This is a genomic window from Rossellomorea sp. NPDC071047, from assembly GCF_050270195.1.
Lineage (GTDB): Bacteria > Bacillota > Bacilli > Bacillales > Bacillaceae_B > Rossellomorea.
The window spans coordinates 1,013,657-1,128,999 of sequence record NZ_JBNNJT010000001.1 but is presented as its reverse complement, the minus strand read 5'-3'; the positions used below and the strand labels follow the sequence as shown (position 1 = coordinate 1,128,999).

The following is a 115,343-nucleotide window of genomic DNA, read 5'->3' as shown; positions in this document are numbered from 1 at the left end:
CTTCAACCAGCCCGGATGACAGCAACAGGAAAGGAATAAATCAGCGTGATCAACAAGACAAGTAAACTCATTTTCGTTTCTTTAATCCTATTATTGACAGGATGTACCGGTTCAAAAAACATTCAGGATCTAACGTATATTGTATCGATCGGATTGGATTACAATGAAGAAAATCAGGAATACACAGCATATCTTCAAGGTTTGAATTTTGCCAATGTAGCAAAACAGGAGGGGAGTAAGCCTGCAGAACCTGTTCCGACATTTGTAGGTACTGCTTCAGGTAAAACACTGAATTTGGCTGTAAGACACCTATATAAAGCTACTAGGCCATCCTTATTTTTTGGACATACAAAAACTCTCGTCCTTTCAAAAAATGTGTTGAAGTACAAATTTAAAGAGGTCCTGGAGGATGTGGGAAGAAATCGTTCATTAAGGCCCAATCTGCAGATATTTACAACTGATGAAAGCATTGAAGAAATCTTTAAAGTGAACGGCTTATTTCATTATCCTCCCGTTTATACGGTTTTGCTGACGGAAGAAACGATAGAGTCTTTACAAGATGATATCGGGGCCACAAGTTTAATGCATTTCTTAAGGGAATACTATGAACCGATGGGCACGGCGTTCATTCCAAATATCAGTATTGATACAAAATCCTGGAAGGCGGATCAACCTTACCCTGTACTTTACTTGAACGGTTATAGTCTGTTTCAACAATCACAATTCAAAGGAGACCTTCCTACTAAACCCTCTATCATCGTAGATTGGTTACTTACAAAAAAAAATCAAATGGATTATCCTTTGTATCGTGATGATGAATTAATATCCACATTTAAACTAATGACGAAGGAGCCTAAAATAAAATATAAGAAAAAAGAAGATGGCTTTCCCTCCTTTTCACTTGAAGTCAGCGTGAAAGCAGAATTAATTGAAAAAATACAGGATGCCCCATATAAAGAAGTGAAAAGGGCACTTGAAAAGTCTTTGGAAAAAGAAATTGAAAAAGTGTATAACATTGGACTGGACAGACAAGTAGATTTATTGAATGTAGGCGAAAAATGGTATAGATACCATCCACTAAAGTTTAGCAAGCTAGAAGAGCAGCCTTCATTTTATTTAACAGACAATTCATTAGACGAAGTGAAAGTTAAGGTGGATATCACTCATTTCAACGCCTATCGTTACGATCACAAAAGCTTGGAATAGGTATAAGGCGGAAAAACACCAAAATAAATTGGTGTTTTTCCCATTTTCTCTTTCATTTTCCAGATTAATTGAATACCATGTAAATAGTATGAATTTGAATGGAGGCATCATTGATGAAAATAAGTATTTACATATTATTATTGTTAGTTTCAGCCGTCGTTGCAATTGGATGGAGCTGGAAGAGACTGTTGGATTTCAATACCTATAAAAAACCATTCTTGGAGGGAGTCGCTCTTCAATTTCTCTTTCTTCTTTTTGCATCTGTATGGTGGCTCATTACAGAAGATACTTCAGATGGGGTCATAGGAGTTTTCTATTATTTTCTTGCTTTCCTTACTATAATGGTCGTTCATGGCTTTACCCTTCACTATTTATTTTCTAAGAAAAAAATGCAGGAACGGGAAGAATGAGTGTGATCGGGGTAGATGCTGGAGGAACGTTAACCAAGGTCGTGTATGAGGAAAATGGGAGGCTGCATTATAAAACATTTACCAGTGAGCAGCAAGGGAGTGTGCTGCAGTGGCTTACAATCCCGGCACAAAATCATAAGCTTTATATAACTGGAGGGAAAGCAGAGAAGTGGGCAGAAGCTTTCCCTCAAGTACGTATTGTTGGAGAATTCAAAGCGGTATGCAGGGGAGCTAAACTTCTCCTTAAAGAGGAAAAAAATGACCTGAATCAGTTCATCCTCATAAATATAGGTACTGGGACGTCAATTTTTAAGGTTGATGAGAACGGATGTGAAAGGTTGCTTGGTAGTGGGTTAGGGGGCGGAACCTTAATGGGATTGGGAGGTTTACTGACTGGAGAATCTGACTATTACGAGTTGGTAAGGTTATCAAAGGAAGGCAAACGAGAACTAGTTGATTTATCAGTGGGAGACGTTTATGAGACAATGAATTCTCCGGTTCCTCAACATCTGACAGCTGCTAATTTTGCTAAAGGAGATTCATCTTCTAAGAAAGAAGACAAACTGCGGGCTCTGACTAATTTGATAGCCGAAACCATTATTCTGCTTGCATCTCAAGCGTCTCAAGCCCATAATATAGAGCATTTCGTATTTATTGGGAGTACGTTGAAATCAAATCCTGCATTAAAAGAGGACCTTATCCAATTTCAAGATATGTTATCCTACACCCCTCTTTTTCCTGAGAAAGGTGCATATGCTGGAAGTCTTGGAGCGTTTGATATTGGAAGGGAAGAAGAGCTTTCACAAAATAGACAATGAATATTTCCCCTGCTGATTGTTTTTTTATCCCCTTTTTACTAACATAGAATGGTAGAGAAAGAAAAAGTCGGAGGAGATAAAGATGTCAAAAACAAAACCATTCATTGTGGTGTTGACCATCATCGGTATTCTCCTTGCAGGTTGCAGTAATAGTAACTTTCAAGCAGAAACAGATTATGAGGTAAAAGAATTTTCTTATACGAATCAAAATAATCAAGAAGTCGGTTTGAATGATTTGAAAGGACAAGTCTGGATCGCAGACTTCATATTCACTAATTGTGAAACCGTTTGTCCACCCATGACATTTAATTTATCGAAGCTTCAAGAAAAGCTGAAAGATGAAGGGGTAGAGGATTACAAAATCGTTTCCTTCAGCGTAGATCCTGAAAATGATACACCGGACGCATTAAAAGAGTATATTTCAAACTTTGAAGCAGACACGAGTAAATGGGAACTGCTTACAGGCTATGAATTTGACGAGGTAAAGGACCTTGCGGAACATTCCTTCCGCTCGATTGTAGCCGATGATCCTAATTCCGATCAGATGATTCACGGTACCAGCTTCTACCTGGTGAATCAAAAAGGTACAGTCGTAAAAACGTATAGTGGCAATAGTGATGTACCATACGATGAAATTGTCGGAGATATGAAAACATTGATTGAAGAGGGATCTGAATAGACTTTATAAGAGGGAGAATCACAGAATTTCCGGTGATTCTCCTTTTTTATTATTGAAAGCAATTCCAAAATCAGGTTTTTAAGGATTATAATGATAAAAAGGGGAGCCGCTAAGTTAGGAATATATTACGGAAGGTTTATACCTGCTGGAACGGTGAAGCAGGATTATGATAAAGTGAAAGAAGCGCAATTAATATTAACGGGTAGCAGGTGAATAAACATTCGAAACTCAAAAGGTATGATGATACTTGATATAACCATAACCTTATTTATTTTGATATGGGTATTGAAATCTTTTTCAGATGGAGATGTATGGAAGGGAATCTTATTCGCCATTTGTTTTGCCTTAATGTCCGGCGTCCTATTTTTCCGGTTCAAAAAGAAAAGATAATGAGAGGGTGAGCGGATGGGGAAACAATATTATACGATTGGAATGGCCGGACATATTGATCATGGAAAAACCACTCTCACAAAGGCCCTTACTTCTGTCGATACTGATCGATTAAAAGAGGAGAGGGAGCGCAGCATCTCGATTGAGCCCGGGTTTGCCCGATTATTTCAAGATGAAGATATGGAGATTTCTGTAGTGGATGTTCCTGGTCATGAGCGGTTTATTCGCCAGATGATTGCGGGTGTGGCAGGGATCGATCTCGTTGTGTTAGTAGTAGCGGCAGACGAAGGGGTGATGCCGCAAACGAAGGAGCATCTTGATATACTGGCTCTACTAGGAATCACTCAAGGTATTGTCGTACTGACTAAAATTTCGAAAGTTGAAAAAGAACTAAGGGATTTGGCTCTCGAAGAAGTGATAGATGAGTTGCAGGGAACAGTGTTTGAAGGTGCTCATATCTTGAAGGCAGATAGTCTATCAGGAGAGGGTGTTGAAGAGTTAAAACAAATAGTCATTACTACACTAAAGGGAATGGCTTCGAAAAGTGTCGGAGGCGATTTTCGTTTGCCGATTGATCAAGTTTTTACTGTAAAGGGTCAGGGAACAGTCGTAAGAGGGACTGTATTTGAAGGGACCTTGGACACTGGAGATGAAATAATTATATTACCTCAAGGAATACATACGAAAGCGAAACAAATTCAAGCCCATCATAGGAAAGAGAGTAGTGCTTTTGCCGGTCAGCGTGCAGCGATAAACCTTTCTGGAGTGGATTACAAAGAATTGAAAAGAGGAAACGTGCTCGTTAAATCCACACATTTTACCGTGACCAATACGATTGATGTGTGCCTTAAAGTATTACATGAAGTAAACCATCCTATAAAACAAAGAATGCCAGTTGTGCTTCATGTAGGAACTTCTGAAGTGACGGGGAAGCTTGTATTTTTTGATCGAAATAAAGTCGATTCGGAAACCGAAGATATTCTATGTCAAATCCGACTTAATGAATCGATTGTAGCCAAAAGAGGTGATCGTTTTATATTAAGAAGACCCACTCCAATTGAGACTATCGGGGGAGGATGGATTATTCAGCCGAATGGTGGAAAATACAAATTCGGAGAGGAAACGTTGGCCCTTCTTCAATCTGAACGGCACGGTTCACCTGAGGAAAGAGTTCTAAGGCTGGTTGAACAATACAAATGTGTGGATGAAGGTTTCATAGTTAGAGAAGCATCAATGACTCATAAAGACTTGCGTGATATGCTGCAGGGTGATGATCAGTGGATTGTAATTTCTCAATCCAAGGTCACGCATAAGAAAATAGTGGATGAATGCGTGAATTCGATCGAACAGATTCTTCGAGGTTTCCATAAGGAGTTTCCTTTATTACAAGGGATTAATATTGGTGAGTTGAAGCAATCCTTAAAAAGGTACTCAGGAGCTTTAATGGACTTTGCGATAGAGCAGAGGCGTTGGAAAAAAAATAATGGATTTCTTTGTTTAGAGGAATTCATTCCTCATTTACCTCCTGAATGGGAGCAACGATGCAATCAGCTAATCACCTTACTAGAGGCCGATGGTACGCAAGTAAAAGACAAGGAAGAGTACTTTCATCAAGTTGGTATACCTGAAAAATGGCATTATGATTTTTATCATTTTTTTATCCAGGCAAAGAAAATCGTTCCATTGGATGATAAAAAGTCCTTTTCCTATCAAGTTTTTATGAAAACTGTTGAAGAATTAAAAGAAAAAACCGGCGAAACATTCGATATAGCAGATGCCAAAGCTGCTCTAGGATTATCCAGAAAATACTTGATCCCCTTTTTAGAAAAGCTGGATAAGGATGGTCTGACTTTAAGGACCCAAGGAATTCGTAAATGGATTAGAACTGGTATAAAGGGATGAGGTATGAATGAGGTTAGAAACTGTGATGTATACTTTAGTAATGATAAAGCGTGGGGATAAAGTGTTGTTATTAAATAGGCCGGAGAAGAAAGACTATCCTGGTTACATTGCACCGGGAGGTAAAATTGACTTCCCTGAAAGTCCTGCAGCAGGTGCAATCCGAGAAGTACGAGAAGAGACAGGTTTACAGGTAGAAAAATTAAGGTATAAAGGGTTAGATGAATACGTTGTACCAGAAAAGGGCTTTCGGTATATCGTGTATAATTACCTTGCCTATGAAACCAAAGGTGAGCTCCTGGAACACCCTCCTGAAGGTGAACTGGTTTGGGTCTCAAAGTCAGAAGCCTTAGATTTACCGATGCAGCATTTTTTCAAACGAAAATTCCCTTTGTTTTTCGAGGAAGGAACTTTTGAAATCCACACTTCCTGGAATGGAATGGATAAGGAGACTGCTGAGGTGACGATTCGCAACTTGTCATAATGCTTCTCTTTCAAACATATATCATCGTACATGAACAACTAAATCATCGTAGTAGCTTAGAGGAAAGTAGGAAAAGGAATCATGAAAGAATTATGGAGCGCATTTGGTTGGGTTCTTCCAATTATTGTGGTTGTGACGATTACCCTTATCTTTGCGGTCTCCTTTTGGAAGAAAAGAAAGGGTAAGGGCAGATGGATGAATTTACTGCCTGTTTTGTTTACGTGTATAACGATCGGAGCGATTTGTTTAATCACAATGACCCCATTGACGGGTGGAAATGTTTCAGAGGGATCTGTGAATTTTGATCCATTTTCTAATTTGAAGTTGAATTTAATTTACCGGAATCATTTAGATGTGCCCATTCGAAACTTGATGGCAAATATATTATTGTTTATTCCATTAACTTTTTTTATTGCTTGGTGGATGAGGCAGTCGAAACAGATTATTCTGATGGTGACATTTATCGGAGCACTTTTCTCCTTTGGAATTGAGTTTGCTCAATACTATCTTCCATTAGGAAGAGCAACCGATATTGATGATTGGATAATGAATACATTAGGTTCATTTATTGGTGGACTTCTTTTTGTGGTCGCACGCTTTATTTATAATCTATTGAGAATCAACAAGAAGATAAACTGAGGGTATTAACGTTATGTTAATGCTCTTTTTTATATATTTTGTATGGAAATGTATAGTCCTTCTCCTTATACAAAAGCTAACACTACATAAAAAGGAGGTGAGTTCTCTTGCTTAAAAAGGGACTTAAAGCAATTCTGATCACGTCTGCTTGCATTGGGATTTTGTTCCTCATTATGCACTGGGATGTGAAACAAGGTGTGAAAAACTATGCGAGAACTCACCCCATTACGGAAACCCTTTCTCATAAAGCTTCAATCGACGTCTACAATACCGGGAAGGACTTATATGAAAAGTTGTTTGCGGATATTAAAATAGCCGATGAGCTAGTTTGGATTCATTTTTTCATTATCAGGGACGACCAGATTTCCAACGAGTTTTTTGACTTGCTGATTGAAAAGGCTAAACAGGGGGTAGATGTTCGTTTGTCTGTAGACTTCCTTGGTTCAGATATTAAGAAGGAAAGTATAAGCAGGTTGGAAGAAGGAGGAGTGAAGGTTGTTAAAAGCAGGCCTTTATCCGTGAAGAATATTTTCTATTCCCTTCATCATCGGAATCATCGCAGGCTCGTTTCCATTGATCAAAGAATTGCCTATATTGGAGGCTTTAATATGGGTGATGAATATTTAGGGAAAGACCCGAAGCTTGGGTATTGGAGGGACTATCATATACGGTTGGAGGGTGAGGCAGGGGTTGAGGTGGCTCAGCAGTTTAAAAGGGACTGGATCGAGGATGGGGCAGAAAGTATGGAGAGCATACACACTACTCGTACATCAAATGAAAATGAGGGAAGCAGCGTTCAGTTCTTGTTCTCAACAGGAGACAGTATTGTTGATAAGACAGTAAACTGGATTAACAGTTCGAAAGAGAGTGTCACAATTACAACGCCATATTTTTTACCAAATGAGGACCTTATATCAGCTTTAAAGAAAGCAGTGAAGCGTGGGGTGAAAGTGAAGATCCTCATTCCGGACGATACAGATGCATGGTTCACGAAGCCTCCAAGTTACAGAATAGAGAAAACTTTGTTAGAGAGCGGAGTGGATTTTTATTTATATGAAAAAGGATTTTTCCACGGTAAAGTACTGGTCATTGATCATCAATGGGCTGATATAGGTACAGCCAATTGGGATCCAAGGAGCTTCTACTTAAATGATGAAAGCAACTGCATCATTCGCGACGCAAAAGTTGCAGCCGAGCTAGAATCACTCATCCATAAAGATATTAATGATAGTAAAAAATTGAACATGAAGGCTTTTAATGAACTCCCTGCCTGGGAAAAAGCGCTCCGTAAAACTCCTGATTGGGTATATTATTATTTCTAGGAATAAAAATTTTTATTGATTAAGAAAATATGGTAAAGTGATTTCATATCTTATAAAGAATACACCTTACTGAAGAAAGGGATTGTCCATGAGCGAGCTCTTGTTTATATCTTTGTTTATTCTTTCGTTATTGGCTTTTAAGTTTTTTAACGTGTTAAAGAAGAAACATATTTCAAAGTCTCACAAGTCTGTAGCAGTTAGTATCGTGATCTTTTCTGTTATCGGCATGATGTTGACGGTCCTCTTTTATCTTCCCAATGCATCTTAAAGAAAGCAACGTCTATACACTGTTTTAAGATATAAGGATTAAACACACGGGAGAAGCGTTCTTGTGTGTTTTTTTGTTAATAAAGATTGGTGGTCACTAATGGACAGCTATACATAGTAAGAAATTGTTCATCTAAACTTAGCTGCTTTCTTTCGGCAGTGAATTTGGTATGATAAGAGAAGGTTTATTTGATGTAAGCAACATTGTGACTTAAGCATAAATTGTCGAACATATAAATGTACGAAGGGAAATAAAGGAGAATATAGATGAAAGCTGCAATGATTTTTGACATGGATGGAACGTTATTTCAAACGATCAGTATTCTTGAAGCATCACTTCATGATACGTTTCAACGACTTAGAGATGAAGGAATGTGGAGAGGGGATACACCTCTTGAAATATACAGAGAAATTATGGGTGTCCCTCTTTCTGTTGTGTGGAAAACACTTTTACCTCGTCATCCCTTACATATACATGGGAAAGTGAATGATATATTTCATGAAAAACTGATTGATAATATACAGAAAGGAAATGGTGCTCTCTACCCACATACGGAGGAAATATTAGCTTATTTATCAGGGAGGGGCTTTCCGATTTTTGTGGCAAGCAACGGATATCCTCATTATTTAAAGGCGATCATCGAGTCCTTTCATCTGGATCAATGGATTTTGGACTGCTACAGCATTCAGGAAATACATTCAGATGACAAAGGGGAGTTGATTCGAAAAATCAAAGAGGATCATAATCTGACACATGGGGTTGTGATTGGAGATAGATTGTCTGATTTTAAAGGAGCAGAGGCAAATCACTTTCTTTCGATAGGTTGTGCGTTTGATTTTTCTCAGGAAAAGGAATTAAGTGAAGCGGATATTGTGATTGGAGATCTATTGGAGGTTAAAGAGTATTTAGAGGTAATGAAATAAAGGAGGGATCGGGATGGAGGATGAAAAACTAGCAGTCTTCGATGAATATGGTAACAGACTTGGAGTAGCCAGTCGTTCCGAGGTACATAAAAAGGGATATTGGCATGAAACCTTTCATTGCTGGCTTGCGCATTTTGATGAATGTAGTGGAGAGACCAATATTTATTTCCAGCTGAGAAGTGATAAGAAAAAGGATTTCCCCCGCTTGCTTGATATTACGGCCGCTGGACATATCTTGTCACAGGAGAAGATTGAAGACGGTGTGAGAGAAGTTCATGAAGAGCTTGGACTTCATCTTACGATAGATGAACTTCAATCATTAGGAATCGTAAAAGGGGAGTTAATTCAACGGGATATGATTGATCGGGAACTAACTCACGTATTCCTGTATTCCAAGCCGGTTGCATATGACGAATTTCAACTTCAGTCAGAAGAAGTGTCCGGTATTTTCCGTTCGACTCTTCAAGACTTTAAAGCGCTCGTTCAACAAACGAAAGAGGAAATCGCCGTAGAAGGATTTCTTACTAATGAAACAGGGGAAAAGGACTTCATTAAGCAGAGGGTGAGTTACCATCACTTTGTTCCACATAAAAGATCCTACCTTCTTGAAATTATTGAGCGCATATCGGCTCATCTTTAGAAATTAATTCGTACTTCCCATGGTCAATATGGATAATTAAGGCTATTATAGTAATCTAGTACATACATAATGTGATAAGAGAGTAGGAGGACACACTTGAACGGCACAGCACATATGGCAATTGGAGCAGCAACAGGATTTATTGTGGCCAACTCATTTGGATCTGGTCCTGACATAACGGCCGCACTTGTGGCAATAGGCGGGGTATCCGGACTCATGCCTGATATGGATATTGACGGACAGCTTAGTAACAAGGTTACTTTTTCACCAAAAATGATCAGAGCAGTGGCACAAATCATTGGTTTTTTAATGATGGTATACAGCTATCTTGAAGGAATTGGGAAAGAACGATGGCTTGGTATAGGATATGGTGCTGGAATGATGATTCTCTCAAGTTTCATTACCCAGAGAAGAATGCTGATGATTACAGGCATCGGTGTGACAGCATGCGGTTGGCAGTTTAATGAAACATGGTTATGGTTGTTAGGTATCTATATTTTCATAGCCTCATTCGTTTCACATCGAAGTTATACTCATTCTGTACTTGGAATCGTATATTATGGCATGATTGCTCATTATTTAGAGTCATCTTTAATGATAGATGGGGTATTTGAAGCATGTGTAATCGGATATGCCAGTCATCTGATCGCGGATATGAAATTTCTTCCTTTCAATAAGAGAGGGATAAAGCTTTTCCTTCCCCTTTCTACCAAAGAACTCTAAAATGTGTTTACGCCCTCTTGACCATTATTTCCCGATACATTAAAATAATGGAAACACTTTAAATAGTTAAATGCGATGAGGAAGAAGAGTAGACGAACGAAACATTTCAGAGAGCTGATGGCTGGTGAGAATCAGTATGGTGAAATCGTTGAATGGGCTTTTGAGCATCCAGGCTGAAATTAAGTAGGTAATGGCGGAAGGTCTCACCGATAAAAGAGACGATGTATCGAAGGCGACTTCTGTACAGATGAGTGCGTTTACTGAAGTGTAAGCGAATGAAGGTGGCACCACGGGTTTCCCGTCCTTTTTTAGAGGACGAGAAGCCCTTTTTGTGTTGATTTTTATTATTTTAAGCGGGGGGAATTTTTATGGAAAAACAAATTCTGACGGGGATTAAACCAACTGGCTATATTCATTTGGGGAATTATATTGGTGCAATCAAACCGGCATTAAAATTGGCAGAGAACAAATCCTACAACGCAGCATATTTTGTGGCGGATTATCATGGTTTAACGAAGATACATGATAAGCATGAAATGAAAGAACTATCTTATGGAGTGGCAGCAGCTTGGTTAGCATTAGGTTTGAATCCTGATCGAGCGATCTTTTATCGTCAATCCGATGTACCTGAAATCTTTGAATTGAGTTGGATCCTGTCTTGTTTTGCACCGAAAGGATTAATGAACCGCGCTCACGCATATAAATCATTGGTCGAAGAAAATACAGAAACCGGCAAAGATGTTGATGCTGGAGTCAACATGGGATTATTCACTTATCCAATACTAATGGCAGCTGATATCCTCCTTTTTCAAACCGAGGTGGTCCCTGTTGGTAAAGATCAGATACAGCATGTTGAAATTGCACGAGACATAGCTGAAAGCTTTAACAAACAATATGGAGAAATATTTGTCATCCCTGAATATGTCATCCAAGAAGAATCGGCAGTTCTCCCGGGACTGGACGGACGTAAAATGAGTAAAAGTTATAACAACACCATTCCATTATTTGAAGAACCAAAAAAGCTTCAAAAATTAATCAATAAAATCAAAACAGATTCTTCACCCCCTGAAGAGCCCAAGGATCCTGACAGCTCCGTCATTTTTGCATTATATAAAGAATTTGCAACCTCCGATCAAGTTAAAGAAATGAGAGGGAGATTTCAAGAAGGAATAGGCTGGGGAGATGCGAAAAAAGAGCTATTCCAAGTAATGAATTCTTTTATCGAAGAACCAAGGTCGAAATATGAAGAACTGATGGCGAGTCCCCATATGCTGGATGGGATCTTACAAAATGGAGCAAAAAAAGCACGGGAAAAAACAATCCCATTCATGAAAGAGATTAAAAGGAAAATAGGTATTTATCATTGAAATAGAACAGGGTGGTGAAGGGCAAAGATCATTTTGTTTTTCAGATAATTCATAATTCTCATTGACATTTTTTCTTCTTTGTTATAAGTTATGGGAAAGTTATTTTTCACAAAATCATATAGTTTCTTATCAAGAGAGGTAGAGGGACTGGCCCGAAGACACCTCAGCAACCAGCCGCGAGTTTTGGTATGGTGCTAATTCCAGCAAGTTGATGTCAACTTGGACGATAAGAGGGAGAACGAACGCACAAAACCTTCTTATTTTCATTAAGAAGGTTTTTTTGTTTTTTCCCTTTTCGTAATCAGGATAGAAAAGGAGAGAAGAATGTTGAAAAAACACATTGACACAATACTTGTCCAGGCAGGAAATCGGAAAGATCCTGCAACGGGTGCCGTAAGCCTGCCCATTCATTTATCGACTGCCTATGAACATAAAGGGATTGGGCAATCGACAGGCTATGATTACACAAGAACAGGAAATCCAACCCGTGCCACCCTAGAAGATACCCTCACTCAATTGGAGGAAGGACACAGAGGGTTTGCCTTCAGCTCGGGGATGGCAGCGATTCAGGCAATCCTTAGCTTATTTTCAAGCGGGGATGAATTGATTGTTTCGAAAGACTTATACGGAGGGAGCTACCGTTTATTCGCGCAGTATGAAGCACAATATAGTATCAAATTTCATTTCGTCGATACAAGTGATACCGGCTCCATAGAAGAACAAATTTCTAAAAGAACAAAGGCAATCTTCGTTGAAACGCCAACCAATCCATTAATGAATGAAGCAAGTATTTCAGAGGTTGCTGGACTCGCTAAGCATAACGGATTGCTTCTAATTGTCGATAATACCTTCTACACACCTATTCTGCAGAAGCCACTTACTGAAGGAGCGGACATTGTTATTCATAGCGCCACGAAATACTTAGGGGGACATAATGACGTGCTGGCAGGTGTTGTGATTGTAAACACAGAGGAGTTGGGGGAAAGAATATTCACCATTCAAAATTCAATCGGCGCGGTTCTCGCCCCTTTTGATTGTTGGCTCTTATTAAGAGGAATGAAAACCCTTAGTCTCAGAATGGCTCAGCACGAAAAAAACGCAAGAAAATTAGCGGAGTATCTTGATTCGCATGACTGTGTAACAGACGTTTTATATCCGGGAAAAGGCGGCATGCTTTCCTTTCGTATCGCAAGGGAAGAATGGGTTGCTCCCTTTCTCCAACACTTAAAAATTATTACGTTTGCTGAAAGTTTAGGAGGGGTCGAAAGCTTTATCACCTATCCGGCTACTCAAACACATGCAGACATTCCAGAAGAAGAACGAAATAGGTTGGGTATCTGCAACAGACTCCTGCGGTTCTCTGTAGGCATTGAATTTATTGCTGACCTTATTGAAGACCTGGAGAATGTTTTTCAACAATTGGAGAAAGAGGTGCTTACGTATGAGTAAAAAACCGTTTTCACTTCAGACGTCACTCATTCATTCTCATGGATTTGATAAAGAAACAGGAGCGGTCTCTACACCGCTTCATCATGCTACAACCTTTCATCAACAGGATTTTGATCAATATGGAACGTATGACTACAGCCGTTCAGGAAATCCGACAAGAGAAACCGTTGAAGAAACGATCGCGGAATTGGAAGGAGGAGTAAGAGGTTTTGCCTTTTCATCTGGAATGGCGGCAATCTCAACAAGCTTCTTATTATTGTCGAGTGGAGATCATGTTCTCGTATCAGAAGAAGTGTACGGTGGGACATACAGAATGATTACAGAGGTCCTCACTAAGTTTGGAATTGAATATTCATTTGTGAACATGAAGGATCTACATGAAGTAGCTTGTTCAATCAAGCACAATACGAAAGTGATTTATATGGAGACACCATCCAATCCGCTTCTGAATATCACCGATATTGAAGGAGTCGTTAAGCTTGCCAAGGCGAATGGATGTTTAACGTTTCTTGATAATACATTCATGACTCCCTTGCTGCAAAGACCGATCAGTCTAGGAGTGGATGTTGTTCTACACAGTGCCACGAAGTTTCTTGCCGGACATAGCGATGTATTGGCAGGGCTTGCGGTAACGGGAAATGAAGAGATTGCCGGGAAACTTGCTTTCTTGCAGAATTCGTTCGGAGCTGTACTCGGTGTTCAGGATTGCTGGCTGCTCTTAAGAGGACTGAAAACACTGCATGTACGTTTGAAGGAATCATCAGAATCGGCATATAAGATTGCGGCATTCTTAGAACATAGAAAGGAAGTAGAAGAAGTGTATTACCCGGGATTAAGCTATCATCCCGGTCGTGAAATTCAAGTTCGACAAGCAGAGGGTCCTGGAGCGGTTCTTTCCTTCCGGTTAAAAGGGGCAGAGGAAGTAAAGCAACTCATTCAAAATGTAAACATTCCTGTATTTGCCGTAAGTTTAGGAGCTGTTGAATCAATTCTATCCTATCCTTCAAGGATGTCACATGCTTCCATGCCAAAAGCTGAACGGGAAAGAAGGGGTATTACAGATGGTTTATTACGATTATCAGTAGGACTTGAAAACGTGGATGAATTAATTATCGATCTTCAAAAAGGTTTAGATAGTATACAAAAGATCAATCGAAACAACGTGATAAATTTATAAAAAAGGAGGGAATGTCATGAAGCCGTTGCTGGAAGCTCTGAAAGAGAGAATTTTAATTGCAGATGGAGCCATCGGAACGTTGCTGTATTCATATGGAGTCGACAGATGCTTTGAAGAACTGAATCTTTCTCACCCAAATGAAGTGTTGAAAGTCCATAAAGAGTATATTGATGCAGGAGCAGACATCATTCAGACCAATACGTATGGAGCTAATTATCAAAAGCTTTCCAGATACGGATTGGAGGATTCGGTTAAGGAAATAAATACAGCTGCAGTGCGACTGGCAAGAAAAGCAGCAGGTGTCGACACTTATATCCTTGGCACCATCGGGGGAATCAGGGGCATTAAACAAAATGTATCGTTGGAAGAAATCAAAAGAAGCTTTCGGGAACAGCTATACTGTTTATTGTTAGAAGGGGTGGATGGCATTCTGCTAGAAACCTATTATGATTTCGAAGAATTGACCACTGTATTAAACATTAGTAAACGTGAAGCAGACATTCCTGTCATTGCTCAAGTTTCACTCCATGAAACAGGAGTTCTTCAAAATGGAATGGAGATAAAAGACGCTCTTCAACAATTAGAATTATTGGGGGCGGATGTTGTGGGCATCAATTGCCGCATGGGGCCATTTCATATGGTGAATTCATTAGAGGAAGTTCCATTACCTAAAAGGGCATTTCTTTCCGTCTATCCCAATGCCAGTCTGCCGAATTATGAAGAAGGTAGATTCTATTACTCTGCTGAGCCTGATTACTTTGGAGATATAAGTAACGAATTGCGACTGCAAGGTGCAAGAATCATAGGGGGATGCTGTGGGACCACACCTGATCACATCCGTTCTGTAGCAAGCAGGTTAAAAAGCCGCAAGCCTGTGAATGAAAAAGTGGTGAAAGCAAAAAAAGTTGTTCAGTTATCGTCTCCTTCAATCAGGGGAAGCTTGCTGCATGAGCAAGTGAGGGAAAAGAAAACGATCATTGTTGAACTTGATCCACCTAAGCATCTTGACACGAAGCTGTTCTTCCAAGGGGCTGAGGCATTAAAGGAAGCTGGAATTGACGCACTCACGCTTGCAGACAATCCGTTAGCATCACCTCGTATCAGTAATGACGCCATTGGCAGCCTGGTAAGGTCCAAATTTGATCTTACGCCTTTAGTTCACATTACTTGCCGGGATCGAAACCTGATTGGACTTCAATCCCATTTAATGGGGTTACACACGTTAGGAATACACAATATATTAGCCATTACGGGGGATCCGGCCAAGATTGGAGATTTTCCTGGGGCAGCATCCGTTTATGATTTATCTTCTCTTGAACTCATTGAATTGATTAAACAGAACAACGAGGGGATATCCTTCTCGGGTAAATCACTACGGGAGCGCACTCAATTTTCAGTAGGTGCAGCTTTTAATCCGAATTTCCGTCATTTAGACGCTTCTGTAAAAAGACTTGAAAAGAAAAAGAATGCCGGAGCTGACTATTTCATTTCCCAACCGATTTTTGGGAAAGAACAGCTGATTCAAATACATGAAGCTACGCAGCATTTAGATGTACCGATCTTTATCGGAATCATGCCATTAATCAGCTCGAGAAATGCTGAGTTTCTCCATCATGAAGTACCGGGGATTAATGTTCCGGAAGAAACAAGACAAAGAATGAGGGAAGCGGGAAGTGATCCCGTAGTTGCAAGAGCAGTTGGAATGGAGATAGCAAAAGACTTACTTGATACAGCAATAGATCTTTTTAATGGGATTTATCTTATCACGCCTTTTGTCAGGTATGATATGAGTATTGAATTGATTCATCATATACAGGAGAAAACCAACCCAGAAAGAGAGGTTCCCTATGGCCATCACTTTGTTTGAAGAACAGCTTAGGAAAAAAATACTCGTACTCGATGGAGCAATGGGAACGATGCTTCAACAAGCGAATTTATCCCCTGAGGATTTCGGTGGAGAAGAGCTTGATGGATGTAATGAAAATCTGGTTCTGACAGCACCGGAGGTAATCTATCAAATCCACCTGGAATATTTGAAAGCCGGAGCTGATGTGATTGAAACTAATACCTTTGGTGCAACCCCCATCGTACTGGACGAATATGATTTAGGCTATAAAGCATACGAAATCAATAAAGTAGCGGCTGAAATCGCCACAAGAGCAGTAAAAGATGTGTCAACATCAGAGTGGCCGAGGTTTGTTGCGGGATCTCTAGGTCCCACTACCAAAACCTTATCTGTTACAGGAGGGATAAGCTTTGATGCGTTAGTAGACAACTATCGTGTTCAAGCAGAAGGTCTTCTTGATGGAGGAGTTGATGTACTGCTGCTTGAAACGAGTCAGGATGCGTTAAATGTAAAAGCAGCAAACCTCGGAATTCGAGCTGCCTTTGAATCCAGAGGGAAAGAGATCCCCATTTTGTTATCCGGAACTATTGAGCCAATGGGTACTACACTTGCCGGGCAAACAATCGAAGCATTTTATTTATCCCTTGAACATTTAAACCCTTTGGTAGTTGGTCTAAACTGCGCAACCGGACCTGAATTTATGCGCGATCATATTCGTTCCTTATCAAGTCTCGCCACTACCTATGTCAGCTGTTATCCGAATGCGGGACTTCCTGATGAAGAGGGAAATTACAATGAGACCGCTGATTCACTCAGTGCAAAGATGAAAGGTTTTGCTGAGAAAGGCTGGCTGAATCTTGTAGGAGGGTGTTGTGGAACCACACCGGAGCATATTCGTGCCCTTTCAAGAGTGGTGAAGGGATTACCTCCTCGTAAACCCAATGAGTCTCACCCTCATGCAGTGTCAGGAATTGAAGCGTTCGTCTATGAGGATGCAGACAGAAGACCGATCCTGGTCGGAGAACGGACGAATGTCATCGGTTCACGTAAATTTAAACGATTGATTGCAGAGAATAAGATAGAAGAAGCGTCAGAGATTGCGAGAGCACAAGTGAAGAATGGAGCTCAGGTGATCGATATCTGCCTTGCGGATCCCGATCGTGAAGAAGTAGAAGATATGAATGTATTTATCCAAGAAGTGGTGAAAAAAGTTAAAGTTCCACTTGTCATTGATTCAACGGATGAGAAAGTGCTTGAAACCGCCTTGAAATATTCTCAAGGGAAAGTAATCATAAACTCGATTAATCTCGAAGACGGAGAAGAGCGGTTTGAGAAGATAACAAAGCTGATGAAGGAATACGGAGCAGCGGTTGTAGTAGGAACCATTGATGAAAAAGGAATGGGAGTGTCTGTAGAGCGTAAGGTAGACGTTGCCCTCCGCTCTCATAAACTGTTAACAGAGAAATATGGGATAGCTTCAGAAGACATCATCTTTGACCCTCTCGTTTTCCCTGTGGGGACAGGGGATCAGCAATATATTGGATCAGCCAATGCCACCGTTGAAGGGATAAGACAGATTAAGGAAGCCCTACCGGAATGCCCCCATATATTAGGGGTTAGTAACGTTTCTTTTGGACTGCCTCCTGTCGGAAGAGAAGTCTTAAATGCGGTATATCTTTACCACTGTACCAAAGCGGGGCTGGATTATGCCATAGTCAATACGGAAAAATTAGAGCGTTTTGCCTCAATTCCTGAAGAAGAAGTTCGAATGGCAGAGAAACTCTTATTTGAGACGACTGATGAAACACTGGCTGAATTTACAGTATTTTATAGGGGGAAAAAGAAAGAAGTAAAGGTACCCGTCAATACTATGACTCTAGAAGAGAGGCTGGCTCATTATGTGGTGGAAGGAACGAAGGAAGGACTGATTGCCGATTTAAATATCGCCCTGGGAATATATGATGCTCCCCTTGAGATCATCAATGGTCCCCTTATGGCCGGAATGAGTGAAGTCGGTAGGTTATTTAATGATAACCAGCTGATTGTAGCGGAAGTATTACAGAGTGCCGAAGTCATGAAAGCATCCGTTTCTCATTTGGAACCGCATATGGAACAAACGGAAAATTCATCTTCCAAAGGCAAAGTGATCTTAGCTACGGTTAAGGGGGATGTTCATGATATCGGTAAAAATCTCGTAGATATTATCCTCAGTAATAACGGATATAAAGTGATTGATTTAGGCATTAAAGTAACGCCTCAGGAACTGATCGAAGTCATACGGCAAGAGAAGCCCGATATCGTAGGTTTGTCCGGACTTCTTGTGAAGTCTGCCCAACAAATGGTCATTACTGCTCAAGATTTAAAACAGTCTGAAATATCAGTTCCTCTTGTAGTAGGAGGTGCGGCCCTCACCCGAAAATTCACTACAAACAAAATTGGCCGGGAATACGATGGGCTCGTTCTTTATGCGAAGGATGCAATGGATGGGCTTGGCATCATGAATGGGATTCAACATGAAGAAACGAGGCTGCAGCTGGAAAAAGAGAGTCGCGAAAAGTTAAGGAAGGTGGTTTCGACTGAAGGTTCACCGAAACCCAATACATCTTCTGTTGCGGTAAAAGTACGTTCTACAGTTGCAAAAGATGTAAAAGTCCATGTTCCTTCTGACTTAATTCCGCACACCATTAAAGAATTTTCACTTGATCAAATTCATCCCTACATTAATCAGCAAATGCTGCTTGGACATCATTTGGGGATTAAAGGGAAAATTTCTAGATTACTGGAAGAAGAGGACGAAAGGACGGTCGGCCTTAAAGCAGTGACTGATGAATTGTTCCAAAGAGCAAAAAGGGAAGGGATGATTCAGGCATCTGCACGATATCAATTTTTTCCTGCACAATCAGATGGAGACGATGTTGTTATTTATCATCCGGAGGATTTTTCCATAGAAATAGAACGATTTCACTTTCCAAGACAAGGAGGAAATCAGCATTTATGTTTAGCAGATTACTTGCGTTCTGTAAAAAGCGGAGAAATGGATTATGTCGGTTTCTTTGCCGTAACGGCAGGTGTGAAAATCAGACAGTGGGCAAGAGAGATGAAGGAAGAAGGCAGATTCCTTGAAAGTCACGCCCTGCAGGCTATTGCCTTAGAAACAGCTGAAGGACTGGCTGAAAGAGTGCATGAAATGATGAGAAGCAGGTGGGGGTTCCCAGATCCCGTTGATTTTACGATGCAGGACCGGTTCCGGACTCATTATCAAGGACAACGTTTTTCATTTGGGTATCCCGCCTGTCCCGAACTTGAAGATCAGAAGAAACTGTTTAAGCTTATTCAACCTGACAGAATTGGAATCCAATTAACAGACGGATGTATGATGGAACCGGAAGCATCAGTAACAGCGATGGTCTTCGCTCATCCGGAAGCAAGATATTTTAATGTATTATAAATTACCATACTAAAAAGGCAACTTCCCAAAGTGGAGTTGCCTTTTTGCTTTGAGGCGAAAAGTTTAGCAGTCTTTTCTTATTAATCTCTTGGCAAGACCAACAGAGGTCCACTAATTCAAAATAAAAATGGAAATTTAGAAAATGAAAGAATTTAATGATTAGGGGATGAAGGATAATCGGCTTGTAGAGTAATAAAGGGGAACACAGAGTCAAAAAGAGTGATCTTCTGTTTTAACACTTTGATTACTAAACTTGGTTTCGAGTATTTCCAGTATTCTTTCTTCTGAGAATCCTGTGACCATTGATAGATTGAGTAAACTGGGCTTGATTCCTATAGACACGCAGAAATGATAGGCACTTTGTATAGCAAGTGATTCAATACACCTTCTTGTCAGATTATTTTTCATTCTCTCATCAGCTCCCAACTATTTTGACAAATGACTAAGTAGTAGGATTACGACATCATATTAAGATTTGCGGTTGGATTCTAGTAGGAGATTCATATCCATCAAAATAGTATATCGAGACATACCTGCTGTCTGTTTCTCAGTTAATACCCTCATTATACACTTTATATTGTGAATTGTAGAGTTGTTTTACAAAAAAATGTAATGTTTTTAGAATATACTAATAATTGTACCGGATTTATATATATAATCTAAAGAGTGTAGTAGATGATATTACTTAGGGGGAACGTGATGAAATTTTTAATTTTGAGCTTGATGTTGATTTTGTTTCTTTCTGCGTGTACTGGAGTAGATAAAAATCTACCATATCAAGAACAGGATTTGAGGGAAACTTCTAAAGCACTTCAGGAATCTATTTCAGATTATGGAAATGGAATTTTTCTATACGAAGATGAAGACGGAAGTTCTCTTGTTGTGATAAATGGAAGTGTAGTAGATCAATCGGCTAAAATGGCTCCCTATTATGAGAACATTGTTTTTGAAGTAAGAGAAGACACCTTATGGATTTCATTTACTGAACACTTTGAAAAAAACTATTTGCATAAAGAGCTGACTAATCAATTAATATATCGCATTAACCGAAATGAATTCAAAGAGAGCTATGATACGATTAAAGTGTTGAAAAATGATAAGGAAATTCCCATTACCGGTGTAATTATCGGAGAATTTTAGTTATAAGTGTAGATATAGTTACTATACCAAAGCAGGTGCAAGTGTGTCTGAATGGAAATGTTGTATGAATGTGATATATAATGGAGAATGGCATAGGAAAAAGTCGAAAGCGGATTGATCGACTCAACTTTAAACTAGAATCAATAATAAAGAAGAACTAGAGAAAAGGGTATGATCTCCCAACTACTCATTTCATCAGACAGGGAAGAAGAAATTGATATAAATTTGTTGGATATCATAGGAGGAATCATACATGCATAGAAATCAGGAACTACATACATTTTTATTAAGTAAGGCACGTCAATTAACGGAAGATTGGTATAACTCCCTGGATAAAAACACAACAAATGGTGTTTATTCTTCCTCAGATCCCGAGGTGATAGAAACTTTAAAAAATCAAAACTTTGAGTTTCACGGTATTCTTTGTAATGTGTTTGCTGAGGAGAAAGAAACGTTTAATCAGAAGATCGATGAATGGGTCTTGACCATTGCAGAGGATAAGGAACATTTAGAAACCCCAAATCACTATATTCTTAGAGAATTCATGAGGGTTAGACATCAGTACCTGGCATTTTTGAAAGACTTTGCCGAAACTCATATGGAAGAAAACATCTTCGAACAATTCAGCCTTTGGAATCAAGTCATCATTGAAGCGTTTGACCGGGTTATGTTGCGTTTTGTTGAGTTGCAAACGGAAGTAGTGGAGCAGCAGATCCATTCCCAGCAGGAAGTGATCAATGAATTAAGTTCACCTGTCATATCCTTGAATGGGCATACAGCACTTTTACCCCTTGTAGGTAATATCGATCCTACCCGTGCGGAATTAATATTAGAGAATGCGTTGGAACAATGTGTTAATAAGGAAGTTTCTCAATTGTTCATCGACTTATCAGGTGTTGTATTAATAGATACGATGGTAGCTCATCAAATCTTTCAGCTAATTGATGCTCTTCAATTGATCGGTGTAAAGCCGATTCTATCTGGGCTACGCCCTGAAATCGCACAAACAGCTGTTCAACTGGGATTGAATTTTGATAACCTGACGATTACTTCTACCTTGTCACAAGCACTGACTATTAAGAATAATGAAGTTGAATAATCAATTATTTTAAAACATTCGTACATGGTTGTACGGATGTTTTTTTTTGGTGGGGGTATTGGGGAGTATAGATAAGTGAAAAACATTTCGAAATAAAATATCTTGAATTAAAGATAATTTTCATGTATGATGAAGATAGAAAGTAAGCAAGAATAATACCAAGGAGTGAATCAATTATGAACTTAAAACCACTTAAAGGGCAGCATCACGTTTCTGCCATTACTGCAAATGCAAAGAAGAATTATGAATTCTACACAAAAACTTTGGGACTTCGTCTCGTGAAAAAGTCCATCAACCAGGATGATACATCTGTTTATCATCTTTTCTATGCAGACGAAAGAGGAAATCCAGGGACGGACCTCACATTCTTCGAAATTCCACATGCGGGGAATACGTACAAAGGGACGAATAGTATTTCATTAACTGCACTGCGGGTGAATACGGATGAGGCGTTAGCTTATTGGAAAAATCGCTTTGAAGAGATGAGTGTCGAGCATGACGAAATTTCTCACCATAGTGGGCGGGCAACACTAAGCTTCCGTGATTTTGAAGGACAGCGACTCATGCTTGTGTCAGATGAAAAGAACGAAGGAGTTCCTGGAGGGAAGCCTTGGGACAAGAGTCCTGTACCCGTCCAGCATGGGATAGTTGGCCTCGGTCCGATTACGCTGACGGTTGCCCGTGGGGAAAACACGGCAATGGTACTGAAAGACGTATTAGGTTTTAGAGAAACAAGGACTTTTCCTTCAGATGTAGATGGACAACCGGATATCCGTGTGTTCGAAACGGGGGAAGGCGGTACTGGTGGAGAGGTATATCTTGAAGAAAGAAATGATCTTCCACAAGAAAGACCGGGAAGAGGAAGTGTTCATCATGTAGCCTTCCGTGTGGAAGATGAAGATGAATTACGTAAATGGGTAGATTGGGTCACCCAAAACCGCTTGCCGAATTCAGGTTTTGTTGAAAGATACTATTTCCGTTCCCTCTACTTTCGTGAACCAAATGGCATTCTTTTCGAACTGGCTACAGATGGACCGGGATTTGAGACCGATGAAGATTTTGATAATTTAGGTGAAAATTTATCACTTCCACCATATTTTGAAGCGCAAAGAGATTCCATAGAAGCGAAATTAAAACCATTAGATACAAAAGAATAAAGGAGGAAGTCAGCTTGAAGCATATATTTAAACAAGGAAATAAAGACTTACCCACACTTCTGCTCCTTCATGGAACTGGTGGAGATGAGCGTGACCTATTACCGCTGGCTGATATTATTGAGCCAGATGCTTCTGTATTAAGTGTAAAAGGGAATGTGGATGAAAATGGAATGGCCCGTTTTTTTGCACGGTTACGGGAAGGTGTCTTTGATGAAGAGGATTTAGTATTCCGAACGAAGGAATTAAATGAGTTCATTGATAAGAGTGCTAATGACTACGGTTTTGATCGTCAAAATATTGTTGCGTTAGGATACTCCAATGGAGCGAATATCGCGGCTAGTTTAATGTATCATTACAAGGATGCATTAAAAGGTGGAATCCTGTTCCATCCTATGGTTCCTAGACGAAATGTCAAGCTTCCAGACTTAAGTGACGCATTTGTATTCATTGGTGCAGGAAAGCGAGATCCACTCATCCCCATGCAAGAAACAATGGAACTCGTTAAAAATCTTCAAGACGCCCGAACCCAGGTAACAGAGTTCTGGACAGAAGGTGGGCATGAGCTTCGTCGTGAGGAAGTAGATGAAGCAAAAAGATGGTTTAAAGCAAATTTTAAATAATTTTTAGAATCCGGAAGTGAAGTCTTCCGGATTCTTTATTATTTAATTTTCTACTATCTGATAGGACTCTAAAATCCGTAGCTTTCCAAGAGTCAAAATCCCTCTCCATTCCTTTTCAGCAATTGGCCAGGTCTCGTCATATTGACCGAACCAGGACCAATTCGGCTGCCAAAAACCTTCCTGGTGTTGAGTTTCAATCTCGACATTCAATTGCATATGTACCTCCTCTTTTAAGGCTTCATAAAACGGGGAAGCAGGATGACTGGCTACCTGCAATGGTTTTGCTACATATTCATTCCAGCGTGCTGGATCGGTACAAACAGTTTTTCGTAGGGAAGAAGAAAGAATTCTATAAAGAGTGGATTTCGTTTCCCCTTTCACCTCAGAAAGGAGTCGATCATAACAGAGAAAATCATGCATCTCTATTGGGTGTGAAAGATTTTTTAACTCTGTGACCGCTTTCTCAGTCCATTCTTTTAACCGAGGGTGTTCCGGACAAAATAAATGAAAATAACCTACTATTTCAGCGTTAGGGTTAGCCCAAGTTGTTTGAACGCCGCTTTGTCCCTTTTCAGAATCAAAATGCCACCATGGTGCATGGGGAACCAAATTAACCTCTTCAGACACAGCATGCCAGCCGTTGATTTTCTCATCGTATGTGTTTTGCAGGTAGCTCATCGCCCTTTGTACGATGGGGTGTTCGGCTGAAAGCTTTAAGTCCTTTGCCTGCTGTAATCCAACGGTTGTTGCCATTGGAGATGAACTGTCCAGGCGAAAATCTGGCTCTAAAGAGCGGCCGAATCCTCCGTCACGATTTTGGAAACGAGATAATTCTTTGATTGCTTCTTCTTTACTTCCTTTTTCAAAAAAATAACTGAATAGCTTTTGTTCAATTGGTCTTGCATGGGTTTGGATATAGGTGGCTGCTGTATTCCATTGTTGTTTTGTCAGTTTCATAATTGATGCTCCTTTATCTTAGTTTAGATTGAATGATAATTATTCGCTACTTTATTACATTAACTATTGGGTAAGAGAATACCTGCTTGTTAAGATAATTAGTTTGAATACAGAGGTCCGTCCCTCAGTATGCTTAGAATTATCATGAAAAGGGGGGAAGAGTAGAAACTTAATAATTTTAATAAAAATCGATGCCTGATTTTCGGCGGCACCGTTGTTTTGTTGGGGTTATAATAAAGGAAGAATGAAATAATGGAGGTATGAGGATGATTTCAGTCGAACTACAAAGGGAGTATTATCAAGCGTTAGTGGAAAAAAGATCGGAATACGAAGGGGTATTTTATGTGGGGGTTAAAACGACTGGTGTGTTTTGTCGCCCGACTTGTCCGGCCAGAAAACCTAAATTTGAGAACTGTGAATTCTTTGAAACAGCTCAACAAGCTCTTCTGGCGTCGTTTCGACCTTGCAAAAGATGTAAGCCCTTATCGCACCCCAATAGTATCTCAGATGTTGTAAAGATGCTGGTAGAGGCAGTGGAAGAAAATCCTGAAAAACGTTGGAAGGATAAGGATTTTCAGGAGCTATCGATAGATGCATCTACTGCACGGCGTCAATTTAAGAAGCGGTTCGGTATGACCTTTGTAGAATATGCCAGAGCCCGCAGGATGGGAATTGCCATGAAGTACATCAGATCAGGGTCGATGGTGATGGATGCTCAACTTTCAACGGGATATGAATCAAGCAGCGGTTTCAGAGATGCTTTTTCGAGAATTATGGGAACGACGCCTGCTTTGTCTCATCAACAGTACATACTAAAAGCAGCTTGGATTGATACGAAACTTGGCCCGATGATTGGAATTTCAGACGAAGAGGCTTTATACCTGCTGGAATTTGTTGACCGACGCGGTCTGGAGAAAGAAGTAGAGAGAATGAGGAAAAAAATAAAGGCGGCAATCGTTCCTGGTTCTACCAAGCCACTTCTCACCATTGAAAAAGAATTGAACTCCTATTTTGAAGGTACTTTATCCGCCTTCCAAACCAAGGTGAAGATCAACGGCACACCTTTTCAAAAAAACGTTTGGAGCGAATTGCAAAGAATACCTTTTGGACAAACAAGATCCTACACTGAGATCGCTCAAAATATTTCCAGTCCAGCAGCTGTTCGAGCAGTCGCAAGGGCCAACGGGTGTAATCAGCTTGCCATCATCATTCCTTGTCATAGAGTGATAAGAGCGAATGGAGACCTTGCCGGCTATGCAGGTGGTCTTAACAGGAAGAAATGGTTGATTGAACATGAAAGCAAGATGAATGAAGGAATGAATGGATCATTCACGAACAAACTCTATAGAGATACAAATGAACAAATATGATGAAAAGGTGGTAAAACATGAAATATGATGAAGTAATGTCAGCACTTGAAGAGATGGGAAACGAACAGACCAAGAATACATATTTACGTCACGGCGCACATGAACCATTATTCGGAGTGAAGATCGGGGATATGAAAAAACTGGTGAAACATGTAAAAAAAGATCAAGGTCTTGCACTAAGTCTGTACGAATCGGGGAATTTCGATGCCATGTACCTGGCTGGATTATCTGTAAACCCTAAAAAAATGAATAAAGGAATTTTACAGGATTGGGTCACTAAAGCAGATTGGTACATGCTTGCTGAATACACTGTTGCTAACATAACCGCTGAGAGCGACTACGCTATTGAATTAGCGAATGAGTGGATCAAATCGAAAAATGAAATGACGGCAACAGCTGGCTGGAGTGCCTATGCAGGGTATATTAGTATAACCCCAGACCAAGAAATCAATATAGACGAAATCAAACAGTATCTGATACAAATTGAAAAAACGATACATGAAGAGAGAAATAGAGTACGTTACGTAATGAATGGATTTGTCATTTCTGTAGGAGCACATGTAGCTCCATTGTTAGATGAGGCTAAACAAGTGGCGAATAAAATTGGGAAAGTACATGTCGATGTTGGAAATACAGCATGTAAAGTACCGGTAGCCACAACCTATATAAAGAAGATAGAGGATAAAGACAGAGTCGGTGTGAAAAGAAAGACATGCATTTGTTAAATAGTAAAGTGAGATTGGAAAAGAGCTCATATTGAAATTATTTGGCCGGGTTGAAGGGACTATAACCATAATTTCAATGAATTAATGCTATTAATGATTGAAAAGTTTCAATTAGTCCATAACCAGATATCTTCATTTCTTTGTTGCAGAAGAAGCGTATTGCTACTAGACTATGAAATAGAGTCCTATACAGAATCAGGAGCAATGTACAGATGAATGTAGTGAGAAAGGGTACTATTTTAGGTATAGCAGCAAGCATACAAGGATTGGCCATGGCTATCTTTTTGTTTCCCCATTTTATCCCTTCAGGTGGCGCTGCAAGTGTGAGTGTGCTATTAAACTATTTGTTGCATGTCCCATTTGCCATAACATTATGGGCGTTAAATGCTTCTCTTTTATTAGCTGCGGTTAAATGGTTAGGGAAAGAGAATGCACTTTGGACCATGTATTGTGTGACAGTAACGTCGTTTGTAGTTAATTTTTTGAATTCTCATTTAATCGGAACTGTTTCTTTTATTTTAGTCGATCTATTGATCGGCAGCATCCTTTTCGGAATCGGAATAGGCATCCTTTTCAGAATGGGAGCATCCTCTGGAGGGATGGACATTTTAGCACTTATTATTTCAAAGCTCAAAGGGTACACCCCAGGGAAGACTTTATTCTTCATTAATGGCAGTGTGTTACTACTAACAGGAATCGTAGTAGATTTAAAAATCATTCTTTTTGCCTTAGCGTGCCAATTCATAGGAACAAGAATCCTTGATATCATTTGTCAGGTGGAATTCAAACGAAGCCTCAACAGCCTTGAAAATCAGTAAACAGAAGGTCCGTCCCTAAATAGGGACGGACCTTCTGTTTACGATATTTCTTTGATGATGGATTTGACTGTGTGTTCTGGTGAGTTTTCGAAAAGTGAAATATATTGAAAAAGTTTATTTTTGGGAAGCAGGTGTTTTCTAATTTCTTTAGCCGTTTTTCCCTCCTGGTGTGCTTTCATAACGGCTTCTTGAAGGTTCTGAAGATATGCTAGTTTCTTCTCTAACAGCTTTCTTCCTTGCTTCAAGTATCCCTGATGTGAACAATACACTTCTTGAAAGGAATACTGGAGGGTCCTGTCAATTGATCGAATGAGCTCAGGTACAGATTCAAATGAAAAATTAGAAGTAGGAGAATGAAATAAGTATAAATCTCCTGAAAAGCAAATGCCCTTTTCTTCATCTATGAGAACGATATGATCATCAGCGTGTCCCGGTGTATGAACAATTTGAAACGAATGCCCGGCCGTTTTAAATACGTCTTCTTTAAGGGGCAACGGGTGAAATGCCTGGCGGTTATGCCAGAACATAGCTCTGTAAAAAGGCAGTTTAGTGCTGTGAGCGCACTCTTGTACCCCTAACGGATGAATCCATTGTGGGATCGAGTAATACCTTTCGATCCATGAACTGTTACCCGTGTGATCCTCATGATGATGAGTATGAATCACCCGTTGGATAGGAAGCTCTCTTACAATTTTCCGCACTTCGTTTTTCATACTATAAGGTCCTGTATCAATAAGGACATCGTCGACTCGAAAAATGTAAACTGGCATTTTCTGACCCATTGTTTGAACGTTTAATTTAAATGATTGTATCAATTTAGTTACCCCTTATGATTTAGTGTTATAGTACATAGTTCGAATGAAAGTTGAAAACTCCTGCATGAATTCATTTTTTTGAGGGGAATATCCTTAACCAAGGTAACTATTTGGTTGAACATGGTATAATTTACTATAATTGGTTTATCAAACGTTTTTAAAGGGGTTTTTAATGTATGAAAGGGAAACGGAAGTCTTTGCTCTTAATCCTAACCATCATGATGGTGATCACCATCATACTGCTGGATAAAATGGGTTTAAAACAAGCAATTGAGTCTTATGAAAACCATGGCAGTGTAGCAGAAGTGGAAGAAGGAATCTTGTCATGGAATGTATCGTGTGAGGAAAAGTAATAGCGATAGTGGTTTGCGTTTGCAGACACTGCAATGAATACGAGGGACGGACCTCATTAATATCTACTATTGACAGACTTATAATGATAAACTAGAGAAAAGAGTAGATGATTTAAATAGGGGGAAGTGCTTTGCAGAAGTGTAATGTATGTAAGAATCAGTTTCAATGGAAAGAGTTATTATTCTCCATTTGGAGGTCTTATAAACCTATTGAATGCAGTCAATGTGGTAAAAAACATACGATTAATTTCACCTCGAAATTTATTGTTTCTTTTCTCATTATTGTCCCAGCGGTTGTATTCGGATTATTGATTGCACCAGATCAGGGGTTATCAAAGCCGCTCACGTTCGGTTTAATCGTTTTATTGGCCATTATTATTTCACTATTTCTTCCGTTATTTGTGAAATATGAATATAAGAACAGTTAAAAAAAGAGCTGCCGTTCACTGGCAGCTCTTTTTCTTTACCATAAATTATCCAGAATAATTTACAAGATTAGGAAAACACTATGAGAAAAAGAAAAGGAGTCGAAAGATGGAGGACAAAGACATAAGACTGACTACCGCAGAAATCTCTGCTTTGTGGACGACATATATTAAGTGCTCAGCATTAAATTGCTTTTACACACATTTCCTTACATACCTTAAAGACCAAGGAATCAAATTAATCATCGAAGAAAGTCTACAGACAAACGTAGAAATAATGAGTAAGATTAAGTCTCTTTTTATGTCCGAAGGATTTCCTGTACCAATGGGCTTTACTGATAGGGACATAGATACAACCGCACCACCCTTGTATACTGATTTGTTTGCTCTTAGTTTTGTTTACCGCGGAGGTCAGGTCACGAGCGGTCATTACACTACTATAGTGGGGGCCGTTGCCCGTAATGATGTATATGATCTTTTTGAAGAAGCGCTGACGAAATCATTATCACTATATAAGCAATCATTGCAATTAATGTTGGAAAAAGGGATCTATGATCGTCCACCTAAAATGAATTATCCTCATTCCATAGAATACATTTCAGAGCAGCCATCATTATTGGAGAGCTGGTTGGGAGAAACAAGGCCGCTTAATGCATTGGAATTGAGCGAATTATTCTTTGTAATTGAGAGGAATTGCATCGGAATCATTCTATTGAAAGGATTTATACAAGTATCAAAAGATATCGAAGTGAAGAACTATCTCAAAAAAGGAAGAAAATTAAGTGAAAAGCAGATTACCACTTTTAATAATGTCCTGGTAAAAGATGATTCATTTCCCACTTATCCAGTATCCATGGAGGTAACAGATTCAAATGTGGCACCATTTTCAGAAAAATTAATGCTTTTTTTTATCTCTTCTTCAAACTCGGTTGGGCTGTCAACACTTTGTCACGCTATTACGATGTCTACAAGGAAGGACTTAGCCGTTCATTATACACTATTTGTGACAGAAGTCATGAAGTATGGTGCCGATGGTCTTAAACTTTTAGTTGAACGTGGATGGATGGAGCAACCACCGCAGCAGAAAAGTCGTGGGGATTTATGCGAATGATATCGATATGATTGGAGGTATATAGAAATGGTTTCGAAGATTCTTATTATTTTTCTAATTGGAATGATTATGCTGATGAAAGTTGATATAGTAAAAAATCGGGTTAAGAATGCATTGAGGTATAAGTTCTCTAGTGTTGTATCTGCATTTTATATAGTTCGGTAGTAAGAAATATGAAAGATAATGTATCCAAATCTTATTTTTAGGTTTGGATCTTTTATTTTCTTGTGGGTGAATTTGTTCATAAGTTACACTGTTAATAAGGAAAGCGTGTGCAAAGTAAAATCCAACTGGAAAGCGGGAGATAAAATGTCTATTACATACAGAAATTTTCAAGGGGAATACGATTTAGCTCTTCAATATGATTTCTGGAGAAAAATAACCTCCACACTTCCCTATGCCTGGAAACCGACAATGTCTCCAATATTATTTAAAGAACAAAAGGAATTTGACCCGAGATCACGGTGCTTTGCCTATGAAGGTGATGATCTTATTGGATACATGAGCTTTACGGGGAGAGGCGATTTTGTTTCTCTTGGTTACCCTTGGGTCTTACCAGGATATGAAGGGATTCAGGATGAATTGTTTGAGCGTGTATATGGTTTTGCTGTAAGCGATGAGTACGGAGGGAAGATTTTGGCTCAACGTTTTCGTGAACAGTGGGAGAATCAAATACTTTATTTTGAAGCAAAGGGATTTGAAATCACCAATGAATCCAAATTAATTGGCAGATATCTTTTGAATGTAGAAACCACAGATGATATTGAGTTTTCATGGAAGGTCTCCAATGAGTTTAGATTTGAAGATTGGCGTTCCATCATGGAGGAAAATGATGAAGGGAATGAAGCCCAAATCAAAATGATGAAAGAATACTATTCATCCGTTGACTTTGACTTTTCCATTGCTTTTTTTATTGAGGAACAGATGATTGGCGTCATGGGCATAACATTACGTGAAGATACAAAGTATAGTGAAGCATTGTCATTTGGGGTTTTACAAGAATTCAAGATTCATAAGGGTAAAATGATTTCTGTATTGATGAATGAGGCATGGTCAAGGGGGGCCGAAACGATTACATTTCATGCTTCAGATATCCCTGAAGAGGACATCCAAAAGGAATTGGGTTTAAGTGAGCTTACGAAAGATGTCATGTTGGTGAAGGAAGTATAGGCTTCTTGATATCGAACTGAAAAATATGATATTAACCGGGCTATTAATGTAAAAGATTTCTAAATTTGGCAGATAATTTCACGTCCATCACAAAATGTTCGGAATTTATTCAGCAATTTTATGACAAAGCAACTTCAGATAGTATAGAATAATAGATAATTAAGGTAAGGCTTCAAGAGCATAGAGTGACTCATGCAATTGTTTTGAAAATCGGTTTTCACATTAATGAGAGTTTATAGAAGTAAAACGGTTTTCGAATAATTGGCCAGATTCATTTCATTCTTTTGGTAGGTTGTGCTGTTTTAAGGAGAGAATTGATGCTAGAATACAACGTTCATCAAGGAGTCGGCAATGAGTATGTGGTGTTTCTCCATGGAATTGGGGGAAACTCAAGAATTTTCGGCAAGCAGCTCGATATATTCAAGAAATCCTATAATGTAATAACGATTCATTTGCCCGGGCATGGGGAGTCCCCAAGTGTAGAATCATATAATGAAAAATTCACAATTGATTTAAATGTGCGCGAAGTTCTTAAGGTGCTTGATCATCTGAAAGTGGAAAGGGCTCATTTTATCGGCATTTCCCTTGGCTCGGTTCTAATACACGCATTGCTTCAAACTGCTCCAAATCGCGTGAAAAGTGCCGTTTTAGGAGGGGGGATAACAAGGTTTAATTTACTATCCAACACACTTCTTAAAATTGGTGATGCAGTAAAAAATATGATTCCATTTATGTGGTTATATAAAATTTTCGCCTATATTATGATGCCTAAAAGCAATCACAAAGTTTCACGAAAATTATTCATCCGCGAAGCAAAGAAAATGAACCGGAATGATTTTCTCGGGTGGTATCGTCTTACCCCTTATGTAAAATCAACATATGCTTCTGTACAAGAAAGGGCTTCTCATATTCCCAAGCTTTATATATCAGGGAAAGAAGATCACCTATTTGTACAATCTCTTGATCAGGATACAAAAGGAGATCCATCTGCCACGAAAGTGTTCATTGAAGATTGTGGACATGTTTGTAATGTAGAGAAGCCAAGTGAATTTAATCGACTGGCTCTTGATTTCATTTATAAGAACCAGGGTGTACCATTACGCAAGGTTCAATAAAAACGGAAGTTTCCCATTTCTTTATCGAGATGGGAGTTTTTTTTTGTGAATGCCTGTATTCTCATGGAATGAAAATTAGAGAGTAGAATCTCTGTTAAGTAATCTGATGGTTTTAGTATTGGTATTTATGTCTACGGTTAAGGATTTAGTGGAAGGGAATAGGAGGAATGGAGGACGATGATTGGGTGATATTCTTTTGGAGGTCCGTCCCTTAAAGGAATTGAAGAAGCGTTAAGAGAATATAGTACCTATGGGTGTGGTAAAGGCGGGTGAGGGTTTGTTGAAAGAGATGATGAATTTTAGGTATGATGAGTATCCTTTTGAGTTGTTTTCGGTTTCCCATTTGGCAGCGATGATTGTCTCGTTTGGATGTATGATCGGTTTGTATGTCCTTAGAAATCGACTAAGCGGCAGAGGTAAGGCTGTGATTAAATGGCTTCTCGTGGTGCTGCTGGTTTTGAGTGAAGCATTATTTCAAATTTGGTACATTATCAATGATCAATGGGATATAGCCATTAATTTGCCATTTCAATTATGTTCCATCTCATTATATCTGTGCACAATCATGCTAATTACGAAAAACTATAGAATCTTTGAAATCAGTTTTTTTGCGAGTATGACAGGTGCTTTTATTGCTATCATGACACCTGAGTTGTTTTTTGGTTATCCCCACTTTCGTTATTTTCAATTTTTCTTAGCACATTTGGCGATTGTATTATCCTGTTTGTACATGGTATGGGTCGAAGGCTTAACATTGATGTTCCGGTCTATGGTGAGGGCATTCATCGCTTTAAATCTGATTGCTGTCATCGTGTTCATAGTGAACAGATTGGTAGGGGCAAACTATATGTTTCTTTCTCATAAGCCGTATAATTCAAGTCCCATAGACTATTTAGGCGAGTATCCCTACTATCTCCTGGCTCTTGAAGGTGTCGCGCTAATATTATTCAGCCTTCTTTATTTACCGTTTTATCTCTTAGAAAATAGGAAAAGTAGAGGAAATGTAAATACATGAAACTTTCCTGGGTTTCAATTCGTCTATTAACATATAAGAAAAGTCAGGTGTAGGGATGATGAGTAATAGTATAATGATAAGTATTATCATTTTGGTTTCTTACAGTCTAGGAAGTATAACAGGTGCTTATTATATAGTGAAAATGTTTACCGGAGAAGATATCCGTAAACTGGGGAGCGGAAATGTCGGCGCGACGAATGCAGGTCGGGCTATAGGAAACAAAGGCTTTCTTCTGACGCTGCTGATAGATGCCGGGAAAGTGATTCTTGCATTAATGATCACGGCACAATTGGCAGAAGGTGAGAGTTTCTTTGTTCTCAGTTCTATATTTGTTATGATCGGTCATCTGTTTCCAATACAGCTTGGACTTCACGGTGGAAAGGGAGTAGTTGCTTACTTAGCAACTGCATTATTTCTTAACCCCCTTACCATTGGGATTTTCGCCATCACTATGGGAATCTCATATATGATATTAAGAAAATACACCATCGCAGGTTTTCTTTCGATGGCAACCATTCCGATTACGGCATATGTGATTGAGGGTTCATTCACCATTTTTATCGGATTATTGTCACTTTTTTTGACAGTTCTGTTGGTCCATAAACGATAACTGAAGTAAACTGCGGATACATAGGAGGTACGAGAATGGAAAACCTTTCTCTTCAGTATAAAATTGCAAGTGAATCAAATGAGTTTCAACAAATCTATGCATTAAATTATCAGACCTTTGTAGAAGAAATACCTCAACACGAAGGAAATCCAGAACGCAAACTGATTGATAAGTTTCATGATGAAAATACATATGTTATTGCTAAAGATGAAGGTGAAGTGGTGGGCATGATCGCGGTTCGTGCCAAGCGTCCCTTCTCTTTGGATTTAAAACTGAAAAATCTAAATGAATATTTGCCGGCTGATGCCGTTCCATGTGAAATTCGATTATTATCCGTAAAAGATGCATATAGAAGTACGAGGGTCTTTTATCAATTATGTGAGCGTTTAGTATCCTTTTGTTTGGAAAAAGGTTATACGATGGCTCTCATTTCAGGAACGGTTCGTCAGCTAAAGTTGTATAAACGAATCGGTTTTCAGCCTTTTGCCGATCTAGTGGGGGAGGAGGGTGCGAAATTTCAGCCAATGTATTTAACCCGTCATAGCTTCGAAAATTCGACGAAAGCATTTCAGCGATTAATGATTCGCAAAACAGAAAGTTCAGTTCCGCTTTCTTTCCTTCCTGGACCGGTTCCCCGTCATGAAAAGGTAGAAGAAGCGTTCAAAGGGGAAGCCACTTCTCATAGAAGCAACGCGTTTATTAATGAAATGGATGAAGTAAGAAGATCATTATGCAAAATAACAAACGCAAACTATGCAGAAGTTGCAGTGGGAACGGGCACCCTATCTAATGATATGGTTGCAGCTCAGCTGAAATGTCTGCCAGGCAGCGGCTTAATACTTGCAAACGGAGAATTTGGATACAGGTTGATTGATCATGCAAACAGATTTGATTTACATTTTCATACGTTCGAAAAGGACTGGAATGAAGCAATTTCATTAGGCGAAGTAGAAAGCTTACTCCAGGAAAATCAAAATATTAATTGGCTTTGGACGGTTCATTGTGAAACGTCGACAGGCTACTTGTATGACCTGAAAGGGTTACTTTCTCTGTGCAAAAGGTATGGAGTGGAGCTATGCGTCGATGCCTGCAGTTCGGTTGGGACCATTCCAGTGGACTTTAAGGAAGTGTACTTCGCCACAACGGTAAGTGGGAAGGGCTTAGGCTCTTATCCCGGCCTCGCCATTGTATTTCATCGAGATGGAATACAGCCCAGCCCCACAATTCCAAGGTACCTAGATATGGGAGTGTATGAGGTGAATGGAAGTATCCCATATACCCACTCATCTAATCTAGTAAGGGCGCTAAGTGAGGCACTGCATTTTATGGAGTATGAGTTTCATAAATATTTAGCTCTGAGAGTAAGGTGTGTGTTAACTCAAGGAGGATTTCATATACTAGGGGATGAAAACTATTCTCCAGGTGTGATTACAATTGCACTGGAGAGGGAACAGTGTAGTAGACAGTTTGGTGATGTATGTAAAGCTAGAGGCATTTTATTAAGTTATGAAAGTGACTATTTAGTAAAGCGAAATTGGGTGCAGGTAGCACTTATGGGAAGACAAAACGAAAGAAAGGTTTTGGAAGCAATGAAAATACTCAACAAAGAATATCAAAGCAATGTCGATTCAAGGGTTGTGAAATGAGTAGATTATCCCGTTTTATAACTCGATTTAAGACATACAAATTAATTGGGTTTGCACTCGTAACCTTATGGTTAAAAACCGTATTAGTTTCTTTTATTGGGTTTAATTTACATATCGAATCCTTCTTGGACTTATTACTCATCATATTTAATCCTCTCGGTTCATTAATGCTATTAATCGGTTTCAGTTTTTACTTCTCAAAGAGAATAAAACCCGCTGTTGTCATCCTTGCTATGGGGATTGCAACCGGGCTTTTATACGGTGATCTATTATATTATCGATTTTATTCAGATTTCGTTACCGTTCCGATTTTATTTCAGTTTAAAAATGTGGGGGGGATCGGACCAAGTACCTTTGAACTGATGAGTCCCTGGGACCTCCTCTTAATTGTAGATTTTCTTCTTGTAGGGTGGTTATTAAAGGAAAAGTGGACGTCTACCTCTTCCATAAAGGTCTCAAGAAGGTGGAAGCTTTCATACATCGGGCTGAGTCTAGTGTTACTACTTGTAACAGTAGGATTAGGGCTGATGAAATCCCCATATTTATTTGCTGAATCATATGACAGAGAGCAATTGGTCAAATCAGTGGGACCATACAATTATCACTTATATGATATCGGTGTTGAAGCTACGGTACCTTTCACCAAGATGCTTGCCAGTAAATCAGATACAGAAGCGTCCATTAAATATACACAATCCAAGAAACATAACAACTCAGATTTGTTCGGTGTTGCCGACGGAAAAAATGTTGTATTGATCAGTATGGAATCTACCCAAAATTTTGTCATCAACCAAAAAGTCAACGGAGAAGAAATCACACCGTTTTTAAATTCTTTAATCAAGGATAGCTTTTATTTCAATCAAATTTATGATCAGACAGCTCAAGGGAAAACGTCAGATTCTGAATTCATGATCGATACGGGGTTATACCCATTAGCAAGCGGTTCAGCATTTGTTCGCAAACCGGATAATCGTTATAAAAGCATGCCTCACATCCTGGAAAAGAAAGAGGATTATTATGCGGCAGTTTTCCATGGGAATGATCGTACTTTTTGGAATCGTGAAAAGATGTACGAATCGTTAGGCTACAACCGCTATTTTTCAAAAAGGGATTTCACGGTAACGGAAGAAAACTCTGTTAACTACGGTTTAAAGGATATCCCGTTCTTTGAGCAATCCATTTCGTATCTTGAGAAATTACCTCAACCGTTTTACACCCGTTTCATTACACTGACCAATCACTTTCCTTTTTTATTAGAAGAAGAGGATAAACTTATTCCAGAGGCTTCAACAAATGAGGATGTTGTGAACCGTTACGTAACAACCGTACGTTATGAGGATGAAGCGATTAAATCATTGTTTAACAGGCTCAAGAAAAATGGAATGTATGAAAACACAATTTTTGTACTATATGGAGACCATTATGGCATCTCCGAAAAATATGAAAATGGAGTGTTCGAGCTATTAGGGCAGGAAGACACTCCGGTAAATCATGTGAAACTTCAACAAGTTCCACTCATTATCCATGTGCCTGGTGAAAAGGGTAAAACGATCGAGACGATAGGGGGAGAAATCGATATTCGTCCAACCATTCTCCATTTATTAGGGATTAAAACGAAGGATAATCTTTCATTTGGACATAATCTCTTCACTCGGAAAGAAGATCATCCTGTTATTTTCAGGGATGGTGACTTTGTAACTGAAAAGTATGTCTTTAAAGACAATGTTTGCTATGATACAACTGAAGCATCGACTTCTGAATCAGTATGTGAGCCGTTTAAAGAAATCGTAAGAAAAGAGTTAGGCATGTCTGATGATATTATTTACGGAGATTTGTTGAGGTTCTTAGATTAGATGAAGAAAACCCGGCTCTACTAAAGAGTCGGGTTTAGTCATTCGTATATAATCATCGATAATATTATTATGTAAACTTAAGTCATTCTAATTCATTCTCGATTTCCTGTAAGATCTATTTCAGAATTCATTTCATAGAATCTTCCATTAAAGCCGATCACTTCTAAACTTAATAGGCGTTTCGGGTCATTTAGGCTCATGTAGTGTCTGTTTATACGTAATGTAAATAGTCCAGGAGAATAGGCTCCGTTTCCATCTGCAAGCTTAATCCTCTCTGTAATGTTCCCATTCCCACTTTCCAATTCAATGATAGAGCAGTCTTTATTGCAATCAATATTGTATTCTTCTTGCAGCCATAGGGTAAAATCTTTTTCTGTCGGCTTATTGAGAATGGTTATAATGCAAAGTGTTACGATTAGACCTATTAGAAATAGGAATGTCCCTCTTTTGCTCATTGTATTTAGCCTCCCATCAGGTTGTAGAGCCCTGGAAAATCTTGATAAATCAAGTGTATCATAGATTAAGGGAGATGAGGTTATTCCAATAAAAAAGCTCAGGATACAATACCCTAAGCTTTTGGTGACGATGATTGTTTGGTTGTAAGGGGTAGACGAATTTTCACGACGGTACCCTTATTCAACTCACTTTCGTACTCAATCATTCCACCCATTTCACGGATAATCTTATTCGTCACCATGCTTCCAAGCCCGGTGCCCTTTGTTTTCGTGGTGTAAAAAGGTAAACCGATCTTTTTCAACTCATCCCCGTTCATTCCTTTTCCCGTGTCTGAAATATTGATTACCACATTGTCCCTGGAAGAGTCTTCTTTTAATAAAATGGTGATTTCCCCATGTTCCTCAATGGATTCAATTCCGTTTTTTATGACGTTCATAATCGCTTGCTTCATATGATGCTCATCACCCTTAATATAATGGGTGTCATTTTGGTTGAATAGTATCGATGTATTCGAATAGGAGGCAAATGGTCTTAGTAAGTCGACACAGTCCTGTAGCACTCTTTCCAGGTTGAGTGTAGACAGCTGAAATTCACTTGGTCTTGCTACGCTAAGGTAGTCTGTGATGATTTTATTCGTACGATCTAATTCATTCAGTATAAGAGGGGAATACCTTTTAAACTGTTCATCCTCAGTGTCCTCGCTTAGATGCTGTATGAATCCTCTTACGGTTGCAAGGGGATTGCGAATCTCATGGGCAATAGAAGCCGCCATCTGTCCCACCATATTCAATTTGTCGAGATACATCATTTCTTCGATTTGTCTGTTCGTGTGAATCAAATGTTCAATAATGAACACCAAAGCCACAAAAGTAAAATAGAAAACAGTGAAATAAATGAAATAAAACTGCAAATGAAGAATAGGGATAAAGCTATTGATAATCGTGATGTAAAACAATGAATGAAACAGGAAGATGATCGTACTCCCCAGTAATTTATATTGTGTCTTTAATAACATCTTACGAAAGAGAATACCTATTACAAACGCAAGGACCGAGACTGCTATTCCAACCATGACATAAGGACCGCCTATCAAATAGCGGAAAATGATCACACAACCTAAAACGATCGATCCTGATAATAATCCGGCGTAGATCGTTGCTATTAAAATGGCGATCATTCGTAAGTCAAAATGAGTTTTTCCAAGGGTTTCAATAGGATAAAGCATACACAATAAAGCCCCAAAGGATGCAATCAGACCATATGTGATTTTATGTTTAAAATGTGGAACTTGTTTTTCTTTAAATGGAAATAATACGTTAGCATTATATGTAAATGACAACAAGATTGTAATATTGACCAACAAAGTTTTGATTAATGTAATCAAAGAAAAGCCTCCAAAACCTAATTTACCTGGAAACAGAAATCAGTTCCAGCCTATCCAAAATATGAATATACAAGTATTAAAAATACTTTATTTTACCCTTTGAGTCAAATTTAATTATCTGAGGGACGGACCTGGAATTTATTAATGTTAAAATGGTTAGATAACTTGATTATCATGATTAAAACAAGGTATTCGTTATATCAAAGAAAGGTGGAAGGTGCTCATTTAGAGGTCCGTCCCTCACTATAAGCAGGTATTTTGAAGGTGATGATAGAATATATAAGTTATACAAGCCGGTTTTTATGGGCCTTGATGGATTGGTTTTGTGTATGTTACATAGATCATTTTGATTCCAGTGAGATGAGTTCAGTAGTTGTCGCGGGATGTTTATCTTTGGAGGAGGAATGAAGATGATTGATGGACAGGTAATAAATCAATTGCAGCAAGTTAAAATAAAGCATAAGAAGATTCCCCTTAAAGAGGTAGTGAAAAGAGCTGTTCTCATCACCATCGGGGCGATGATCATGGCGGTTGGACTTGAAATATTTCTAGTTCCGAACCAGGTGATTGATGGAGGAATCGTTGGTGTCTCGATTATGCTCTCCCATATTACAGGCGTTAAGCTTGGTCTTTTCATCTTTATCCTTAACATCCCCTTTTTCTTCATCGGATATAAACAAATCGGTAAAACCTTCGCATTCTCTACTCTATACGGAATTATCATACTATCGATTTCAACTACTTTTCTTCACCCCGTAGCTGCCTTCACCCAAGACATTCTGCTGGCTTCTTTATTCGGCGGGATCGTTCTAGGAATAGGGGTGGGTATGGTCATTCGTTACGGTGGATCTCTTGATGGCACGGAAATCCTTGCTATTTTATCAAGTAAAAAGCTGCCATTCTCTGTCGGTGAAATCATCATGTTCGTCAATCTGTTCATTTTGGCTTCTGCCGGATTTGTATTTAGCTGGGATAGAGCCATGTATTCACTTCTTGCCTATTACGTAGCTTTTAAAATGATAGATATTACCATTAAAGGTCTGGATGAATCCAAATCGGTTTGGATCATAAGTGAAAATTACAAGGAAATCGGTGATGCCCTCTTACACCGTCTGGGGAGAGGAGTGACCTATTTGAAGGGAGAGGGGGCTTTTTCAGGAGATGATAAGAAAGTGATATTCTGTGTCATCACTCGTCTGGAGGAAGCGAAACTGAAAGACATCGTTGCAGAACATGATCCGTCCGCCTTTCTAGCCATTGCGGATATAGCAGAGGTAAGAGGTGGAAGATTTAAGAAGAAAGATATTCATTAGACGTAAGAGGAAAGCGCGGTAGAGGGAAGCCCTTTACTGTGCTTTTTATTGATTTGTATCTGAAAATCAATAAATTTGGCTATTATCGTGAAAATTCAGGCTGATGATTCATTGGAATTGACTGTTCAGTAGCTTACAATTCCTTATTGTCGTCCCCTGTCGGTTATAGTATGATTAGCTAGATTATCACGAGAGGGGGGAAGAAGAGTGAAGGAAATCATGTTGCTTGTGCTATTTTGCTCTTTTGGATTTTTCCAGCAGATAAACGATGTTCAGGCTCACTGGGAAGATGAAGTCATTCAGGATCAAGCTCATATGGCTGAACTTGACGATGATTCTTTCTCATTAACTTCTTCTATAATAAAGAAGAAAATAGAAGATAAAAGCAGAGCTCCTTTTAAAAGAGTTCTGCCTCTAATTCCTCCCACACTTTTCGATGACGGACTAAATTCCCAATATCGTGGGGATTCAACCGGGTTTGGGGTCATCGTGAAATATCACTCCAACTATCTTTCATGACTGTCATATACACAGTATGATCAAACGATAAGAGGAGAAATGTAAATGGAAGTCATCATGTTAATAAAAGCATTCATATTGGGAATGGTTGAAGGGTTAACGGAGTTTGCTCCTGTATCTTCCACCGGCCATATGATTGTAGTAGACGATTTATGGATCCAATCGAAAGAAGTATTGGGTAAATATCCGGCAAATACGTTCAAAGTTGTGATCCAACTAGGCTCAATTTTAGCAGTTGTCATTGTATTTAGAGAGAGATTTAAAGATTTACTCGGATTTAATCAACGTAACGCAAGTAAATCGTCCAATTTAAAAATAACCCACATACTGGCTGGATTAATTCCTGCAGTGATTCTAGGCTTGTTATTTGAGGATTATATCGACGAGCATCTTTTTTCGCTTAATACAGTTCTCGCTGGTTTAACGATCGGTGCTTTCCTCATGATTGCAGCCGATTTGTTTCGTCCCAAAAGCGTTACAGTGGAAAACGTCGATCAGATGACGCATAAAAAAGCGCTGGTGATCGGGCTTATTCAGTGCCTATCATTATGGCCGGGTTTTTCGCGGTCAGGATCCACCATTTCGGGGGGGGTTTTACTTGGATTAAGCTACCGGGCAGCATCGGATTTCACCTTCATAATGGCGGTTCCGATAATGCTGGGTGCAAGTTCGCTTTCTCTTATGAAGAACTGGATGTATTTCACCCCTGAGTTTTTACCATTTTTATCGGTGGGATTCTTAAGTGCATTTGTATTTGCTTATTTGTCGATACATTTTTTTCTGAAGATAATTAATAAAATCAAGCTAATTCCTTTTGCGATCTACCGACTTATTCTAGTCGCGATTATTTTTCTTGTTTTTATTTAATCACTCTTGACAGTTAGAAAATACTACCATATAATTTCAATAACAAATTTCTTTTAAGTTGAATATACTATACGAAAGCAAAGAAGAGGACATGATTCATTCCTTTTTATCTTGATCAGAGAACAGGGTCGCAGGCTGAGAGCCCTGAAGAGAAAAGAATGATTTACCACCTCGGAGCTATTATGGTGAAATTTGAGTATCCATAATCGGGAAAACCGTTATCTTACTTAAGCGAAGAGTAATATTTTACACTTCTGAATTAGGGTGGAACCACGACCGCACTCGTCCCTTGGTTAGGGATGGGTGCGGTCTTTTATTAATTGAATAAAAAAGTGATGAAGAGGACACGAATCATTTGCTATTTTCTAACCAGAGAACAGGGTCTATAGGCTGAGAGCCCTGAAGAAAAGGAAATGATTTACCACCTCGGAGCTATTATGGTGAAAAGTCAGTATCCATAATCGGGAAAACCGTTATCAACTTTGAGCGGAGAGCTTTTGTTTAGCACTTCGGAATTAGGGTGGTACCACGACCGCATTCGTCCCTTGCCAGGGATGAATGCGGTTTTTTCTATATAAAAAATGATTAGGAGGAAACAATATGTCAGTTCAATCTGAAGTGGATAAAAGAAATCACAGGAAATTAGGTCAGGAGCTGGAGTTATTTGTATCGATGGAGGAAGCGCCGGGAATGCCCTTTTATTTACCGAAAGGGATGCTATTACGTAATGAATTAGAAGACTTTTGGAAGAAAGAGCATCGGAAAGCAGGATACCAGGAGATTAGAACTCCCATTATGATGAAGCAGGAGCTATGGGAAAAGTCAGGTCACTGGGATCATTACCATGAGAATATGTATTTCTCAGAGGTAGATGATCAGAAATATGCGATCAAGCCAATGAGTTGTCCAGGGGCTGTCTTGATCTATAAAAGCAAGAGAAGAAGTTATCGGGAATTACCCCTTCGTTACGGTGAATTGGGATTAGTTCATCGACATGAGCTATCGGGTTCATTAAGCGGACTATTGAGGGTCCGTTCCTTCACTCAGGATGACGCTCATCTATTTGTCAGGGAAGATCAGATTCGGTCGGAGCTTCATAAAGTATTGGATCTTATCGATCTTTTCTATAGCAAATTCGGGTTTGACTATAAGGTTGAGCTTTCGACTCGTCCTAAAGATTTTATGGGCTCCGTTGCATTATGGGATAAAGCTGAAGGAGATTTGGAAGGTGTATTAAAAGAAAGAGGAGTCAATTATCATATTAATAAAGGGGATGGTGCTTTCTACGGACCAAAAATAGATTTTCATATATTGGACGTTATTGGTCGAAGCTGGCAATGTGGAACAGTGCAACTTGATTTCCAAATGCCTGAAAAATTTGAGTGTGAATATATTGGAGAAGACAATGGGACAGTCAAACCGATTATGATTCATCGAGCGATTTACGGTTCGATCGAACGCTTTATGGCAATCATCATTGAACATTTCGGTGGAGATTTTCCACTTTGGTTAGCTCCTTACCAGGTCAAAATCCTTCCGATTTCCAAAGCGCATTTCCAATATGCTCAAGGTGTGAAGTTTCAATTGGAAAGAGAAGGGTTTAGGGTAGAAGTCGATGATCGTGTTGAAAAAGTCGGTCTGAAAATCAGAGAAGCAGAGATGCAAAAAGTTCCTTATATGATGGTAATAGGAGACAAGGAGGTCGAGAGTGATACTATTTCGTTACGTAAAAGGAAGGAAGGAAACGTAGGTATGTTGAAGGTAAAAGAAGTTATGTTGAAATTACAAGAAGAGCTAAACGGCTTGAATAGTTAGACAAACACAAACTAAAAAGTACACTTGACCATTTCCTGTATTTTCTATACAATTAGAGAAGGAAAATTCTGAATAGTGCGAGAGGAGGAGAAGGAATGTTCATCAATCGTCAATTATATTTCAGCATTTCTTCTCCTATAAAAAGAACTAAAAGGGTATTCATTTCCTTTTTAGTTCTTTTTTTATGTCCAGGGGAGGAAAATAGATGAGATACAAGCGTGTGTTAATTAAATTAAGTGGTGGAGCGTTGGCGGATAAGGAAGGAAATAACTTTGGCACTGAAGAGCTTAATCACATTGCAGGCGAAATCATGTCGATCGTCAATATGGGGATTGAAGTTTCCATAGTTGTGGGCGGTGGCAATATATTTCGAGGAAGCCTGGCAGATACATGGGGAATAGAACGTGTAGAAGCGGATAGTATTGGAACTCTCGGAACCATCATCAACAGTTTGATGCTTAGAGGTGTGTTGAAAAGTAAGACCGACAAAGAAGTTCGAGTGATGACTTCTATTCCTGTTTCAACGGTAGCCGAACCATATATTCGCCTTCGCGCCGTTCACCATCTTGACAAAGGATATATTGTTATTTTTGGTGGAGGAAACGGTCAACCCTTCGTAACGACGGATTACCCAAGCGTTCAAAGAGCCATCGAAACGAATAGTGAGGCCATCCTGGTAGCAAAGCAGGGGGTCGATGGTGTTTTCACGAGCGACCCAAAACGGGATAAAAAGGCGAAGATGTACCACAATTTAAATTATGATGACGTGGTAACGAATAATATTAAAGTTATGGATCAATCAGCTCTGCTGTTAGCAAGGGACTACAAACTCCCTGTACACATATTTAACTTCGACCAGGCAGGAATCATGGAGAAAATATGCTCCGGTCAGAAACGTGGAACACTGATTAATCACGAAGAGACGAGACTTTGAATGGACATTTCGTTTACATAAATATAGATGGGGGAGCTAAAGATGGATTATTCTTTTCAAATCATAACTCAGGAGCAAGCTGAGCATATTGCCTACAACTGGAAATATGATGGGGAATTTGCATTTTATGATCTTACAGCGGATGAAGAGGATTTGGCGGAATTCATAGATGGAGAGCAACGTGGAAACTCAACCTATGCTGTCCTTCACCATGGGGAAATGATTGGTTTTTACACATTTAATGTATTAAATGAGTCGACTATTGATATCGGTTTAGGCATGCACCCGAATCTTACAGGAAAAGGAAAAGGTGAGGCGTTCACCAAGGCTGGTGTTGATTTCTCGATCACAAGGTATGCTCCGGAAAACTTGACTTTGTCTGTAGCCGCCTTCAATAATCGTGCGATCAAGGTGTATAAGAAAGTAGGGTTCGTTCCTATAGGAACATTCATTCAAGAAACAAATGGAAGTCGTTATGAATTTATCAAAATGAATTATTCCCTTAGTAAAAGAGGATAGGGATAGCATAATGGAAAGATAAACTCCATTGAGCATAAGAGACAGCCACGTGTGGCCGTCTCTTTTGTTTACACCATTTCCTTATAGAACTTTTCATACCTGTGGGCCACATCAAAGTCCAAAACCGTGAGGCCATTTTCATTCCAAGAGGTCAACTCTACAATAACCAATTTGTATTGAATCGTTATAAAAGGATGATGATTCATTTCCTCGGCTGCCTCTGCCATTTTGTTGACAAACCGTATTCCTTCAAGGTAATCCTTGAATCGATAGCGCCGTTCAATCCATTTCTCTTCTTTTAAGCGCCATTTCTCAAGAGTTTTAAGATTTTGAGCAATGGCAGTTTCACTTAACTTCCTCATATTGTAACTCCTTTCCTACCAAAAATGACATCAAGACCATTTTGAATAAGACGTGCAAACCGATCCTGCTTACTTAAAACAAATAAATCTTTTAGAAGTTCTTCCTTTAACTGTGATTCTGGCTTGTGAATCTGTAGAAGTTCAATAATTTCAAGTCTAAGCAGCCACTCTTCAGGGAAATCCTCATTCAGCTTGCCTACTATACTATGAATAAGATCTCCGGAAAAGGCTACTTCTCTCAGTTCCCTGACCTCTTTGAAGAGGCTGTCCAATGGTGTAAGTTCACGATACCCGAAATCCTCTTCTTTAATAAGAGGGGTGTCCCCGAAGAAAGCATCATAATCTGCCGCATGTGGCCGTGCTGAGACGATTTCACTGCCTACTGCCAAATCGTATGTTCCCCAAGAAGGGTGGAATAATACAAGGTCACCCAAAGTCACCATACATTCATCAATTGATATGAGAACAAGATGATGCTGGTGAAAGACAAGATTCGTCACATGTCCAGAAACTTCAATCCCACCATCAAACGTTATCTGCATTATTTTATTCATCTCAATGCCAAGCTTTCTTAAATCCGCTTCGGTCTGGTTCTCAAGAATGGTGCCATCCTGAAGGGTCCCAATTGGTGCACCGAAGCCATCAGCGTGATGATCTGTCCCGTGATGATGCAGTTGCTCGTTTTGGATGGAAAGTGAAGTAGGCCCTGCGGTTTTGACGTAGATAGCCTCACCATGCTCATTTTTTATGACTTCTTTAAAGATGCCTGTGACTTGTATTCCTGAATTGTATTCGATATGTGCAAGTTGATTAGAATCAATGGCTTTATCTATAGCTCCTGTTCCACCTTTTCGGAAAGCCATCGTCTCTCCGAATTTCTCGACTTCTTCAATGAGTTGTTCAAAACTTTCACAAACAAATAATTGAGTCTGCATGGAGGTAACATCATAGCTGGTATGGATGGCGTCTTCGATGGAGAACGGCCTTTTGATCACTTCACTTGATAAACAGTGCTTGCTTTCTCCAACCGATGAAAGCAGTCCTGCACCGAAGATCTTCGGTTGATGAAAATCACCGATTAAACCGAATTCCACCGTCCACCAAAAGATTCGTGAAATTTGTTCTGCTTCAGATAGACCGGAAACGGCCTCTTGCTTTTCAATTAATACCTGCTTTGCTTCTTCAATTTCTTTCTCTGTGGAGTTTGGATCCTCCATCACAATGGATAAATGCCTGGTTGCTTCAAATGCTTTGTGTTCTTCTTCAGTGGCAAAAGCGTTCGCTCCGATATTGCCGATTATCTTTACAAATCGGGAATAGGTCTCATCAAACAGAATGGGAGCGTGTCCGGCTGCTTCATGCAATATATCAGGAGCAGGTGTATATTCAATATTCGATTTTTGACGAATATCCGTTGCTATTGGAAGAATACCGTGAGCTTGGAAATCAAAGAACGCTGTACCAGGGATCAAACCGTCTACAATTGCAGCCCCCCAACCAATTTTCGCTAAGTGTCGGTTCATATCACTTACCTTAGGAATTTCGTGTATGTTAATACCGGAGGCTTTTAATCCTTCAGTGAAAGCTTCATGTGCGGTATCTTCCAGGAAGTGATGATTCTGTCTCATCACATAACGCCAGACGGCATGATCGATAGGGGTGTATGAATGATAGTGCTGTTCAGCTACAAATTGGCGTAAATGACTTGGAATGGTATGGTTCATATTAAATTCTCCTTATTTCAAGATGTTGTTTAGCGCTTAAACGCTTTTATGCATGAAAGTAGATGCATACAAAAAATCCCTGCTGAAAAAATCAGCAGGGACGAAAAAGATCGCGGTACCACCCTTGTTGTAAGCTAATTGCCTACCACTCGAATTGATAACGGACAATAACCGTCTTGTTCCACTACAGAACAAGAAGCTCAAGAAACGTAATTCATGATTTTCCTATGTACTAGTTCCCAGCACCACTAGCTCTCTATAACAGGGAGGAGATCACTACTTCAAATCCATCACAGCTCTTCACGAATATGTATGATCATAATGCTTTATATCTTAAACGCTTTTAAGCGTTAAAGTCAAGGAGATTTTTTATTGGATATATGATGTGTATGTAAAAATGAGTAATGATGTTGGTTATTTCAATTAAAAGAATATCTCGGAAATAATACTAAAGTGAATGTTTATAAAGATAGCCTCACAAATAAAAAACGCCAGGAAGTCCTGGCGCTATTCGTTATAGAATTTGTGTTTTTTCCTGGTGATCCTGAAGCTTCATCTGTTCCAATTCCAATCTCATTTTCTGGGTTTCGATCACAAAATTTTCGTGTTTCAGTTTTTCCAGTTCGAGTTGGTCTTCTACCATTTTTTGTTTTAGCTTGGATTGTTTTTGGAAATGGTCCGTTATGATTCCGAGGATGGGTATCGAAAAAATCATAATAACAGCAATGGTTCCAGTCATGACATTCCTCCTTTTTCTCCAAATCGTATTCGTTACTTAATAGTTAAATTATAACAAAACACGAGGTGGATTAGTATATAGTGTGGTAATGTTAAGATAGAATCTTTATAGAAGAATATACGAATAAAAACATAAAAGAGTTTCATGATTTCTAAATAAAAAGGGGAGTTAAAGGAACAAATATTTTTTTCGTGGGGAATACCAGGACCTCCATTGTTAAAGACAAAGTGGAATAAACTATAAGTTCCACTTCTTATACACATACGTTAGCATCGTCTCCCGGTATTTTCTAAGTATGGAATTCATGATGAAATACGTGAGGATACCGAAAATGGGGAGATTGATAAACATCCCGATAAAGAATGCTTTCCCTAATTGCATCCCTACATCTACTGCTTCACTGGAGTAATCTATGGACGGATGGATTACATCAATGGGGTAGAAGAGATATCCTACAACAAGATTCAAATAGAAGAAAAAAGGGAAAGCCCAAATCAAGGAGACGCCTCCTACTAATCCAGCAAAAGAATTCCCTTTAAACACCTTTGCAATCGCTGTGGAAATGAATGGACCTATTCCAAAAGAGGGAACGAAATTGATTAATAATCCAACCGTGAATCCTAATGCAATACTATGAGAGTTGTCTTTGAGACGCAATATTTTAAGAGTAAGACATTTACATTCACGAAGCTTTTTTCTAATCATGAAATCAACACCAATTATCGTTTACTTTCATACATAGTAAATAGTATGGTCAACTTTCTGTTTTTAAATATAATATTTCATAAGGTTTCTAGAAGTTTTTTTATTAGATTTCTTTAAGAAAATCTGTAACATGGTATCCTAGAAGTAATAGAATTTTTGGTAGAGTGAGGATAAAAGATGAAACTAACGAAAAAAATACCCAACATGGTCACGTTGGGAAATCTGTATTGCGGTTTCTTATCGATTGGGTTTGCCGCTAGCGGACAATTTAAAAACGCAGCGATTCTTATTATTATCGGCATGATGCTTGATAGCATGGACGGCAGACTGGCGAGGATGCTGCAAGCGGATAGTGTATTAGGAAAGGAACTGGATTCATTAGCCGATATTGTTACGTTTGGAGTCGCACCTTCTTTTCTTGTGTATTATACATATTTCTTTCAATTTGGATTATTAGGTTTTATCGTGGCAGGGTTATTTCCGTTATTCGGAGCTTATCGCCTGGCAAGATTCAATACCAGTCCGCCGAAATCGTCTCTACATTATTTCGTGGGGGTACCGATTACGGCAGCAGGGGGGATCCTGGCGATCCTTACACTGTTCGGAGATTTTATACCGAATATCGTAACAACGGTCATTTTCACAGCAATGTGTTTTCTCATGGTGAGTCGTATACGAATTCCAAGTCTCAAGGAAGTGCCTTTACCGAAGTACGGAACGATCGTGACTCTCTTTATCGGAGCATTATTATTTGTCATCTATAAAGGGACTTATGAGCAGTTTCCCTATTTGATTTACATTGCTACACCCCTGTATATCGCATATCTGGCGTATCGATTTATAAAAAGATGAAAATAAATGATCCGGGCTTTCATAGCCCGGATCATTTTTATTTTCCACTGTGCAAAAACTTCTCCTGAAAAAAACCATAATATCAAAAAAGCCAGGGAACAGGTCCCTAACTCAGTCAACTTAAAGAATTAAATAAAACCCATAACGAGTCCACCCACTGCGCCAGTCACCACGACGATCCAAGGTGGTAGTTTCCAAAACACCAGCATGCTAAACAAAACCGCAGCAAAGGCAAAATCCATTGGAGCAAGAATGGATGAGGTCCATAGCGGGTGGTAAAACGCTGCAATCAGAATTCCAACCACAGCGGCATTGACTCCCATCAGCGCGCCTTTTATCTTAGGATTCCTACGGAGGGAATCCCAGAATGGAAGCGTCCCTAAAATGAGTAGAAAGGCTGGAAGGAAAATCGCGAAAGTCGCTAGCAATCCGCCTTGCCACCCATTAATCACAGCACCAATATAGGCTGCAAAGGTGAAGAGTGGGCCTGGAACCGCCTGGGCTGCACCATACCCTGCCAAAAACGCTTCTTCCGTTAACCATCCGGTAGGAACAAACTCCCGTTCAAGCAGAGGCAAGACAACATGACCTCCACCAAAAACCAATGACCCGGAACGGTAAAAGCTATCGAATAAAGCGATCCATTCAAGGGATGTCAATTCCCTCAAAAACGGAAGAAGAAATAGTAAACCGAAGAATATAACTAAACAAATCAATGCGAATCTACGAGAAATCGGGAAGTCAATTCGGGCTTCATCGTCGGGTTTATGTTGTTTAAAGAGTAAAAATCCAATGAAAGCTGAAAGAAGAATGATCCCAATTTGTGAAAACGCTGTTTGCCATAATAATATGACCACTAAAGCAAACAATGCAATCGCTTTTCGTTTTAAATCAGGCGTCAACTTTTTCGCCATTCCTAAAATAGCATGAGCAACGACTGCAACTGCGACAATCTTTAACCCGTGTATCCACCCGGCATCTGCCACATCCAATCCTTGAAGAATGATGGCGAAAAGAATCAATGCAACGACAGAGGGGAGTGTAAAGCCTAAAAATGAAACAATTCCTCCAAGCACTCCTGCCCGCATGATCCCAATGCCCATTCCAACTTGAGAGCTAGCAGGACCAGGGAGAAATTGGCAAAGAGCAACCAGATCTGCGTAACTTTTCTCATCCATCCATTTTCTTCTGCGAACATATTCTTCATGAAAGTATCCTAGATGGGCAACAGGCCCACCGAACGATGTAAGCCCTAATCTTGTTGAAATAAACAGGATTTCAATCAGGGACTTTAAATTTCTTGATGTTTTCAATGTTTTTTCACCTTCTTTGTTAGTCTTTGATTTCTTTAAATAGCTCATAGGCTTTATCACGTGCTTCACTGAGTACTTTATTGCCTTTATCTGTAGTCGAATAATACTTCCTGATCTTGCCGTCCACGTTTTTCTCTTCTTTCTTTAGTAGTCCATCAGTCTCCATTGAGTGAAGAATAGGGTACATTGTACCCGAGCTTATGCTGTAGCCATGTTCTCTTAATTCCTCTAACATCCATGTACCATAAATAGGCTCTTCTTTGGCATGATGGAGTATATGGATCTGTATAAACCCCAGAAAAAGTTTCCGTAATACTTTGTCTTCCAATGGAACACCTCCCAATATTCAAATCGAAATCCAATATCGAAAGTCGATATCGGAATTTCATAAAAAGACTATAGCATGAAAATATACTGATTCCAAAGGTTTGACGGCAAATTTACAAACTCTTAACAAGAGGTACTTACGAATGTAAAAAAGCCATATCCACTGAGGATACAGCTAACGTTCATCATCATCCCTATCTTTATAAAAAAATGAATAGGTTTTGACTAAGCCAATCAAAAATAATCCAATGGCAAAGTAGGCAGGCAGAAGATGGATAAAAGAGGTATACCCGATAGCAAAATGAATATATATCCCCGATATAAAGGCAGGAAGCCCCCCTATCAGAAGGGTCCGCCAAACCCACTTGTTTCCTTGCTGAAAGCCCCAAAGTGAGAGAGTTAAGACCAGTAATCCGACACTTAGTAAAGCGCTGCCGAACCCCGCTCGATCATGTGCAATAACGGGAATGAGATTCTGGTTGAACTCATGAAGAATTTCAGGTGGCATACAGAGGTATAGGAGATCAGTCGGAACAAAAACAGAAGTAATCCCTAAGTAAGAAATGACAAGACCTCCAAGAACAAACGAAAATCCAAGTACAACAAATGCAAGCTGACCATACAGGGATTGCATCCATATAGTATGATTTCTTCGATTTCCAGATGAGGGAGTTCCATTTATCTCCCTTGTATGAATCCAGCCATATACGTAAAAGGGTAGCAAAACGACCCAAAATAAAAGATGAAGCCAGTCAAAATAGCCATACCCTATAAATAAGAAAATTCCCAGAAATCCTGTAATGGCGGCAATGTCTATTGATCGTTTGGCCCATAGGAGACCTCTTTTGACACCATGGAAGGAGAGCTGCATATACACTATCCCTCCAGAAATCATTGTACCTGCTAACGTCATCCGATCATGAGCCATAAATTTTACAATCCGGTCGTTGAATCCAGCAATCGATTCCCTTTTCATCCCCAAGTAAAGTTCATCATATGGCAGAATTACCGACGTTAAACTAAAAAGGAAGGCTAAGAGTCCCCCTATAAAAATAAATAAACCAAAATACCAGTAAGATTTCCATCCATTGGAAGGAGGTAATTGATCGTTCAAATCATCCAGTAATGCTTCGTTAATTCGTTTGGTTAAACCCGGACCCGAAAAGACATAAGCATCTGAAAGAAGAAGGAGGTCTGCACCCGCACTTAGTAGAGATAGAGCCTGACCTGGTTCACGAACTCCACCTGAAGTGATGATTGAAAGAGAAGGAATTTCTTTTTTGTATGAGCGAACAGTTGAAAGGAGGATATTGATATCATTTTCTTCTACAACGATTCCTGTAATATCCTCACCGCTTAATTGGTATAGAAGTTCTAACGTTGGATTTGAGATGAAAATCGGTTTGTCACTATTTATAGTAGCGGGGATTTCTTCACCTTCAACAATATAACCATCTGAAAGTTCATCTAATTTTTCCATCATAATAGATATTTCCTGGGGTGTCCCCGACAGTCGTATGATGAAGGGCTGTTTTTTTCTAATCTTCTTTAATTTCTCAAGAGTCCTCTTTAACCCAATAGATTCAAGAGGATCCGAGAACTGTATACGCTGCTCATTATGATACGCATCAGGGTATGCAGATTCTGATGAAGTATGTAAAGTTACAGGACCAATTTCAATAAAACCAAACCCCAAATGAACAAAGGCAGATGTACCTGTAAGTAAGGGATCAATTTTACCGGAGAGACCAACAGGATTAGTAAATTCCATCCGTTTGATTTGTTGATAAAGGAGAGGGGAGCACTCTTCTCTTCCTAAGAAATGGATGATATTAGGACCCAGGGGGAGGGAAGCGATCGTACTCATTCCTCTATGTATAATCTCTCTCGACACGTAAGCAGGGAGTTTGGATAAAACGGGTTTGAATATTCCGTGGTAGGACCAATCAGGCATAGTACATTCCTCTCGATTTATAAGTAATACCATTATTTTAACAGGTAATTAAAAAGAACGGATAGTGAAAATTGAGCATTAGTTAGTGTTTATGAAAAATTCGTTGGAAGTAATATTGACATAATTACAAAAAGGACACGCTTGTGAATTTTTTATAGTTCATTCCTCCCGTATTCTGTTAAGCCGGTTATATATCATAAAATACGAAGATATACTTTACAGGTTTATTTCAACGAAAAAGGAGAGAGTGTATGATTAAAAAGATTTGTATGGCTGTTTTCACACTATTTTTATTGCTGCCGTCCTGGAGCCAGGCCGGTTCATTTGGTAAGGATGATCCTTCTGGAGTTCCCGGGCAGTGGTATGTAGGTACAACTCCCACGTATGTAGCCCCTTCCAAACATCCAATTCTCTTTGTTCATGGACTAAATAGCTCTTCCAACACATGGTGGAATGAGAATAACATGTACGATACTGCCTTTCAGAATGGTTATGAAACCGCTTTTATCGATCTGTATCCAACAAAGAATATGTGGGATAATGGTGCCCTCCTGGCCCAGAAAATTAGCGACATATATCATTACTACGGTGAAAAGGTAGTGATTGTGGCTCATAGTAAAGGGGGCATCGATACACAATCAGCACTTGTACACTATGGTGCCTATCCGTATGTCTCAAGGGTGATCACTCTTTCCACGCCACATTATGGTTCCCAACTGGCAGATCTTGCATATAGCAGCTGGGCAGGGTGGTTGACAGGCATTCTGGGAAGTAAGAATGATGCCACCTACTCATTGCAAACAGGGTATATGAGTTATTTCCGCTCTGAGACGGATCATCATCAGAATGTAAATAAAAATCCAATCTATACGTTTGGCGGTACAAAATGGGGAAGCTTCGGAAGCTCATTATATTGGGGAGGATTGTACCTCAGGGCTTATGGCAGCAACGATGGAGCCGTTACGGTCACCAACTCAAGACTTCCCTATGGAACAGAGCTGAGAGTGGGGGATTGGAATCACTCGACCATCAAGGAAGGTTCATCTACATTTAATATTTTCAAAAATTATTTGAATGAAGCGACCAATACGTCAGGCATCGAATCTCAAAGTATGGTCGATTCGAATGTTGCAGAGAACGCGGCCTCTTTTGTTAGAGGAGGAGAATATAGTGGGAAGAAACAAGAAAAGGTATTAGTTGAACATGGAGCTAAGGCCGTAACATTTGATTGGATCAGCAATAGCCCTTCGTCACAGTTGATACTAAAAGATCCTGGTAAGAAAGTAAATTCAATCTTCAAGGTGAATAAGGATGAAAGTGAATACTTTAACGGTGCGTTTCACCATACGGTTACCGTTCAGGATCCGGTACCAGGGCAGTGGACGGTTGAAGCATCAACGTCTTCAGAAGAAAACTATCTCTTATACGTTTCTTATGAAAGCGCTACGAACGATGCATTTAGTATCAATTTAGCTCAGGATGAAATCAGCTTGAAATCAGAAGACAGTAAGGTAAAGCTTAAACCAGACATGACCATTGAATATTACAAGAATGGTAGGTTGAAGAATAGTAAGGTGAAAACAAAGAATGGCTCATTAAAGCTCCCGAAGCTTGGAGAAGGAGTTTATAATGTGACCATTGATGTAGAAGGAAGCAAGGACAAAACGGTGTTCCAAAGAACCTTCATTAAAACCATTTATGTTGATGCTTCAGGGGAGGTTTTTGGACAATAGTATAGGTTGGAATTCATTGGGAGAGGAGTGAGCTTCTCATATTTTGAAAGTGAATTAAAATGTTAAGGGGCCAATCCTTGACGGATAGGCCTTTTTAAGGTTGAAGCAATTCTTCAACATACTCTCCGTATATTTCAGCAACGATCATGGCGCCGTGACTATTTAAATGAATACCATCTATTGTATACTTCAATCCCCGTTTATTAGAAAGATGGTCAATTCGGGGAGGACTCTTATAAAAAAGAGCATCTTTCATGATGCTAAAGATGCTGGTGTTGATAAAATTGCTGCTGTCGCCAGTGGATAAATGTTGAAGGAAAACCTCTTGCATATTGAGAAAATGGATGGAGGGATTGTTGCCCGTGATGAATTGTATTATGAAAGATAGTTCCTTTAATTCCATGTTGAATTCGTTATCGAGACGCTCACCGATTATAGCTGGAGAAACCGCGATGGTGTATCGGGTTGAGGAAGAAATGTTCTTTAGTATGTTTCGATAATAATCTTTAAACTCATCATGATCTTTTACAACTGGCTGAGACTGAATTTTTAACAGCTTGGAGTATACATCGTTCACGCCGATCCAGAGAAATGTAAGGTCATAGTTTTTTTGTAAAGGGTTATTAGTGAGACGGTTATTTAAACTCTTAACAGTTTCACCAGGTTTTCCAAGATTGTCAAAAAGATAATTTGGAAACTTTTTTTGAAGAAATGAAACGAATGATACCCCCGGTCTGCCTTCAGTTAAACTATCTCCAATAAGTCCGATTTTCATGGGATGCCCTCCTTTATTTCACGATCATCACTGGGCATTTAGCCCTCTTTGCAACTTTATGGCTTACGCTTCCCAAGACCATTTCCTGAAACACATTTAATCCCCGGCTTCCAATGACTACTGCATCGAAGTTGTTTTTGTTTGCATGCTCAACAATGGTTGGCCCCGGTTCTCCGTGTAAAAAGATAATCTCATAGTCGATGCCTTCATGCTTGGCTTTTTGTTCTATCATTTGCAGTTTCTGCTTCCGTTTATCTGTTGCATCCAGTCCCCAATGGTGGAGAACATCTTCCTTGGATTGCTTCCCATCTACAACGTATACAATATCTATTTTAGAGCTTTCATGGCATCTTGCTAGAGCAATCGCTTTTTCTCCTGCCCTTAGAGAGTGTTCAGATCCGTCTGTTGCTAGAAGAATATGTTTGAACAATGCTTTTCCTCCATCCGATGATAGCGTTTAGTATTTAGTTCTATATTATTATTCAATTTCCTCTACAAAACCTTAAGATTTATTTACATGTTTTTGAAATGATGCAGATTATCAGTGAAATTAAGAGTAAATGAAAGTTAAATTGTTATGTTTGCGCTTTCATAACCGTTTCACAAATTAAATCATCCATTATATAATGTCCCTTGTGTTAAACGGTCCCGACTTTCATGAGAGTTGAAAGTCATAAATAAACAGGAAGAGGTGCATTATGAGTTTAAGTCAAAAAATTAAATATGAGTGGTTTGGTAATATCCGTGGAGATGTGTTTGCCGGTTTAGTTGTGGCTATGGCATTGATCCCTGAAGCAATTGCGTTTTCTATTATCGCAGGTGTCGATCCAATGATAGGATTATATGCTTCCTTCTGTATTGCAGTAGTGATTGCGTTTGTAGGCGGTCGTCCGGGAATGATTTCTGCTGCAACCGGTGCTACAGCACTGGTCATGGTGACGTTGGTCGCAGATCATGGTTTACAGTATCTGTTAGCAGCGACCATCTTAACAGGTGTGATTCAAATTATCATGGGTGTCCTTAAACTAGGCCGCTTAATGAAATTTGTACCACGTTCCGTTATGGTTGGATTTGTGAACGCCCTTGCCATCTTGATTTTCACTTCACAGTTACCACACTTTGTTGGTGAATCGTGGATCATGTATGCTATGGTGGCTGGTGCCTTGGGGATCATATATATTTTACCCCGCTTTACAAAAGCAGTTCCATCACCATTGGTGGCAATTATCGCTGTAACAATTTTCGCGGTGCTGACAGGAAGTGGAGTACGTACAGTAGGAGATATGGGGGAGCTTACTCAAGCCTTACCAATCTTCTTGATTCCTGATATTCCATTTAACTTCGAGACATTGCAAATCATTTTCCCATATTCATTATCGATTGCAATTGTAGGGTTAGTTGAGTCTCTGTTAACTGCGTCTATTGTTGATGATATGACAGATACGACAAGTGATAAAAATAAAGAAGCAAAAGGTCAAGGGATTGCGAATATTGTATCTGGTCTTTTCGGTGGAATGGCCGGTTGTGCGATGATCGGACAATCTGTTATTAATGTTAAGTCAGGCGGACGAGGACGTTTATCAGCATTTGTGGCCGGTACATTCTTGATGACTTTAATCCTATTGCTCAATGATTTCTTGGTTCAAATTCCAATGGCGGCTTTGGTTGGAGTCATGATCATGGTATCCGTTGGGACATTTGATTGGTCTTCAGTGAAGAACTTACACAAAACTCCGATTACAGACTCTCTTGTTATGATTGCAACAGTTGTCACTGTATTGTTTACTCATGATTTATCTAAAGGTGTTCTAGTCGGGATTATCTTAAGCGCTATATTCTTCGCTTCCAAAATATCAAAAGTGAAGATTACCACGATGGCTTCTGAAGAAACTCATAAAAAGGTATACCGTGTGTCAGGTCAATTGTTCTTTGCTTCTGTTACGGAATTTGTTGAAAGCTTTAATTTCAATGAAGATGTGAAGGAAGTTACGCTGGATTTAACTCACACACATTTATGGGATGATTCTGCAGTGGGAGCGATTGATAAAATCGTTATCAAGTACCATCAGAATGGCGTGAAAGTAAACCTGATTGGTCTGAATACTGAAAGTAATAAATTAATTGACAAATTGGCTGTGCATAAAAAGCCCGGTGGATTAGATAAAGCCGTTAATCATTAAGTAAGAATCTGAAAAGTCCTTGGTCAAGTGATCAAGGACTTTTCTATTTATACGTATTTTTACATTAGGGGCCAATAGACCAAAGAATTTTTTATAAAAAGGTTGAAATAAGCATATAAGTATTTTATTATATAAGCAAGGACTTATATGAGAGCCTTTTGAAAGGTTTTTTCTTATTATATAAGTAAATAATAATAAGCTAATAATATAAGTGTTTGAGGAGGTGTTTACATGCTTAAATCAAAAGTTGATATTGAAAGGGCCGCAACAATGTTAAAGCTTCTAGGGGATAAAACCCGTCTTACTATGGTGAAACTATTAGAATCAAATGACTGTTGTGTGTGTGAGTTTGTCGAGATTTTCAAAATGAGTCAGCCTGCCATTTCGCAGCATGTTCGTAAGTTGAAAGATGCAGGACTTGTAAGGGAACTAAGAAGGGGTCAATGGGTCTTTTACTCTCTAAACAAAGAAAGTGATGCGTATCCGTTTGTTCAAAGCTTGTTGGAACACTTGCCTAATCAGGATGATCGATTAACAGCATTAGAAAAGCAAGGATTACGTATTTCTTGTAATTAGGAGGAGGGTTCCCTGTGTTATCAGTAATTTTAGCTACCATGATTTTTGTGGCCACATTGGTACTTGTGATTTGGCAGCCTAAAGGATTGTCCATTGGCTGGTCTGCTTGTGGAGGAGCGATCCTTGCTTTGATTGTAGGGGTCGTTGACTTCCAGGATGTTGTGGCTGTGACAGGAATAGTCTGGAATGCGACTTTAGCATTTATTGCTATTATCATTATCTCTTTAATCCTGGATGAAATTGGATTCTTCGAATGGTCTGCTCTACATATGGCGAGGGCAGCAAAAGGGAATGGCGTCAAAATGTTTGTGTATGTTTCCCTATTAGGAGCGGTTGTCGCAGCATTTTTTGCGAATGATGGAGCTGCGTTGATATTGACTCCGATTGTTTTGGCAATGGTGAGAAACTTGAATTTTGAAGAAAAAATGGTTTTTCCATTTATCATGGCAAGTGGATTCATTGCCGACACGACTTCATTACCGCTTGTCGTCAGTAACCTTGTGAACATTGTGTCAGCCGATTTCTTTGACATCGGGTTTGTGGAATATGCATCAAGAATGATCATTCCCAACTTCTTCTCATTGTTTGCAAGCATCTTGGTACTGTATCTGTTCTTTAGAAAAAGCATTCCAAAGAACTATGATGCCAGCCAGCTAAAGAAGCCTATTGAAGCGATTAAAGATCAGCGCATGTTTAAGTTATCCTGGATTGTACTTGGTATCTTGCTTGTTGGTTACTTTATCAGTGAATCACTGCACATTCCTGTATCGATTATCGCAGGCATTGTATCGATTTTCTTCTTATTGATGGCTAGGAGAAGCTCAGCTGTCAACACGAAAACGGTCATTAAAGGTGCTCCATGGGCGATTGTATTCTTCTCGATTGGAATGTACGTGGTAGTGTATGGTTTGCGTAATGTAGGACTGACGAATGTGTTAACTGATGTTATCCAAGTGGCTGCTGATCAAGGACTTTTCGTCGCTACGATTTCCATGGGGTTCATTGCAGCGATACTGTCATCGGTCATGAACAATATGCCGACCGTTATGATCGATGCAATTGCGATTATGGATACGAACACTACAGGAGTCATTCGGGAGTCCCTTATTTATTCCAATGTCATAGGTTCTGATCTTGGTCCGAAGATCACCCCGATTGGTTCATTGGCAACCCTCTTATGGTTACACGTTTTATCATTAAAAGGCGTGAAAATCTCATGGGGGCAATATTTTAAAACGGGAATTATTTTAACCGTACCAACATTACTCATTACCCTTATTGGTTTATATATCTGGCTAATGATCATATCTTAAAACTTACAACAAAAGGAGCTCGATTACTATGTCTAAAAAAACACTATACTTCTTATGTACAGGAAACTCATGCCGCAGCCAAATGGCAGAAGGTTGGGCGAAGCATCATTTAGGAGAAGAGTGGGATGTGAAAAGTGCAGGTATTGAAGCGCATGGATTAAATCCTAACGCAGTAAAAGCAATGAAAGAAGCGGGAATTGATATTTCAGGCCAGACTTCTGACATAATAGATTCTGACATTTTGAACAACGCAGATTTGGTCGTTACCCTTTGTGGTGATGCAGCTGATAAATGCCCAATGACCCCTCCACATGTCAAGCGTGAGCATTGGGGCTTTGATGACCCGGCAAAAGCCGAAGGAACGGATGAAGAGAAATGGGCATTCTTCCAACGAGTACGTGATGAAATCAGCGACCGCATTAAAACATTCGCTGAAACCGGGAAGTAAGAAAAAAAGAGAGGGACGGACCTCGTGGCATTCTTTGAATCCCTGTCCCATAGGTCCGTCCCTCTTTTATAAAGCCGAGAGATGCTTCTCGGCTATTTTTATATAAATTTATTAATGGGAGTGGAATTTTGATGGTTAAGGTTGAAATTTTTGATCCTGCAATGTGTTGTTCGACGGGGGTTTGTGGTCCCGGTATCGATCCTGAGCTTACTCGTGTAGCAAATGCGGTATATACACTTGAAAAACGAGGGTTTAATATTAGCCGATATAATTTAGCGAATGATCCAGGAGCATTTGCCGACCATGAGGTGATCAACCGTATTTTGCACGATGAAGGTCCAGATGCTTTACCTGTCACGCTTGTTGATGGGAAACAAGCCACTGTTGGAAAATATCCCACAAATGAAGATTTTTCAAAATGGTTTGAAGTGCCGGCTGAGGAATTGAATGAGAAAAGAAAAGTACGACTGACATTGGATATTAATAAGAGATAAGAAAGTTGGGGTACAGTGTTCACATCGTTTCAATTAGATGCTGTCAATCATACACCATTCCTCTTTTTCACAGGTAAAGGCGGAGTGGGGAAAACGTCTACGGCGAGTGCAACAGCCATTGCCCTTGCTGATGAAGGAAAAAGGGTGTTGATCGTCAGTACAGATCCAGCTTCCAATTTACAGGATGTATTAGAAACTGATTTAACGAATCAACCTAAACAAGTCCCGGGTTTACCGATGTTGTTTGCTTGTAATCTTGACCCGGAAGAAGCAGCTGCTTCATATCGTGAAAAAGTTATTGGACCATATAGAGGGAAGCTTCCAGACGCAGTAGTAAGTAATATGGAGGAACAGCTGTCTGGTGCTTGTGCTGTTGAAATTGCTGCTTTTGATGAGTTTACAAATTTGCTTGCAGACCCTGCCATAGTAGCTCAATTTGATCATATTGTATTTGATACGGCACCGACAGGTCATACACTCCGTTTACTGCAGCTTCCAACCGCTTGGACGGGGTTTTTGCAAGAGAGTACACATGGAGCTTCTTGCTTAGGACCTCTTTCAGGGCTTGGAGACAAGAAGGATTTGTATTCTTCCACTGTTAACGTTTTATCCGATAAGAAAAAAACAGCTCTTGTACTTGTTGCACGGCCGGACTCTTCAGCGTTATTGGAAGCTGACCGGGCATCAACAGAACTCAAGGACATTGGAATAAAAAATCAAATGTTGATTGTAAATGGATTAATGGGTAAGCATCAATGGGATGATCCGATTGCATCGGCCTTTTACAACCGTCAGCAAGAAGCATTACGTTCAATGCCGATTGCTCTCAAGGAAATTCAAACGTATTCGCTACCTTATGTAGCGTATTCCTTAACGGGAACGAATTCCTTGAGACAATTATTCTCTCATGTAGAGGTTAACTCGAATGCTGAAACTGTGATAGACGATGAATCCATTGAAATTCCCGGATTAAAAGAAGTGATAAAGGACTTCTCCAAGAACAATTCCCGTGTCATTTTCACGATGGGAAAAGGTGGAGTAGGGAAAACTACAGTCGCTTCAGCTATTGCTGTTGGCTTGGTTGAAAGGGGACACAAGGTACATTTAACTACAACAGATCCCGCAGCCCACTTAACTCATATGTTTCAAGAAGAACCTGGAAAGATCGGCTTAAGAATCAGTCGGATCGACCCTAAAGAAACGGTTGAGTCGTATAAAAAGTCCGTTCTTTCAAAAGCTGCAGAGAGTCTCGATGAAGAAGGAAGGGCGTACTTGGAGGAAGATTTAAACTCCCCTTGTACAGAAGAAATCGCCATTTTCCGATCTTTTGCAGAGATAGTTGAGAACGCGGATGAGGAAATAGTCGTGATCGATACTGCTCCAACGGGACACACTCTGCTTTTACTGGATGCGACTGAATCTTATACGAAAGAAGTGTCGCGTTCAAAAGGAGAGGTGGAGGATCATGTGAAAAATCTATTGCCGCGTCTTCGTAATCCAAACGAAACGAGCGTAGTGATAGTGACATTGCCTGAGGCTACCCCTGTTTTTGAAGCGAAACGACTTCAGGAAGATTTGCATCGAGCGGAGATTCACCCAAAATGGTGGGTCATCAATCAAAGCTTATCGGTAACGAACACAACAGATCCCGTGCTAAGAGGCAGATCTGTCTCAGAGCGGGAATGGATACAAAAAGTGCAGAACGAATATGCAAACAAAACCGCTCTAATTCCGTGGATGAGTGAAGAAAAGATAGGGTACAAAAAGCTAATGGATTTCTCTAAGTAGAGGAGGATAACAGTGAAATATAATGAATTATTGAAAGACCGAATTTATATCGGGGGTTTCGAAGATGCAGACTCTGTTCGTGATAAAGTGGATATAATCGTCGACTTGCGAGCTGAAGCACCTGGAGTGGAATTTGATGATGTAACTCGCATGCATCGCCCGATCGTAGAGGATGCTGATCAACAAGAAACGTCCGTAAGACGTGCAATCAATGAAGTGGTAACGGCCTATCAAAATGGCAAAAACGTCTACTTCCACTGTAACGGAGGAAGTAACCGAACAGGCACGGTCGCAGCAGGAACTCTCCTATCACTGGGAGAAGCCTCCACACTAGATGAAGCCGAAACAAAAGCCAAAAACGTCCGACCAAAAATCAACATCAAACCAGAACTGAAAAATGTATTAAAAGTACTATATTCAAACAATTGAGGGACGGACCTCAAAAAGGAAAGGGGATTGTGTACAGTGAATATCACGAATGAAGCAAAAGATGTACTGTTGAATGCAATGGCAGAGAACAGCTCGGAAGGAATCAGATTTTTTCTTAATCAAGGTGGATGCTGTGGACCGCAAATTGGAGTTTCTTTAGATTTAGCTCAAGCAACGGATAAAGTGGAAGAAATTAATGGGGTTTCGGTTGCCTTTGATACGAATGTGATTTCTATGACTGAAGAAATCACATTAGATGTGCAAGATGGGGGATTAGTATTAGTGGGTGTACCGGACAGCGGCTGCTGTTAAGGCCATCCTAAATAGAATAAGCCTGTTCTGGGTACTTTTGTACTTAGAAACAGGCTTTTTTGATGATGAAAGAAAAATTTCCAATGAAGAAAACCAGCAAAGGAAATAGTCCCTGCTGGTCTGGCAAACTCTTTAGTTAATTCCAACTGCATCAAATGATAGTTTAACAGCATTGACTTCTGATGAAGTGCTTCCATATAAATCAGTTGCAGACTGGACAGCTGCCGCTCTTGCCTGACTGAAGGTTGAGGAAGCTGTCAAATACACTGTATTCATACGATAATAAACATCCCCAAGCTTTTCGCGGCCAATTCCAGGAACGGTTATTCCAAAATGACTACCACCTTCACTTAATAGGTAAGCCTGCTTGTTGATGATTCCACTGTTTGTATGAACACCGCCATTATCTCCTGTACCAGTATAACGTTTGGAGTAGTGGTCTGGATCTCCGTATTTAGCAGGGTTGCTCATGGAGCGGAGGGCATCGCCGGATGTCCCAGGTGTATAAATATCTTCCCCTATCTCGAAATCTGGATTCGATCCATTCTCGTACTCTACCAATGTTCCAAAAATATCTGAAATCGCTTCGTTTAAGGCTCCCGATTCATTCTGATACACCAGGTCAGAAGTAAAGTCTGTCACCGCATGGGTTAATTCATGGGCCACAACGTCAATGCCGCCTGAAAGTGGGGCAAACGTTGTGCCATCTCCATCACCATACACCATTTGAGAGCCGTTCCAAAAGGCGTTATTGTACCCGCTGCTGTAGTGAACAGAAGACACCAGGCGTGCACCTTGATTATCATAAGAATTACGATTGTAGTTATCCTTGTAGAAGTCATACGTGACCCCTGCGAAATAATGAGCATCAACTGCAGGTGCATCATATGCAGCATTTAGTACATTATCGCTATCTGACCACAAAGTGCCCGGCAAGAAAAATTGAGGGAAGAAGGTACGATTGTTCATGTTGTATGTATACACACCATTTCCCCGGGTATTATCCTGCAAATAGTACTTCCCGCTTGAAAGAGTTGTGTTCAACGGTTTAGAGTCACCCAATACGCCTTTACCGGTCCCTACTTGATTCGTTCCTGTGACTTCATGCATGTCATTGTATTTATTTAAAATCTTTCCGGTTTTCGCATCAATGAAATAGTTCCAGTTTCCAGGAGACGGTTCTAAATAATTTAGGTTTACAAAATAGGCAAATGAAGCAGAATCACCATCTGTATAGACGACTAATTCCGGTTTAGCCTCCTTTTCTAATTTTGGATGGAGTCCAAGATCTTTCTTAGCGATCTTTATGGCTTTTTTCGAGTTCACTTTCTTATTTGAAGACGTTACCTTTTGATCCAAGTCAGCTACGACAGTACCGGAAAAAGCTTGAAGGGTGCCATCTTCCTTTACAACTGCTGATTGTGTTGAGCCCCAAACAGGTACTCCTTTGTAGGTTTGCTGAATGCGAACGACTCTATTTCCCAGATCATCTTTTTCAACAGACAACACTTTGAACTGCTCATCTGATTTCTTATCAGAAAGCTTGAATTTCCCCTTGTTCTTCTCTAAAAAGGAAAGGACGATTGTCTCCGCCTTTTTCCCGGATGGAGCTGTTAATAGTCCTGAAACAAATTCCGGTGTTCCTTCTATTTGATTCATTTGAAAGAGAGCGTTGTCCGATGGTGCAGCTAAACTCCCTGTAGCCATCATTCCAGACAGTAAACCAATGGATAACCCAGCGCTAATGATTTTTTTCTTTTTCAAATCATTTCCTCCTCTTTTTTCTAAACATTCTGTCAAAAACAGAATATCATAGGAAGGAAGAAGAAGGTATTGAGAAAATAGAGGACTATTTGAGGATATAGAATGGACCTATAATGGTAGTATTCAGGAAAATTTTCATGAAAACCAGACTTATTATAAGATATAAATCTGTTGTTAGAATTTGTAATTTTTTCTAGTGATAATATAAGCTGGTTGGATTATAAAAGGCAAGTGTTTTTAATGATTTTGTTGGGGAAATAGATTCAATCATTGTAAAACACCCCTCAACCAATTGGTTGAGGGGTGCTTTATACTATTTTAGTATCTTACAGCATCGTAAGAGTTAATTCTCCCATGTTGGAAGTAAGAGCCTGTACCGCTGATAGGATCAGCTGTTTGTTCGATCGCTTGACGGATTTGAACATTGTTTCTTCCCTGCCCTGCAAGTAATCCTGCTAATCCTGCAACGTGAGGGGAAGCCATCGATGTACCTGACATGTATGAGTAGCCGTTGTTAGGTACGGTTGAAGCAATGTCAACTCCTGGAGCGGTTACATCGACCCACGTTCCATAGTTTGAGAAAGATGCTCTACGGTCTCTGGAATCAACTGCTCCGACGGCAATCGCGTTAGGGTAAGAAGCTGGTTCAAACGTTGTTGATACTCCGTCATTTCCAGCAGCGGCAATGACGACAGATCCTTTGTTCCACGCATAATCAACTGCACTTTTTAACGTTGTTGTATTACAGTCGCAACCAAGAGAAAGATTTAGAACTTCAGCGCCTTGATCTGCAGCGTAGCGAATTCCTGCTGCGATATCATCAAGTGATCCACTTCCATTGGCATCCAATACACGAACGGCAAGAATCTTTGTATTAGGAGCCATACCGGCAACCCCGGTGCCGTTGTTCGTTTCAGCTGCCGCAGTACCCGCTACATGTGTACCATGTCCGTTTAAATCCATTGGATAATAATCATTGTCGACGAAATCATATCCACGAATCGTTTTGCCATCTAAGTCAGGGTGGTTATAATCTACGCCTGTATCAAGAACGGCGATTTCCTGACCGCTGCTCCCCCGTGCAAGATCCCATGCACTAGGTGTATACGTGTTTTGAGGTCCATATTGATATCCTTGGTAGTAATAATCATTTGGGGTCCAGGTGGCTGAGAAAGTATAGTTCGGTTCAACGTATTCTACATTCGGGTTTTTACTTAATGCTTTTACGGTTGCTTCTACATTTCCTACTTTTAACACTTCGAAAGGCTTCTTCTTACTAGCTTTTTCCTTTACTGCAGAAGCATTGACTTTATTGAGGGTGTTTCCTTTTTCAGACTCTGCCACACCGTCTTTAAATTTTACAATAACCTCACCTTTTACATAACTACCTTTTTCGAGGCTTTTACTGACTAAAGTCTTTTTCGGGGCTTTCTCAAGAGGGTTCTGATCTTGTGCAAAGGCACTTCCTCCGAAACTAGGTACGAGAGCAAGTGATGCAGCTAGAGATAAAGCAGCAATTTTTTTAAACTTCATAATAGCATTCCTCCGTTTTTCTTTTTTTTGATCAACGACAAATGAATTGAGTAGTAAATCGTTTGCTTGTGGAATTACCTCCTTTTATAAAAACTCACAAGAATAATAGAGAATGTGTAAGAGAAACTATGTATAAGATTCTTGCTAACTAGGATTCTAGCAGACCCTTCCAAAAAACAGAATAGGGCGATAATTCTGTTTTTGTAAGTTTTTGGAAGGGTAAGTAAGCCAAATTCAAAAATCACCGAGAATCAAGAAAACTTTCCTGCGAACTACCTGAAAAACAAAAATGACTATAGGAAAACAGTCACGCATTTTCCCAACATCATTTTTAAATTTATGAGGGACGGACCTCCACATTCGGTGAGAATAGTAGGGTAATCATGCTTAAATTCTATAATTATTATTATTAGGAAGAGGGAAATGGAGGTCCGTCCCTCTTTAGACACTTTCCAGGGACCATCAAAGACGATGATAATGATACAGAAAGATCCCAATGGATGTGTTTTCCACTGGGATCTTTAGTTGCTATACTATCTCATTTTCATGATTTTCTACTGCTTTATTTAAAGATTGATAGATTTTTAAGCTTGAAATGTTTATTCCCATCTGTACAAATTCGATACTCATTTCTGGGCGCATTCCCGATAAAATCGGTTCGATTCCCAATAATTTAAGGCTATCAATCAATTTCATGATTCCTTGTTGGAACAATGGATTCACTTCATACACACCGGAAAGGTCGATGATTAATTTATGAATGGATAGCTTTTTACACTCAAGAAGGACATGCTCAGCCATCATTTCTCCACGTACTTCATCCACTTGTCCAATGAGAGGCAATACTGCCAAGTCGGAGAAGATGGGAACGACTGGAGTGGATAGGGACAAATACTTTTCTTCAGATATTTTCAGCTGTTCTTCTGCATACTCACTATATGCTTCACAGAAAGCAGAAATCATAGTGGTGAATGTGTGATCGATATCGTTTGTGATTTGCAGTAGGATCTCTTTAGATAGGGTTGCTTCATTGTGCAAAACGATATCTTCTAATATCACTTTTTTATATAAGGATGATTTACTTATGGACAGATGCAAAGGAACTCCTTGGCCTGAAGCGAGTCTTCCAACTTCTTTTCCCCACTGACTTGATTTGTCTAAGTTATTTTCTCCCCTTAGCAAGCCTTCACCTATAAGTTCGATAAGCTGCTCAAAATAAGGAAGGCTTTCAATTCTTCGTGCTTCCACGTAAATTGTTGGATAAGCATCTAAAAGCGCTGAGAAAATGTTATTGGCGATTTCATGCTTTCTCTCAATCAGTTGATCCCCAATAGAAGTAGTGATTGTGTGGTGAGTCATTTTTCTCCTCCAGATGTATGATTTTCCTTTATTATAAAGTATTATTAAATTTTAGTATAGGCTGGAAAGACTAGAATAATAGTATACCAGGTATATTGACAATATGATGTCATTACATTATAATTTCATTAATTTAAAATATTTCCAAATAACGATGAAAAGAAATTTATAATGAAGTAATTGATGTACAGAGAGCTCTATTAACTGAAAAAGAGCCATCATGTTCATTATGGTAAAAGACTTGGAGTTATGTATGAAGCTCTTTCAGGTAGTGAATACATCGGTTTCTCCCGTTATAGAGATAGGATATATAATGTATCCAAAGAGGTTGGTATGGTGACATGCCAATAAACTGAGGTGGTACCGCGAAAAATAAACTCTCGTCCTCAAGAATTATTTCTTGAGAATGAGAGTTTTTTATTTTGATAAGAGGAGTGTTTTGTATGAACCCTGTATTACTTGAAGTTCCACCAGTGTTAGAAACGGAGAGGTTAGTACTAAGAATGCCTAAGCCAGGTGATGGCAGGTCAGTAAATGCAGCCATTAAGGCTTCACTATCTGAATTAAAACCGTGGTTAGGATTTGCACAAAATGACCCTTCAGTAGAAGATACTGAAACGAACACCCGTGAAGCTCACGCGAAATTTCTAACAAGGGAAAGTTTGAGGTACCTCATCTTCCGAAAAGATACAAATGAATTCGTCGGTTCAACAGGCTTTCACAACATTGATTGGAGTGTCCCGAAATTCGAAATCGGTTATTGGATTGATACCAGAATGAGTGGGCATGGTTACATGATGGAAGCAGTTGGGGAATTGACCGATTTCGCCTTAAATGAATTAAAAGGAAAAAGAGTGGAGATCAGGTGTGAATCCACAAATGGGAGGAGCAGGGCGATTCCTGAAAGGCTTGGTTATGTGCTGGAAGGGGTTTTGCGCAATGAGGACCTTTCAGTTGATGGGCAGCGGTTAACGGATACATGTGTGTATGGGAAAATATTAATAGATGAAGCAGGGTCTTAATTGAGACCCTGCTTCATCTATTAACCGTCATTGTATTGACTGCTTATTATTAAGCAGATTCTTATGGTTTCGAAAGAATTTTTCTTATGCATGAATTTATATATTTTAGAAAAAACATAGGGCACATTGCACCGGCAAAGGAGGAAGTGAAACCGCCTCGGTTACATATAGCAATTTTTAAAAGAGGAGGCGTTTCTAAAATGAAAACTGCCTATGTAATGAGTGACTTCTTAAGAAATATCCCAATCTTTTCTCAACAAACTATACGTTACAAGGTCTTCATAATGATCATACAACCATTGACCATCACGCGTGATACCTTCCTTGTCAAATCCCAAACGTTCCGGGATGCCAATACTTTTCTTATTGTTGATGGCACATTGGATCTCTACCCTGTTGAGGCCCATTTCAATAAATAAATAGTTTAATAAAGAAGAAACGGCTCGTGTAATGATCCCTTTTCCTTCTGCTTCTTCCGAAAGAAGGTATCCAATACTGGTGCTCCTGGTTTTCCAATCAATATAATGCAGCCCGATCATACCGACTAATTTCCCTTGATAGCGTATTCCGGCATCGAATCCGTTGTTATCAGCATAATTCCGTATCCAGATGGGTATGATCGACTCTAAATCCTGTGGGGACTTCCGTTTATCGACCCAAAGAAGCCACTGGCGAAGATGATCCCGGTTGGAATCAATCAGTTCGTATAACTCCTCTTTGTGGTGCTGCTGAAATAGCTCGATCGAGATTTCTTGATCTACTTTGAAAGAAAACATGGGAACATCCCCTTTAAGATATTTAGAAGATTATACCATATGTTGCTTCTTTTTAGGCTTTTTATCATAATGTGATTCAACCGAATTTATTTTATAATAGAAGAACGAATAACTTAAAGGAGGTGGTGACATGGTAATGAAAACAAACTTACCAGAGTCCAAAGCGTCTCATGCAAAGCCTATTATTAGAAAGGCGATACTTTGCATGGGGGGACGCTGACTGATCGCCCTTAAAGTTCATTTCTAGTAAGTCGGCTTTGCACCTTATTTACTTTATTAATCAGAAAATAAGGGGCTGACTGAAATGAAATATGTGAAAGCTGAGAGTGTTTTACCACCATCGCTTCTTGTTGAAGTCCAGAAATATGTACAGGGGGAAACTCTTTATATTCCTAAACCAAAGGTGAAATACCGAAAATGGGGTAGCCGTTCTGGAAGTAGAAAAGAAATTGATGAACGAAATGTTGTGATTAAAGAGGCTTTTTTGAATGGAAAGACGATTCAAGAATTAGCCGAACATTATTATCTTTCAACGGAAACAATTAAGAAAATAGTGTATAGAAAGCACTGATGATTATGTCAGTGCTTTTTATCTTGTATAGATTGATTCTGAACCAAACTCTACATATATTTTCGACATGTACCGGTATATAGTAAAAATAGGGTTGCACGGAATAACTGTGCTCCTTGACTCATCTTGAAAAGCCCATTTAAGATGACGATAATGACAAATGTTTTTAGGAGCGATTAACATGGAACCATTTATTCGAAATGATCAATATAATTTCATAACGTATCAGACTCAAGTGCTGATCAATGGATATTCAACAGTGAATGATCTAGGTGTCCTTCAAGCCTTGAAAGGACTTGTGAAAGATAAGGTGACAAATTTGTTCGATGAACTTTCTCAAAGTCAACTGAACATACTTGATCCAATCGGGAATATCAGGGATTCTGACCAGGCAGAGGATTATTTAATTGGATTAAAACCTTATGTGATTCCATTTCCATCTGTAACTGATGCCTCATTGAAAAAGTTATTTCCGAAAGTGAAAAAGCTAAAGACTCCTGATTGGGGAAATATGAATTTCAGGGATCTCTCCTATTTAGGCTGGAATGATTACGGGCAGGAGCGAAAATATATTGTCGCTATGCATGAGGGTAAATTGAAAGGATTTAAGGGTACCTTCAAAAGCAGCAGCAAGAAGGGGATTTGCACGATTTGCAATACCTTTGGAAGCATCGGATTTTACATGTCTGAATCGAAAACTTCATCTCAAGGAACCTTTGTGAAGAAAGGAAATTACATCTGCCAGGATAGTCATGAGTGTAACGAAAATCTTAAAGACATAGAGAAATTGGATGATTTCATTCAAAGAATTAATCATTAGAAGGATGCGCCGTGCAAGAGTCTCGGCGTATTTTTATTGTATATATACTATATTACGGAATTCCAATTCTTCTCAACACTTATAAATCCCTTGAAACATTACCATACTTTAAGTAGTATAGATAAGTAGAAAATTGTAGAGTTTTGAAATGAGGGTTTTAAATGGAAAAGAAATCCATATACGGATTAACATTAGATCAACTGACTACATGGCTAGTCGAGCACGGCCAAAAGAAATTCCGTGCCGCCCAGGTGTGGGATTGGTTATATAAAAAGAGAGTGACAAACTTTGCGGATATGAAGAACCTCAACGCTGATTGTGTACAATTGCTGGACGATCACTTCTATCTTCATACACTCACTCAAGAGGTAAAACAGGAATCAAAGGACGGCACAATCAAATTCTTGTTCAAGCTTGAGGATGGTAACCTGATAGAGACAGTTCTTATGCGATTCAATTACGGTCTGAGTGTGTGTGTGACGACCCAAGTCGGGTGTAACATCGGTTGTACATTCTGTGCGAGTGGACTTCTCAAGAAGAATCGGGACCTATCAAGCGGTGAAATTGTCGAACAAATCATGAACGTCCAACATCACTTGGATGAAGCAGGAAATGGAGAACGAGTCAGCCATATCGTCGTAATGGGAATTGGCGAACCATTCGATAACTACGATAACATGATGGACTTCTTCCGAGTAGTGAATGATCAAAAAGGTCTTTCTATCGGTGCTCGTCACATCACTGTATCAACAAGTGGTCTGGCAGATAAGATTTACAAATTTGCCGACGAAAACATTCAAATCAACCTGGCTGTTTCCTTGCACGCACCAAACAACGAATTGCGTACGAAGATCATGAAGATCAACCGCGCGTATCCTTTAGAGAAGTTAATGCCGGCTATTGATTACTATTTAGAAAAGACCAATCGACGCATCACCTTTGAGTATATTTTATTGAGCGATGTGAACGATCATAAAGAAGAGGCTATACAGCTAGCCAAATTGTTAAAGAACAAGCGTCATCTGTCTTATGTGAACTTGATTCCTTATAATCCAGTTGACGAACATAACCAATATCAAAGAAGTACGAAAGAAGCGATTGTAGAATTCTACGGTACATTACTTGAACATGGAATCAACTGTGGAGTCCGTGTGGAACAAGGGACGGACATTGATGCAGCTTGCGGCCAATTGAGAAGTAAGCAAATCAAGAAGGATAAGGTTAAATCTTAATACTTTATTAATAGAGCACACGAATTCCTGAGTGGGATTTGTGTGCTTTTTTGTTTGCGAAGGGTGCGACTGTATGGTGAAGTATGTGCCATCTTTTGTTAAGATACGCAAATAACAAATGATGAGACGCAATTCCAGAGGATAACGACGCAATTATCATCTGAATAGACGCAATAAAATGAATTATGGCGCGATTAAAAGTTGAAATGACGCAATTACTATCATAAACCATTTTAATATATTTGAATGTGCACATTAATACCTAAATTTGTTATCCATACTAAAGAATACATTGTTTTTCGCCCTTTTTTTCTCAAAAAAGGGTTGGAGAGCCGCAGTTTTAACGAAGAATGCACTTTCTTGAATATTCGTTCAATCAATATTGAATTTTTTGTTCAATAATTATAGAATTAGTGTGGAGAAGAAAATTTTGGGAATGAGGTGTTCCAATATGGATGTGCTCCATATGACCAGTAGAAAGAGAGAGACGTATGAGGTAAGAATCGAGGCTTCTCTTCTTTGGGAATGTGCTTTGGGGATTGCTGCATTCACAAATACAAGGCTTATTGATACGTTAGAAAAACCAAAAGAGTCATGGGATAGGTTAAAGAAATCTTTATCTAAACCATTGATAGAAGACTTGAAATTTGTTGAAAAAAATAATACGTGGAAATCCCTACTCCTATTGCTGCATCAAAAAGAGTTTCAGGATTTGTCTGAATTCATCATATTTCTGGACAAGTTAGATGATGAGAAACTTAGATTCATCAGCATTCCATACATAGGGATTAAATTTGAAGATCTTCGAATGCTTGCTGCAGAAGGGGATCAGTCATCACGAAACAGGTTGAAAAAGCAGACAGAAGCTAACCCATTTTTTCCTGATTATATTGAGTTTGTCTGCACAACCCAAGTCCATACCCTTAGGGATCACCTGAAGAACGTAATGACCCGGTGGTATGAAGAAGTGATGGTTCCACAGAGAGAAACATTATCTCAAATACTTAGTAGAGATAAACAAGCCAAAGAAAAGATGAATGGAAATCTGAAGCCCGAGGCCATGGTAGAATGGGCAACCGGAGGAATTACCTATCTTCCGGAGCCGAGTGTTCATACAGTACTGTTGATTCCTCAGTCGATTTATCGCCCTTGGAACGTAGAAGGGGATGTTGAAGGGATAAAGGTGTTTTATTATCCCGTAGCCAATGAAAGCATTTATCCGGATGATAAGGATATGCCAAGCTATTTTTTAGTCCAAAAGCATAAAGCGCTTGGTGATGAAGTGCGCCTCCGCATGGTGAAATTGCTGAAAGGGTCAAATCGTACTCTCCAGGAGATCACGAACGAACTGGACATGGGGAAATCGACGGTCCATCACCATTTGAAAATACTCAGGTCCGCAAGGCTGGTCGAAACGCAGGATGGCAAGTATCGTCTGAAAGAGAATGCGGTTCAAACATTATCGAACGAATTGAAGCAGTATCTAATTGAGGATTAAAAGGGGTGTCCGGTATGGGAGAGCGTGTTTTAAGACTAAAACAAGTGGAAGATCTCCCGCCTTTAAAGAAAAACTATTCTGTTTTCAGATTTATGGGCGGTAATCTGATTTCATTTTTCGGGGATCAAATTTATTTAATCGCGATTCCACTAATGGTATTAACAATTACTGGATCACCGGTGAGTATGGGGATTGTGGCGGCGCTTGAACGGCTGCCGATTCTATTGCAGCCCTTCGCAGGTATCATGTCCGATAAATTCAACCGGAAGCACCTTCTCCTTTTATGCGATTTAGGACGATGTTTACTTGTTGGTATGATTGGGGTTCTATTTATCATGGAGGTACTGGAGATGTGGATCGTATATCCAGTTGTGTTTGGCATCGGAATATTAAGCCAAATATACAATACATCTCAATTTGCCTCAGTACCTAGCCTGGTGAGAAAAGAAGACCTTCAAGCTGTGAATTCACTGAATTCCGGGATTTTTAATTTAGCGGTTTTTTTAGCACCTGGTTTAGGTGGGGTAATTATTTCTTTTTTTAATCCAGGTTATGCCCTGTTGGTGAACAGCGTCAGCTTCCTCGCCTCTTTTATTGCCATTGCGAGTCTCCGGATGAAGATGAATGAGAGAGATTCATCAAGGCATTCCATCTGGGGAGAGATCAGGGAGGGATTTGAATTCGTGGCAAAAACCAAGCCGATCCTGTACACCAATCTAGCCATGATAACTTCTGTATTTGGAACCACATTATTTCTCACATTATTGGTTTTTCACCTAAAGGATTCCATCAATCTAAATACGGTCATGATTGGTTGGTTATTATCAATAGGGGGAGTAGGTGCGATTCTAGGCGCTGTAACGTCAAACTTTTTTCGTAAGCGGTTTTCTTATCGGAGCATTTTATTTACGGCATCTGTCATTGGAGGGCTTTCGATCCTGTGTTTCGGCTTGTTAGAAACCTATTTTTGGCTTGTAATCATGAATGCGGTCGGTACCTTCTGTGCTTCGATGATGAGTCCATGCATCATTACGATCCGGCAAACGCTGACACCCGATCATCTATTGGGAAGGGTACAGGCCACAAGCCGCCTCATGACATGGATATTCATGCCCCTGGCTGCATTTCTTGCAGGAATACTGGCTGAAGCAATAGGTACAGACCTAACCATCATGCTTGCAGGAGCCATCTCTACACTAGCTTCCATTCCCTATCTCCATCACAGTTTGAAAGATAAATAGAGGGACGGACCTTCCACAACTCTGTTTTATGGTAGGATGGAAATGGAAGCCATTTGGGTGAGGAGAATTCAGATATGATTACTGAAAGTCAATTGAAATAGAAATTTATAATAGATCGATATTAATCGTCTTAATTTAAAGTGGCGCAAGCACGATTACACCTAAGAAAGGGGAGCAGAGGATGCAATCGAATCATTATGACATCACGATCATTGGAGCAGGAGTGAGCAGTGTGTTTCTCGCTTACACCTTGATGAAGCACAATGAACATGTTTCCATTCACATGATTGATCTCGGCAAAAAACTGAGTGAACGTACATGCGGTCTAGATGATGGGGGCGTTTGTACGTGTGAAGGAGTGTGCAGTAAATACATTGGTTTTGCGGGTCTTGGGAAATCAGAGGGGAAATTTAATTATACGAATGATTTCGGAGGAGAGCTTGGCAGGAAAATAGGAGACCAAACCTCACTTGATTTGATGAAGGAAGTAGACACTATTCTCTGTGAGTTAGGCGGTGACATCATCCCGTCTTATAGCACGAATAATGATATACTTTCAAAACGAGCCAGTATGGTGGACTTGAAGGTTCTTTCAACTGAGGTACGTCATTTAGGAACGCGTTTAGCGAGTGATGTTTTTCAAAGAATGTATGAAGTCCTGAATAATCGTATAAAGGTTAGTTTCGAAACTCATGTTGAGACGATTTCAAAACATGATGCGGGCTTTCACTTGAAATCAAATATCGGTGAATTTACGACGGAGAAATTAGTGATAGGTACAGGGATGAGCGGCAGCACGTGGCTGAAAGAACAAGCAGCATCACTTGGGCTTTTTCCAGGAAAGACACGTTTGGATATGGGAATACGAGTGGAAATGAAAGGGGATCAGCTTCAATCGATATTAGAAGATACGTTTGAAACGAAGCTGAAAATCGAAAGGGATACATTCAGCGCGACGACCTATTGTATGAATCCGCAAGGGAAGATCGTACGGAAACACCAACATGGAGTCGTGATGCCCGACGGACAAAATGCCCGTGAAGAAGATACACCAAGTGCAAATCTGAACTTCAGCTTGTTCGTTCCACGTTATTTTGACTCCCATGGTGAGGCAATGGATTACGCAGTGAGCACTATAGAAGGGATTAACCAAGGAAGAGAGCGGATTGTTGTTCAGAGATTGGAAGATTTCAAATTTCATCGGAATACCGAATCACTAGAGAAGAATCTGGTAGGTCCGTCCCTCAAAGCGGAATGTGGGAATCTTCTGGAAGAGGTTCCGGAATTATATAGTGTTGCGCTTAAGGAATTTTTTGCTTCTTTGGAAAGCCTTATTGGGGAACCGATACACGATGATACGCTTCTTTACGGTTTGGATGCGAAGTATTATGAACCGAAATTACCGACGGATAAGAACTTTGAAACAGAAGTGTCAAATCTTTATCTCATTGGTGACTGCTCAGGGGAAACCCATTCCTTATCGCAGGCAGCTGCAAGTGGTATTTATTTGGGGAAACATCTGGGGAAATAGTGTTTTTACCAGTTAATAATAAATTTGGAATAATTTGAAACCTTTCTGATTGTTTTTTCGTATTAGTAGAAAAGAACAGGCAGAAAGGATTTTTTTATGGGATTACGAGTAGAAAAAAACGTTTTGGAATATGAAACGATTGTAGATGCTCATCCAAAAAAAGAGATGAGTATGTACTCGCTCCTCCGTTTAATGGGTATTTTTATTTTCGTTGGGTGGGGATTCATGTTCTTCACTATCGACCTGGATCTCAACCATAAATTCGAATGGGTTCATGTGAAGGGCATACATTCAGATGGGGAAATGATGAAAGAATTCTTTCTTTGTCTAATCACAGTTGGATTTATATATTTTGGATTGCTATATTTATATTTTAATAAAATGTGGGGAAAAAATTTTTTGCTGATCACTTTATTTTGTTTGGGAGTAATCAATGGCTTCTTTTTTATTATTTCTTTTTGATCCTTCTAGTTTGAAAAGCGTGAGAAATATGTTGTGAATGGAGGCAACCCGAATTGTATTATTATTTAAACGTTTTATTAACGATAGTCATCCTCATAATTGGAATCGGTACGGCATTCTTCATTGACCAATTCAGTAAACAATTAGAAAAGTTCATTTCTTTGAAGTATTTATCCTTTACGATCATCGTGATCCTCTTCACACTAATGATGGGGGCTACGGTAATGACCAGTTCATTGGGAGGGTGGAGCATAATGGATACGGCTTTCATATCCAGCCTTTGCTTTTTTGCACTGGGATGGCTCACCAATATTTCAAAACGAGCTGGAATTAATCAGGCTTCATCGACCGCTAAGTTCATCACAAATAATCAATTTAAATATGAATATGAATCAGCAAGTGCTACTAATAAGAGTCCTTATTTTATTGCGAGTCTGCTTTTTCTCATTATAAGTTGGGGAATTTCATTTTGGTTGGCTTACAGTTAATTGGATGAGGAGGAATGTCTTTTGTCTGATTGGGGTGTCTTGTTTCTATTATTCATGATCATTATAACAGTCCTGGCTTTAACTGATTTTACGATTATGAAAGTTACCGGACAGAATAAAAAGAAGAGAATTTGGGCGGGAGTCATATGTTTACTCCTTACACCTGTGGTATTTATCTTGACTGGTTTATCCGTAATTCCATTTGATCCATCTGGTTTTGGAACAGGCATGGTCATGATGGTATACGGGACTATTTTTGCATTGAATGCCATAACAATCATTGTGGTTGGATTGTTCACTGAATAAGGAAGTGCGGCTTTACGAATTCTTACAATACAAAGGAGAGGTTGAGATCATGTTAGAACTTTTTTCTTATAATTGGGAAATACGGGAAGAATGGTTTAATTGGTGCAGGGAAATTGATCCGGATGAACTGACGAAAGAGCGTACAGGCGGGATGGGGAGCATTCTGAAGAATCTCTTTCATGTAGCGGACTGTGAGCAAATCTGGATGAATCAATTACAAGGGAAACCCGTGATACAAAAGGATTTACATACTATTTCAACACTTGACGAAGTCATTGAGTTTTCAGGAATGACCAGGCAGCAAACGGAAAACTTTCTGTCATTATGGACTCCTGCCTACGGAAAGAAAGAACTCACTATGACATCAGGGTCAGGTAAAACATACCTCTTTACATATAAAAAAGTTATGCAACATGTAGTGACCCATGAGATACATCATATTGGCCAATTATCCGTGTGGGCAAGGGAGATTGGTATGAAACCGGTGTCGAGTGATTTGATTTTTAGATGAATAAGTGATTTCGAGAGTGAGGTTGGCTTATGAGTTTTTGGTCATAGGTTGCTATTTTCACAGTATTACCGGTAAGTATTGCTGTAGCAATCACTGCTGAAAAAAAGTATTAAACTTGCTTTCGAATAATTTCTCATATAGAAAAAAAGGAGGATATACAGTGGGAAATAAACAGAATTCACTGATCGAAAAAGTGAAAATCATTCATGGTGACAATTATGCAACCATTGAGGATACAAAGGAATTATCCACAGAAGAAATGAAAGAGCTCGTCAGATTTCTCGAACAGACTCCAGCCTATCATTCCTTGTCTACCTTAAAGATTCTTGTGAATCAAATATTCTCCCGGGAAGTAGATGAATATTTAGTTGGAAAAGGATTTGAAATGATTGATGAATTTGTTACAGTGTACAAAAAGCTTGAGAAGTCAAAAGTCAACCACTCTTTTACTTTGAAAAATTTACATATGATTTCTGAAAATGAATTTGCTCATATTTGGATGCAATCTATGGAGGGCTCCCTTAATGCTCCATCTCGTTTAACCATGCCTGAACATATGAAAAGTGTAGCAATCGAATTAGGTGACAGCTATAAGGATTCCTGTATTGCGGTTTATGAAAGAGATCATCCAATTGGCGTCATAATGCCACATATAGAGCCTGGCACGGTAGATGAGGGGAGGTTGTTTTATTTCGGATTGATTCCTGAAGAAAGAAGCAAGGGAAAGAGCAAGAATCTGCATAAACTGGCACTTAGTCTGTTAGTAAATGACTTTCATGCAAAAAAATATATTGGGGGGACCAGTAAAAATAACGCTCCGATGATCCGAACATTTCTTACCAATGGGTGTGAAGTGAAGGATGTGAACAGGGTCTTCCTTAAGAAATCCCTTTAGTACTGTGACAAGCAATGTTATACTTGATGAATTGTTCAACTAAAAAGGGGAGTTAACACCTTATGAAATATATGAAATCACAAATGAAACTGTTAATCAAAGATAATAAAGAATTGCAAGCCCGTCTTAAAGTATTGATGGATGAGATGAATTTAGAGCGCACGTTTGCTCTTAAAGCATTGTATCATTCAGAGGTTGCAGAAGGAGGGAAATACCAGGCTGACTATCAAGCGTTAGACCAACCAAAGGAGTAAGTCTTCTTCATGTGAAATCCCGTATTGTCAATTCATACAAACGACAAGACTGAGTTTAGTGTTCTATAGTGCAAATAGAAGGCAAGGTAAGAGAGGAGATTCCCTTATTACCTTGCCTTTTTTTGTTCCACTCAGCAAAAATCTCCTGTTTTTACCCAATCTACACTTTCCACATTTGCCATAGGGATTCCTTGCAAATCATTGGAGTTTCACCCAAGAACTAAATGTTTGACTTATAAATCCATATGTAATATATTAATTGACAGGTCAACGATTGACCCATCAATTAATGTGAAGGAGGAGGATGCTTTGTCCATCTCTTGTCGTGAAGAAGAGAAGATAATTGTTCAACTAAATGATATATATAAGCAGATGAGTCCTAAGTTTGAGCGTTGCACTGGAATTAGTCAGTCTCGTTTGGATCTTTTGCACAAGTTATTTGAAGTGGAAGAAATCAGTCAAACCGCTCTACAAAGAGAAGTGAATATTGATAGTGCAGCCGTGACGAGACACTTAAAGCAGCTTGATGGAAAAGGGATGGTTTCCCGCCGTAAAAATCCTGATGATAACCGGTTTACTTTTGTCCGGTTGACAGAAGAAGGCCGTAAGAAAATAGAGGCTTATCGTGAAGAGAAAGAGATCTTTATCTCAAAAGTTTTTAAAAGCTTTACAAAAGAAGAACGTGCAGTTTTATCGCACATGCTAAATCGTATTCAGGATAATGTTTCGGATATCGAATACTAGGAAGTCTAGACTTAATTATATAAAAAGGAGAATGCACCATGAATAAAACGAAAATCAATGACTTTAACCAAATCATCACAGGCCGTCGCTCCATCCGTAACTATGACCCGACTGTGAAAATCAGTAAAGAAGAAATGACTGAGATACTAACCGAAGCCACTCTTGCACCATCATCTGTAAACTTGCAGCCATGGCGTTTTGTGGTCATCGATAGTCCAGAAGGGAAAGAAAAACTTGCACCTCTTGCGAAATTCAATCAGACGCAAGTCAAAACTTCTTCTGCAGTGATTGCGGTATTTGTAGATATGAACAGCCTTGACTATGCGGATGAGATATACAATAGAGCAGTAGATGAAGGGTACATGCCTGCAGAAGTAAGAGACAGACAGCTACCATCCATTAAAGGATTACTACAAATGATGACAACTGAACAATTCAGGGAAATGAACCTCATTGATGCAGGTTTAGTATCCATGCAACTTATGCTTGCTGCACGTGCCCACGGATATGACACAAATCCGATCGGTGGATATGAGAAGGACCAAATTGCTGAAGCATATGGTATGGACAAAGACCGTTACTATCCAGTCATGCTGATTTCAATCGGAAAAGCGGCAGATGCAGGCTACAAATCTGTTCGCCTGCCAGTAGAATCCATCACAGAATGGAAATAAAAATAAGAAAAGAGGAGAAAGTATATGATTATAATTCATGCGGAATTTCAAATTAATCCAACTAAAGAACAAGCATTTTTAGAAGAGATTCGCCCACTTGTAGCAGCATCGAGAGCAGAAGAGGGAAATATCTCATATGACTTAATGAAAGATACTGAAAGAGAAAGTGTCTATACTATGGTAGAAGTGTGGAGGGATACCGCTGCCGTTGAGATTCACAATGCGAGTGAGCATTTTACTTCATTTGTTGGGAGAGCGCCTGAGTATTTAGCGGCTCCTTTAGATGTGAAGATTTTTGAAGGAAATAAGATAGAGAAATAATTAATTTTATGGGTACCTGACTTTTGGTCGGGTGCTTTTTTTATTAAAAAATGCCAGGCGTATAAGCACCCGGCATTTCCAACTACACTTCAATAATAATCGGCAAAATCATAGGTTTCCTCTTCAAATGCTTGAATAGGTATTGACCTACGTCTTTTTTGATCGCCTGTTTCATTTCTTTCCAATCGCGGATATTTTCTGCAGACAATTCATCTACGACTTTTTTAACGAGATGGTTTACGTCCTTTAATAGGTCTTCTGAGTTTCGTACAAAAACGAATCCCCGTGATATGGTATCAGGCCCAGAAACGATCGAATGCTCCGACTTACTAAGGGTAATGACAATGATAAGCATTCCATCTTCAGAAAGTTGTTTTCGATCACGTAACACAATTGATCCGATATCTCCGACGCTCAAGCCATCTACAAAGGTGTTTCCTGCAGGAATGGTTCGCGTTTGCCGGGCAACGGAATTTTCGAAATCGACGACTTCACCGTTTTTTATTATAAAAGTATTTCCTGTTTCTACTCCTACCGATTCAGCCAGGATTCGGTGATGGTGCAGCATTCGGTATTCACCATGTATAGGAATAAAGTAAGTCGGCTTCATTAATGTTAGCATGAGTTTTAAGTCTTCTTGATACCCGTGTCCAGATACATGCATCCCTGTTGTACTTCCACTTCCGTAAATCACATGGGCACCTAGTTGAAATAAATTATCCAGAATACGTGATACATCCTTTTCGTTTCCCGGTATAGGTGAAGCAGCCAGAATGACAGTATCACCTGGATAAACATATACGTCCCTGAAGCTTCCAGTCGAAAGGCGACTTAGTGCAGCCCTGGGTTCCCCTTGACTTCCCGTACATAAAATCGCAACCTTTTCGGGAGGTAATGCATCAATTTCACGGGCATCGATCAGCATCCCGTCAGGCACGGTTAAATATCCCCGTTCCATGGCGACTGAAACTACATTGATCATGCTCCTTCCTAATAATGCCAACCTCCTGTTTGTCTTGATGGAAGCATCGACTACCTGTTGGACCCGGTTGACATTCGAAGCAAAGGTTGAGACAAAGATCTTTCCAGTGGCTTTCAAGAACGCTTCCTCCATATGATTCCCCACCATTTGTTCAGAAGGGGTCAAGCCGCCCCGCTCCGCATTGGTGCTTTCAGAAAGTAAGACCAGTACCCCTTCATCACCGATCCTGGCCATTTTATGAATGTCTGAGTATTGATGATTGGCAGGTGTTAAATCGAACTTAAAGTCTCCAGTATGTACGACATTTCCTTCCTGTGTATGAAATACAATACCTAAACAATCCGGAAAGCTGTGACTTACCTTGAAGAACGAAACATCGATTGTTCCGAAGTTCAGGTTGGAATTTGAGTCGATGGTTACAAGTTTTGTCTCTCTTATTAGCCTATGCTCTTTTAATTTTAGTTCAATCAGTCCCAGGGTGAAATGTGTAGCATATATGGGCATGTTAATCTTTTTTAGAAGATAAGGAATGCCACCTATGTGGTCCTCATGGCCATGAGTGACGATTAATCCCCGTATTTTGTCTTTGTTTTTTTCAAGATAAGTAACATCGGGAATGATTAAGTCAATTCCCAATAGACTTTCATCAGGAAACTTACCTCCACAATCGATGATGACAATATCATCCCGATGTTGAATGACATACATATTTTTTCCGATTTCATTGATCCCGCCAAGTGCAAAAATGGATAATGCCTGTTCATTGGTATGCAAGAATGAACCCTCCAAGACAAATTGTTTTGGTTATTATGCCCGAATAGGTTGATTTCATTAGGTAACCTTTTGTTTGAGAGATAAAAAGTAACGTGAAATCGATATTTATATGGAAAATTATGCTACTATTGTTTATGAATGATACATACTAAGGAGTGAAGATGATGACTTCAAAAACTGTATGGACAGAAGTAGATCAATTTTTCAAGAGTAAACTTCAAGTATCAGATTCAATTATGGAATCTGTATTGAAAGCAAATAGTGAAGCAGAATTGCCTGCAATTGATGTATCTCCGAATCAAGGGAAGTTTCTCTCATTGCTTGCACAGCTTAAAGGATCGAAACGCATATTGGAAATCGGGACCCTAGGAGGCTATAGCACGATCTGGCTTGCCCGCGCACTACCCGAGGACGGCCACCTTGTAACATTGGAATACAGTGAAAAACATGCAAAAGTCGCTGCAAAAAACATACAAAACGCTGGAATGGATCGAAAGGTGGAAATTAAGGTAGGTGCTGCCCTGGATACGTTGCCGACTATTGAGGGTGAATTTGATTTCATTTTTATCGATGCAGACAAACAAAACAATGCAAATTATTTAAAATGGGCACTCGAGCTTTCTCAACCTGGAGCTGTCATCATTACAGATAATGTGGTACGTGGTGGAAGAGTAATCGATGAAAACAGCGGAGATGAAAGCGTTCAAGGTGTTCGCCATTTTGTTGATTTGTTGTCTAAAGAGCCCCGAATTGATTCAACGGTTGTTCAAACCGTCGGGTCTAAAGGTTACGACGGTTTTGTAATGGGGATTGTGAAGGGCTAAAAATTTTTATTGTATTTTATGGCAATCTTATGTAAAATAAATGAAAATTCATAATCATACATGTCATGATAGGAATGAGTAGTGACTTATCTCCCTGGTGAAGAGAGCTGATGGCTGGTGGGAATCAGTACAAAGATAAGCGCGAATTACCTCCTTAAACATTCTCTGTGAACCCTTAGTAGTAGAGAACGGCCGGTCCGTTATCCGAATGAAGTGGAAGAGAAATCTTCAATGAGGGTGGTACCGCGTAAACCACGTCCCTTTTTTAGGGGCGTGGTTTTTTTGTGTGATTCTTGATTGAGAGAGTGGATAACGGAGAAATGTTTATTTTAACGGCTGAGGTTGAAATATATCGGCGGAATGTTCGTTTTAACGGCGAATTTCCGAATATATAGGCGAAATCACAAATTCGTCGTTTCTAATCAGAATATATCAGCCGAATGTTCGTTTATCAGCGAAATCCGGAATATATCAGCGAAATTAAAATGATCTCAAAGAACACGTTCAACCTGACGAATATTTAAACGAACATATCAATCAAGGAGGAATCACCATGCAACACAAATGGGAATCACTTTCACAAGAACAACAGGCAGAAGTGGAAAGGCAGTTAACCGTATACAAAAATGGAGTCCATGAAATCATCCCAGAAGCAGAGTTAAGGCAAAAACTCGTCAAGTCAATTGCAACAGGAGTACCATTGAAAATCAAGCTTGGCCTAGACCCAACCGCTCCCGATGTTCACCTGGGTCATACGGTTGTTCTGAACAAATTAAGGCAGTTCCAAGAAAACGGTCATATCATTCAGCTTATTATTGGTGATTTCACCGGTAAAATCGGTGATCCAACTGGCAAGTCTGTTGCAAGGAAGCAGCTGACTGATGAAGAGGTGAAGAGAAATGCCCAAACTTACTTTGAGCAATTTGGTAAAGTCCTCGACAAAGAGAAAGTGGAGCTACATTACAATTCCGAATGGCTGTCATCGTTGAATCTTGAAGATGTGATTCATTTATCATCGAAGATCACGGTTGCTCGATTAATTGAAAGAAACGATTTTTCTGATCGGTTGTCAACAGGGAAGCCAGTTTCGCTTCATGAGTTTTTCTACCCGTTAATGCAGGGGTACGATTCCGTTGCATTAGAAAGTGATGTGGAGCTTGGCGGGACGGATCAGCAGTTTAATGTGTTGATGGGAAGACATCTACAAGAGCATTACAACCTGGAGAAACATGTGGTCATATTACTTCCTTTACTTGAAGGTCTTGACGGTGTGAATAAAATGTCAAAATCAAAACATAATTACATTGGGATTGATGAAGTACCTAAACAAATGTTTGGGAAGACGATGTCCATTCCGGATGAATTGATCATCAAATACTTCAATCTGATAACGGACTTATCTTTAGATGAGAAAACGAAAATAGAGAAGGAATTAAACGAAGGGACTCTCCATCCAAGGGATGCTAAAATACGTTTGGGAAAAACCATTGTGTCCATGTACCATGGAGATGAAGCAGCAGGTCAAGCTGAGAACAATTTTAAGGAAGTGTTCCAAAAGGGCGCAATGCCTGATGACATTCCAGAGATTCAGTGGACAGGTGAAAGCAGAATGCCCATTATCGACTTACTTGTTGAGTTAAATATGCAAGGTTCAAAGAGTGAAGCACGGCGGATGATTCAAAATGGAGGAATCAGAATAAATTCAGAAAAGGTTCTGGATATGCAATTAGAAGTACCGATTGAAGATGGACTGATTGTGCAGGTAGGGAAGAGGAAGTATAAAAAGCTGAGAATAAGGTAATTCCGTAAGAAAGTCGTCTAATTAGTATGAATAAGATGACTTTCTTATTTTTCATTAAATCAATTATTTTTGATATATTTTTGTTGACTTAATGGAAGATCTTGCATATAGTGATGGTATATCAAATAAATTTGATTTAAGAGGAGCTGATAGCATGAATAAGCAAATTCTATTAAAAGATATATCACTGGATTCAACCTTCAGTAAATATGAAAAAAAATTCAAGGCACTAGCAGATCAAAAAAGGTTATTTATCCTGCACCAAATTACTGAAATGAGAGAAGTGTGTGTATGTGACTTATCGGATAAATTAGACTTACCACAATCTAAACTTTCCTACCATCTGAAGATTTTAATGGACGCTGAGTTGATCTTGAAAGAAACGCGGGGCACTTGGAGTTACTATACATTAAATCACACTGAATTGAATCATTTGTTATCAGAACAACTTTGCTGCTTGTTTAGGCGTGGATAAAGTGATTAATGTGCATGGTGACATCTTATGATTTTATTAATCAATAATATTTGATATTTAAGGAGTGGAAAGTTGTTTTTGAGAATGAGAATACTTGAAAAAATCAAATTCAAATTTTTTGATCTATTAATCAAAAAAAATTGATGTATATTTTTCGATAATTAATCAAATAAATTTGATTAATTAAATTGGAGGCAGTCAAAATGACAATATTGAAAGATTTTATCAGTATCGCCCTTGAACTAACTGTGCTGTTTGTTGGAATTTCCTTTGTGATTCATTTACTTCAAGGAGTTATTCCTTATAAAAGGATGGAGAAGCTGATGGATAGAAGCCATCCTCTGTTGAGTGCTCTGATTGCTGTTGGTTTCGCATTCGTCACACCATTTTGCTCTTGTTCAACCATCCCTATTGTCGTAAATCTATTGCGAAACAAAGTTCGTTTTCCCATTGTGATGATTTTCCTTTTTGCCTCACCTGTACTGGATTTAACGATTTTGTCCTTGATGACCTATTTACTCGGATGGAAAGTAGCCATTGCATACACGATTTTAACCACTTCTTTTTCTATAATCATCGGATTTGCATTGAGTGCATTTGGATTTGAAAGACAACTAAAAAATGTCATGGTAGAAAATTTCTCACACCCTGAGAATGGAATCGATATTAAGAAAGCGATAAGAGAAACACTTACACTTATGAGAAATGTCTATCCATTTCTTATTATCGGGGCAGGGATTGGTTCGGTTATTCATGGTTCTGTTCCAACTGAATGGATTACAACCTATTTAGGAGGAGAGAATTGGTGGCTGGTTCCGATAGCTGCGATTATCGGAATTCCATTATACATCCGACTTTCTACAATGATACCCATTTCCCAAATTCTCGTTGCTAAAGGAATGGCACTGGGACCAGTAATGGCTCTTATGATTGCATCAGCAGGAGCAAGTCTTCCTGAGGTGACGTTACTCCATAGCATTTTTAAGAAGAAGCTTGTACTCGCATTTATTGGCTCTGTCCTCATCATGTCTACTATGTCGGGTTTCTTATTTTTCTTTATATAAGGAGGTGGACAAATTGAATTGGTTAAAGAGTTTGATTGGTCAGAAAGAAAAGAAGGATTGCTGTAAAGTGAATTTGGTTGAAGTTAAAGAAGAAATCGTTAAAAAAGAATGTTGTCAAAAATGAAAAATGAAGCCCTCGTTTTCTAACGTAGGGCTTCATTTTTTCAGTTTTATTTTATTTAAGTTATAATTTCCCATATAATGAAAACCGAAGTGAAGAAATGAGGCTTCAATCCGTCATTTGAAACATAGTAAAAATTGAATATCATTTCATAGCAGATATGTTGTCTAATGAGCAATTTATAAGAGATTAAGAGGAGAGCTAAAATGAGTACAATCACAATTGAAAAAGCAAGAATACAAGATGCAGAAATCCTTACAGATATAAAAAAGAAAGTGTTTGATGCTGAAATAGAGAAATGGCTTTCATATGCAGAGGATGTAGTCGATTACAATATCCAGCCACCAGGCTACGACTCCATCGAGATGGGGAAATATATGATCCATGAATTGAATTATTTCAAAATCCTTTATCACGAAGAGCTTGTTGGAGGTGTAATTGTCACGTTAGAAGGAAAGCGCCATGGAAGAGTCGACCGTATCTTCGTTGATCCAGATTACCAGGGAAAAGGAATTGGTTCAGCTGCCCTAAGATTAATAGAAGAGAAGTTTCCACAGGTTAAATCTTGGGAGCTTGAGACATCTAGCAGACAGCTGAATAATCATTTCTTTTACGAGAAGATGGGGTATAAGAAAGTCTTTGAATCAGAAGATGAATTCTGCTATGAGAAAAGGTTACAACTTGATGCTACAGAAGCGGGTGAGACGAGGGAGATTCACATTCAAGGTGATACCTTGAGACAAGTTGATCTTTCCCGGCTCCAAGTGGAACAGAGCAAAGTGACGGAGACGGATTTCTATGGTATCGACGGGAGTCATTCCACATTTAGCAACAGTAGCTTAATGAGAGCTCAATTTAGTAATTGCAATCTAAGTGAATCACGTTTTCAAAATATTAATTTTAAAAAATCCCTGATCGCTGATTTGAATCTTTCACATAGTGAATTCGCCCATGTATCGTTAGGGGGCACTTATTTTCACGACACGACTCTTGGAGAAGAGGGTGAACCTGTAAGGTTTGAGCGATGTGATCTTAAAGGGGCCCTGTTCAAAGACTCCAATCTGAAAAATGTTGAGTTAATAGATTGTGAGACGGAGGGAATGAGGATCAATAAAATTCTGGTGAAGGATCTTTTGGATGCGTATGAAATAGTACATAAGAAGAGATAAAGTGAAAATCTCCAGACACCCGATTTAGGCGGAAGTCATAAGATACTTAATGACAGACAGAAAGGAGATGTGTCTTTCTATATGAATCCTTATCAGTTTTATCGTCAATTCAAACCTTTTCATTTAGATGGTTACTCCCAGGTTCAGGAGAATCAATCACTGATAAAAGATATACAAAAGGCAATTAACGGAGAATATAGTGCAATTGCTTGTTATAAAAAACTTGCCAAATTGGCCCCAACCGAAGAAGAGAAAAATCGCATTCGAGAAATTCGAAAAGATGAAATGCGCCATTTCAAAGCATTCAGTGATATCTATACGAATATAACAGGAGTTCCGCCCACTCCTCAATTGCAAGAAAGTTGTCCTGATTCATACAAAAGAGGTCTTAAATTCGCCATAAAAGACGAGCAAGAAACGGTTGATTTCTATTTAGAGATTGCTGATGGAGCCCAAGATGCCTATATAAAGGAATCATTCCGTCGGGCTGCTGCAGATGAACAAAATCATGCCGTTTGGTTTTTGTTTTACTTTTTCAATAACCAAGGGAGCTGGAGACAGGAGAGACAAATGGATTACGGCGCAAAAGGGGCACTTGAGGCAACTTCACTCACTGTACCTCAAATGCTTGCTTATGCCATGCAGGATGAATACCTTGCTCAGGCTAGATACGATCGAATCATACAGAATTTCGGTAATGTTCGAACCTTCTTAAGAATAAAAGAAGCCGAGCTGCGACATATTACAGCTTTGCAAACCCTTTTCCAGCGCTATGGTTTGCCAGTGCCTGAAGATAATTCTCAAGCCTATACCTCAACTCCGGATTCGATAAAAAGTGCATACGCTGCAGGAGTTCAAGGTGAAATTGATAATATAGCTATGTATAATAAATTTCTGACTTACAATCTTCCTCAAGATGTAAGAATTGTTTTTACACAATTGAGAAATGCTTCACAAAATCATTTAGCTGCTTTTGAGAGAGGGTTAGCAAGATGATGTGACCGCCTGTATGGGTGGTTTTTTTATGGGGAGGTTGAGGCATCGAAATTTAAGGGATCCTCATTTTGACATCTTGATTCCCGTTTTGACAAAATAATGAAAAGAGAGATAGATGAGCATTCATCTATCTCTTTCTTCGCTTACTTAAAAATCCCGAATGGCTTTCCTACAGGAAGTGCTTCTCTCCCAAAGTGGGTGTTCAACACACTTGCTGCAGAGCCGTAAAAGCTGAATAATGCAATAAACAACTCAGAAATCGCCGCCAATTTATGCATGGCTTCAGGTGCAATCCCAAGTGTAGACAGGGAAAGGCCGATAAATAAGAAATCAATCAGGACAAAAATAATGAATAAGACCTTATGTGTTTCCATGGCGCCAACGGTCATGAAAATACTGAAGATCAGATAACCGATATACGCAATCCCCAGTTGGTGTGGATCAACTGCAGCAGCCGCTGCTTCCCCAAATACACCGAATGAAATTAACCATGATGTTCCGACTCCAAGCCAAAATAAGCCGAATGCTCCAAATGCAGTGGATCCGAACGTATTATTATGTTTTGCGTCTCCAAAGCACGCAATCAGCTGTGCAATTCCTCCAAGGAAAATCGCCCATGGCAATACAAATGAAACGCCATCCGTCCACCCAAGTTTCGCTGAAGAAGCGACAAGGGTAACCATAGCTAATCCGAAAAGTCCAAGAGCGGATGGATCGGCTGTTGCTATTTGAACTCGTTGAATATTTTGTGTTTGATTCATGATGATACCTCCTATTAAACATACTTGACTAATTTACATAAAAAAGTCTCCATATGCAATAGAAAATATTATGTAAGCATAACTTTCATAAAAATAGGATGTATTTAAGATGTAGTTTAGTTCAAAAAGTGGGTTTCGCTGATAAAATCGTGATTTCGCTGAAATAATTTGGATTTTGATGATAAAATGAAAAATTCGCTGATATATTTAAAGTATCGCTGATAAATTTCTCTCATACGCTTATCCAGCTCTCAAAACCACATCAAAAGAGTCGATTTCAACGAGTTTACGACTCCTGGTATGAAAATTCATCAAAAACCTCCTCACTAATTAAAGAACTCCCGGATTATCTGCAATAAGATAATCCGGGAGTTCTTCCTTTTGTCCTTACAACCAATTCACAACAAAAAAACGCATGAATTGAGTCTATCCTACATACATATCAACTGGGGACAAATATTTACACAACGATCCTCTAGAAGGAGGTGAGGTTGGTGGAGAACTACTTTATTTTCATGCTGATATTTCAAGCAGGAAGTTTCATCATTTCTTTGTTGAATCATATTGAAAAGTAGAGGGCTCCTTAAAGGTTTTACCGGACTATGACTGGCCTCATAGTTCGGTTTTTTTCTGTCGGATCGCTTCCCTTATAGTCTATGTAGATCTTCTCGCGAATATACGTTTCTATTAATATAGTAATCGATGGCGTACAGTTTCTAAATTTGCCTATTGTTGTTATCATAGGATTATTGAAAAAATCCAATTAGGGAACTTTCCTTACATACAAACATTTCCAGAAAGGAACCAGACACTTGAAGGTCATACATCAAAAGTATATAAAAGAACGATGCGGTACCGTTTCTTTCAAAAGGGGAGAGGGCTATTACCGTTTTAATAAAGTGAAAATGGACGAATTCAGTTCAAATTATTGTGAAGCGACCGTTATCGGGGATGAAGATTTCCACGTAACCGTTAAAGGGGGAGCTAATGGAGATATCCATGCAGATTGCAGCTGTCCCAAACTGGCGTCGTTTGATAAAGATTGTCAACATATCGCTGCTGTCCTCATCGCTATTCATTATGAGCAGCGTAATGGAAATAGCCAAGGAATGGAAGTAACAGAAGAATTTTTCACCTTGTTTCAGGATGAATCCATACGACCCACTGGTCACCAGAGGCATTTTGAAAACAGAAAAGTACTGCAGTGTGACATATTGATTAAGCCTGTACACTTAAAAACAGGTGAAGCTAAGCTCGGGATTGAATTAACGATCCACTCTATCAAGCTTCAACAAGTTAGAGGGTTTCTCCAGAGTATCAAAGAAGGAGTTCCCATCCATCTTTCAGAATCATTCATTTTCAATCAACAACTTCATTGCTTTGAAATCAATACTGATAATGTGATGAAACAGCTTATAAAAGTGGCCCAGGAAGAGACAACAAACCCTTCATCTGAAGTGAATAATAATGAACAATTGCTCATTCCACCTTCTTCATGGGAGCGGCTTTTACCATCTCTTATAAATGCGCCAAGGGTAATAGTAGAGCAAAGTCAGCACACGGTAGAGGGGATCAAACTATCGAAGCCCCCGCTCCCATTGGAGTTCAAATTTGGCCAATATGAGAACGGAAGCTATCGATTACACATAACCGGGTTAAAAAATATGGTCGTCCTTGATCAATATCAAGCCGTTCTTCTTGAAGGGGAAATCACCCAATTGGACACCAGGGATTGCAAGCGTCTTTCTGAATTAAAGCGACTTCTCACCAAATCAGGAACAGACTCGATTCCCATTCCTCAAACCCAGATAGGCTTCTTTCTTGAAAAAGTTGCAATTGGTTTAAAAAAATTGGGGAAAGTCACAATCGCGGAAGGAATTTCCAAAAGGTTGGAAAGCGCGCCGCTTGTTGCAAAGCTGTATCTTGACCGAGTGAAGAATCGTTTGCTGGCAGGTCTTGAATTTCATTATGAACATGTGGTCATTCACCCATTGGAAAATCGCGAACCACCCTCGGGATCCTTACTGATTAGAGAGGTGGAGAAAGAAGACACCATCCTGGAATTAATGGAAGAGTTCTCTTTCGGAAAAACAGAAGGCGGTTACTTTTTGCACAATGAGGATTTAGAATATGAGTTTTTAACCTATGGAGTGACGAAGATTCAGAAGCTTGTCCAGATCTACGCAACTACAGCAGTGAGAAACCGTGTCTCTAAAGGGAATAATGGACCAAAAATCCGGGTCAAGGTGAAGAAAGAACGAATGAACTGGCTGGAATTCAAATTTGAAATGGATGGGATACCTGACCGACAGATCATGGAGATCCTTGAGGCATTAGATGAAAAACGTAAATATTACCGGATGCGAAACGGATCACTTCTCTCACTGGAATCCAACGAATTTCAAGATATTCAGCGATTTCTTCATACGTCACAAGCGGAGAAAAATGATTTAATCAAGGGACTCAAGCTGCCGTTACATCAAAGTCTCCACCACCTTGATTCCGTTGATGCGAGCCATACGTTCAAATTAGGGGAATCGTATAAAGATTTCCTGCAACATATCATGAATCCCGGCAGCATGGAGTTTGCGGTACCATCAACCTTGGATACAATGTTGAGAGAATATCAAAAAGACGGCTATCGATGGATGAAAACCCTGTCTTATTATGGGCTCGGGGGGATCTTAGCCGATGATATGGGGTTAGGGAAAACCATCCAAAGCATTTCTTTTATTGTTTCTGAGTTAGATGAGATTAGGACGCAGAAACTTCCGGCTCTGATAGTTTGTCCTTCGTCCCTTCTATATAACTGGCAAAGTGAATTCTCGAAGTTTGCTCCTGAAATACAAGCAGTGATACTGGATGGAAATAAATCAGAACGAAGGAAGATGCAAAATGGATTAAAGGATATCGATGTGATCATTATTTCTTATCCATTACTTCGAAGTGACATCAAGTGGTACGAGCAACAGAAATTTCATTCGGTGTTTTATGATGAGGCACAGGCGTTCAAAAATCCAATAACGCAAACAGCAAGAAGCGTAAAGAAAATCGATGCCAAACACCGTTTCGCATTAACCGGCACCCCTGTTGAGAACTCACTCGAAGAGTTGTGGTCAATCTTTCACGTAGTATTTCCGGGGTTATTTCGAGGACTTAAGGATTACAGTCGCCTTACAAAAAAAGATATCGCTAAAAGAATTCGCCCTTTTGTCCTGCGCAGGATGAAGGAAGATGTTTTATCAGAACTTCCAGAAAAACGGGAGATCATGGAATCGGTGGAATTGCTGCCGCCTCAAAAGGAATTGTACGCTGCTTATTTAGCTAAGTTGCGACACGATACCCTTAAGCATCTGGATAAAAATACTTTAAGGAAAAACAGAATCAAAATTCTGGCTGGTTTAACCAGACTTCGACAAATATGCTGTCATCCAGGTTTATTTGTAGAGGGCTACCAGGGAACATCTGCTAAATTCATTGAGCTTATGGAGATTTTGGAAGAATCAAGGCTTTCAGGCAGAAGGGTGCTGGTGTTTTCACAGTTTACTAAAATGCTTGAGTTCATTGGGAGTGAGCTCTCGGCAAAGGGACAGACCTTCTTTTACCTCAATGGCTCAACGCCTTCTGAAGAGCGGGTAGGCATGTGCAACAGATTTAATGATGGCGAACGGGACCTGTTTCTTATTTCATTAAAAGCGGGAGGTACGGGACTCAACTTAACAAGCGCTGATACCGTTATCCTCTATGATACATGGTGGAATCCTGCTGTCGAAGAGCAAGCAGCGGATCGAGCCCACCGCATGGGGCAAAAAAATGAAGTACAAGTCATCAAGCTCATTTCCCGAGGAACCATTGAAGAAAAAATGAATGAGCTGCAAGAAAAAAAGAGACACCTTATTCATGAGGTGATCGATCCTGACGAAAAAATCGTTTCTTCCATCACGGAAGATGAGATTAGAAATATATTATCAATTTAAGATTTGCAGTTGTAAAGGTGGGGCCATCTATAATGAAGCTCCACCTTTTATATTTCCCATCAGCAAGGTTTTTTATCAAGTGCGGGTCATTTATTTACATCCAATAAGGTTAAGACTGGAAGTAACAGAATAAATCTTTATAATAAACTCATCAGCAAAAATTTTTGGACCTCTCATATTTTTTCAAGCCGGGCACGCCTGGTGTATTATTCTAGAATATCATTGACCACGCTGGTCAAAAGTGGTTATAATGAAATTGACCAAATTGGTCAAACGCCTGTCCCTAAGAAGGAGGAAGAGAAAATATTGTTTAAAACATTGAACATAGATCCTGAGAAAGAAGAAAGGATCATTAATGCAGCAACTCAAATTTTTGCGAAGAATGGTTACCAAAATGCCTCAACAAACGCGATCGTGAAGGAAGCAAAGATCTCTAAGGGAATATTATTTCATTATTTTAATAGTAAAAAGGATTTGTACGTTTCACTGTATGAACACCTATCCGACTTATTCACAGAGAAGATTTATGAGCGTATTGACTGGAACGAGCGCGATATTTTCGTTACCATTCGCGCAGTAACGTTGATAAAGTTTGAGCTTTTTGCCGTTTATCCTCATCTGATAAATTTTCTTACCAGTGCATTTCTTGAAGAAGCACCGGAAGTGAAGGATGATATCGAGAAGATTAAAGCCAAAATGGTGGAGAACAGCTTTGCAAAATTATTCTCGAATATGGATAGATCGAAATTCAAAGAAGCAGTCGATGTAGAAAAGTCGATTCAAATTATTTATTGGACCTTTGAAGGAATAGCCAATCAACAACAACAAAAAGCTAAGAAACTTTCTGTAGACGAAATTAATCAAGAAGAAGTACTGGCTGAAATCGATTCCTACATCGAATTATTGAAGGCATCATTCTATAAATAAGATATAGGAAAAGGGAGGATGAAAACCATGAATGTGATTGAAATTAATGAATTAACGAAAACGTACGGAAAGTCGAGAGGGATCACAGACATCAGTTTCCAAGTGAAAGAAGGGGAAATCTTTGGTTTTATCGGGCCTAACGGTGCAGGGAAATCAACGACGATCAGAACCCTCCTTTCGCTGATTCATCCGACTAGCGGCAGTGCGAAAATATTCGGAAAGGATTGTATTGAGTCCGCACCAGAGATTGCGAAGGAAGTAGGATATCTACCATCTGAAGTGTTCTATTACGACAATATGAAGGTGATGGATCTTCTAAAGTACTCAGCAAGCTTCTACAAGAAAGACTGCACGAAGAGGATAAAAGAATTAGCTGAAGTGCTGAACTTAGATTTAACGAAGAAGATTGACGATCTCTCACTAGGAAACAAAAAGAAAGTGGGAATCATTCAAGGACTGCTTCATGAGCCGAAGCTCATTATCTTGGATGAACCAACATCAGGCTTGGATCCATTAATGCAACAAAAATTCTTCGAACTGCTTCAAGCTGAAAATCAGAAGGGAGCCACCATTCTATTTTCTTCTCATATTTTAAGTGAAGTTCAGCGACTATGTGATCGAGTAGCAATCATTAAAGAAGGAAAAATCGTTCAAGTTGAAAAAATCAGCACGTTAAAAGAAAACAATCATAAAAAATTCAAACTTGAAATGAAAAGTGTTGTAGATAAATCATACTTCGAGCTTGAAGGTGTGAGTAATCTTGAAGTGAATCAAAATCATGTCAGCTTCCTGTTCAGGGGTAATATCAACACGGTGATGAAGAAGATTGCCGATATACAAATTGCTAATCTTTGGATCGAGGAGCCAGATTTAGAAGAAATCTTCATGCACTATTATGAAAAGGAGGCTTGATCCTCTATGAATATCTTTTTATATGAATTAAAGGCTTATCGAAAGTCAACGTTTATTTGGACCGGTGCACTTGTTGTTTTAGTGATCCTGTTTATGTCGATGTTTCCTTCTATTTCTAAAGAAATTAATGAATTTAAAAAACTCCTGGAAGGATTCCCAGAGGGGGTAAGAAAAGCGTTAGGTATCCAGGTGGACAGTATTGGCTCTCTAAATGGTTATTATTCTTATATATTTTTGTACATCACACTATGCGGTGCAATTCAAGCCATGAACCTGGGAATCTCAATTAGCTCGAAGGAAATTCGTGAAAAGACAGCTGATTTTCTATTGACTAAACCAGTAACCCGTACGAAGATCCTTTCTTCTAAAATACTCGCAGCTTTAACATCGCTGCTTTTTACAAATATCGTGTATGTGATTGCAGCAGTCACTGTGGCGAATGCGGTAAAAGTGGATAATTTCAGTCTGTATGTATTCTTGTTGATCTCACTAACTCTCTTATTCACTCAATTGATTATATTCGCCGTTGGTATCATCATTGCTGTTGTGTTTCCGAAGGTGAAATCTGTAATCAGCTTATCACTCGGTGTCGTGTTTGGTTTTTTTCTAATAGGTATGGTTGCAGCTGCTGAGGAGGCCACTCGTTATTTATCTCCATTTAAGTACTTTGACTATAGCTATATCATGAACCAAGAGGGATATGAATGGTCATTCCTGATCTTAGGCATGTTATTGATTGCCAATTCACTGATTGGAAGCTTCATTATTTATAACAAAAAAGATATTCATACCGTATAAAGGGGAGGGGAACAAGATGAACATATTTATAAGAGAAATGAAGGCCCATCGCAAATCCCTCATTATATGGTGTATTGGGATGATTGCCTTGATCGGTTCGGGAATGGGAAAGTTTGCTGGATTCTCTTCTTCAGGTCAATCCATGAATGAGCTAATGGCTCAAATGCCAAAATCACTCCAAGCATTTCTAGGCGTAGGCACTCTCGATATATCTACGGCCAGCGGATATTATGGAGTGCTCTTTCTGTATATAGTGTTGCTCTCAACGATTCATGCAGCGATGATTGGTGCAACAATCATTTCAAAGGAAGAAAGGGATAAAACAGTAGAGTTTCTGTTCGTGAAACCCTTGCCCAGGAAGAAAATAATAGGGATTAAATTGTTGGCAGCTCTCACGCAAGTTGGAATTCTGTCAATCATTACATGGACATTTTCTTTACTTATAGTAGGAAGGTATAGTGATGGAGAATCCATTACCAGCGATGTCGGGATGACCATGGTTGGAATGCTAATTTTACAAATATTATTTTTAGTAATCGGTACAGCCATTGCAGCTTCGACCAAAAAGCCTGGAAAAGCCGCGACATTAGCAACAGTCGTTCTATTAGTCACCTTTATCCTTTCCTTTGCCATCGACCTGAACGAAAAAATCGAAGCCTTGAAATACCTCACACCATTCAAGTACTTTGAAGCGAAGACAGTGATGGATGGCGGTTTGGAATTAATATTTGTTGGGATTTCGCTTGCTCTGATAGGTGTATTAGCTGTATCTACGTTTATGTTTTATAATAAGCGGGATTTGAATATATAGAAGAAAGGTACGAGGATATAAAGAGAGTATTGAAAAAGGATCTTTTCCATTAAGGAAAAGACCTTTTTTTAGTAATTTATAATTTTGCCTTTAGTTCTTCAATCTGCTCCAAATGTCTCTTCTCATGATACCCTATAAACGGTACCCATTCATCTAATCGGATAAGTCCGAATATAGGATGAGGATACGCTTTTTTCTGTAATTCTTCTTTGCTTGTTGTATGAAGAAAGGTGAGAAGATCTTTACGGGAAGCATACAGCTTATCTTTCATTTCTTGAAGTGTAAGACTTTCTTCAGTAGGAACGGCAAATGGAGGTGCATCTACTTTCGTCGTGCGGTCTACCGTATAGTGGATCGGCTTCGATGGCACTTCCTGTTCTTCCCCCTTGGCGAACGTTGTTTGAATCGCTTTCGTCAACGATCTCTCCATTAGATACAGATGGTCCAGTACCTGCATGATTGTCCAACGGTCTTCTTCCATTATTTTGTTTAATTCATCATTGGTTAAACCGCTCACACTATTCAATAGTTCAGAACGGATGTCCTCAATTAGATTGATCTGTTTGTCCATATAAGCTCCTCCTCATGGGTTGTTTCAACATCCATTTTACTCTTTTAGAAAGATGGACGTACAGTAATAGCACTTATGAAAAAAAAGCTCAGGAATCTGAGCTTTAAAGGTAATATGGTAAATTGTTAACTATCACTTCCAGCCTGCTCACCTTCTCCATCAAAATCAGGAGCAACAGCTTTTCTGATGAATAGTGAAATCAGAAAAGCAACAGCAGCCAAGGCAAGAGCAAACCAATATGCATGATGTACACCATAGGTCATGGCATTGTTTAATAGTCCATCTGTTAATTCACCCGATTGCCCTTCAATATACCCTGCCTGACTTTGTGTCATAATGCTGACAAATATTGACACACCTAGAGCTCCTGCGACTGGCTGCAGGGTGTTTGCTATGGCGGTCCCATGTGGATATAGATGCTTTGGCAGTTCATTTAAACCATTCGTTTGTGCAGGCATCATGATGGCTGAAATGGATAGCATCAAGACCATGTAGAAAAGGACGAATAACCAGATCGGTGTAAATGGATTTATCGTGCTAAAGAATATCATTACTCCTACTAAAGTTAAGGTTCCTGGGATGATGAGTTTTCTTGGGCCGTATTTATCAAATAACGATCCCATTGTTGGAGACATCAGACCATTTAAGAGGGCCCCGGGAAGTAATAATAATCCGGCTGCTTTTGCAGAATATCCGAGAGGTCCTTGTAAGTACATTGGCATGACGATTTCGGATGCAAACATAGCCATGATGACAATTACGAAGATCGATACTCCTCTCGCATAGCTTTTATATCGGAAAACACGAACATCGAGAAGTGGTTCATCAAGCTTTAACTGACGTAAGACGAATAGTACTAAACTTATAACCGCAATTGAAATAATCACGATAATTTTCAGAGATGTAAACCCGGCAGATTCTTCCCCCGCTGAACTAAATCCATAAACAATTCCACCAATACCAATTGAAGAAAGGATAATGGACAAGATATCCACACTGGGACGCGTGATTTCGCCAACATTTTGTAAATATTTCAGAGCGAATAGAATTGAGAACACGGCGAAGGGGATGACCGTAATGAATAACCATCTCCACCCTAACAAGTCGACAATCACACCAGAAAGAGTCGGGCCGATCGCTGGTGCAAACATAATGACCAGTCCGAACGTACCCATGATTTTACCACGGACTTCCGGTCGGTAAATTAATAATAAGGCATTCATGATGACAGGAATGAGTAAACCGGTCCCAACCGCCTGAATCATCCTGCCGGCAAGTAACATAGGGAAATTCATGGCACATGCAGCAATCACTGTGCCAAGAAGAAACACGCTCATCACACCGATGAACATTTGACGAGTCGTGAACCATTGGATAAGCAGGGCGGAGATAGGCATCAGCACACCCATGACTAGCATGAACCCTGTTGCTAACCACTGAACCGTGGGAGCATCGACGTTAAATACAGCCATTAATTCCGTTAGGGCGATATTTAACAACGTTTCATTTAATATGGCAAAAAAAGCACCGATCATAAAAGTAATGAGGATCGCTTTTGTATTGATTTGTGATGACATGTTGTTCCTCCATTAAAGATTAAAATAAAATACTTATCTATAATGCTTGATTTTGAATGATTTCTCAAGGGAATTGTTCCGTAAATCAAGAAAAAAGAGGGGTGTCACATGGACACACCTCTAAGATATTCTTATGCTTCGCTCTTTCTTCTTCTAAATCGGTGGAAGACAAGATACATCATCGGAACTATGATCAGAGTTAATACAGCAGAGAACAGGATACCTGAAATAATGGTAACTGCAAGTGGTGTAAAAAGGGCATCTCCGCTGACTGCAACAGGAATTAGTGCCACAATCGACGTGAGAGCTGTCAGTAGGATTGGGCGAATACGGGTACGTCCTGATTCCACAACCGCTTCTTTCACCCGCATACCATTCTTCAATCCTTGTTCTATAAACTCAATTAACACGACAGAGTTCCTCACAACAATACCGGTTAATGACACCATCCCCATGACAGCCAGGAAGCTGATCGGGGTTTGAGTAACAAATAACCCGAGAATTGCACCGGCAATCGCAAGATAAACAGCGACAAGAACTAAGAACGGAAGTGATAATGAATTAAATTGAAGAGCAATGACTAAATACACAAGGAAAATGACAATTGTAAATAGTACTGTGATTTCCGCGAAGAAGTCATTCTGAGCTTCATTTTCCCCGCCCAATGTAATGGAATAATTGTTGTCGTCAAGGTTATCTCGTACATCTTTCACGATATCCTGGACATTTTCTTTATAGTTTTCCTCATTCTCAGGAAAAGCACGAATCGTGATTGCACGCTCTCCGTCTTTATGAGGGATGAGTTGTAGTTCTTCTTTTCTCTCAGGAGTAACCAGCTCTCCAAGGGAAATCAGCTTCGGTGGTCCAGCGGGATTAGCTGTTTCAGCGGGAACCTCTAGAGAAGACAAATTCACTTCATCATCATTTCCTTCTAATACCAGTGTCATAGCACGTTTCGTGACACCATTATCAAAGGCTTTCATCGGAATGCCTTCTGTAGCCAATCGGAGTTGTTGGCTGATCTGATTGATTGTAATACCATTTTCCTGGAGAAGCTCGCGGTTTGGAACATATTCAATTGTGGGCTCCATTTCTCCAACATTATCAACGACTAGATCAGTATCGAGTTTTTCAATTTCAGTTGAAATCTTATCACGAAGTTCAATTAATCGATCCATCTCAGGACCAGAAACCGTTACTGTGACAGGAGCCCCTGCCGGAGGACCTTGCTGGATCGTTTCCATAAAGATCAACGCATCAGGATATTCTTCTCTAAGTTTGTCAGTCCATTCGTCAATCAGACCTTGAGCCGTTTGGCTTTCACGATCGACTCTCGCAACCAATTGACCTGTATTTTGGCCGGAATTCGAAAGAGAGCTGTTAAATAAGTTAGGTAGTCCTGAACCAGCAAAAGCCGAGGTTTCATAGACACCCTCATCCGTTTTTAATAGTTGTTCCATGTCTTCTAAAGTGCTTGCTGTTTCTTCAATCGTTGTACCGATTGGCAATGTTACATCCACCGTTACTTCCTCACGATCAGCTGACGGGAAGAATTCAAATGGTGTAAGGGCGATAAGACCAAAGATAGCGGTTGTGAAGACAAGGCCGATGGCAGATACCACTAAAGGTCGCTTGGAAAACTTCTTCAGAACAGTATCAGCATAAAAGTCAGCCAACTTATTCAATGGTTTTCCTAATAAACCGGGTGCATCTGGTACTTTTTTCGTTGTTCTACTATATAGCAGGTATCTCATGATCGGAACAAAGATCAGGGCAACAAGTGTTGATGCGATAATCGTCGTTATCAGCACAGTCGGCAATGCTCTTATGAACGCTCCGTTTCCGCCTGATAAAAATATAAGAGGAAGGAACGTGAATACAATGGCAAGAGAAGAGGTCACAATCGAAACCCAGATCTCTTTGACACCATTTACGGCTCCAATAAGCGCACGATCACCAAGCTTGTAGCGACGTTGAATATTGTCATTCACAACAATTGAGTCATCCACAAGGATACCGAGAGCAATGATGGCACCGATGACGGAGATCTGATTAAGATCCACACCGGAAAATGGCAGTGGAATCAACCCCATCAGGACGGAAATCGGAACGGCTAGTGCAACCACGAACGCTCCAGAAACGGTAAGTCCCAATGCCGTTGTCAAGATAACAGCTACAACGGAAATAGCAAGGGACATAAATAATCCATCAAAGATGTCTGTTACAATCGTGGCTTGAGAGTAATAAGGTTCAAGATTCACATCAGTAGGAAGAGATTTTGCCAGTTCATCCACTTTGTCGCTTACTTTCTCATCCACAGAGGGGATATCTTCCCCTGCCTGAACAAATGCTGTAAAGGAGAGGGAAGGCTTGCCTTCAAATGTGACAATATCTTTAACCTCTTTAGGAGCAATTTCAACGTTTGCTATATCTTGTAAAAAGACCGATTCTCCATCAGGATTCTTGCCAACAAAAAGCTCGTTCATTTCATTAAGAGTTGAGTAATGATCAACCGTTAATTGAACGACTTCCTTATCGACTTCTTGTTTTCCTAGAGGAGTAGGATAGTATTCATCATTAATCGCACTCATGACAGTAGAAGGATTGAGTCCGGATTCTTTTAGTTCATCCTGTTTTAATTCTATGACAATTTCTTCTTCAGGTAATCCCTTTACCGTTATACTGGAAACACCCGAGATTTCCTCGACTTCTTCCTGCCAACGGTTCATTTCTTCACGAAGAGTAAGGAGGGATTCCTTATTCTCACTTGTGAGGTGGTAGGAAACAATCGGCATTTTCACCGTGGATTCGTTAATTTCCGGATCGAATACCTCGTCAGGAAAAGAGGTTGAGGCCTCTGAAACTGCTTGTCGCACATCTCCAAACACTTCTTTTTTGTTTTCTCCATCCTCAACCTCTACAATAATAGTAGAGAAACCGGCTGAAGAGGAGGAGCTGATTTCTTTAATTCCATCGATGGACTGCAGAGAAGATTCGATGGGATTGGTTACCGTCCTTTCAACAGAGTCAACGGTTGCACCTGGATAAACGGTGCTGACCGTTCCAATGTTCACGCTTGTTTCAGGTATTTCCCGCTGTGGTAATTGTAAAAAAGTAAAAATACCGATAATCACAAACAACAAGACAAAAATCAGTGTGATTTTGGAACGGTTTAAAATAGCTTTCAACATGAATGTTATCCTCCTTTGATAATGTTTTGACTCATGGGTCAAATGTTTTTTTATAACTTGAATATTTACTGATATAAAAGTCATTAATCGGTTGACTCACTAGTCATTTTACATGTATTTTTTCTCTAGTCAAGAAATAATGCTCTTCTATTTTTTGGAGAGTATGGTTAAAATGATAGAGTGAATTTTATCTGGATTTAGAGGTGTAGAAATTGGATAAACGTAAATCAATACTCGAATCAGCCGTAGAGCTCTTTGCAGAACACGGATATAATCAAACATCCATGCAGCAAATCGCCGAAAGTGTCGGCATTTCAAAGGGCTCCCTATACTCATTTTTTCAATCAAAAGAAGATTTAATCATATCGATTTATGAACATTATCAGCAACTGGTATTCGAACGGGCTTTCGTGGTCGGGCTAGAAGGGAATTTACCACCTCTTGAACGGTTCGCAAAGCAGTTTCAAGTGCAATTTGAGGGTATACTTGAATATAAGTCCTATATGAAAATGCACATGAGGGGAGAGTCTGCAAAGAATAGTGAGAAATTGGCTGCAATGGAGCACCGTATGAGGGGACGGCTGTTTAGCTGGCTCGAGCATAATCTATTAGAAGTATTTGGAGGGGAAATCAGTCCCTACAAATGGGACCTCATGTGGATGACCCAATCCATCTATTCATCATATATGATGCTTTTGATCTCTACCGAAGATGCCTTGGATCCTTCTATTCTCGGGAAACATTTAGTGCGACAGATTTCACTTCTTGCCGGAGACTTTCTTGGTGGCAAGAGCAAGCCACTGTTAAATGATGAGATGATGAAATCATTTTCCGTAAGCATGGACCGGGAAGGAGCCTTCATTTCATTTGAAAAGAGAGAGAATGCCTGGAAGGGTTTGTATGAAAAAATAAACGGGTTGAGTGGAGAACATGTCAAGTATTACATGAATATCGCAAATCGGATTTCTGAGGAATGCCGCCAAGCGGAGCCGGACGAGTTGATCATCAAAGGGTTACTTCGATTGTTGATGGATGAAGAGAAATTGAAAATAGAAGCTGAAGAGTTAGAGATGCAGCTCCTTCCTGATAAATAGGGAAGGGGTTTTTTTATAATTATTAGCAGGAAAAGATAGATTTAGAAATTTATCACCATCAAATGCTTTATTCGAAAATGGACCTTAGATTTTGATATCGCTATCTTTCCAATTTCACCTCATTTATTGACATATCGTTCATGCTGAATGGGAATAGCACAATACCCTTCCGATAAGAGTTCATTATAACCAAAAATCGCACAACTTAAGTAGTTTTCTAGACGTTTGGTAAGACAAAACCCTTATATTTCAATACCATAATTAAGACCATATCATTTAAAGGAGGGTTTTTATGGCATTTCCCAGTAATTCACAATATACCCCGGTTTTAATTGGGGGAACACCATTATTTGACGTCTTGGGAGATGAGAGTCCGGTATCGACGGATATAGTAGGAAATTCAACATTCCCTGCAGGATTCTTCGCATACGATGGGACCAATGTTTATTTTCGATTAAGACTGAACGGTGATCCACGTAATAATCAATTAACAAGCTTCAGGAATTTTGCATGGGGTGTTTTGATCAACACTACTGGTGTGGCAGGAACGTACGATTGGCTCTTTAACGTTGATGGTTTGAAGAATCGTGTAAGTTTGATTAAGAATACGGTGAAATTAGTGAATTCATGGAATGATCAAGCAGAAGGAACTGGAGGGGGAAACCCTAACTTCGCCCAGGCGATCACCAATTTCGACTTTGCCAGGGTAACGCCTGCTGATTCCAGTATCGGAGGAGGTCAGGATTTCTTTCTTGATTGGTTTCTCCCGGCAAGCACCGTCTTCTCTTTCTTAGGCATAAATGCGTCCACATCCATTCGTGCTGTTTACTTTTCATCTGCAAATACTAACAACTATAATAAGGACTCATTAAGGACAAGTGAAGGATTTTCTTTCTCCAACGCCTTCACTGACCCCGTCACTCCAGATCAGGCGGACATCAGGGCGAAGCTCGCCACCAATAAAGTGCGGAATTCAGGACCGCAGACCGTTGTCCTTGGACAGCAGGCGACTTGGACAGGTACTATAACCGTCACAAATACTGGACGTTCTCAAGCCACCTCAGTGTTTCTTGATGACATCATCGGTCCTGATCAAGTGAATTCATTCGTCGTGAATACAACCTCACAAGGTTTAACGACCTACAACCCATCTAGTAAATCGCTTACCTGGAACGTGGGGAACCTGAGTCCGGGAGCCACTGCAACATTGACATTTACATTGAATGGTGCGTTTACGACAAGTGGTTCTAGGAATTTAGACAGAGTACAAGCAACAGGGTTTGACTCTTCGTCAGGCAACGCCATTCAGTCTAACACTTCCGTCGTCACCATTACCGTCCAACAGACAGCCACCATCAATGGGACCATAACCGATCAATCAACAGGATTGGAATTGCCGAATACAACAGTGTCTCTCCTTCAAGGGATGAGCACGATTGCCACCACTCAATCGAACGCAAGTGGATTTTATACATTTACGAATGTCGTACCCGGCAACTATACTGTAGAGGCAGCCAGAACCAATTATGTTACAGGATCAGCTAATGTAACAGCGGTAGGAGGGACTTCAACAACGGCGAATATTGCACTTGTTCCTCAGCCGAGTACCGTTTCAGGAAATGTATCAAATGGCGGCCCCCTAAACAATGCAACCGTACAGCTTCTAAATAATTCTGGAACCTTAGTAGATACTACAACCACAAATGTAGCAGGAAATTATTCCTTTCCCAACGTGACCCCGGGTCTCTATAATGTTGCTGTTATGGCAGCAGGTTTCCAATCACAATCTCAATCTGTCATGACAGAACCAAATCAGGCATCTGTCGTTAATTTCACCCTCGTTGCAAATCCCGGCTCGATTTCAGGTACGGTCCGTGATTCCACAAATAGTACCGCCATCCCACTTGCAAATGTAGAGTTGCTGGATTCAAACGGGGTACCCATTGCCAGCACCACTGCCAATGGAAGCGGTCAATACACCTTCGATAATCTAGCCCCAGGAACTTATCAGGTTAGATCCTTTGTCACCAACTATGGTACAACGACGGTATCATCAACGGTCACCGCTGGAAATACAACCCTCACAAACATTTTTCTAGAGCCAAATCCTGGTTCAATTCAAGGAGAGGTAGTAGACGAAGATACCTTGGCAGTCATATCAGGAGCATCAGTTCAAGCAGTTAATAGTCAAAATGTCATTGTGGGGAGTACAACAACGAATGGAAGCGGCCAATATTCATTCGATAGCCTTTTACCAGGCTCCTATTCCCTCATTTTTACGGCAAATGGCTATGCCACCCAGACCCTGGGTGCGATTGTCACGTCCAACACTGTGACTATTGTAAATGCTGCCTTATCCAGACTTGCAGGAGCACTGGCTGGTACAGTCCAAGATCCCAACGCTGTAGCCCTTCCAGGTGCAACGATTACGGTATTCCGGAACAATATTCAAATTGGTTCAGTTATTACTGACTCTAATGGGAACTATATGGTGAATGGTCTGCCTCCTGGAAGCTACACCGTTGTCGTGAGTGCACCAAATTACACAACGGAAACCGTAGCAGCCATGATTGAAAACGGTCAAACAACCACAGTCAATGTAACTCTTAATGAAGATCCGGGTACGTTGACTGGGTTTGTCAGGGACACGAATAACAATCCGATTGCGGGGGGAAGCGTGACGGTTCAAATCAGTACTGGTTCTGGAATCATTGTCGCTACAACTGTTACAGAACCTGATGGATCATATTCGGTGCAGAATCTTGCACCGGGGAATTATACGGTTGTCGCAGCGGCATCTAATTTCCAAGCTGCTACTCAAGGTGTGACCATTTCATCCAACGCAACGTCAATTGTAAACTTTAACCTCTCAGCGGACCCTGGTTCGATATCCGGTATCGTGACAAATACACAAACCGGGACGCCGATCACTGGTGTAAACGTACAGGTAAGAATCGTGGATTCAAGCGGTGCCGTTATTTCTACGGTTCTAACCGATGAAAATGGTCAGTATGTTGTAAATGGGTTAGCTCCCGGAATTTACACTGTGGTTGTAACAGCCCCGAATTTTCAAGCCAATGCGGCAACCGTACAAGTCTCGTCTAATCAAACAATAGATGGAAGCATCGCTCTTCAACCTGATCCAGGACAGATTACCGGAACAGTAGTGGACAGTGTAGGAAGCAATCCAATCCCGGGAGCGAGCGTCAGTATTGTGAATAGTTCAGGTACCATAATTACGACTGTGCTGACAGACCCTAACGGGGGATTCATGGCAGGAGGACTTGCACCTGATAACTATACAGTGAATGTATTTGCGAATGATTTCCAAAATGGGAGAGTCGGTGCCCTTGTGTCATCCGGACAGACAACACCTGTATCTGTTTCGTTGGAACCGAATCCAGGGTTCATCACAGGAACGGTCAGTCCAATCGTCCCAAGTACGATTGTCCAATTAAGGGATGTTAATAATGTGCTGATCGATTCAGTTGTTACCAATCAGGACGGCACGTTTTCTTTTAATAATTTAACTCCTGCTACCTATACAGTTTTAGCCTCAGCATCGAACTACTCAACAGCTCAGGCAGGAATTTCGGTCCTCGCAAGCCAAACGACAACAGTAGATTTAATCCTTGTCCCTAATCCGGGGTCTGTGTCAGGGGTCGTAACCGATAACCTTGGGAATCCGGTAGGAAACGCCATTGTACAGATCTATGATCAAAATAATATCCTGATCGGTTCAGGGTTTACAGATTCTTCAGGTCAATATATCGTAGGGAATCTTCCTAGTGGATCTTTCAATGTGGTCGTCAATTCTCCCGGCTTCGGTCAGGTGATCACAGGAATAAACATTGATGTCGGTCAAGATTTAACCGGAGTAAATATTTCCTTGACCCCGAACCCAGGGGTCATCAATGGACAGATCACCAACCTCACGACAGGCGATCCGATTTCAGGTGCAAGCGTAGTCATTATTGACGGTATCTCTCAAATCCCAGTCGCCACAACGACGACTTCAGATTTTGGGAACTATTCAGTCAGTGGTTTGGCACCAGGTTCCTATATCGTTTCCGCTTCAAAACTAAACTTTACCACAGAGCAGACGGGCGCAATTGTCATAAGTGATTCTGCTACGAGAGCTGACGTTGCATTAGGGGAGAACCCGGGATCCATTTCTGGAAATGTAGAAGATTCAAATGGAAACCCGATTACGGGGAATGGAATCCAAATCTCCGTCTTTAATGAAAATAATGTGTTGGTAGTAAGCTTCTTAGCGAACTCAGATGGAACATATACAGTTCCTTCACTTGCACCCGGCACGTATTTCGTTACGGCGAATGCTCCGAATTACTCAACTTCTACTGTATCTGCCATTGTACAATCCAATCAAACTACCAATGTAACCAACGTTCTAGCTGCAAACCCTGTTACGTTAACTGTCCTAGTCGTGATTCAGAATACGGCAACTCCGATTGGAGGATCAACTGTTACAATCCGTCACGGAAATAACATCACGATTGCAACGGGGATTACGGATGAAAACGGGTATGTAACCTTTTTCTCATTGCCGACGGGGACGCTGAATATCACAGCGGATGCCTCATCGTTTGGAACAGATACCAAATCGGTCATTGGTGGACCTGGAGATTTCCTTTTTGCTGAATTGAGTCTCGCACCCAATCCTGGACAGATTCAGGGCTTCATTTCAAATCTTGCAAATGGAGATCCTATTCCAAACGCAGTCATCCAACTCTATGATTTTACAAATGTACTTGTGCAAACCACTTTATCTAATCAAAATGGGGAATATATATTTTTCGGGGTAACACCTGGAGTTTATACCGTCATTGCCAATGCTGCAGATTTCGGTCCGGAGACGGCAGGTGCCATCGTCACTTCTAATCAAACAAGTTTCTTGAGCTTTGCATTAAGTCCCAATCCAGGGATCGTCCAAGGGTTTGTAAAGGACTCGATTACCCTGAATCCTATTGCAGGAGCCACTGTAGAGGTCAGGGAGCTTTCCGGTTCAGGTCCGATTATTTTCACGACGATTACAGACTCGGATGGATTCTTCCAGACAACCACCCTGTCCCCGCGAGTATATGTGTTAGTAGGAAGCAGTCCGGATTTTGGTTCAAACTCCGTATCTGCAGAAGTAATGAGTGGAGGAGTAACCACTGTTGAAATCCTCCTTACCCCAAATCCCGGGTCATTAACAGGGACGGTAAGGGATGCACAGACTTTGCAACCATTGACGGACACGTTAGTCAGGGTCATCGATAACCAGGGAACAGTAGTTGCTGCGGTTCAAACAACAGTTGATGGAACATACCTCATTCCAGGATTGACTGAAGGAAGTTATTCCGTTTCCGCCATAAACACAGGATATCAGTCTCTTATTCAACAGGTAAATATATTGCCGAATAACACCACATTGCTGGATTTCAACCTCTTGGCCAATCCAGCCACCCTAAGAGGAACGGTCATCGACGCAATTACAGGGTCTCCATTAACGGGCGTCATCATCGAGGTTTATGTCAATGGGACAGATATATTGGTAAGGCGTGTACTAACAGATGAAAATGGAGATTATTTGATTGAAGGACTTCCTCAAGGGACTCTTGATGTAACCGCCCAACTTCAAGACTACGCAATCAGTGTCAATACAGTGTTCTTATCTCCGGGGGAGAGTGAGGAGCTTAATATTGCACTTATCCCATTTCCGGCAACTGTTCAAGGGTTGATAAGAGATGCCGTTACACAGGAACCGATCAGCGGAGCTCTTGTAAAAGTGGTTATACCGAATACCGACATCGTTGTTGGAAGCATCATAACTTCAAGCGATGGAACGTATTCGATCGGTAATTTACCAGAGGGCAGCTATAATGTGGTGATTTCAGCAGACGGTTATTCAACCGTAGTCATACCTGTCATTCTTGTACCGAATGGAACTGAAACGGTAAATGCTGACCTTGATCCTAATCCGGCTGGGATTACAGGTTCCGTATTAAATGCACAGACAACCGTTGGCATAGCGGGGGCACTAGTGAGGATTTTCAACTCAGACGGAGTGTTTATTACAAGTACTTTGACAGATGGAAATGGTTTTTATGCACTTTTTGGTTTGGCACAAGGTCAGTACACCGTCATTGCAAGTGCAGACGGATTCGGAGATCAGATTGCGATAGTCACGTTATCACCTGGTGAAACGGAAAATCTTGATTTTAACTTATCAAATCTAACTGCAACGCTTAGAGGAACAGTAAGTGATGCAGTCAACGATCAACCGATTCAATCCGCACTCGTCCAAGTCTTCAGGATAGGAACATCGCTTCCTATTGCTTCTGTTCTCACCAATGGTTCTGGAGAGTATGAATTTACGGGACTCGACCCGAGGGAGTACCGGGTGGTCTTCTCTGCAGATGGTTATACCAGTGAGGTATTTAGAATTTTCCTAACGAATGGGGAAATCCAGACGCTGAATGTGGAACTCGGTCGTCAACCAGCCACCATTAGAGGACGGGTGACTGATGCGAATACAGGAGAACCTATCCAAAGTGCAGGTGTCATAACAGTCATTAGTGGAAGCGGGATTGTAGTAGCCTCAACCCTGACAGACCAGGAAGGAAAGTATATTCTAACAGGTCTTGCCCCTGGTGATTATAATGTCATATTCTCTGCGGACGGTTATGTAAGTCAGACGGTCATGATCACGTTAAGTCAGGGTGAAACAGCTATCCTTAATGCCGCATTAGAACCCAATCCAGCGACCCTAACCGGGTTTGTGCGGGACGCTGCTACCTTGTGTCCGATTGAGAATGTGCTCATCCAGGTATTCACGCCTGAAGGAACCCTCATAGGAACAACACTTACGGATATGAACGGTAACTATACAATATCGGGCTTACCTGGTGGAACTGTTGTCGTCATCGCCAGAGCAATAGGATATCAAAGTCAATTACAAACGGTCTCGCTCACCAGGGGAAATATCAGCACGCTCAACTTCTTATTGGAAGACAATCCGGCAAGTGTCAGTGGAAGCGTGACAGATATTCAAACAGGGCTACCCATTTCTCAAGTTCTCGTACAAATCTTCCCTGCAGGTTCACAGGTGCCGATTCGTTCGACATTGACAGATCCCTCTGGATTCTATATCTTAACGGGCTTACCTCCTGGAACCTACGTCATACGATTCACCGCTTCAGGGTACCCGGTTAAAGAAGTAACCATCGTTCTGCAAGAAGGAGAGAACCGCCTGTTGGATATCCAATTGGGTGAAATCGTCCCTCCCACGCCTTCGAACCTGAGACCTGAATGTATAGCTGTGGAAAAAGTATATGATTGGGTTATCGCTACACAAAATGCAACTCAAGCCGTGGGTTTATCTCCGGACTGCAGAGACATGGTGAATGGACTCCTTGTAAGAGGAGAGGGAATAAGTGTTCATTGTCAGCTTAGTCCTTCTGTAGATCCAAGCTGCTCTCTTATATCATTTGAAAGGGGGACCCGGGGCTATGTTGAAATCCGCGGGGAAACGGTACTGCTTGTGACGATACGATCACGCTCTGATGAAGGAGAATCCTGCACGATGGAAGTTCCTGTGTTATTTGATAAAAAGGTCGGGGTTTGCTTACCAGAAGGTATGGATGCCGGTAATGTGAACTGCTCGATCGTTGATATTAAGTGTCGTGAGAAGGAAGCTAGCCTCACACGTGAACAAGTGGAAATTCAATTCATCGCATGCTTGGAAGTGGAAATTTTTCATCCGGTCATATTGGAAGTTCTGGGAACATTCTGTACACCTAGAATGAATGTCAAGCGGGTAGAAGATGAAGATTGGATGTGTTAAAAATAAATTTAGGTGCCCTCCTTGGAGAGCACCTATTTTCATGAAGATATTCAACTTTTTAAATTTCCTTGAGATTTTTTAACATTTTCCCGATGGAAAGGAGAATCGTCTTGTTCATTTACGACGCTGAAGGGATTGTTGTCTAAATCAAAAAAATCAAACCCTTTCATTCCACCAAAGTCTTCAATTGGGGTAGTGACTACACCTGCACTCTTGAATTTCTCATGCACTACTTCAATGTTGTCTACTAAAAAATTAAAGTACACATTTTTCCTCTTTCCACTGATGACAAATTCAGTAGGCTGAGGGGTATCCACGTGAACCAACCCTAATTGAGTGTCACTATTAGGAAAATAAAATCCTGCTCCACCATCCCAAGTATCGATCTTCCTCACACCTAAATTCTTTTCATACCATCTCATCGATTTTTCCATGTTCGTCACCGGGATAAATACACTACCGACTTTAAACAAAGCACTCACTCCTTCTATTTGGAATTCATTGGTATAACGATTATACTAGAATGAAAGTTACATATGTTTCTTAAATTTTTTTGAAAGGAAGAAAATGTTGATATTTGAGGAGCTGGAAACAACGATTCTAAAACTTTATAAGTATTGTGTGAAGCTATCTGGTTCTACTCCAGAAGCAGAAGACCTTGTTCAGGAGACTCTTTTGAAAACGTACAGATTGATGAAAACAGATCCCGAACGAAACTTATCCATGTCCTTTCTCTATACCATCGCAAAAAACCTTTTTATCGATGGGAAAAGAAAAAGCAGAGACGTGATTTATTTTCATGAAGAGTATCACTGCGAGTCACAGGACTTTACCGAATATGACTCGCTGTTGGAATGTCTTTTTACAGTGTTACCCCTTAAGCAGGCTATGCTTCTCACATTGAAAGACGTGTTTGGCTACTCATCTAAAGAAATCGCCTCAATGCTTCGAATCAGCGATACTTCGGTCAAGACCGCTCTTCACCGTGCCAGAAATAGACTGATGAAGGGTGCTCCATATGCAAATTCCGATAAACAACTCCTTATTGAAATAACAAACTCTATCAAGGAATCAAATACATTACGATTATTTCAATATTATCGACTACTGGAAACCAAGTATTACAGTGCCTCGAGAAATGCAGGAAACACTATTAGCTATGTTGTTGATCCAGATGGAAATGTGTTAGAAATCATCAATTGAGGAGGTATATTTATGATAACGCGTAACATAAAAGTGAAGATAATTGGTGAATTGAAATTAATAGGTTTTCGAATCGTATGCCCTGGTGACCAGTACATAATAGAGATTCCAAAAGCTGCTTCTAAGTTGAAAGAAAGGGTTCATGAGATTCAGCATATTATAGATAAGCAGGTTCAACTTGGTGCGTTCATTGCAGAGGACACTACTGCCGACTTGGATGGATACTGGGTTGGGGTGGAAGTAGAGAAGATTGATGTTATCCCCCCTGGCATGGTGTCATTATCGATTCCTCCCCAAGCCTATGTCAGTACATTTTATCAAGGGATGAATCATGGAATTAGAGATGCATATCGTGAAATGCACGAATGGGCAGAATTAAACGGATATGCAAGACGAAGAGATTTATGGCATGTAGAGAAATTTTATCGTTTTGATAGTGGCGAACAGGTTGAAGTGGAATTGTTGGATACAGTTGAATTGAAGTGATTGGATGACTGACTCTGATTTTAGAGTCGGTTTTTTGGATTGAATGTGAGTGGAGAGTGGGATTTCGTGTTTACATCCCATTACACATGTTGATCTTAAAAAATTCACAGCCCAAACTCAACCTCTTTCACCACTATTTTCCGACATAATGTTTCGAAATTCCACAAATGGGGTAAAGGAATGTTGGCGCAATTATACGGCTATACTAAATCCGTGGGTCGTCAGGACTAGATTAGATCCTGGACGGCTTTTGTTTTGCCCAAAATACATAAACAAAGGAGGTTGTAAACTGTGGAGAAATGGATGAAGTTTCTGGAGGTTAATGCACCTCGAATTCTTGACTTGACGATTGAGCATGCAGTGCTCGTCGGACTTGCGATTATCGTTGCCCTTTTAATCGGGATACCTTTAGGGATATATTTAACAACCAATGATTATTTGGCGGAGACCGTGCTGCAGATTGCGTCGGTTATGCTGACTATTCCCAGCATTGCCTTATTTGGAGTGATGATTCCGATTTTTTCAATCATCAATCAGGGAATAGGATTTGTTCCGGCCTTTGTGGCATTGGTTCTCTATTCGCAGCTACCAATTATACGGAATACATATACAGCGATTCGAAATGTGAGTCCTGAGATGCGTGATGCGGCCAAGGGAGTCGGTATGAAGACTCATCAACGTCTGCTGCGGGTTGAGATTCCAAATGCATTTCCTGTAATCATGGCGGGGATCAGAACAGCCGTGGTCTTAAACATAGGAATCGGTGTAATTGCAGCTTATATCGGTGCTGGGGGCCTCGGAGTCCTTATTACTCAAGGAATTTCCAGAGGAGACAATTATTTAATTATCAGTGGATCTGTAGCAGTGGCGATATTGGCGATGATTGCAGATGCAATCCTATTATGGATTCAAAAGCGATACACACCAAAAAGCATTGCATAAAGTGGAAGAGGTGAAGAGATGATTACATTTGATCAAACAACGAAGACTTACGAAGGAGATGTGACAGCGGTTAAAGGTGTCGACTTTACCGTTGAGAAAGGTCACATAGTCGTATTATTAGGTCCATCAGGGTGCGGGAAAACCACCTTATTGCGAATGGTGAACAGGTTGGAATCGATTACAGACGGAAAAATCATCATCGACGGGCAGGACTCAATGGACTTAAATCAAATTGAATTGCGTAGAAAAATCGGTTACGTCATCCAAAGTAATGGACTGTTCCCTAATATGACGATCGAGGAAAACGTTATGATTGTTCCTGACATGTTAGGATGGGACAAGAAGAAAAAGAAGGAGCGGTTCAATAAGCTGATGGAAATGATCGGTCTTAGCGGAGGTAAGTTCGGTAGGAGATATCCTCATGAGTTATCCGGAGGTCAGCAGCAAAGAATCGGTGTTATTCGCGCGCTGGCAGCAGATCCTCCAGTAATGTTGATGGACGAACCGTTTGGGGCACT

105 protein-coding genes, 1 riboswitch and 5 other annotated features (2 of these 111 running past the window's edge) are annotated in these 115,343 nt (G+C 39.9%); of the genes, 81 read left to right on the top strand and 24 right to left on the bottom strand.

Features of this window, described 5'->3' with window-relative positions; all coding sequences use genetic code 11:
- From ACQKFO_RS05910 to metH, 17 genes are all read left to right on the top strand, one after another.
- Positions 1–65 carry the final stretch of a spore germination protein gene (locus tag ACQKFO_RS05910; protein WP_427597404.1) on the top strand. 1,411 nt of this gene lie to the left of the window's left edge, so the window shows 65 of its 1,476 coding nt (coding positions 1,412–1,476); the start codon falls outside the window, past its left edge; its stop codon occupies positions 63–65.
- Complete coding sequence (locus tag ACQKFO_RS05905) at positions 46–1,206, top strand: Ger(x)C family spore germination protein (RefSeq protein ID WP_427597402.1); 1,161 nt, start codon at positions 46–48, stop codon at positions 1,204–1,206. Before ACQKFO_RS05910 ends, ACQKFO_RS05905 begins: the two co-directional genes overlap by 20 nt.
- A gap of 113 nt (positions 1,207–1,319) precedes the next feature.
- On the top strand, positions 1,320–1,616 hold the full coding sequence (locus tag ACQKFO_RS05900) for a hypothetical protein (protein WP_149155638.1): 297 nt from the start codon (positions 1,320–1,322) through the stop codon (positions 1,614–1,616).
- Positions 1,613–2,434 (top strand): type II pantothenate kinase, encoded by an 822-nt coding sequence (coaW, locus tag ACQKFO_RS05895; RefSeq protein WP_427597401.1) that lies wholly within the window; start codon positions 1,613–1,615, stop codon positions 2,432–2,434. Before ACQKFO_RS05900 ends, coaW begins: the two co-directional genes overlap by 4 nt.
- An 82-nt stretch (positions 2,435–2,516) precedes the next feature.
- Positions 2,517–3,113, top strand: coding sequence for an SCO family protein (locus ACQKFO_RS05890; protein WP_427597400.1), 597 nt, complete (start codon positions 2,517–2,519; stop codon positions 3,111–3,113).
- A gap of 405 nt (positions 3,114–3,518) precedes the next feature.
- Positions 3,519–5,405 (top strand): selenocysteine-specific translation elongation factor, encoded by a 1,887-nt coding sequence (gene selB, locus ACQKFO_RS05885; RefSeq protein ID WP_427597398.1) that lies wholly within the window; start codon positions 3,519–3,521, stop codon positions 5,403–5,405.
- A 7-nt stretch (positions 5,406–5,412) separates the two neighbouring features.
- Positions 5,413–5,886, top strand: a complete 474-nt coding sequence (locus ACQKFO_RS05880) for an NUDIX domain-containing protein (RefSeq protein WP_427597397.1) — start codon at positions 5,413–5,415, stop codon at positions 5,884–5,886.
- 81 nt (positions 5,887–5,967) lie between these two features.
- Positions 5,968–6,525, top strand: coding sequence for a VanZ family protein (locus ACQKFO_RS05875; protein WP_427597395.1), 558 nt, complete (start codon positions 5,968–5,970; stop codon positions 6,523–6,525).
- 107 nt (positions 6,526–6,632) lie between these two features.
- Complete coding sequence (cls, locus tag ACQKFO_RS05870; protein WP_427597394.1) at positions 6,633–7,847, top strand: cardiolipin synthase; 1,215 nt, start codon at positions 6,633–6,635, stop codon at positions 7,845–7,847.
- 534 nt (positions 7,848–8,381) lie between these two features.
- Positions 8,382–9,038: an HAD hydrolase-like protein gene (locus ACQKFO_RS05865; RefSeq protein WP_427597393.1), complete on the top strand. Its 657-nt coding sequence runs from the start codon at positions 8,382–8,384 to the stop codon at positions 9,036–9,038.
- Positions 9,039–9,051: 13 nt separating this feature from the next.
- Positions 9,052–9,678, top strand: coding sequence for an NUDIX hydrolase (locus ACQKFO_RS05860; RefSeq protein ID WP_427597391.1), 627 nt, complete (start codon positions 9,052–9,054; stop codon positions 9,676–9,678).
- Between the two features lie 96 nt (positions 9,679–9,774).
- Complete coding sequence (locus tag ACQKFO_RS05855) at positions 9,775–10,401, top strand: metal-dependent hydrolase (RefSeq protein WP_427597390.1); 627 nt, start codon at positions 9,775–9,777, stop codon at positions 10,399–10,401.
- A 66-nt stretch (positions 10,402–10,467) separates the two neighbouring features.
- Positions 10,468–10,710 (top strand) — a binding site (T-box leader).
- 59 nt (positions 10,711–10,769) lie between these two features.
- Complete coding sequence (locus ACQKFO_RS05850; RefSeq protein WP_427597389.1) at positions 10,770–11,768, top strand: tryptophan--tRNA ligase; 999 nt, start codon at positions 10,770–10,772, stop codon at positions 11,766–11,768.
- Between the two features lie 123 nt (positions 11,769–11,891).
- Positions 11,892–12,001: riboswitch (SAM riboswitch) on the top strand.
- Between the two features lie 91 nt (positions 12,002–12,092).
- On the top strand, positions 12,093–13,217 hold the full coding sequence (locus ACQKFO_RS05845) for a methionine biosynthesis PLP-dependent protein (RefSeq protein WP_427597388.1): 1,125 nt from the start codon (positions 12,093–12,095) through the stop codon (positions 13,215–13,217).
- Positions 13,210–14,394 carry a cystathionine beta-lyase gene (metC, locus tag ACQKFO_RS05840; RefSeq protein WP_427597387.1) on the top strand — a complete coding sequence of 395 codons (1,185 nt, stop codon included), beginning with the start codon at positions 13,210–13,212 and terminating at the stop codon, positions 14,392–14,394. Before ACQKFO_RS05845 ends, metC begins: the two co-directional genes overlap by 8 nt.
- Before the next feature lie 16 nt (positions 14,395–14,410).
- The gene (locus tag ACQKFO_RS05835; RefSeq protein WP_427597386.1) at positions 14,411–16,261 is read left to right on the top strand and encodes a bifunctional homocysteine S-methyltransferase/methylenetetrahydrofolate reductase; all 1,851 of its coding nucleotides are present in this window, start codon (positions 14,411–14,413) and stop codon (positions 16,259–16,261) included.
- Complete coding sequence (gene metH / locus ACQKFO_RS05830) at positions 16,242–19,688, top strand: methionine synthase (protein WP_427597385.1); 3,447 nt, start codon at positions 16,242–16,244, stop codon at positions 19,686–19,688. Before ACQKFO_RS05835 ends, metH begins: the two co-directional genes overlap by 20 nt.
- 210 nt (positions 19,689–19,898) lie before the next feature.
- On the opposite strand, the gene ACQKFO_RS05825 is transcribed toward metH, so the two are convergent.
- Positions 19,899–20,096, bottom strand: a complete 198-nt coding sequence (locus ACQKFO_RS05825; protein ID WP_427597384.1) for a hypothetical protein — start codon at positions 20,094–20,096, stop codon at positions 19,899–19,901.
- 291 nt (positions 20,097–20,387) lie between these two features.
- Between ACQKFO_RS05825 and ACQKFO_RS05820 the strand changes: the two genes are divergently transcribed.
- The 4 genes from ACQKFO_RS05820 (at position 20,388) to ACQKFO_RS05805 (ending at position 23,704) form a co-directional block, all read left to right on the top strand.
- Positions 20,388–20,828 (top strand): hypothetical protein, encoded by a 441-nt coding sequence (locus tag ACQKFO_RS05820; RefSeq protein WP_427597383.1) that lies wholly within the window; start codon positions 20,388–20,390, stop codon positions 20,826–20,828.
- A gap of 253 nt (positions 20,829–21,081) precedes the next feature.
- Positions 21,082–21,927: an STAS domain-containing protein gene (locus tag ACQKFO_RS05815; protein WP_427597382.1), complete on the top strand. Its 846-nt coding sequence runs from the start codon at positions 21,082–21,084 to the stop codon at positions 21,925–21,927.
- Between the two features lie 176 nt (positions 21,928–22,103).
- Positions 22,104–23,084 carry a ring-cleaving dioxygenase gene (locus ACQKFO_RS05810; RefSeq protein WP_282137908.1) on the top strand — a complete coding sequence of 327 codons (981 nt, stop codon included), beginning with the start codon at positions 22,104–22,106 and terminating at the stop codon, positions 23,082–23,084.
- Between the two features lie 14 nt (positions 23,085–23,098).
- Positions 23,099–23,704 carry an alpha/beta hydrolase gene (locus tag ACQKFO_RS05805; RefSeq protein ID WP_427597381.1) on the top strand — a complete coding sequence of 202 codons (606 nt, stop codon included), beginning with the start codon at positions 23,099–23,101 and terminating at the stop codon, positions 23,702–23,704.
- Between the two features lie 42 nt (positions 23,705–23,746).
- Here ACQKFO_RS05805 and ACQKFO_RS05800 read toward each other — a convergent pair whose 3' ends face one another.
- Positions 23,747–24,661: a hypothetical protein gene (locus ACQKFO_RS05800; RefSeq protein WP_427597380.1), complete on the bottom strand. Its 915-nt coding sequence runs from the start codon at positions 24,659–24,661 to the stop codon at positions 23,747–23,749.
- A 266-nt stretch (positions 24,662–24,927) separates the two neighbouring features.
- Here ACQKFO_RS05800 and ACQKFO_RS05795 point away from each other — a divergent pair, with 266 nt between their 5' ends.
- From ACQKFO_RS05795 to ACQKFO_RS05785, 3 genes are all read left to right on the top strand, one after another.
- Positions 24,928–26,031: a bifunctional transcriptional activator/DNA repair enzyme AdaA gene (locus tag ACQKFO_RS05795; RefSeq protein WP_427597379.1), complete on the top strand. Its 1,104-nt coding sequence runs from the start codon at positions 24,928–24,930 to the stop codon at positions 26,029–26,031.
- Between the two features lie 17 nt (positions 26,032–26,048).
- Positions 26,049–26,756 carry a DNA alkylation repair protein gene (locus tag ACQKFO_RS05790; protein WP_427597378.1) on the top strand — a complete coding sequence of 236 codons (708 nt, stop codon included), beginning with the start codon at positions 26,049–26,051 and terminating at the stop codon, positions 26,754–26,756.
- Between the two features lie 212 nt (positions 26,757–26,968).
- The gene (locus ACQKFO_RS05785; RefSeq protein ID WP_427597377.1) at positions 26,969–27,574 is read left to right on the top strand and encodes a YitT family protein; all 606 of its coding nucleotides are present in this window, start codon (positions 26,969–26,971) and stop codon (positions 27,572–27,574) included.
- 38 nt (positions 27,575–27,612) lie between these two features.
- Here ACQKFO_RS05785 and ACQKFO_RS05780 read toward each other — a convergent pair whose 3' ends face one another.
- Positions 27,613–28,389 carry an MBL fold metallo-hydrolase gene (locus tag ACQKFO_RS05780; protein WP_427597376.1) on the bottom strand — a complete coding sequence of 259 codons (777 nt, stop codon included), beginning with the start codon at positions 28,387–28,389 and terminating at the stop codon, positions 27,613–27,615.
- Positions 28,390–28,565: 176 nt separating this feature from the next.
- On the opposite strand from ACQKFO_RS05780, the gene ACQKFO_RS05775 reads away from it, so the two are divergent.
- The 9 genes from ACQKFO_RS05775 (at position 28,566) to ACQKFO_RS05735 (ending at position 37,687) form a co-directional block, all read left to right on the top strand.
- Positions 28,566–28,742, top strand: a complete 177-nt coding sequence (locus ACQKFO_RS05775) for a hypothetical protein (protein WP_427597375.1) — start codon at positions 28,566–28,568, stop codon at positions 28,740–28,742.
- Between the two features lie 131 nt (positions 28,743–28,873).
- Positions 28,874–29,170, top strand: coding sequence for a TIGR04104 family putative zinc finger protein (locus ACQKFO_RS05770; RefSeq protein WP_427597374.1), 297 nt, complete (start codon positions 28,874–28,876; stop codon positions 29,168–29,170).
- Positions 29,171–29,276: 106 nt separating this feature from the next.
- Positions 29,277–30,278, top strand: coding sequence for a DUF3231 family protein (locus ACQKFO_RS05765; RefSeq protein ID WP_427597373.1), 1,002 nt, complete (start codon positions 29,277–29,279; stop codon positions 30,276–30,278).
- A 309-nt stretch (positions 30,279–30,587) separates the two neighbouring features.
- The gene (locus tag ACQKFO_RS05760; protein WP_427597372.1) at positions 30,588–31,448 is read left to right on the top strand and encodes a hypothetical protein; all 861 of its coding nucleotides are present in this window, start codon (positions 30,588–30,590) and stop codon (positions 31,446–31,448) included.
- 317 nt (positions 31,449–31,765) lie between these two features.
- Complete coding sequence (locus tag ACQKFO_RS05755; RefSeq protein WP_427597371.1) at positions 31,766–32,563, top strand: alpha/beta fold hydrolase; 798 nt, start codon at positions 31,766–31,768, stop codon at positions 32,561–32,563.
- Positions 32,564–32,813: 250 nt separating this feature from the next.
- On the top strand, positions 32,814–33,578 hold the full coding sequence (locus tag ACQKFO_RS05750; RefSeq protein WP_427597369.1) for a TIGR02206 family membrane protein: 765 nt from the start codon (positions 32,814–32,816) through the stop codon (positions 33,576–33,578).
- Between the two features lie 58 nt (positions 33,579–33,636).
- Positions 33,637–34,188 carry a glycerol-3-phosphate acyltransferase gene (locus ACQKFO_RS05745; RefSeq protein ID WP_427597368.1) on the top strand — a complete coding sequence of 184 codons (552 nt, stop codon included), beginning with the start codon at positions 33,637–33,639 and terminating at the stop codon, positions 34,186–34,188.
- A 35-nt stretch (positions 34,189–34,223) separates the two neighbouring features.
- Entirely contained in the window at positions 34,224–35,834 is a 1,611-nt protein-coding gene (locus tag ACQKFO_RS05740; RefSeq protein ID WP_427597367.1) for an aminotransferase class V-fold PLP-dependent enzyme, read from the top strand.
- Positions 35,831–37,687: an LTA synthase family protein gene (locus ACQKFO_RS05735; RefSeq protein ID WP_427597366.1), complete on the top strand. Its 1,857-nt coding sequence runs from the start codon at positions 35,831–35,833 to the stop codon at positions 37,685–37,687. Before ACQKFO_RS05740 ends, ACQKFO_RS05735 begins: the two co-directional genes overlap by 4 nt.
- 92 nt (positions 37,688–37,779) lie before the next feature.
- Here ACQKFO_RS05735 and ACQKFO_RS05730 read toward each other — a convergent pair whose 3' ends face one another.
- Together ACQKFO_RS05730 and ACQKFO_RS05725 are read right to left on the bottom strand one after the other, a co-directional pair.
- Positions 37,780–38,142: a hypothetical protein gene (locus ACQKFO_RS05730; protein ID WP_427597365.1), complete on the bottom strand. Its 363-nt coding sequence runs from the start codon at positions 38,140–38,142 to the stop codon at positions 37,780–37,782.
- A 113-nt stretch (positions 38,143–38,255) separates the two neighbouring features.
- The gene (locus ACQKFO_RS05725) at positions 38,256–39,527 is read right to left on the bottom strand and encodes an ATP-binding protein (protein ID WP_427597364.1); all 1,272 of its coding nucleotides are present in this window, start codon (positions 39,525–39,527) and stop codon (positions 38,256–38,258) included.
- 410 nt (positions 39,528–39,937) lie between these two features.
- Between ACQKFO_RS05725 and ACQKFO_RS05720 the strand changes: the two genes are divergently transcribed.
- From ACQKFO_RS05720 to ACQKFO_RS05695, 6 genes are all read left to right on the top strand, one after another.
- Entirely contained in the window at positions 39,938–40,840 is a 903-nt protein-coding gene (locus ACQKFO_RS05720) for a YitT family protein (RefSeq protein ID WP_427597363.1), read from the top strand.
- A 207-nt stretch (positions 40,841–41,047) separates the two neighbouring features.
- Positions 41,048–41,359 carry a hypothetical protein gene (locus ACQKFO_RS05715; protein WP_427597361.1) on the top strand — a complete coding sequence of 104 codons (312 nt, stop codon included), beginning with the start codon at positions 41,048–41,050 and terminating at the stop codon, positions 41,357–41,359.
- A 45-nt stretch (positions 41,360–41,404) separates the two neighbouring features.
- A complete protein-coding gene (locus tag ACQKFO_RS05710) occupies positions 41,405–42,226 on the top strand; it encodes an undecaprenyl-diphosphate phosphatase (RefSeq protein ID WP_427597360.1) in 822 nt (273 codons plus the stop codon).
- A gap of 71 nt (positions 42,227–42,297) precedes the next feature.
- Positions 42,298–42,519: a binding site (T-box leader), on the top strand.
- Positions 42,520–42,552: 33 nt separating this feature from the next.
- Positions 42,553–42,775 (top strand) — a binding site (T-box leader).
- 51 nt (positions 42,776–42,826) lie between these two features.
- Positions 42,827–44,041 (top strand): threonine--tRNA ligase, encoded by a 1,215-nt coding sequence (gene thrS, locus ACQKFO_RS05705; RefSeq protein WP_427597359.1) that lies wholly within the window; start codon positions 42,827–42,829, stop codon positions 44,039–44,041.
- A 205-nt stretch (positions 44,042–44,246) separates the two neighbouring features.
- On the top strand, positions 44,247–44,975 hold the full coding sequence (gene pyrH / locus ACQKFO_RS05700; protein ID WP_427597358.1) for a UMP kinase: 729 nt from the start codon (positions 44,247–44,249) through the stop codon (positions 44,973–44,975).
- Between the two features lie 42 nt (positions 44,976–45,017).
- Positions 45,018–45,494, top strand: coding sequence for a GNAT family N-acetyltransferase (locus ACQKFO_RS05695; protein WP_427597357.1), 477 nt, complete (start codon positions 45,018–45,020; stop codon positions 45,492–45,494).
- 68 nt (positions 45,495–45,562) lie between these two features.
- On the opposite strand, the gene ACQKFO_RS05690 is transcribed toward ACQKFO_RS05695, so the two are convergent.
- From ACQKFO_RS05690 to ACQKFO_RS05675, 4 genes are all read right to left on the bottom strand, one after another.
- Positions 45,563–45,856 carry a 4a-hydroxytetrahydrobiopterin dehydratase gene (locus ACQKFO_RS05690; protein ID WP_427597355.1) on the bottom strand — a complete coding sequence of 98 codons (294 nt, stop codon included), beginning with the start codon at positions 45,854–45,856 and terminating at the stop codon, positions 45,563–45,565.
- Positions 45,853–47,580 carry an aromatic amino acid hydroxylase gene (locus tag ACQKFO_RS05685; protein ID WP_427597354.1) on the bottom strand — a complete coding sequence of 576 codons (1,728 nt, stop codon included), beginning with the start codon at positions 47,578–47,580 and terminating at the stop codon, positions 45,853–45,855. The genes ACQKFO_RS05690 and ACQKFO_RS05685 overlap by 4 nt, the downstream gene beginning before the upstream one ends.
- 93 nt (positions 47,581–47,673) lie before the next feature.
- Positions 47,674–47,883 (bottom strand) — a binding site (T-box leader).
- 211 nt (positions 47,884–48,094) lie between these two features.
- Positions 48,095–48,319, bottom strand: coding sequence for a hypothetical protein (locus ACQKFO_RS05680; RefSeq protein ID WP_427597353.1), 225 nt, complete (start codon positions 48,317–48,319; stop codon positions 48,095–48,097).
- A 237-nt stretch (positions 48,320–48,556) separates the two neighbouring features.
- Entirely contained in the window at positions 48,557–49,024 is a 468-nt protein-coding gene (locus ACQKFO_RS05675) for a DUF2062 domain-containing protein (RefSeq protein WP_427597352.1), read from the bottom strand.
- A 177-nt stretch (positions 49,025–49,201) separates the two neighbouring features.
- Between ACQKFO_RS05675 and pssA the strand changes: the two genes are divergently transcribed.
- Positions 49,202–49,876, top strand: coding sequence for a CDP-diacylglycerol--serine O-phosphatidyltransferase (pssA, locus tag ACQKFO_RS05670; protein ID WP_427597351.1), 675 nt, complete (start codon positions 49,202–49,204; stop codon positions 49,874–49,876).
- A 128-nt stretch (positions 49,877–50,004) separates the two neighbouring features.
- Here pssA and ACQKFO_RS05665 read toward each other — a convergent pair whose 3' ends face one another.
- The 3 genes from ACQKFO_RS05665 to ACQKFO_RS05655 all read right to left on the bottom strand — a co-directional run bounded on the left by ACQKFO_RS05665 (position 50,005) and on the right by ACQKFO_RS05655 (position 53,470).
- Positions 50,005–51,237, bottom strand: a complete 1,233-nt coding sequence (locus ACQKFO_RS05665; RefSeq protein WP_427597350.1) for a chromate transporter — start codon at positions 51,235–51,237, stop codon at positions 50,005–50,007.
- Complete coding sequence (locus ACQKFO_RS05660; protein WP_427597349.1) at positions 51,209–51,517, bottom strand: PadR family transcriptional regulator; 309 nt, start codon at positions 51,515–51,517, stop codon at positions 51,209–51,211. The genes ACQKFO_RS05665 and ACQKFO_RS05660 overlap by 29 nt, the downstream gene beginning before the upstream one ends.
- Before the next feature lie 174 nt (positions 51,518–51,691).
- Positions 51,692–53,470, bottom strand: a complete 1,779-nt coding sequence (locus ACQKFO_RS05655; protein WP_427597348.1) for a dihydroorotate dehydrogenase — start codon at positions 53,468–53,470, stop codon at positions 51,692–51,694.
- A gap of 251 nt (positions 53,471–53,721) precedes the next feature.
- On the opposite strand from ACQKFO_RS05655, the gene ACQKFO_RS05650 reads away from it, so the two are divergent.
- Positions 53,722–55,203, top strand: a complete 1,482-nt coding sequence (locus tag ACQKFO_RS05650) for an esterase/lipase family protein (protein ID WP_427597347.1) — start codon at positions 53,722–53,724, stop codon at positions 55,201–55,203.
- Between the two features lie 94 nt (positions 55,204–55,297).
- On the opposite strand, the gene ACQKFO_RS05645 is transcribed toward ACQKFO_RS05650, so the two are convergent.
- Positions 55,298–55,978 (bottom strand): GDSL-type esterase/lipase family protein, encoded by a 681-nt coding sequence (locus tag ACQKFO_RS05645; RefSeq protein ID WP_427597346.1) that lies wholly within the window; start codon positions 55,976–55,978, stop codon positions 55,298–55,300.
- A 13-nt stretch (positions 55,979–55,991) separates the two neighbouring features.
- On the bottom strand, positions 55,992–56,408 hold the full coding sequence (locus ACQKFO_RS05640) for a universal stress protein (RefSeq protein ID WP_427597345.1): 417 nt from the start codon (positions 56,406–56,408) through the stop codon (positions 55,992–55,994).
- 268 nt (positions 56,409–56,676) lie between these two features.
- Between ACQKFO_RS05640 and ACQKFO_RS05635 the strand changes: the two genes are divergently transcribed.
- The 8 genes from ACQKFO_RS05635 (at position 56,677) to ACQKFO_RS05600 (ending at position 63,518) form a co-directional block, all read left to right on the top strand.
- Positions 56,677–58,158: a SulP family inorganic anion transporter gene (locus ACQKFO_RS05635; protein WP_427597344.1), complete on the top strand. Its 1,482-nt coding sequence runs from the start codon at positions 56,677–56,679 to the stop codon at positions 58,156–58,158.
- A gap of 231 nt (positions 58,159–58,389) precedes the next feature.
- The gene (locus ACQKFO_RS05630) at positions 58,390–58,734 is read left to right on the top strand and encodes an ArsR/SmtB family transcription factor (RefSeq protein WP_427597343.1); all 345 of its coding nucleotides are present in this window, start codon (positions 58,390–58,392) and stop codon (positions 58,732–58,734) included.
- A 14-nt stretch (positions 58,735–58,748) separates the two neighbouring features.
- Positions 58,749–60,047 carry an arsenic transporter gene (locus tag ACQKFO_RS05625; protein WP_427597342.1) on the top strand — a complete coding sequence of 433 codons (1,299 nt, stop codon included), beginning with the start codon at positions 58,749–58,751 and terminating at the stop codon, positions 60,045–60,047.
- Positions 60,048–60,075: 28 nt separating this feature from the next.
- Positions 60,076–60,495 (top strand): arsenate reductase (thioredoxin), encoded by a 420-nt coding sequence (gene arsC, locus ACQKFO_RS05620; RefSeq protein ID WP_427597341.1) that lies wholly within the window; start codon positions 60,076–60,078, stop codon positions 60,493–60,495.
- 131 nt (positions 60,496–60,626) lie between these two features.
- Positions 60,627–60,989, top strand: a complete 363-nt coding sequence (arsD, locus tag ACQKFO_RS05615) for an arsenite efflux transporter metallochaperone ArsD (RefSeq protein WP_427597340.1) — start codon at positions 60,627–60,629, stop codon at positions 60,987–60,989.
- Between the two features lie 15 nt (positions 60,990–61,004).
- On the top strand, positions 61,005–62,777 hold the full coding sequence (gene arsA / locus ACQKFO_RS05610) for an arsenical pump-driving ATPase (protein WP_427597339.1): 1,773 nt from the start codon (positions 61,005–61,007) through the stop codon (positions 62,775–62,777).
- A 12-nt stretch (positions 62,778–62,789) separates the two neighbouring features.
- On the top strand, positions 62,790–63,206 hold the full coding sequence (locus ACQKFO_RS05605; RefSeq protein ID WP_427597337.1) for a protein-tyrosine phosphatase family protein: 417 nt from the start codon (positions 62,790–62,792) through the stop codon (positions 63,204–63,206).
- Positions 63,207–63,242: 36 nt separating this feature from the next.
- Positions 63,243–63,518, top strand: a complete 276-nt coding sequence (locus ACQKFO_RS05600) for an adhesin (RefSeq protein ID WP_427597336.1) — start codon at positions 63,243–63,245, stop codon at positions 63,516–63,518.
- A gap of 132 nt (positions 63,519–63,650) precedes the next feature.
- Here ACQKFO_RS05600 and ACQKFO_RS05595 read toward each other — a convergent pair whose 3' ends face one another.
- The 3 genes from ACQKFO_RS05595 to ACQKFO_RS05585 form a co-directional block, all read right to left on the bottom strand.
- Positions 63,651–65,282 (bottom strand): M4 family metallopeptidase, encoded by a 1,632-nt coding sequence (locus ACQKFO_RS05595; protein ID WP_427597335.1) that lies wholly within the window; start codon positions 65,280–65,282, stop codon positions 63,651–63,653.
- Positions 65,283–65,600: 318 nt separating this feature from the next.
- On the bottom strand, positions 65,601–66,815 hold the full coding sequence (locus ACQKFO_RS05590; RefSeq protein WP_427597334.1) for a S8 family peptidase: 1,215 nt from the start codon (positions 66,813–66,815) through the stop codon (positions 65,601–65,603).
- Between the two features lie 528 nt (positions 66,816–67,343).
- On the bottom strand, positions 67,344–68,174 hold the full coding sequence (locus ACQKFO_RS05585) for an STAS domain-containing protein (protein ID WP_427597333.1): 831 nt from the start codon (positions 68,172–68,174) through the stop codon (positions 67,344–67,346).
- 443 nt (positions 68,175–68,617) lie between these two features.
- On the opposite strand from ACQKFO_RS05585, the gene ACQKFO_RS05580 reads away from it, so the two are divergent.
- Positions 68,618–69,196, top strand: coding sequence for a GNAT family N-acetyltransferase (locus ACQKFO_RS05580; protein ID WP_427597332.1), 579 nt, complete (start codon positions 68,618–68,620; stop codon positions 69,194–69,196).
- Between the two features lie 230 nt (positions 69,197–69,426).
- On the opposite strand, the gene ACQKFO_RS05575 is transcribed toward ACQKFO_RS05580, so the two are convergent.
- Positions 69,427–69,972 carry a GNAT family N-acetyltransferase gene (locus tag ACQKFO_RS05575; RefSeq protein WP_427597331.1) on the bottom strand — a complete coding sequence of 182 codons (546 nt, stop codon included), beginning with the start codon at positions 69,970–69,972 and terminating at the stop codon, positions 69,427–69,429.
- 304 nt (positions 69,973–70,276) lie between these two features.
- Here ACQKFO_RS05575 and ACQKFO_RS05570 point away from each other — a divergent pair, with 304 nt between their 5' ends.
- From ACQKFO_RS05570 to ACQKFO_RS05505, 14 genes are all read left to right on the top strand, one after another.
- A complete protein-coding gene (locus ACQKFO_RS05570) occupies positions 70,277–70,543 on the top strand; it encodes a CD3324 family protein (protein ID WP_427597329.1) in 267 nt (88 codons plus the stop codon).
- Positions 70,544–70,724: 181 nt separating this feature from the next.
- Positions 70,725–71,363 (top strand): FusB/FusC family EF-G-binding protein, encoded by a 639-nt coding sequence (locus tag ACQKFO_RS05565; RefSeq protein WP_427597328.1) that lies wholly within the window; start codon positions 70,725–70,727, stop codon positions 71,361–71,363.
- 161 nt (positions 71,364–71,524) lie between these two features.
- On the top strand, positions 71,525–72,595 hold the full coding sequence (gene rlmN / locus ACQKFO_RS05560) for a 23S rRNA (adenine(2503)-C(2))-methyltransferase RlmN (protein WP_044337210.1): 1,071 nt from the start codon (positions 71,525–71,527) through the stop codon (positions 72,593–72,595).
- 451 nt (positions 72,596–73,046) lie between these two features.
- Positions 73,047–74,093, top strand: coding sequence for an ArsR/SmtB family transcription factor (locus ACQKFO_RS05555; RefSeq protein WP_427597327.1), 1,047 nt, complete (start codon positions 73,047–73,049; stop codon positions 74,091–74,093).
- Between the two features lie 14 nt (positions 74,094–74,107).
- Entirely contained in the window at positions 74,108–75,334 is a 1,227-nt protein-coding gene (locus tag ACQKFO_RS05550) for an MFS transporter (RefSeq protein ID WP_427597326.1), read from the top strand.
- A 181-nt stretch (positions 75,335–75,515) separates the two neighbouring features.
- On the top strand, positions 75,516–76,865 hold the full coding sequence (locus tag ACQKFO_RS05545; RefSeq protein WP_427597325.1) for an NAD(FAD)-utilizing dehydrogenase: 1,350 nt from the start codon (positions 75,516–75,518) through the stop codon (positions 76,863–76,865).
- Positions 76,866–77,380: 515 nt separating this feature from the next.
- The gene (locus tag ACQKFO_RS05540) at positions 77,381–77,815 is read left to right on the top strand and encodes a hypothetical protein (RefSeq protein WP_427597324.1); all 435 of its coding nucleotides are present in this window, start codon (positions 77,381–77,383) and stop codon (positions 77,813–77,815) included.
- A gap of 21 nt (positions 77,816–77,836) precedes the next feature.
- Complete coding sequence (locus ACQKFO_RS05535; protein WP_427597323.1) at positions 77,837–78,121, top strand: hypothetical protein; 285 nt, start codon at positions 77,837–77,839, stop codon at positions 78,119–78,121.
- A gap of 49 nt (positions 78,122–78,170) precedes the next feature.
- A complete protein-coding gene (locus tag ACQKFO_RS05530; RefSeq protein WP_427597322.1) occupies positions 78,171–78,632 on the top strand; it encodes a DinB family protein in 462 nt (153 codons plus the stop codon).
- A 160-nt stretch (positions 78,633–78,792) separates the two neighbouring features.
- The gene (locus ACQKFO_RS05525) at positions 78,793–79,527 is read left to right on the top strand and encodes a hypothetical protein (protein WP_427597321.1); all 735 of its coding nucleotides are present in this window, start codon (positions 78,793–78,795) and stop codon (positions 79,525–79,527) included.
- Between the two features lie 62 nt (positions 79,528–79,589).
- Positions 79,590–79,781: a hypothetical protein gene (locus ACQKFO_RS05520; protein WP_427597320.1), complete on the top strand. Its 192-nt coding sequence runs from the start codon at positions 79,590–79,592 to the stop codon at positions 79,779–79,781.
- Positions 79,782–80,090: 309 nt separating this feature from the next.
- Positions 80,091–80,525: a MarR family winged helix-turn-helix transcriptional regulator gene (locus ACQKFO_RS05515; RefSeq protein WP_427597318.1), complete on the top strand. Its 435-nt coding sequence runs from the start codon at positions 80,091–80,093 to the stop codon at positions 80,523–80,525.
- A gap of 38 nt (positions 80,526–80,563) precedes the next feature.
- Entirely contained in the window at positions 80,564–81,199 is a 636-nt protein-coding gene (locus ACQKFO_RS05510; protein ID WP_427597317.1) for a nitroreductase family protein, read from the top strand.
- A 24-nt stretch (positions 81,200–81,223) separates the two neighbouring features.
- Complete coding sequence (locus ACQKFO_RS05505) at positions 81,224–81,520, top strand: putative quinol monooxygenase (protein ID WP_427597316.1); 297 nt, start codon at positions 81,224–81,226, stop codon at positions 81,518–81,520.
- A gap of 82 nt (positions 81,521–81,602) precedes the next feature.
- Here ACQKFO_RS05505 and ACQKFO_RS05500 read toward each other — a convergent pair whose 3' ends face one another.
- On the bottom strand, positions 81,603–83,276 hold the full coding sequence (locus tag ACQKFO_RS05500) for a ribonuclease J (protein ID WP_427597315.1): 1,674 nt from the start codon (positions 83,274–83,276) through the stop codon (positions 81,603–81,605).
- Between the two features lie 164 nt (positions 83,277–83,440).
- Here ACQKFO_RS05500 and ACQKFO_RS05495 point away from each other — a divergent pair, with 164 nt between their 5' ends.
- The 6 genes from ACQKFO_RS05495 to ACQKFO_RS05470 all read left to right on the top strand — a co-directional run bounded on the left by ACQKFO_RS05495 (position 83,441) and on the right by ACQKFO_RS05470 (position 89,726).
- Positions 83,441–84,100, top strand: a complete 660-nt coding sequence (locus tag ACQKFO_RS05495; protein ID WP_427597314.1) for an O-methyltransferase — start codon at positions 83,441–83,443, stop codon at positions 84,098–84,100.
- 56 nt (positions 84,101–84,156) lie between these two features.
- Positions 84,157–84,365, top strand: a binding site (T-box leader).
- Between the two features lie 288 nt (positions 84,366–84,653).
- Positions 84,654–85,901 carry a tyrosine--tRNA ligase gene (gene tyrS / locus ACQKFO_RS05490; protein ID WP_427597313.1) on the top strand — a complete coding sequence of 416 codons (1,248 nt, stop codon included), beginning with the start codon at positions 84,654–84,656 and terminating at the stop codon, positions 85,899–85,901.
- Between the two features lie 154 nt (positions 85,902–86,055).
- Positions 86,056–86,376 carry an ArsR/SmtB family transcription factor gene (locus tag ACQKFO_RS05485; RefSeq protein ID WP_427597312.1) on the top strand — a complete coding sequence of 107 codons (321 nt, stop codon included), beginning with the start codon at positions 86,056–86,058 and terminating at the stop codon, positions 86,374–86,376.
- Between the two features lie 203 nt (positions 86,377–86,579).
- Positions 86,580–87,440 carry a permease gene (locus tag ACQKFO_RS05480; RefSeq protein ID WP_427597311.1) on the top strand — a complete coding sequence of 287 codons (861 nt, stop codon included), beginning with the start codon at positions 86,580–86,582 and terminating at the stop codon, positions 87,438–87,440.
- Positions 87,441–87,767: 327 nt separating this feature from the next.
- The gene (locus ACQKFO_RS05475) at positions 87,768–88,730 is read left to right on the top strand and encodes a GNAT family N-acetyltransferase (protein ID WP_427597310.1); all 963 of its coding nucleotides are present in this window, start codon (positions 87,768–87,770) and stop codon (positions 88,728–88,730) included.
- Between the two features lie 81 nt (positions 88,731–88,811).
- On the top strand, positions 88,812–89,726 hold the full coding sequence (locus ACQKFO_RS05470; RefSeq protein ID WP_427597309.1) for a ferritin family protein: 915 nt from the start codon (positions 88,812–88,814) through the stop codon (positions 89,724–89,726).
- A gap of 143 nt (positions 89,727–89,869) precedes the next feature.
- Here the strand turns inward: ACQKFO_RS05470 and ACQKFO_RS05465 are convergent, their stop codons facing one another.
- Positions 89,870–90,487: an acetate uptake transporter gene (locus ACQKFO_RS05465; RefSeq protein WP_427597308.1), complete on the bottom strand. Its 618-nt coding sequence runs from the start codon at positions 90,485–90,487 to the stop codon at positions 89,870–89,872.
- Positions 90,488–91,299: 812 nt separating this feature from the next.
- Between ACQKFO_RS05465 and ACQKFO_RS05460 the strand changes: the two genes are divergently transcribed.
- The 5 genes from ACQKFO_RS05460 (at position 91,300) to ACQKFO_RS05440 (ending at position 97,912) form a co-directional block, all read left to right on the top strand.
- Positions 91,300–94,464 carry an SNF2 helicase associated domain-containing protein gene (locus ACQKFO_RS05460; RefSeq protein WP_427597307.1) on the top strand — a complete coding sequence of 1,055 codons (3,165 nt, stop codon included), beginning with the start codon at positions 91,300–91,302 and terminating at the stop codon, positions 94,462–94,464.
- A 306-nt stretch (positions 94,465–94,770) separates the two neighbouring features.
- Positions 94,771–95,391 carry a TetR/AcrR family transcriptional regulator gene (locus ACQKFO_RS05455; RefSeq protein WP_427597306.1) on the top strand — a complete coding sequence of 207 codons (621 nt, stop codon included), beginning with the start codon at positions 94,771–94,773 and terminating at the stop codon, positions 95,389–95,391.
- Between the two features lie 27 nt (positions 95,392–95,418).
- Positions 95,419–96,303 carry an ABC transporter ATP-binding protein gene (locus tag ACQKFO_RS05450; protein ID WP_427597305.1) on the top strand — a complete coding sequence of 295 codons (885 nt, stop codon included), beginning with the start codon at positions 95,419–95,421 and terminating at the stop codon, positions 96,301–96,303.
- Positions 96,304–96,309: 6 nt separating this feature from the next.
- The gene (locus ACQKFO_RS05445) at positions 96,310–97,101 is read left to right on the top strand and encodes an ABC transporter permease subunit (RefSeq protein WP_427597303.1); all 792 of its coding nucleotides are present in this window, start codon (positions 96,310–96,312) and stop codon (positions 97,099–97,101) included.
- 16 nt (positions 97,102–97,117) lie between these two features.
- The gene (locus ACQKFO_RS05440; protein ID WP_427597302.1) at positions 97,118–97,912 is read left to right on the top strand and encodes an ABC transporter permease subunit; all 795 of its coding nucleotides are present in this window, start codon (positions 97,118–97,120) and stop codon (positions 97,910–97,912) included.
- 76 nt (positions 97,913–97,988) lie between these two features.
- On the opposite strand, the gene ACQKFO_RS05435 is transcribed toward ACQKFO_RS05440, so the two are convergent.
- The 3 genes from ACQKFO_RS05435 to ACQKFO_RS05425 all read right to left on the bottom strand — a co-directional run bounded on the left by ACQKFO_RS05435 (position 97,989) and on the right by ACQKFO_RS05425 (position 103,251).
- Positions 97,989–98,483 (bottom strand): DinB family protein, encoded by a 495-nt coding sequence (locus ACQKFO_RS05435; protein ID WP_427597301.1) that lies wholly within the window; start codon positions 98,481–98,483, stop codon positions 97,989–97,991.
- A gap of 125 nt (positions 98,484–98,608) precedes the next feature.
- Complete coding sequence (locus ACQKFO_RS05430; protein ID WP_427597300.1) at positions 98,609–100,060, bottom strand: MDR family MFS transporter; 1,452 nt, start codon at positions 100,058–100,060, stop codon at positions 98,609–98,611.
- A gap of 131 nt (positions 100,061–100,191) precedes the next feature.
- Complete coding sequence (locus ACQKFO_RS05425) at positions 100,192–103,251, bottom strand: efflux RND transporter permease subunit (RefSeq protein WP_427597299.1); 3,060 nt, start codon at positions 103,249–103,251, stop codon at positions 100,192–100,194.
- A 212-nt stretch (positions 103,252–103,463) separates the two neighbouring features.
- On the opposite strand from ACQKFO_RS05425, the gene ACQKFO_RS05420 reads away from it, so the two are divergent.
- Both ACQKFO_RS05420 and ACQKFO_RS05415 read left to right on the top strand, forming a co-directional pair.
- Positions 103,464–104,345 carry a TetR/AcrR family transcriptional regulator gene (locus ACQKFO_RS05420; RefSeq protein WP_427597298.1) on the top strand — a complete coding sequence of 294 codons (882 nt, stop codon included), beginning with the start codon at positions 103,464–103,466 and terminating at the stop codon, positions 104,343–104,345.
- 292 nt (positions 104,346–104,637) lie between these two features.
- Positions 104,638–112,194, top strand: coding sequence for a carboxypeptidase regulatory-like domain-containing protein (locus tag ACQKFO_RS05415; protein WP_427597297.1), 7,557 nt, complete (start codon positions 104,638–104,640; stop codon positions 112,192–112,194).
- Between the two features lie 50 nt (positions 112,195–112,244).
- On the opposite strand, the gene ACQKFO_RS05410 is transcribed toward ACQKFO_RS05415, so the two are convergent.
- On the bottom strand, positions 112,245–112,667 hold the full coding sequence (locus ACQKFO_RS05410; protein WP_427597296.1) for a VOC family protein: 423 nt from the start codon (positions 112,665–112,667) through the stop codon (positions 112,245–112,247).
- A gap of 94 nt (positions 112,668–112,761) precedes the next feature.
- Between ACQKFO_RS05410 and ACQKFO_RS05405 the strand changes: the two genes are divergently transcribed.
- The 4 genes from ACQKFO_RS05405 to ACQKFO_RS05390 all read left to right on the top strand — a co-directional run.
- Positions 112,762–113,397, top strand: coding sequence for an RNA polymerase sigma factor (locus ACQKFO_RS05405; protein WP_427597295.1), 636 nt, complete (start codon positions 112,762–112,764; stop codon positions 113,395–113,397).
- 12 nt (positions 113,398–113,409) lie between these two features.
- Positions 113,410–113,883, top strand: coding sequence for a GyrI-like domain-containing protein (locus ACQKFO_RS05400; protein WP_427597294.1), 474 nt, complete (start codon positions 113,410–113,412; stop codon positions 113,881–113,883).
- A 291-nt stretch (positions 113,884–114,174) separates the two neighbouring features.
- Positions 114,175–114,825, top strand: a complete 651-nt coding sequence (locus ACQKFO_RS05395; RefSeq protein ID WP_324748334.1) for an ABC transporter permease — start codon at positions 114,175–114,177, stop codon at positions 114,823–114,825.
- Positions 114,826–114,843: 18 nt separating this feature from the next.
- Positions 114,844–115,343: the 5' portion of an ABC transporter ATP-binding protein gene (locus tag ACQKFO_RS05390; protein ID WP_427597293.1), read on the top strand. It continues 493 nt past the right edge of the window; only the first 500 of its 993 coding nucleotides appear in the window; the start codon lies at positions 114,844–114,846; its stop codon lies beyond the right edge, outside the window.

Coding starts and splice junctions, on each gene's coding strand:
- ACQKFO_RS05765 (WP_427597373.1), top strand. CDS start 29,277: ATGGAGGACAAAGACATAAGACTGACTACCGCAGAAATCTCTGCTTTG.
- ACQKFO_RS05650 (WP_427597347.1), top strand. CDS start 53,722: ATGATTAAAAAGATTTGTATGGCTGTTTTCACACTATTTTTATTGCTG.
- ACQKFO_RS05510 (WP_427597317.1), top strand. CDS start 80,564: ATGAATAAAACGAAAATCAATGACTTTAACCAAATCATCACAGGCCGT.
- rlmN (WP_044337210.1), top strand. CDS start 71,525: ATGGAAAAGAAATCCATATACGGATTAACATTAGATCAACTGACTACA.
- ACQKFO_RS05405 (WP_427597295.1), top strand. CDS start 112,762: ATGTTGATATTTGAGGAGCTGGAAACAACGATTCTAAAACTTTATAAG.
- ACQKFO_RS05545 (WP_427597325.1), top strand. CDS start 75,516: ATGCAATCGAATCATTATGACATCACGATCATTGGAGCAGGAGTGAGC.
- ACQKFO_RS05530 (WP_427597322.1), top strand. CDS start 78,171: ATGTTAGAACTTTTTTCTTATAATTGGGAAATACGGGAAGAATGGTTT.
- ACQKFO_RS05710 (WP_427597360.1), top strand. CDS start 41,405: ATGGAAGTCATCATGTTAATAAAAGCATTCATATTGGGAATGGTTGAA.
- metC (WP_427597387.1), top strand. CDS start 13,210: ATGAGTAAAAAACCGTTTTCACTTCAGACGTCACTCATTCATTCTCAT.
- ACQKFO_RS05435 (WP_427597301.1), bottom strand. CDS start 98,483: ATGGACAAACAGATCAATCTAATTGAGGACATCCGTTCTGAACTATTG.
- ACQKFO_RS05590 (WP_427597334.1), bottom strand. CDS start 66,815: ATGAAGTTTAAAAAAATTGCTGCTTTATCTCTAGCTGCATCACTTGCT.
- ACQKFO_RS05820 (WP_427597383.1), top strand. CDS start 20,388: ATGAAATTTTTAATTTTGAGCTTGATGTTGATTTTGTTTCTTTCTGCG.
- ACQKFO_RS05795 (WP_427597379.1), top strand. CDS start 24,928: ATGATTTCAGTCGAACTACAAAGGGAGTATTATCAAGCGTTAGTGGAA.
- ACQKFO_RS05745 (WP_427597368.1), top strand. CDS start 33,637: ATGAGTAATAGTATAATGATAAGTATTATCATTTTGGTTTCTTACAGT.
- ACQKFO_RS05730 (WP_427597365.1), bottom strand. CDS start 38,142: ATGAGCAAAAGAGGGACATTCCTATTTCTAATAGGTCTAATCGTAACA.
- ACQKFO_RS05655 (WP_427597348.1), bottom strand. CDS start 53,470: ATGCCTGATTGGTCCTACCACGGAATATTCAAACCCGTTTTATCCAAA.
- metH (WP_427597385.1), top strand. CDS start 16,242: ATGGCCATCACTTTGTTTGAAGAACAGCTTAGGAAAAAAATACTCGTA.
- ACQKFO_RS05585 (WP_427597333.1), bottom strand. CDS start 68,174: ATGACTCACCACACAATCACTACTTCTATTGGGGATCAACTGATTGAG.
- ACQKFO_RS05775 (WP_427597375.1), top strand. CDS start 28,566: ATGAAAGGGAAACGGAAGTCTTTGCTCTTAATCCTAACCATCATGATG.
- ACQKFO_RS05445 (WP_427597303.1), top strand. CDS start 96,310: ATGAATATCTTTTTATATGAATTAAAGGCTTATCGAAAGTCAACGTTT.
- ACQKFO_RS05495 (WP_427597314.1), top strand. CDS start 83,441: ATGACTTCAAAAACTGTATGGACAGAAGTAGATCAATTTTTCAAGAGT.
- ACQKFO_RS05580 (WP_427597332.1), top strand. CDS start 68,618: ATGAACCCTGTATTACTTGAAGTTCCACCAGTGTTAGAAACGGAGAGG.
- ACQKFO_RS05790 (WP_427597378.1), top strand. CDS start 26,049: ATGAAATATGATGAAGTAATGTCAGCACTTGAAGAGATGGGAAACGAA.
- coaW (WP_427597401.1), top strand. CDS start 1,613: ATGAGTGTGATCGGGGTAGATGCTGGAGGAACGTTAACCAAGGTCGTG.
- ACQKFO_RS05875 (WP_427597395.1), top strand. CDS start 5,968: ATGAAAGAATTATGGAGCGCATTTGGTTGGGTTCTTCCAATTATTGTG.
- ACQKFO_RS05835 (WP_427597386.1), top strand. CDS start 14,411: ATGAAGCCGTTGCTGGAAGCTCTGAAAGAGAGAATTTTAATTGCAGAT.
- ACQKFO_RS05825 (WP_427597384.1), bottom strand. CDS start 20,096: ATGAAAAATAATCTGACAAGAAGGTGTATTGAATCACTTGCTATACAA.
- ACQKFO_RS05645 (WP_427597346.1), bottom strand. CDS start 55,978: ATGAAAATCGGACTTATTGGAGATAGTTTAACTGAAGGCAGACCGGGG.
- ACQKFO_RS05555 (WP_427597327.1), top strand. CDS start 73,047: ATGGATGTGCTCCATATGACCAGTAGAAAGAGAGAGACGTATGAGGTA.
- ACQKFO_RS05675 (WP_427597352.1), bottom strand. CDS start 49,024: ATGATTAGAAAAAAGCTTCGTGAATGTAAATGTCTTACTCTTAAAATA.
- ACQKFO_RS05865 (WP_427597393.1), top strand. CDS start 8,382: ATGAAAGCTGCAATGATTTTTGACATGGATGGAACGTTATTTCAAACG.
- ACQKFO_RS05520 (WP_427597320.1), top strand. CDS start 79,590: ATGAAATATATGAAATCACAAATGAAACTGTTAATCAAAGATAATAAA.
- ACQKFO_RS05415 (WP_427597297.1), top strand. CDS start 104,638: ATGGCATTTCCCAGTAATTCACAATATACCCCGGTTTTAATTGGGGGA.
- ACQKFO_RS05635 (WP_427597344.1), top strand. CDS start 56,677: ATGAGTTTAAGTCAAAAAATTAAATATGAGTGGTTTGGTAATATCCGT.
- ACQKFO_RS05690 (WP_427597355.1), bottom strand. CDS start 45,856: ATGAGGAAGTTAAGTGAAACTGCCATTGCTCAAAATCTTAAAACTCTT.
- ACQKFO_RS05465 (WP_427597308.1), bottom strand. CDS start 90,487: ATGAATCAAACACAAAATATTCAACGAGTTCAAATAGCAACAGCCGAT.
- ACQKFO_RS05735 (WP_427597366.1), top strand. CDS start 35,831: ATGAGTAGATTATCCCGTTTTATAACTCGATTTAAGACATACAAATTA.
- ACQKFO_RS05750 (WP_427597369.1), top strand. CDS start 32,814: ATGGGTGTGGTAAAGGCGGGTGAGGGTTTGTTGAAAGAGATGATGAAT.
- ACQKFO_RS05850 (WP_427597389.1), top strand. CDS start 10,770: ATGGAAAAACAAATTCTGACGGGGATTAAACCAACTGGCTATATTCAT.
- ACQKFO_RS05720 (WP_427597363.1), top strand. CDS start 39,938: ATGATTGATGGACAGGTAATAAATCAATTGCAGCAAGTTAAAATAAAG.
- ACQKFO_RS05505 (WP_427597316.1), top strand. CDS start 81,224: ATGATTATAATTCATGCGGAATTTCAAATTAATCCAACTAAAGAACAA.
- ACQKFO_RS05425 (WP_427597299.1), bottom strand. CDS start 103,251: ATGTTGAAAGCTATTTTAAACCGTTCCAAAATCACACTGATTTTTGTC.
- ACQKFO_RS05630 (WP_427597343.1), top strand. CDS start 58,390: ATGCTTAAATCAAAAGTTGATATTGAAAGGGCCGCAACAATGTTAAAG.
- arsD (WP_427597340.1), top strand. CDS start 60,627: ATGGTTAAGGTTGAAATTTTTGATCCTGCAATGTGTTGTTCGACGGGG.
- ACQKFO_RS05665 (WP_427597350.1), bottom strand. CDS start 51,237: ATGAGCTATTTAAAGAAATCAAAGACTAACAAAGAAGGTGAAAAAACA.
- ACQKFO_RS05575 (WP_427597331.1), bottom strand. CDS start 69,972: ATGTTTTCTTTCAAAGTAGATCAAGAAATCTCGATCGAGCTATTTCAG.
- ACQKFO_RS05785 (WP_427597377.1), top strand. CDS start 26,969: ATGAATGTAGTGAGAAAGGGTACTATTTTAGGTATAGCAGCAAGCATA.
- ACQKFO_RS05685 (WP_427597354.1), bottom strand. CDS start 47,580: ATGAACCATACCATTCCAAGTCATTTACGCCAATTTGTAGCTGAACAG.
- ACQKFO_RS05680 (WP_427597353.1), bottom strand. CDS start 48,319: ATGACTGGAACCATTGCTGTTATTATGATTTTTTCGATACCCATCCTC.
- arsC (WP_427597341.1), top strand. CDS start 60,076: ATGTCTAAAAAAACACTATACTTCTTATGTACAGGAAACTCATGCCGC.
- ACQKFO_RS05440 (WP_427597302.1), top strand. CDS start 97,118: ATGAACATATTTATAAGAGAAATGAAGGCCCATCGCAAATCCCTCATT.
- ACQKFO_RS05800 (WP_427597380.1), bottom strand. CDS start 24,661: ATGAAACTGACAAAACAACAATGGAATACAGCAGCCACCTATATCCAA.
- ACQKFO_RS05815 (WP_427597382.1), top strand. CDS start 21,082: ATGCATAGAAATCAGGAACTACATACATTTTTATTAAGTAAGGCACGT.
- ACQKFO_RS05570 (WP_427597329.1), top strand. CDS start 70,277: ATGAAATATGTGAAAGCTGAGAGTGTTTTACCACCATCGCTTCTTGTT.
- ACQKFO_RS05480 (WP_427597311.1), top strand. CDS start 86,580: ATGACAATATTGAAAGATTTTATCAGTATCGCCCTTGAACTAACTGTG.
- ACQKFO_RS05430 (WP_427597300.1), bottom strand. CDS start 100,060: ATGTCATCACAAATCAATACAAAAGCGATCCTCATTACTTTTATGATC.
- tyrS (WP_427597313.1), top strand. CDS start 84,654: ATGCAACACAAATGGGAATCACTTTCACAAGAACAACAGGCAGAAGTG.
- ACQKFO_RS05900 (WP_149155638.1), top strand. CDS start 1,320: ATGAAAATAAGTATTTACATATTATTATTGTTAGTTTCAGCCGTCGTT.
- ACQKFO_RS05450 (WP_427597305.1), top strand. CDS start 95,419: ATGAATGTGATTGAAATTAATGAATTAACGAAAACGTACGGAAAGTCG.
- ACQKFO_RS05470 (WP_427597309.1), top strand. CDS start 88,812: ATGAATCCTTATCAGTTTTATCGTCAATTCAAACCTTTTCATTTAGAT.
- pssA (WP_427597351.1), top strand. CDS start 49,202: ATGAAACTAACGAAAAAAATACCCAACATGGTCACGTTGGGAAATCTG.
- ACQKFO_RS05565 (WP_427597328.1), top strand. CDS start 70,725: ATGGAACCATTTATTCGAAATGATCAATATAATTTCATAACGTATCAG.
- pyrH (WP_427597358.1), top strand. CDS start 44,247: ATGAGATACAAGCGTGTGTTAATTAAATTAAGTGGTGGAGCGTTGGCG.
- ACQKFO_RS05475 (WP_427597310.1), top strand. CDS start 87,768: ATGAGTACAATCACAATTGAAAAAGCAAGAATACAAGATGCAGAAATC.
- thrS (WP_427597359.1), top strand. CDS start 42,827: ATGTCAGTTCAATCTGAAGTGGATAAAAGAAATCACAGGAAATTAGGT.
- ACQKFO_RS05755 (WP_427597371.1), top strand. CDS start 31,766: ATGCTAGAATACAACGTTCATCAAGGAGTCGGCAATGAGTATGTGGTG.
- ACQKFO_RS05695 (WP_427597357.1), top strand. CDS start 45,018: ATGGATTATTCTTTTCAAATCATAACTCAGGAGCAAGCTGAGCATATT.
- ACQKFO_RS05740 (WP_427597367.1), top strand. CDS start 34,224: ATGGAAAACCTTTCTCTTCAGTATAAAATTGCAAGTGAATCAAATGAG.
- ACQKFO_RS05880 (WP_427597397.1), top strand. CDS start 5,413: ATGAGGTTAGAAACTGTGATGTATACTTTAGTAATGATAAAGCGTGGG.
- ACQKFO_RS05845 (WP_427597388.1), top strand. CDS start 12,093: ATGTTGAAAAAACACATTGACACAATACTTGTCCAGGCAGGAAATCGG.
- ACQKFO_RS05860 (WP_427597391.1), top strand. CDS start 9,052: ATGGAGGATGAAAAACTAGCAGTCTTCGATGAATATGGTAACAGACTT.
- ACQKFO_RS05400 (WP_427597294.1), top strand. CDS start 113,410: ATGATAACGCGTAACATAAAAGTGAAGATAATTGGTGAATTGAAATTA.
- selB (WP_427597398.1), top strand. CDS start 3,519: ATGGGGAAACAATATTATACGATTGGAATGGCCGGACATATTGATCAT.
- ACQKFO_RS05485 (WP_427597312.1), top strand. CDS start 86,056: ATGAATAAGCAAATTCTATTAAAAGATATATCACTGGATTCAACCTTC.
- ACQKFO_RS05890 (WP_427597400.1), top strand. CDS start 2,517: ATGTCAAAAACAAAACCATTCATTGTGGTGTTGACCATCATCGGTATT.
- ACQKFO_RS05760 (WP_427597372.1), top strand. CDS start 30,588: ATGTCTATTACATACAGAAATTTTCAAGGGGAATACGATTTAGCTCTT.
- ACQKFO_RS05550 (WP_427597326.1), top strand. CDS start 74,108: ATGGGAGAGCGTGTTTTAAGACTAAAACAAGTGGAAGATCTCCCGCCT.
- ACQKFO_RS05810 (WP_282137908.1), top strand. CDS start 22,104: ATGAACTTAAAACCACTTAAAGGGCAGCATCACGTTTCTGCCATTACT.